The 101913-nt window shown below is 48.3% G+C and carries 92 protein-coding genes and 3 pseudogenes; 19 read left to right on the top strand and 76 right to left on the bottom strand.

Translation table 11 applies throughout. The annotated features are described in order from the left end of the window. Nucleotides 1-60 precede the first annotated feature (60 nt). The 5 genes from NR121_RS17020 to NR121_RS17000 form a co-directional block, all read right to left on the bottom strand. On the bottom strand, nt 61-744 hold the full coding sequence (locus tag NR121_RS17020; RefSeq protein ID WP_054818418.1) for a GntR family transcriptional regulator: 684 nt from the start codon (nt 742-744) through the stop codon (nt 61-63). Between the two features lie 115 nt (nt 745-859). After that, entirely contained in the window at nt 860-2953 is a 2094-nt protein-coding gene (locus NR121_RS17015; protein ID WP_256831534.1) for a methyl-accepting chemotaxis protein, read from the bottom strand. A gap of 129 nt (nt 2954-3082) precedes the next feature. Further along, nucleotides 3083-4603 (bottom strand): tripartite tricarboxylate transporter permease, encoded by a 1521-nt coding sequence (locus NR121_RS17010; RefSeq protein ID WP_054818413.1) that lies wholly within the window; start codon nt 4601-4603, stop codon nt 3083-3085. Nucleotides 4604-4624: 21 nt separating this feature from the next. Next, the gene (locus tag NR121_RS17005) at nt 4625-5071 is read right to left on the bottom strand and encodes a tripartite tricarboxylate transporter TctB family protein (RefSeq protein WP_062408399.1); all 447 of its coding nucleotides are present in this window, start codon (nt 5069-5071) and stop codon (nt 4625-4627) included. A gap of 97 nt (nt 5072-5168) precedes the next feature. Then, nucleotides 5169-6206, bottom strand: a complete 1038-nt coding sequence (locus NR121_RS17000) for a tripartite tricarboxylate transporter substrate binding protein (protein WP_062408400.1) — start codon at nt 6204-6206, stop codon at nt 5169-5171. A gap of 350 nt (nt 6207-6556) precedes the next feature. Here NR121_RS17000 and NR121_RS16995 point away from each other — a divergent pair, with 350 nt between their 5' ends. From NR121_RS16995 to uraA, 4 genes are all read left to right on the top strand, one after another. Further along, complete coding sequence (locus tag NR121_RS16995; RefSeq protein WP_256831528.1) at nt 6557-8041, top strand: spore germination protein; 1485 nt, start codon at nt 6557-6559, stop codon at nt 8039-8041. Between the two features lie 4 nt (nt 8042-8045). After that, nucleotides 8046-9161: a GerAB/ArcD/ProY family transporter gene (locus tag NR121_RS16990; protein ID WP_256831527.1), complete on the top strand. Its 1116-nt coding sequence runs from the start codon at nt 8046-8048 to the stop codon at nt 9159-9161. A 2-nt stretch (nt 9162-9163) separates the two neighbouring features. Beyond that, the gene (locus NR121_RS16985; RefSeq protein ID WP_256831525.1) at nt 9164-10240 is read left to right on the top strand and encodes a Ger(x)C family spore germination protein; all 1077 of its coding nucleotides are present in this window, start codon (nt 9164-9166) and stop codon (nt 10238-10240) included. Between the two features lie 111 nt (nt 10241-10351). Further along, nucleotides 10352-11632, top strand: coding sequence for a uracil permease (gene uraA, locus NR121_RS16980; protein ID WP_054818410.1), 1281 nt, complete (start codon nt 10352-10354; stop codon nt 11630-11632). Nucleotides 11633-11701: 69 nt separating this feature from the next. Here the strand turns inward: uraA and NR121_RS16975 are convergent, their stop codons facing one another. The 9 genes from NR121_RS16975 to NR121_RS16935 all read right to left on the bottom strand — a co-directional run bounded on the left by NR121_RS16975 (nt 11702) and on the right by NR121_RS16935 (nt 21859). Further along, nucleotides 11702-12097, bottom strand: coding sequence for a hypothetical protein (locus tag NR121_RS16975; protein ID WP_054818409.1), 396 nt, complete (start codon nt 12095-12097; stop codon nt 11702-11704). Nucleotides 12098-12394: 297 nt separating this feature from the next. Then, nucleotides 12395-13120 carry a response regulator gene (locus NR121_RS16970; protein WP_256831524.1) on the bottom strand — a complete coding sequence of 242 codons (726 nt, stop codon included), beginning with the start codon at nt 13118-13120 and terminating at the stop codon, nt 12395-12397. A gap of 6 nt (nt 13121-13126) precedes the next feature. Continuing rightward, nucleotides 13127-14752 carry an ATP-binding protein gene (locus tag NR121_RS16965; RefSeq protein ID WP_256831522.1) on the bottom strand — a complete coding sequence of 542 codons (1626 nt, stop codon included), beginning with the start codon at nt 14750-14752 and terminating at the stop codon, nt 13127-13129. Between the two features lie 121 nt (nt 14753-14873). Further along, nucleotides 14874-16400 carry a tripartite tricarboxylate transporter permease gene (locus tag NR121_RS16960; RefSeq protein ID WP_062408406.1) on the bottom strand — a complete coding sequence of 509 codons (1527 nt, stop codon included), beginning with the start codon at nt 16398-16400 and terminating at the stop codon, nt 14874-14876. Between the two features lie 31 nt (nt 16401-16431). Next, complete coding sequence (locus NR121_RS16955; RefSeq protein ID WP_054818408.1) at nt 16432-16896, bottom strand: tripartite tricarboxylate transporter TctB family protein; 465 nt, start codon at nt 16894-16896, stop codon at nt 16432-16434. A gap of 98 nt (nt 16897-16994) precedes the next feature. Next, nucleotides 16995-18044 (bottom strand): tripartite tricarboxylate transporter substrate binding protein, encoded by a 1050-nt coding sequence (locus tag NR121_RS16950; protein ID WP_256831538.1) that lies wholly within the window; start codon nt 18042-18044, stop codon nt 16995-16997. A gap of 190 nt (nt 18045-18234) precedes the next feature. Next, nucleotides 18235-19626, bottom strand: coding sequence for an MATE family efflux transporter (locus NR121_RS16945; RefSeq protein WP_054818407.1), 1392 nt, complete (start codon nt 19624-19626; stop codon nt 18235-18237). 165 nt (nt 19627-19791) lie between these two features. Further along, nucleotides 19792-21309 carry a flotillin lipid rafts scaffold protein FloT gene (locus NR121_RS16940; RefSeq protein ID WP_306274564.1) on the bottom strand — a complete coding sequence of 506 codons (1518 nt, stop codon included), beginning with the start codon at nt 21307-21309 and terminating at the stop codon, nt 19792-19794. Nucleotides 21310-21322: 13 nt separating this feature from the next. Further along, nucleotides 21323-21859 (bottom strand): NfeD family protein, encoded by a 537-nt coding sequence (locus tag NR121_RS16935; protein ID WP_062408635.1) that lies wholly within the window; start codon nt 21857-21859, stop codon nt 21323-21325. A 333-nt stretch (nt 21860-22192) separates the two neighbouring features. Between NR121_RS16935 and NR121_RS16930 the strand changes: the two genes are divergently transcribed. After that, nucleotides 22193-23176: a YpdA family putative bacillithiol disulfide reductase gene (locus NR121_RS16930; protein ID WP_054818406.1), complete on the top strand. Its 984-nt coding sequence runs from the start codon at nt 22193-22195 to the stop codon at nt 23174-23176. A gap of 63 nt (nt 23177-23239) precedes the next feature. On the opposite strand, the gene NR121_RS16925 is transcribed toward NR121_RS16930, so the two are convergent. The 3 genes from NR121_RS16925 to NR121_RS16915 form a co-directional block, all read right to left on the bottom strand. Beyond that, entirely contained in the window at nt 23240-23971 is a 732-nt protein-coding gene (locus tag NR121_RS16925; protein ID WP_062408636.1) for a phosphonate ABC transporter ATP-binding protein, read from the bottom strand. Between the two features lie 74 nt (nt 23972-24045). Next, nucleotides 24046-24531 carry a DinB family protein gene (locus tag NR121_RS16920; protein WP_054818405.1) on the bottom strand — a complete coding sequence of 162 codons (486 nt, stop codon included), beginning with the start codon at nt 24529-24531 and terminating at the stop codon, nt 24046-24048. 122 nt (nt 24532-24653) lie between these two features. Beyond that, nucleotides 24654-24800 (bottom strand): hypothetical protein, encoded by a 147-nt coding sequence (locus NR121_RS16915; RefSeq protein WP_174349962.1) that lies wholly within the window; start codon nt 24798-24800, stop codon nt 24654-24656. A 201-nt stretch (nt 24801-25001) separates the two neighbouring features. Between NR121_RS16915 and NR121_RS16910 the strand changes: the two genes are divergently transcribed. The 3 genes from NR121_RS16910 (at nt 25002) to NR121_RS16900 (ending at nt 26843) form a co-directional block, all read left to right on the top strand. Then, complete coding sequence (locus NR121_RS16910) at nt 25002-25157, top strand: aspartyl-phosphate phosphatase Spo0E family protein (RefSeq protein ID WP_249929428.1); 156 nt, start codon at nt 25002-25004, stop codon at nt 25155-25157. 184 nt (nt 25158-25341) lie between these two features. Next, the gene (locus NR121_RS16905; protein WP_054818404.1) at nt 25342-25527 is read left to right on the top strand and encodes a hypothetical protein; all 186 of its coding nucleotides are present in this window, start codon (nt 25342-25344) and stop codon (nt 25525-25527) included. Between the two features lie 131 nt (nt 25528-25658). Next, nucleotides 25659-26843, top strand: a complete 1185-nt coding sequence (locus tag NR121_RS16900; RefSeq protein WP_054818403.1) for a M20 family metallopeptidase — start codon at nt 25659-25661, stop codon at nt 26841-26843. An 83-nt stretch (nt 26844-26926) separates the two neighbouring features. Here the strand turns inward: NR121_RS16900 and NR121_RS16895 are convergent, their stop codons facing one another. The 7 genes from NR121_RS16895 to NR121_RS16865 all read right to left on the bottom strand — a co-directional run bounded on the left by NR121_RS16895 (nt 26927) and on the right by NR121_RS16865 (nt 32849). Then, entirely contained in the window at nt 26927-27649 is a 723-nt protein-coding gene (locus NR121_RS16895; RefSeq protein WP_054818402.1) for an amino acid ABC transporter ATP-binding protein, read from the bottom strand. Continuing rightward, a complete protein-coding gene (locus NR121_RS16890) occupies nt 27642-28322 on the bottom strand; it encodes an amino acid ABC transporter permease (protein ID WP_054818401.1) in 681 nt (226 codons plus the stop codon). The genes NR121_RS16895 and NR121_RS16890 overlap by 8 nt, the downstream gene beginning before the upstream one ends. A 107-nt stretch (nt 28323-28429) precedes the next feature. Continuing rightward, nucleotides 28430-29287 (bottom strand): transporter substrate-binding domain-containing protein, encoded by an 858-nt coding sequence (locus NR121_RS16885; protein ID WP_137669670.1) that lies wholly within the window; start codon nt 29285-29287, stop codon nt 28430-28432. Nucleotides 29288-29487: 200 nt separating this feature from the next. After that, nucleotides 29488-29949 carry a protein-tyrosine phosphatase family protein gene (locus NR121_RS16880; protein ID WP_171005798.1) on the bottom strand — a complete coding sequence of 154 codons (462 nt, stop codon included), beginning with the start codon at nt 29947-29949 and terminating at the stop codon, nt 29488-29490. Nucleotides 29950-30335: 386 nt separating this feature from the next. Then, on the bottom strand, nt 30336-31166 hold the full coding sequence (locus NR121_RS16875) for an alpha/beta hydrolase family protein (RefSeq protein WP_062408641.1): 831 nt from the start codon (nt 31164-31166) through the stop codon (nt 30336-30338). A gap of 156 nt (nt 31167-31322) precedes the next feature. Next, a complete protein-coding gene (locus tag NR121_RS16870) occupies nt 31323-31778 on the bottom strand; it encodes a Fur family transcriptional regulator (RefSeq protein WP_054818399.1) in 456 nt (151 codons plus the stop codon). Nucleotides 31779-31844: 66 nt separating this feature from the next. Then, nucleotides 31845-32849, bottom strand: a complete 1005-nt coding sequence (locus NR121_RS16865; protein ID WP_062408642.1) for a CobW family GTP-binding protein — start codon at nt 32847-32849, stop codon at nt 31845-31847. A gap of 214 nt (nt 32850-33063) precedes the next feature. Between NR121_RS16865 and NR121_RS16860 the strand changes: the two genes are divergently transcribed. Both NR121_RS16860 and trhA read left to right on the top strand, forming a co-directional pair. Next, nucleotides 33064-34449: a hypothetical protein gene (locus tag NR121_RS16860; RefSeq protein WP_062408643.1), complete on the top strand. Its 1386-nt coding sequence runs from the start codon at nt 33064-33066 to the stop codon at nt 34447-34449. A gap of 115 nt (nt 34450-34564) precedes the next feature. Further along, nucleotides 34565-35200 carry a PAQR family membrane homeostasis protein TrhA gene (trhA, locus tag NR121_RS16855; RefSeq protein ID WP_054818397.1) on the top strand — a complete coding sequence of 212 codons (636 nt, stop codon included), beginning with the start codon at nt 34565-34567 and terminating at the stop codon, nt 35198-35200. Nucleotides 35201-35261: 61 nt separating this feature from the next. Here the strand turns inward: trhA and NR121_RS16850 are convergent, their stop codons facing one another. The 4 genes from NR121_RS16850 to NR121_RS16835 all read right to left on the bottom strand — a co-directional run bounded on the left by NR121_RS16850 (nt 35262) and on the right by NR121_RS16835 (nt 38942). Continuing rightward, a complete protein-coding gene (locus NR121_RS16850; RefSeq protein WP_062408644.1) occupies nt 35262-35672 on the bottom strand; it encodes a DUF4395 domain-containing protein in 411 nt (136 codons plus the stop codon). A 37-nt stretch (nt 35673-35709) separates the two neighbouring features. After that, the gene (locus NR121_RS16845) at nt 35710-37860 is read right to left on the bottom strand and encodes a DNA topoisomerase III (protein ID WP_256831517.1); all 2151 of its coding nucleotides are present in this window, start codon (nt 37858-37860) and stop codon (nt 35710-35712) included. A gap of 82 nt (nt 37861-37942) precedes the next feature. Then, on the bottom strand, nt 37943-38545 hold the full coding sequence (locus tag NR121_RS16840) for a YkoP family protein (protein ID WP_054818396.1): 603 nt from the start codon (nt 38543-38545) through the stop codon (nt 37943-37945). A gap of 220 nt (nt 38546-38765) precedes the next feature. Continuing rightward, nucleotides 38766-38942, bottom strand: coding sequence for an endonuclease/exonuclease/phosphatase family protein (locus NR121_RS16835; protein WP_256831516.1), 177 nt, complete (start codon nt 38940-38942; stop codon nt 38766-38768). Between the two features lie 125 nt (nt 38943-39067). Here NR121_RS16835 and NR121_RS16830 point away from each other — a divergent pair, with 125 nt between their 5' ends. Then, on the top strand, nt 39068-40180 hold the full coding sequence (locus NR121_RS16830; protein WP_062408647.1) for an MGDG synthase family glycosyltransferase: 1113 nt from the start codon (nt 39068-39070) through the stop codon (nt 40178-40180). Nucleotides 40181-40340: 160 nt separating this feature from the next. On the opposite strand, the gene NR121_RS16825 is transcribed toward NR121_RS16830, so the two are convergent. The 5 genes and pseudogenes from NR121_RS16825 to NR121_RS16810 all read right to left on the bottom strand — a co-directional run bounded on the left by NR121_RS16825 (nt 40341) and on the right by NR121_RS16810 (nt 51858). Next, entirely contained in the window at nt 40341-41198 is an 858-nt protein-coding gene (locus tag NR121_RS16825) for a metallophosphoesterase (RefSeq protein WP_054818393.1), read from the bottom strand. A gap of 286 nt (nt 41199-41484) precedes the next feature. Further along, nucleotides 41485-41869: pseudogene (locus tag NR121_RS25370) on the bottom strand (YkoP family protein). A 301-nt stretch (nt 41870-42170) separates the two neighbouring features. After that, complete coding sequence (locus tag NR121_RS16820) at nt 42171-42398, bottom strand: hypothetical protein (RefSeq protein ID WP_062408650.1); 228 nt, start codon at nt 42396-42398, stop codon at nt 42171-42173. A 43-nt stretch (nt 42399-42441) separates the two neighbouring features. Next, entirely contained in the window at nt 42442-43326 is an 885-nt protein-coding gene (gene galU, locus NR121_RS16815; RefSeq protein WP_054818392.1) for a UTP--glucose-1-phosphate uridylyltransferase GalU, read from the bottom strand. Nucleotides 43327-43446: 120 nt separating this feature from the next. Next, nucleotides 43447-51858, bottom strand: coding sequence for a glycoside hydrolase family 94 protein (locus NR121_RS16810; RefSeq protein WP_256831515.1), 8412 nt, complete (start codon nt 51856-51858; stop codon nt 43447-43449). 367 nt (nt 51859-52225) lie between these two features. Here NR121_RS16810 and NR121_RS16805 point away from each other — a divergent pair, with 367 nt between their 5' ends. Next, nucleotides 52226-53086, top strand: a complete 861-nt coding sequence (locus NR121_RS16805) for an alpha/beta fold hydrolase (RefSeq protein WP_062408652.1) — start codon at nt 52226-52228, stop codon at nt 53084-53086. A 2-nt stretch (nt 53087-53088) separates the two neighbouring features. On the opposite strand, the gene NR121_RS16800 is transcribed toward NR121_RS16805, so the two are convergent. The 13 genes from NR121_RS16800 to NR121_RS16740 form a co-directional block, all read right to left on the bottom strand. Continuing rightward, nucleotides 53089-53838 carry a sulfite exporter TauE/SafE family protein gene (locus NR121_RS16800; RefSeq protein WP_062408653.1) on the bottom strand — a complete coding sequence of 250 codons (750 nt, stop codon included), beginning with the start codon at nt 53836-53838 and terminating at the stop codon, nt 53089-53091. A gap of 62 nt (nt 53839-53900) precedes the next feature. After that, complete coding sequence (locus tag NR121_RS16795; RefSeq protein WP_054818388.1) at nt 53901-54248, bottom strand: XdhC family protein; 348 nt, start codon at nt 54246-54248, stop codon at nt 53901-53903. Beyond that, entirely contained in the window at nt 54248-55504 is a 1257-nt protein-coding gene (locus NR121_RS16790) for a TRAP transporter large permease (RefSeq protein WP_054818387.1), read from the bottom strand. The genes NR121_RS16795 and NR121_RS16790 overlap by 1 nt, the downstream gene beginning before the upstream one ends. Further along, a complete protein-coding gene (locus NR121_RS16785; protein WP_062408654.1) occupies nt 55494-55994 on the bottom strand; it encodes a TRAP transporter small permease in 501 nt (166 codons plus the stop codon). Before NR121_RS16785 ends, NR121_RS16790 begins: the two co-directional genes overlap by 11 nt. A gap of 25 nt (nt 55995-56019) precedes the next feature. After that, nucleotides 56020-57090 carry a TRAP transporter substrate-binding protein gene (locus NR121_RS16780; RefSeq protein ID WP_235594339.1) on the bottom strand — a complete coding sequence of 357 codons (1071 nt, stop codon included), beginning with the start codon at nt 57088-57090 and terminating at the stop codon, nt 56020-56022. Nucleotides 57091-57108: 18 nt separating this feature from the next. Next, a complete protein-coding gene (locus NR121_RS16775; RefSeq protein ID WP_054818384.1) occupies nt 57109-57798 on the bottom strand; it encodes an isochorismatase family protein in 690 nt (229 codons plus the stop codon). 48 nt (nt 57799-57846) lie between these two features. Next, nucleotides 57847-58566 carry an RraA family protein gene (locus tag NR121_RS16770; RefSeq protein WP_256831513.1) on the bottom strand — a complete coding sequence of 240 codons (720 nt, stop codon included), beginning with the start codon at nt 58564-58566 and terminating at the stop codon, nt 57847-57849. Further along, nucleotides 58567-59058 (bottom strand): (2Fe-2S)-binding protein, encoded by a 492-nt coding sequence (locus tag NR121_RS16765; protein ID WP_054818381.1) that lies wholly within the window; start codon nt 59056-59058, stop codon nt 58567-58569. A gap of 18 nt (nt 59059-59076) precedes the next feature. Further along, nucleotides 59077-61437 (bottom strand): xanthine dehydrogenase family protein molybdopterin-binding subunit, encoded by a 2361-nt coding sequence (locus tag NR121_RS16760; protein WP_256831512.1) that lies wholly within the window; start codon nt 61435-61437, stop codon nt 59077-59079. 5 nt (nt 61438-61442) lie between these two features. Then, nucleotides 61443-62315 carry an FAD binding domain-containing protein gene (locus tag NR121_RS16755; RefSeq protein WP_054818375.1) on the bottom strand — a complete coding sequence of 291 codons (873 nt, stop codon included), beginning with the start codon at nt 62313-62315 and terminating at the stop codon, nt 61443-61445. Nucleotides 62316-62342: 27 nt separating this feature from the next. Beyond that, on the bottom strand, nt 62343-62804 hold the full coding sequence (locus tag NR121_RS16750) for an SRPBCC family protein (protein WP_062408658.1): 462 nt from the start codon (nt 62802-62804) through the stop codon (nt 62343-62345). 16 nt (nt 62805-62820) lie between these two features. Beyond that, nucleotides 62821-63525 (bottom strand): cyclase family protein, encoded by a 705-nt coding sequence (locus tag NR121_RS16745; protein ID WP_256831510.1) that lies wholly within the window; start codon nt 63523-63525, stop codon nt 62821-62823. An 82-nt stretch (nt 63526-63607) separates the two neighbouring features. Continuing rightward, the gene (locus NR121_RS16740) at nt 63608-64417 is read right to left on the bottom strand and encodes an IclR family transcriptional regulator (protein WP_054818373.1); all 810 of its coding nucleotides are present in this window, start codon (nt 64415-64417) and stop codon (nt 63608-63610) included. A gap of 293 nt (nt 64418-64710) precedes the next feature. Here NR121_RS16740 and NR121_RS16735 point away from each other — a divergent pair, with 293 nt between their 5' ends. Then, on the top strand, nt 64711-65634 hold the full coding sequence (locus NR121_RS16735) for a S66 peptidase family protein (RefSeq protein WP_256831509.1): 924 nt from the start codon (nt 64711-64713) through the stop codon (nt 65632-65634). Nucleotides 65635-65772: 138 nt separating this feature from the next. Here NR121_RS16735 and fumC read toward each other — a convergent pair whose 3' ends face one another. From fumC to NR121_RS16720, 3 genes are all read right to left on the bottom strand, one after another. After that, on the bottom strand, nt 65773-67161 hold the full coding sequence (gene fumC / locus NR121_RS16730; RefSeq protein WP_256831508.1) for a class II fumarate hydratase: 1389 nt from the start codon (nt 67159-67161) through the stop codon (nt 65773-65775). Between the two features lie 199 nt (nt 67162-67360). Beyond that, a complete protein-coding gene (locus tag NR121_RS16725) occupies nt 67361-68572 on the bottom strand; it encodes a CynX/NimT family MFS transporter (RefSeq protein ID WP_074726913.1) in 1212 nt (403 codons plus the stop codon). 7 nt (nt 68573-68579) lie between these two features. Continuing rightward, complete coding sequence (locus tag NR121_RS16720; RefSeq protein ID WP_054818372.1) at nt 68580-69275, bottom strand: FadR/GntR family transcriptional regulator; 696 nt, start codon at nt 69273-69275, stop codon at nt 68580-68582. Between the two features lie 182 nt (nt 69276-69457). Between NR121_RS16720 and NR121_RS16715 the strand changes: the two genes are divergently transcribed. From NR121_RS16715 to NR121_RS16705, 3 genes are all read left to right on the top strand, one after another. Further along, entirely contained in the window at nt 69458-69652 is a 195-nt protein-coding gene (locus NR121_RS16715) for a hypothetical protein (RefSeq protein WP_054818371.1), read from the top strand. Nucleotides 69653-69756: 104 nt separating this feature from the next. Continuing rightward, nucleotides 69757-70683: an aromatic acid exporter family protein gene (locus NR121_RS16710; protein WP_074726912.1), complete on the top strand. Its 927-nt coding sequence runs from the start codon at nt 69757-69759 to the stop codon at nt 70681-70683. A 205-nt stretch (nt 70684-70888) separates the two neighbouring features. Beyond that, nucleotides 70889-71566, top strand: coding sequence for an SIMPL domain-containing protein (locus tag NR121_RS16705; RefSeq protein ID WP_256831507.1), 678 nt, complete (start codon nt 70889-70891; stop codon nt 71564-71566). A gap of 48 nt (nt 71567-71614) precedes the next feature. Here NR121_RS16705 and NR121_RS16700 read toward each other — a convergent pair whose 3' ends face one another. The 16 genes and pseudogenes from NR121_RS16700 to NR121_RS16625 form a co-directional block, all read right to left on the bottom strand. Continuing rightward, entirely contained in the window at nt 71615-72712 is a 1098-nt protein-coding gene (locus NR121_RS16700; protein ID WP_256831506.1) for a GerAB/ArcD/ProY family transporter, read from the bottom strand. Then, the gene (locus NR121_RS16695) at nt 72712-73866 is read right to left on the bottom strand and encodes a Ger(x)C family spore germination protein (RefSeq protein WP_062408665.1); all 1155 of its coding nucleotides are present in this window, start codon (nt 73864-73866) and stop codon (nt 72712-72714) included. The genes NR121_RS16700 and NR121_RS16695 overlap by 1 nt, the downstream gene beginning before the upstream one ends. Nucleotides 73867-73871: 5 nt before the next feature. Then, entirely contained in the window at nt 73872-75368 is a 1497-nt protein-coding gene (locus NR121_RS16690) for a spore germination protein (protein WP_145862526.1), read from the bottom strand. Between the two features lie 132 nt (nt 75369-75500). After that, nucleotides 75501-75653 (bottom strand): hypothetical protein, encoded by a 153-nt coding sequence (locus NR121_RS16685; RefSeq protein WP_175471907.1) that lies wholly within the window; start codon nt 75651-75653, stop codon nt 75501-75503. 18 nt (nt 75654-75671) lie between these two features. After that, a pseudogene (locus NR121_RS16680) lies at nt 75672-76136 on the bottom strand (5'-nucleotidase); the annotation flags it as partial. A gap of 188 nt (nt 76137-76324) precedes the next feature. Next, on the bottom strand, nt 76325-76492 hold the full coding sequence (locus NR121_RS16675; protein WP_171005802.1) for a hypothetical protein: 168 nt from the start codon (nt 76490-76492) through the stop codon (nt 76325-76327). A gap of 69 nt (nt 76493-76561) precedes the next feature. After that, a complete protein-coding gene (locus NR121_RS16670; protein WP_217634691.1) occupies nt 76562-78217 on the bottom strand; it encodes a chemotaxis protein CheW in 1656 nt (551 codons plus the stop codon). A 28-nt stretch (nt 78218-78245) separates the two neighbouring features. Beyond that, nucleotides 78246-79025: a ParA family protein gene (locus NR121_RS16665; protein WP_201023610.1), complete on the bottom strand. Its 780-nt coding sequence runs from the start codon at nt 79023-79025 to the stop codon at nt 78246-78248. A 38-nt stretch (nt 79026-79063) separates the two neighbouring features. Further along, nucleotides 79064-81310 (bottom strand): chemotaxis protein CheA, encoded by a 2247-nt coding sequence (locus NR121_RS16660; RefSeq protein ID WP_256831504.1) that lies wholly within the window; start codon nt 81308-81310, stop codon nt 79064-79066. A gap of 61 nt (nt 81311-81371) precedes the next feature. Next, nucleotides 81372-82202, bottom strand: coding sequence for a CheR family methyltransferase (locus NR121_RS16655; protein WP_054819437.1), 831 nt, complete (start codon nt 82200-82202; stop codon nt 81372-81374). 16 nt (nt 82203-82218) lie between these two features. After that, nucleotides 82219-82617, bottom strand: a complete 399-nt coding sequence (locus NR121_RS16650) for a response regulator (RefSeq protein ID WP_160327372.1) — start codon at nt 82615-82617, stop codon at nt 82219-82221. A 14-nt stretch (nt 82618-82631) separates the two neighbouring features. After that, nucleotides 82632-84083 carry an Hpt domain-containing protein gene (locus NR121_RS16645; protein WP_062408671.1) on the bottom strand — a complete coding sequence of 484 codons (1452 nt, stop codon included), beginning with the start codon at nt 84081-84083 and terminating at the stop codon, nt 82632-82634. Between the two features lie 55 nt (nt 84084-84138). After that, nucleotides 84139-85248 carry a protein-glutamate methylesterase/protein-glutamine glutaminase gene (locus tag NR121_RS16640; RefSeq protein WP_082660759.1) on the bottom strand — a complete coding sequence of 370 codons (1110 nt, stop codon included), beginning with the start codon at nt 85246-85248 and terminating at the stop codon, nt 84139-84141. Between the two features lie 47 nt (nt 85249-85295). Beyond that, nucleotides 85296-86783, bottom strand: coding sequence for a chemotaxis protein CheW (locus NR121_RS16635; RefSeq protein ID WP_054819427.1), 1488 nt, complete (start codon nt 86781-86783; stop codon nt 85296-85298). Nucleotides 86784-86801: 18 nt separating this feature from the next. Then, nucleotides 86802-88742 carry a methyl-accepting chemotaxis protein gene (locus tag NR121_RS16630; protein WP_054819426.1) on the bottom strand — a complete coding sequence of 647 codons (1941 nt, stop codon included), beginning with the start codon at nt 88740-88742 and terminating at the stop codon, nt 86802-86804. Nucleotides 88743-88862: 120 nt separating this feature from the next. Next, entirely contained in the window at nt 88863-89090 is a 228-nt protein-coding gene (locus NR121_RS16625; RefSeq protein WP_054819425.1) for a hypothetical protein, read from the bottom strand. A 626-nt stretch (nt 89091-89716) separates the two neighbouring features. Here NR121_RS16625 and NR121_RS16620 point away from each other — a divergent pair. Then, nucleotides 89717-90280 carry a site-specific integrase gene (locus NR121_RS16620; RefSeq protein WP_062408675.1) on the top strand — a complete coding sequence of 188 codons (564 nt, stop codon included), beginning with the start codon at nt 89717-89719 and terminating at the stop codon, nt 90278-90280. A 437-nt stretch (nt 90281-90717) separates the two neighbouring features. On the opposite strand, the pseudogene NR121_RS16615 reads toward NR121_RS16620, so the two are convergent. The 6 genes and pseudogenes from NR121_RS16615 to NR121_RS16590 all read right to left on the bottom strand — a co-directional run. Then, nucleotides 90718-90813, bottom strand: a pseudogene (locus NR121_RS16615) (IS6 family transposase); the annotation flags it as partial. Continuing rightward, nucleotides 90779-91591 carry a diguanylate cyclase gene (locus NR121_RS16610; RefSeq protein ID WP_137669695.1) on the bottom strand — a complete coding sequence of 271 codons (813 nt, stop codon included), beginning with the start codon at nt 91589-91591 and terminating at the stop codon, nt 90779-90781. The gene NR121_RS16610 and the pseudogene NR121_RS16615, both read right to left, overlap by 35 nt. Nucleotides 91592-91605: 14 nt before the next feature. Beyond that, nucleotides 91606-91956 (bottom strand): hypothetical protein, encoded by a 351-nt coding sequence (locus tag NR121_RS16605; protein WP_235594294.1) that lies wholly within the window; start codon nt 91954-91956, stop codon nt 91606-91608. A gap of 276 nt (nt 91957-92232) precedes the next feature. Then, nucleotides 92233-93228 carry a 2-hydroxyacid dehydrogenase gene (locus tag NR121_RS16600; protein ID WP_054819421.1) on the bottom strand — a complete coding sequence of 332 codons (996 nt, stop codon included), beginning with the start codon at nt 93226-93228 and terminating at the stop codon, nt 92233-92235. Nucleotides 93229-93242: 14 nt separating this feature from the next. Then, the gene (gene larE / locus NR121_RS16595) at nt 93243-94085 is read right to left on the bottom strand and encodes an ATP-dependent sacrificial sulfur transferase LarE (protein ID WP_062408677.1); all 843 of its coding nucleotides are present in this window, start codon (nt 94083-94085) and stop codon (nt 93243-93245) included. Nucleotides 94086-94315: 230 nt separating this feature from the next. Beyond that, nucleotides 94316-94798 (bottom strand): glutathione peroxidase, encoded by a 483-nt coding sequence (locus tag NR121_RS16590; RefSeq protein WP_054819420.1) that lies wholly within the window; start codon nt 94796-94798, stop codon nt 94316-94318. Nucleotides 94799-94955: 157 nt separating this feature from the next. Between NR121_RS16590 and NR121_RS16585 the strand changes: the two genes are divergently transcribed. Together NR121_RS16585 and NR121_RS16580 are read left to right on the top strand one after the other, a co-directional pair. Continuing rightward, on the top strand, nt 94956-96257 hold the full coding sequence (locus NR121_RS16585; RefSeq protein ID WP_256831502.1) for an AAA family ATPase: 1302 nt from the start codon (nt 94956-94958) through the stop codon (nt 96255-96257). 21 nt (nt 96258-96278) lie between these two features. Then, a complete protein-coding gene (locus NR121_RS16580) occupies nt 96279-97985 on the top strand; it encodes a vWA domain-containing protein (RefSeq protein ID WP_256831501.1) in 1707 nt (568 codons plus the stop codon). 183 nt (nt 97986-98168) lie between these two features. On the opposite strand, the gene NR121_RS16575 is transcribed toward NR121_RS16580, so the two are convergent. From NR121_RS16575 to NR121_RS16555, 5 genes are all read right to left on the bottom strand, one after another. Continuing rightward, complete coding sequence (locus NR121_RS16575; protein ID WP_245247189.1) at nt 98169-98237, bottom strand: putative holin-like toxin; 69 nt, start codon at nt 98235-98237, stop codon at nt 98169-98171. A gap of 156 nt (nt 98238-98393) precedes the next feature. Then, entirely contained in the window at nt 98394-99491 is a 1098-nt protein-coding gene (locus NR121_RS16570; RefSeq protein WP_174349987.1) for a DUF3900 domain-containing protein, read from the bottom strand. Nucleotides 99492-99625: 134 nt separating this feature from the next. Beyond that, a complete protein-coding gene (locus tag NR121_RS16565) occupies nt 99626-99793 on the bottom strand; it encodes a XapX domain-containing protein (protein ID WP_062408682.1) in 168 nt (55 codons plus the stop codon). Nucleotides 99794-100020: 227 nt separating this feature from the next. Beyond that, on the bottom strand, nt 100021-101505 hold the full coding sequence (locus NR121_RS16560) for a tripartite tricarboxylate transporter permease (RefSeq protein WP_062408683.1): 1485 nt from the start codon (nt 101503-101505) through the stop codon (nt 100021-100023). Nucleotides 101506-101514: 9 nt separating this feature from the next. After that, nucleotides 101515-101913, bottom strand: a 399-nt coding sequence (locus NR121_RS16555) for a tripartite tricarboxylate transporter TctB family protein (RefSeq protein ID WP_256831500.1), incomplete at its 5' end; no start/stop codon positions are given.

Genomic DNA, 101913 nt, shown 5'->3' with positions numbered 1-101913 from the left:
TAATTACTTCGACAAACCGTTAGGAAGATCCTGTTAGTTATTCATGCCGCCGTAGTTTTTTTAAAGTGACCCGCCGGAATTTCCGAGAACTTGAATCAAATGCTGATAATCGGCCGTCAAGTGGCGTATCATGGCGCTTGACGCTTCTTCTTCGTTACGCTGCTTCATATACTCATAGATTTCCGCGTGCTGGTTATAAATCGTCCAATCGCGGGCTTCGCCCTGGAAATTCATGATCCGGTATAGAAACATCAAGGATCTCAAGTCGTTTAATTGTTTTTGTAAACGGTCATTCCGGCTGAACCGGATAATCAGATGATGGTATTGTTCGTTTAACCGGATCACTTCGTCCTTATCGTATCCATGGGGCTGTTCAATTTTTGATTTGGTTAACCTCAGCGTCTCTTCGATCTGCTTCAATTCCTCATCCGTCGCTTTTTGAACAGCCACACGGACAGCAAGCGCCTCAAGCGCCATACGGCATTGATAAATATCCTCAACGTCCTTTACCGTCGGCTTATAAACGATGATCCGCGATTTGTCGTCAATGATGACCAACCCTTCTTTTTCCAGGGCCCGGATCGCTTCCCGGATCGGACTTCTGCTGACATTCATTTCCTTGGCCAGCCTGGACTCCACAATTCGGTCTCCCGGTTTGTATATACCGTCAAAAATCATTTTTTTGATCGCATGGTACAGTTGATCATAATAGGGCATGGGCTTCTCGACGGAATAGGACTCCATTCATTTCACCTTCTTTTTCTGTCGGCATCAGTATAGGTATAAATGTAATGAATGCCCTCAACGAAGTCAATGTCTGAATCCCATGAACCTCCCGGCTTCGCATGCTCAGGAGCCCTTAAACCCGGAATTTCGTTAAAGCCGCCTCCAATGAATCGGACAAGCTCTCAAGCTTCTCGGACAACCTGACGAGTTCCTCGCTGATATGGGTCTGCCCATGACTGAGTGATGCGACCTCCTCCGTCGTTGCCGACGACTGCTCTGCTACAGCACTGACATTATGAATCGCAGCGCTGAGCGCGTATTGCGATTCATCCAGTCGGTTGATCGATAAAGATACGTCCGTCAGCTTCTGAACAAAGCCGTCCATGTGCTCCTGCACCTGATTGAACAGCGTATCCGCTTCCTTGACGGATGCGATCTGTTCTTGGAACAACGGATAAGCGGTCGACAGCACCGATACCGTCTCATCGATTTCGCTTTGAATCGTCTCGATGATCTGCCCTACCACGTCGATGGATTGTTTGGATTGATCCGCCAGCTTGCGGATTTCGTCAGCCACGACCATGAATCCCTTGCCTGCGGCTCCGGCTCTTGCCGCTTCAATCGCAGCATTGAGCGACAAGATGTTGGTTTGCTTGGTTACATTATGTAATACATCCAATATTTTTCGAATGGAACGCGTGCTTTCCTTTAAATGATCCACTTTTTCAATTAGGGAACGAGTCATTTGTTCGGTAGAGTTCGTCTTGGAGATCAGCTCGACCATATATTCCGTTCCTTGTTTACTAGCTTGCTGCACCTGTGTCGCTGAGTTGACCATATCTTTATTAACCTCAACAACCTGCTCCATTTGCTTGCCGATCGTTTGTATGATGTCGCTTCCGCGTTCGGCCTCGACCGCTAAGCTGCCGGCTCCACCGGCGATTTCTTCTGTAGCCACGGCAATTTCTTTGGCCGATGCCGCCGTTTTCCTGGCAGCCTCTGAAAGTTCGCTTGAGGTGGACAACACCTCTTGGGCGGAGCGATTCGTTTGCTGGACCAATAACGTGATTTGTTCCATCATCTGGTTAAAGCTTTGTGCAAGCTCGCCGATTTCATCCCGGCTGTTCACTGTACAGCGAACGACAAGATTTCCCCGTTCCCCTTCCTTCATCAGGTTTCGGAGTTCGACCAACGGACGGGCAATGATCCGAACAACCAGATACCCGATGCCGCAAGCCACCAATGCCGCAATCAATGTCATCAAAACCGTTATTCCGGAGATTTTTTTGGTTTCCGCCAACAATTCATTCATCGGAACGCTTCCAAGCGTATACCAGCCTGTTTTTGACGACTGCTGATATACAACGAGTTGACTTTCGCCCGACGGATCAACCACAATATCGGAATATTGAGCCTGATCCAAATTGACGGCCACCTTGGAACCGGAACCTACAAGCTCTTCATTAGGATCATACACCATTCGGTGATCCGGGCTGACAATCGCAGCGAATCCGGTTTCCCCCATCTTCACGTCATTCATTTCATTCTGAAATACGCTGTACTTGTATTCAAACAGCACTATCGCATGATCCTGACCGCCTGAAATATCCGGCAGGATACCGGCTAGCGCAAAGGATTTCACCCCTTGTGTTCCGAAAAAACCGTCGTTTCGGGTTTCCAGCCAAACCGGAACGCCCTCAGCGGCAGACGATACTTTTTTAAACCAATCCGTATCGGTAACCTCCGTATTCGGCGGGTTCCCTGTTGTAACGATCGCTTTTCCGTTCTTGTCAAGCAGACTGATGGCATACATCGTATCGGCGTTGGATAATGCGGATATCTGTGCTATGATTTGGCTGCCGATTTCCATCTGATCGAAAGAACCTTCAGGCGCCGAATAATACTTGAGAATGAGTAATTTTAAATCGCTGTCGAACAATGCCTGTTTGAAAATATCCTCAAACGAATTGTACAAAATATCGAGCTTGCGGCTGGTTTGAACAATCGTCTGTAACGACGCATCTGCTACCTTTTCCTGAATCACGTTTTTGGAAATAAAATACGATGACGCTCCCATGGCGACAACCAAAACGACAACGCTGGCAAAAAAGATCAAAAACAATTTCATACCGACGGATTTCATCGGGTTTTTCTTCGTTATAACGAACGTCTGCTTACGGTTATTCCGATCCAATGAGATGATAGAACTCCATGCTTTTTTGAACATTAGGCACCATCCTGTTTAACTCAAAAAAAATGGGAATTCAACCTTCTTGAGATGGTTAAATCAATTGGATAACCAAGTCCTTCAGGTAGTGAATTCCCTTTTTTTGAAGTTTATTATATTTGTGCAGATCTATCCGGAAATATCCACCTCAGAACCGACCGCGGCTTTTACCCGTTGTTTGGTACGCCGGATCAGGATCAGCGAAACAAAGAGAAGTACGAACGCCATGATCAGAATGCTCAACGATATCGGACGTGTAAAGAAAATGGAGAAATCGCCTGACGACATCGACATGGATTGAACAAAGGACTGCTCGAACATCGGCCCAAGAATAAAGCATAAGATCAGAGGAACCACCGGCCAACGGTATTTTTGCAAGAAGTATCCGACTGCGCCGAAAACTAATGCCATGAACACATCGAACAAACTATTTCTTACCGTATAAGCCCCAATAATACTTAATACGAGGATAACAGGAGCCATCACACCGTATGGTACGGTAGTCAGTTTTGCCCATAATCCAACTAACGGCAAATTGAGTACAAGCAGCATCACATTACCGATAAACATACTCGCGATAATCGTCCAAACGAAGCCTCCGCTTTGTTCGAACAAAACCGGCCCCGGCTGAAGTCCGTAGATCATCAAGCCGGCGAGCAGAACGGCAAGCGGCGGAGAACTGGGAATACCCAGAGCAAAAAGCGGGATAAAGCCGGAAGAGCTGGTCGCATTGTTGGCCGACTCCGGTGCTGCCACCCCTTCAATCGCCCCTTTGCCGAATTGTTCCGGGTGCTTGGACACTTTCTTTTCTACGTCATAAGCCAGAAAGGTCGTAACCGCAGTGGAGCATCCGGGTAATAAGCCGAGGACAAAACCGATAAATCCTCCCCGGAACATCGCTTTGTAACTTTTCTTCAGGTCCGCAAAACTCGGATATACGCTGCCGATTTTGCCCGGAGCAATGGCGCCGCTCCTTTCTTCCATCCCCTTAATGACCTCGGTGATGGCGAATAGCCCGATAATGACGCTGATCATATCAATGCCAGCCGATAACGTATCGCTTCCAAACGTAAACCGCATCTGACCTCCGGAAGGCCCCATTCCCCCCATGGAGAACAAATAACCGAAGAGTCCCATGATTAATCCCTTAATAATGGAATTGCCCGCCAAGTTTACAATGACCGTAAGCGCCAACAACATCAATGCAAAATATTCCGGCGGACCGAACTTTAACGCCTGGTCTGCAAGGATCGGAGCAAAGAAGACAAGTCCGATCACCCCCATGGTTCCGGCCACGAAAGAACCGATTGCAGCGATGCCGAGCGCCGGACCGCCTTTTCCCTGCTTGGCCAGCGGATAACCGTCCAAACAGGTCGGCACCGATGAAACCTCTCCTGGAATGTTAAGCAGAATCGCCGTCGTTGAGCCGCCATACATGGCTCCATAATAGATTCCCGCTAACATGATAATTCCTTCTACCGGGCCGAGCACCGTTGTTAAAGGCAGCAAAATGGCGATGGCGGAAGTAGGTCCGAGACCCGGCAGCATCCCGACTAACGTTCCTACAAGTGCGCCCAATATGGCCATCGCAAGGTTAAGGGGTGTAACCGCTTCTGCAAATCCGTGTAAAAGCATGTTTAATGCTTCCATTGTTCATGTTTCACCCCTTCTTTATATATTGAATATTCCCGTCGGGAATGGCATTCCGAGCCAAAAAATGAAAAGGAAATAAAAAATCGTAGTTAAAATCGTTGCGTAAATCGCCGATTTGGCCAAACTGAAAAAACCAAGCACTTTAAACAAACCTATAGAAACCAATAAAGTACTGATCACATAGCCCAAATATTGAATGGCAAACCAATAAGCGAACAATAAACCTAAGGCGAGAAGCATGCTTTTCATGATAACACGGTCCGGAAATTCTACCTTAAAGCTTTCACCCTTTACAAAGAAAACCAACAGCAGACCTAACAAGATTAATGCGCCGCCAACAATCCCCGGCATCGTATGATCCCCGACGAATGTATCCATTCGTGCCGGAAACAAGCGAATCGCTTCCGACATTGCGATGCTCCCGAATATAATGCTGATGATGCCCCCAACACGATCAGACAGCATGTACTCTCCCCCTTCTGTTTGGATTTGACCCGTTACCTTGCAATCTCCTCCTTCTGTCGGTTTACCAACAAAAGGAGGAGATTGTTTTTCCTATCGATTACTTGATGAGTCCCTTATCTTTTACAATTTTCGTGAAGAGTTCCGTTTCTTCTTTTACGTATTTTTCATAATCAGCAGCATTCAAATATGCGCCTTGAACGCTCATCGACTTCAGCTTTTCCTGGAACGCAGGATCCTGCTGCATTTTTTCAATGGTGGTTTCCCATTTCTTCACAACATAATCCGGAACGCCTTTCGGCATAGCAACCCCTACCCAGAACGATGCGGTGATTCCCTTTATCCCTTTTTCCTCCATAGTCGGAGCATCCGGGAAGAATTCGCTGCGTTTATCCGAGGCGATAGCCAGTATTTTCAGCTTGCCTGCCTTAACCAGATTATTGACTTCACTTACCCCTTGAACGCCAAGGGTGATGTGCCCGCCGGCAACCTTGGGAAGCGCATCGCCAGCGCCATTGGTGACGATCAGCTTAGCTTTGGAAAAATCTCCGCCGATGCTATCCAGCCACTGGATGACGCCGAAGGTTGCGATGGCCGTAGGACCATTGCTTGCAAAGGTAAGCTTGTCCGGATTTTTCTTGACCCAGTCATTCAGCTCTTCAATTGTGTTCCAGGGAGCGTCGGCCTTCACGACAAAAGCCAGCGGGTCATTGGTCGTTTTCGCAATAAACTGATAATCATCAATTGTGAACGGCAAGTTCGGAACACCTGCCAATAATCCCGTTACAGCGGAAACACTCTGAGTCACTACGGAATATCCGTCCTTCGATCCTTGCTTCAAAACCGCTTGAGTGCCTGTTGCACCGCCTGCACCCGGTTTGTTAACGACAATCACCGGCTGGCCCCATTCCTTGCTCAAATAATCACTCATGGCTCTTGCGAAAATATCCGTTCCGCCGCCAGCCGCAAAGGGTACGGTGATTTCAATTTGCTTCGTTGGGTATTTCGGTTCTTCTTTAACAGGCGCAGCAGCACCACCGCCCGAAGGGCCTTTCGAGGCTGGGGCCGAGCCGCACCCGGCTACAGCTACCGCCAATAAAGCCGTTGCCAGAATACCGCCAAACGATTTTTTCTTCACATGGAATTCCCCCTATACATTTTATAAAGAAAATCGCTTACAGTAAGCGTTTTCAGTTATAGACTCATCATAGTGGGATTAAAGAAAGAATACAATCTTTCGACCATATTGGTTCTTTTGGTCATTTTGGTCTTTGTGTCCTATTTGTTCAAAAACCGGTTCTCATTGGATTCTAATAACGACTTTCCATTTATAAAAAAATTAACGTTGGAAAATGAAAGGATTGCTCTATTCATTGATGCGTAATTTTTGCTTTGGATGAAATGAAGTCCAACGGTTCATAATAAATCCGGTAAATGAAATAATCTTCACATAAATGGAAAGACAATAAATTCTTTAGGTGAGATGCTATGTTCAAATTTTGGAAAAGGGCTGCGGGCAGAAACGTTCATGAGCAACCTGACGATCTTCAGGAAACGGTTCTAACCATCGATGCCTTAAGACAAATGCTGGATAACATGTATGATGCGGAATTCATTGAACGGCAAACAACCCGAGACCAGAAGGTAGATATTGTATACATAAGAACGTTGATCGACCAAGGACGTTTGAATGAAGCCATTATCGAACCGATCTATCGTTGTTCCCAGGAGACAGTCTATGATTGTATTGCAGACATCAATGCGTCGGCTGTAGGTACGTTACTCGAGGCGCATAATCTGCTTTTACAAGGTTTCGTCCTTGTACATGATTCATCCATTAATCAATGGTGGTCTGTTCCTCTTCAGAATCCGTTAAGTCGAGCTATAGAACCTTCGGAGACGGAAACCATTATCTATGGTCCAAAAGATAGCTTCAGCGAACAAATAGAGCAAAATATCACCATGCTTCGCAGACGCATGCCCATAGCAAAACTAAAGACAGAGATGTTTTCCATAGGTTATCTAAGTAAAACAAAGATCGTTATGATCTATGTTGAAGGTTTGACCAATCCTGAATTTATTTCCACTACAAGAAGCAAATTATCCAATATCGATTTTGATTTGATCCTTGAGTCATCCAACGTGACCGCTTTCATGGATGATCATACGCACAGCGTCTTTCCACAGTATATGCAAACCGACAGGCCGGATGCATGCGCTTATTCTTTAGGGCTTGGCAAATTGATTATCCTGGTAGACAATACACCGTTTGCGATTATCGCGCCCATTACTTTTTTTCATCTTTTTCAATCCCCCGAGGATTATATCAACCGCTGGATGGTGGCCAGCTTTTTTCGGTGCATCCGATATTTGAGCTTTTTTCTAGCCATCACATTGATCCCGCTCTATGTGGCGCTATCTACCCATCATTATCAGATGCTGCCGCTGCAAATTCTTTTCGTTCTGCTGGAGTCCAGAAGTAAATTGCCGTTTACCCCCTTTTGGGAATCGTTTCTGATGCTGATCACCCTGGAGATCATCAAAGAGGCCAGCTTGCGGATGCCGACGAAATCGGGTCAGACCTTGGGAGTCATTGGAGGTATCGTGATAGGACAAGCCGCAGTACAAGCGGGATTCGCCAGTAAAGTGTTAATCGTGTTAGTCGGGATTTCGTCGATTGCTTCTTTTTTGGTTCCCAATTATCTGATGACCAAATCAAACACGCTCATCCAGTTTATTTTACTTGTGCTTTCAGCCTTTCTCGGGATTTTTGGAATAGCGATAGGGTTCATCGCTTTACTTATCCATCTGAATGGGCTTACTTCACTTAAACAACCTTACTTTTCACCTGTAGCTCCATTTCACGCGGGAGAATGGATGGATCTTTTTATTCGAGGGCCCTTGCCATATATGAAAACCCGTCCTGATTCGTTGAAGCCTTTGGATAAACGGCGATATTGGCGGAGGAGATGATCATTTGAGAGAATTTTCCATATTTGAAAAATCGTCCGCCAATGGCGGTATATATGCCATGCTTATCGTAAACCGGTTGCAGCTGCTTTACTTTGCTTTAATGCTTCCCATGTATTTGATTCATTCCTATATGATTTGGGGGATCATTGTCATGGGTATATTATCACAAATCAATCTGACCCTTCTTTCCAAATGGTTCTCCTCGGATACGTCTCCAAAGGATTATCACGGCTTTGTTCAGCTTTTTGGCGAACGGACGGTTCGTATGTTTGCTTTGGTCGGTTGGGTTCTCATTCTAGTCAAAATTACGGTGATCACACTCAGTTATGTGGAAGTGATCCATTATTTCGTTTTCCCCTCTATGAACATATATTGGTTGATTTTGTTTGCTTTTTCCATTAGCTGCTATTTAGCCGTTACGGGAATGGAAAAAGTAATACGATTTGTTGTGATCACTTTTCTAGCTTCATTTTGGATCATTTTATTTTTTGTTCCTTTTTTCATACCGCCGGTTGCTTCGCTTTACGATCTATATCCCCTCATACCGACAAACTGGTCCATGGACTCCTGGAAAGGCTTGTTGTTCATATGGTCGGCTTTGTCAGGTCCCGAATACTTGGTTTGTTTGCTTCCATGGCTGGACAAAGGCCCTAAGCTGTTTAGATATGTATTCGCCGCGAATGCGCTTTCCGTTCTGGAATATGTCATTATATTTGCAGCCGCTTTATTTTTTTATGGCTCCAATTATTTGAGCAAAAGTGAGTTTCCGGTAGTGAATATGATCCGTTATCTGGAATCCCCTGTGTTTGAGCGGATCGATATGATTTTGATTTCCTTTAACCTCTTTCATTTCGTATTCGTCGCTGCCATCTTTATTCTCTTTTTTTACGGAGCTACCCGAATCATGCTCGGGAAGCAGGATAAGCCGCCTACCCGAACGGGCTTTTATGCTAGTTGTATGTTCATTTGTCTATGTTTGCTCATCGCCAATGTGTCATTCTGGCAGGAAGGAACCGAGCATAGCATCGGACTCATCCTGGAGGTATGCTTGAGTGCATTATCCTACTTACTGGTTCCGGCCATCCTTGTGGTTGCCGGCAAATTAAAGGGGCGTGTCTAAGTATGATGATGCGGATCAAGAGGTGTTTGCTAATAGCTCTGTTGTTCACAACGGGATGTTCACCGTTTGTAGAGAACAATACGATTGAAGAAATAGCCCCTGTGGTTTTTTGGTCTTTCAATGAAGGTGAAGAAGGAATGCTAAAAATCAGTACATTGGTTCCTCCGTTAATCAATGAAAAAAAGCGTCTGCTGAGTAAGCAGGTGAAACTGCTCAAGCAAGGGGGAAAGGAATTTAATTTAATTTATTATCGGGAGTTTAAATCCGGTCAGCTTCGGATGGTATTAATCAATAAAAATCTTGCCAAAAAAGGAACTCTCACCCTTATAGATACATTGTTAAACGATCCCGATATTTCTCAACGCCTTTATGTGGCCGTAGTAGAGGGAAGTTTTGAAGACTACATCAAGGGCCAGATAAACAAGCAAGCCCACCTTGATTTTTTTCTTTATCGCATGTTCAAGCATTACGAGGATAGGCATCAAGGTGAAATGAGCATCGTGAATTTACATGAATTCAAAAATCGACTGTACTCTCCCTACACGGATCCTTTCCTGCCTGTATTCAAGGTTGGTAAAGACAATTTCATATATAAAGGAACAGCTTTTTTTCAAGAGGACAAGCTTGTAGGAAGCATCGACAAGCTATATGATCAAATTTTTCAATTGATCAGCAACGATTACTACCTCAAAAACCTTTCTATACCCGATTTAGCTGTAAGTATAGGTCAGGTTCGCTCCAAAACACAAATTCATTTTAATAAGGATTTCTCGGCCATGTCCATCCAGGTGAATCTGCAAGGAAGAATCGAAGAATACCGCGGGGACAAAAATATGTCTATAACGGAAGACTATTTGAGCCTTAATGAAGAGATAGAAACTTTTATGAAAAAGCATACGATCATGTTTCTGAATCAATTACAAAAATGGAATGTTGACCCTATAGGGGTGGGGAAACTTACCCTTCGTCCCTTTTCCCGGCCTATAAGCAATAAAGAATGGTCTTCTTATTGGCCCAGAATGAAGATTAACGTCGAATATCGGATCGATTTTCAACCCATAAAGAGAATGAACCGCTAAATACAGCCTTGGAGTGCCAAGGTGCAAAAAAAGGATGGCATTTTGGCCGAAATTTGATAAGATAGTTGAGGTGTTTGTACATTAACCAGGACCGTCAAGGAGTGTATTGTTTTGAAGCAACCTAAAGAAATCGGGGTTCATGAGCGCCTGCCGCTGCTGCAGAGCTTGCCGCTCAGTCTCCAGCATTTATTCGCCATGTTCGGCGCAACCGTGCTTGTCCCCTTCCTGTTTGAAGTGGACCCGGCCACGATACTGCTGATGAACGGAATCGGAACATTGCTGTATCTTTGGCTTTGCAAAGGGAAAATACCGGCCTATCTCGGCTCCAGTTTTGCCTTTTTGTCTCCTGTATTTGCTGTTTTGTCAGCGGGGCTGCCTTATGAAGCGGCTCTTGGAGGATTTATTGCATCCGGGATTATTTTCACCTTGGTTGCTTTATTAATCAGCAGAGTGGGAACCCGCTGGTTGGACATCGTTTTTCCGCCTGCAGCCATGGGTGCCATCGTCACCGTTATCGGACTGGAGCTGGTACCGGTAGCTGCCGAAATGGCAGGCTTCATCAAACCGGCTGACGTTGCGGAATGGTCGCCTGATCCTAAAGCGATCATCGTCTCTTCCTTCACATTGCTCATTACGATTGTAGGCTCCGTTGTATTCCGGGGCTTTCTGAAGATCATTCCGATTCTTGTCGGCATTATCTGCGGCTACATTCTCGCTTGGTTTATGGGCTTTGTTCAATTTGGAGCAGTTGCGGAAGCGGATATCGTTGCAGCGCCGCACTTTTATTTCCCGCAGTTTAACCTCTCGGCCATCATCATTATTGCACCGGCCGCGCTTGTCGTTATAGCAGAGCATATCGGGCATCTGATTGTGACCGGCAACATCGTCGGAAAAGACTTATCGAAAGACCCGGGACTGGATCGTTCCTTGCTCGGCAACGGGATTTCGACGATCCTCTCCGGCTTCGTCGGCTCCACGCCGAATACGACATACGGCGAGAACATCGGCGTTTTGGCCATATCCCGCGTATACTCTACTTGGGTGATTGGAGGAGCTGCGGTCATTGCCATTATTCTTTCGTTTTTCGGCAAGCTCACCGAAATCATCCGTACCATCCCCGTTCCGGTCATGGGCGGCGTATCTCTCCTCTTGTTCGGCGTCATCGCGGCCTCCGGAGTTCGAATGCTGGTCGAAACCAAAGTGGATTACTCCAAAGCCAGCAATCTGATTTTGACGAGCATTGTCCTTGTGATCGGAATCAGCGGAGCCACCCTGACGATCGGCAGTTTTTCGCTCAAAGGGATGGCGCTCGCGACTGTCCTGGCCATTCTGATCAGCCTCTTCTTTAAACTGCTGGAAAAGCTGAAGCTGATGAACGAATCAAGCGAATAAATTCCGAATAAAGAAAATACCCTGCAGCGGCAGCCATGCCTTTGCAGGGTATTTGGTATTTAAACCATATTACGAGATGGGTTCCAATCCGCCGTACTTGGATATGGCTATCACCAAATCGTGCAGAATGGGCAGAATAAATTGGGACGAGCCCAGCTTGAAGATGCCGCTGCGGTTATGCAGCACCGCTTCTCTTACATACACCCGGTAATGCTGCATGCCTGACTGAATATTTGCGGTCTCGCTTCCGACAGACTTGCTGGTGCTTAGCCGAACCGGACGGGAGCCCGCAGGGAGTTCAAACGGAGTGATGCTGATGATATCCTCCAGCATAATATGGTAATTCGCATGAGGCTTTTGAAAAATCAATTCCTTGGTGGATACCGTTAGACCGAAATCGCGCTTCTTGTGGGATAGCTTCAGGTCGCCCTCGAGCGCCTTGATCTTAATAAAGTTTTCGTTCATCGTTCCTTCCTCCTCGTATTTCTGCTGCGGAATCGCCTGAACGTATGAATAAGATACTGGATAATGCCATGAAACTAGCATACCACAAAACGGGATGTTAGTACTAACCCCTGTGGACAGTTCCTTTCGGCAAAACGGGCGAACGGCTCGTTTTGCCGAAACGACTAGATCCCGACGTGCGCATTCTACGAGCTGGTGCTGCGCGACATCAATGAACGGGACCGATCCCTTCAGCCGGCATACAATTGCTTTCCATTTTGGCAAAAAAATACTTATTGTCCTAAATGATTAATGTAATTAATTTATAGACTTTCGATAGACTCGCTCCGGTCGCCCGACGTCTCCGTAGGACAGGTCCGCTCTCAGCTTATTTTCGACAACCAGATGCTCAAGATATCGACGGGCGGTGGACCTGCTTACGCCAACCAGTTTTGCCGTTTGTTCAGCGGTTAAAGGTGCGTCGGCCTCGGCTATCGCTCCGATGATTTTATCCAGCGTAAGCTTGTCGATGCCTTTCGGAAGGGAAACGCCGACCACCTGTGCTTCTTTTTTTCCCGGGCCTTGAAGCAGGCGATCGATCTCGTCCTGACTGATATGGGCGTTTTCCCGCCGAAGCTGACGGATCGTATGGTAAAAGGTCTGGTAACGCAGCAGGGTTTCCCGCATCCGGTTAAACAGAACAGGCTTCATGATATAATCAAAAACGCCCCCACGGATCGCTTCCCGAACGGCATCTACTTCCTTGGCCGCGGTGATCATAATCACATCCGTTTGTCTGAATTCTTGTCCGATCATCCGGAGAAGCTCGAGTCCGTTTGTTTCGGGAAAATAAATATCGAGCAGCACCAGATCCGGCTCCAATACCTGCAGCATTTCTACCACCTGCGTCTCATCGGTAGCCATTCCGATGACGGAGAATCCCTCGACCTTCTCGACAAAGCGCCGGTTGATTTCCGCAATGCGTTCATCGTCCTCAATAATCAGGACTTGAATCGGACACCGTCCCTCCATCTCATTCTCCATCCAAAATCACTCCTTCGTAACGAAAGCTGTGCCTGCGGGGACTGCATTGGGGTTCCGTTTAGGAATAACGACGAAAAAAATCGTTCCGTGATCTGCGGACGGCTCATGCTGTATCGTTCCTCCAAGCCTTTGCACAGCGTGCTTCACCAAGGAAAGTCCAATGCCCCTGTGCTCGCCCTCTTTGCTGGATACTCCCCTCTCAAATATGCTGTCGGACCAATGCGGCGGGATTCCCGGCCCGTTATCTTCACATTCGATCATTAAATCATCACCCAGATCGCTCAAAAATAGGGTGACTTTTTTCTCTTCGTCGATCGAATGCTCAAGATGAGCTTCCATGGCATTGTCCGCCAGATTCCCGATGATGGTTACCAGCAGATCCTTGTCAATCCATCCGGGTACATCCCTGAAAGAACTCTCCCGGTCGATTTCAAATTGAATTTTCAACTCTTGCGCCCGGTTATATTTGCCGATGAGAAGTCCGCCAATAACCGGGTCGGGAATTTCACGCATGATGAACTGAATCAGGTTTTGATGGACGTCGGATTCTCTTGAGATCATCTCAACCGCCTCTTGATACGATTCGAGCTGAATCAAACCCGAGATGACATAAAGCTTATTGGAATATTCGTGCGTTTGCGCCCTCAGTCCTTCTGCAAATCGTTTGACCTGAGACAGCTCTTCAGCCAAACGAAACAATTCGGACTTATTCCGGAAGCTGGCCACAGCACCTATGACCTCCTGTTTCCGGTTGAAGACAGGAACTCTGTTGACTACAACCTCTTGTCCGTTGATCAGCATCATTTCGTCAAAATGGGATTGCCCCGTACGGATGACCTCCAGCAGCCGGGTGGTCGGTACGACGTCCTGAATCGGTTTTCCCAGCAATTCTGCATCGTCCTTCAGACCAAGGATGTGCAGTGTCTGCTGGTTGGCCATGGTGATCCGCCCGCTGCTGTCTATCGCCAGCAGCGCCTCGCGGATCGATTCGAGTATCGCTTTCTTCTCCATATAAAGAGCGCCGATTTCTTCCGGCTCCAATCCGTGAATGGATCGGCGGACCCCTCTGGCGATCATCACCGCCCCAATTAGCGCAACCAGCAACGCGCCAATGGCGATGATAAAAATCTGTCGCTGGTAGACGTCATCCCATTGATTAATATCATCGATCATAAAACCGATAGAAACGATGCCGATCACATCTCCATTGTCGGAGTGAATCGGTACTTTGCCCCGCAGCGAAGGGCCAAGCGAGCCTTCGGCTTCAGAAATGATCGACATCCCCTGCAGTACCGGCCCGTTATCTCCCCCGACCATTTCCTTGCCGATCCGGTCGGGGTACGGATGGGAATAGCGTATTCCATCTCGGTTGCCGATGACGATGAATTCAGCCCCTGTTTTGGAGCGGATGTCCTCCGCTATCGGCTGAATGACGGATGACGGATCCGGCAAGTCGAAAGCATATCTGATTTCCGGAATCGAGGCCACCGATTCGGCTACCTTTAAGGCTCTTGTGCCGATTTGATCCTTCAACAAGGAAGTCACCATATATTCAATAACGACGCTTAAAAGAACAAGCACCGTGAACAGCAGCGAACAGATGAGTACGATGAGCTTGGTTTGCAGCCTCACTTTCGTTTCGTTCTCCCTCCGCAGATCATAATATTATTAGCATACAATATTCAGCCGATGAACGAAACAAATCCCCTCACTGATGTTAAAGTCAGTGAAGGGACGGAAAAGCAGAATACGATTATCCTTCTTCGTTGACAAGCACTTTTTTGCCGCGCATCTTGAGCAGCAGAGGAATCGTAATCCAAAGAAGCGCAAGCAGAAGGAATACCAGAGAAAGCGGCTTCTGCAGGAAAATCATAAAATCGCCATTGGAGCCCGTAAGCGCCCGCCGCATATTGTTCTCGATCATTGGACCGAGAACGAGACCCAGCACCAGCGGTGCCAACGGGAAGTCATTGCGAGACAGGCAATAACCGGCTAGTCCGCATCCGACCAAGAGCATCAAATCAAATACCGACGCTTGTACGGCATAGACACCGAACACCGAAATCGCGACGATGCCCGGAATCAAATACTTCGGCGGCGTTTCGATAATTTTTGCGAACACTCTAACCAGCGGCATGTTTAAAATAAGCAGCATGAGATTACCGATAAACATACTTGCGATCAGGCCCCAAGCCACTCCGGGATGCTCTTCAAACAGCAGAGGACCCGGCTGAACATTGTACATGATTAATGCGCCCATCAGAATGGCCGTCGTTCCGGACCCCGGAATGCCCAGCGTCAGCAGCGGAATCATTGCGCCTCCGGCAGCTGCGTTATTTGCCGTTTCCGGTGCAGCTACGCCTTCAATGGCGCCTTTGCCGAATTTCTCGGGATGTTTGCTTACCTTTTTCTCCATAATATAAGAGAAAAAGGATGCCAGTGTTGCGCCTGCGCCCGGCAATATGCCGATGAAAAAACCGAGCAGCGATGAACGGACCATGGGCATCGCACTGTCTTTCATGTCCTGTTTCGTCGGCAGGATACGGTTGATTTTGGCAAGGGTGCCATCGTTGGACTCCCGTTCCAAAATCGTCTTGAACACTTCTCCCAGTGCGAAAAGCCCTACAGCCACGGTCAGAAATTCCAGACCTTGATATAACACCGGAAGTTCGAACGTAAAACGTGCCACGCCGGATACATTGTCTATACCGATGGTTGCGAGCAATAGTCCGAGAATCGTCATGATCATGGCCTTGGTCATCGATTTTCCGGCTAAACCGCTAACTGCACATAAGCCAAGGATCATTAATGAGAAATATTCGGCAGGCCCGAATCGAATCGCAACCGCAGACAGCGGTTGTGCCAGGAAGATCAGACCGATCAATGCGAACATCCCTGCTACGAACGAACCGATCGCCGCGATGGCTAATGCGGCTCCGGCCCGGCCTTGTTTGGCCATTTGGTAACCGTCGATGGCGGTTACGACAGATGATGACTCCCCTGGCGTATTCAGCAGTATCGAAGTCGTCGATCCTCCGTACATCGCGCCGTAATATACGCCCGCCAAAAGGATGATCGAGCTTACTGCCGCTTCATCCGGAGGCATGCCTCCTGTAATCGACGAAGTGATAGGGATCAGCAGCGCTACGCCGCTCATCGGTCCGATGCCGGGCAGAACCCCTACCGATGTGCCGATAAGAACGCCAAAGAAAGCGAAGAGCAGATTGTGCCATGCAAAAGCAGTGATAAAGCCGTCCATTAAATATTGCATTGTGCTCATAATGTTTCCCTCCTAAGGTGCCGCTCTCCTGTTATAGTCCCAGCCAAGCAGGGAATCCCGGCAGCGTACCCTGAAGCACGACGACGAATAAATAATAAACCCCGCCTGAGCAAAGCGCTGATACAATGATGGCCGAAATCCACCGGTCGCGCTTCATTGTTTGGAACCCGATGAGTAAAAATAAAAATGTACTGATGACGTACCCGATATGTTCCATAGAAAGACCGTATAAAATCGTTGCGGATAATATAATACCGAAACGCTTATAGTCAAGCTTAGGCTTTGAAGAACGATCTTGGGCAGCCGGATATTTGACGGCTTCATAAATCAATCTTGCACTAAGCAGCATTAGAATAATGCCTAAAATTAACGGAAAAATAGATGGCCCGACGTTGCTTCCGTAGGCGCTGGAAGATATGGACCGGCTGCCCAAGGCAAACGCCGCGCCAATCGCTAAAAATACAATGCCTGCCGAGCGGTCAAACGTTTTGTTCATAGGTGTTTTCCTCCCCGCACCATCCAAAAGATCGAAGAAGAGAGCAGCCGTTGATCCAGGCTGTCTCATTCTTCTTATCGATGAATTTCTTTTCTTATTTATTTCGCCATATCCAATGCGGTCAGCATCTCTTTAATAAGCGACTCCTGCTGATCCAGGAAGGCTTTAAAATCGCTGGAGTTTTTGTAGTCTTTTTCCCAGGTATTCGCTTGAAGCTCTTTATTCCAGGCTTCCGAATCGTTCAGTTCTTTCAGCTTTGCGTCCCAGTACGCAAGGGCATCCGGGCTCATCTCTTTCGGTCCGAAAATACCGCGCCAGATATTGAACTCCGCATCGATTCCCTGTTCTTTAAGCGTCGGAACATCTTTCAGAAGACCGCCCAGGCGTTCGGGAGAAGCAATGGCCAACACCCGGATTTTTCCGGCCTTCAGATATTCGCCTACACTGGAAGCATCGGTAGCGATGACGTCGGCGTTTTTACCCAGCAGCGCCGTCATGGCTTCTCCGCCTCCATCATAAGACACATATTTCACTTGTTTCGGATCGATACCGGATTTAAATGCGGGCAGTACGGCAACCAAATGGTCCATGGATCCCGGTGCGGAACCGCCGGCAATCGTCACCTTCGCCGGATCGGCCTTTAACGCATCCATAACAGATTTCATATCCTGAAATTTGGAGTCGGCCGACACCACAATAGCTCCGTAGTCCTTCGTCAATTGAGCAAGCGGTGTAGTATCTTTATAGCCGAATGAGCTGTTGCCTTCCTTCTTCAAGTTGTTGATCAGGATCGGAGGAGAGCTGACGAACAGCTTGTAATTGTTTTTCACATCTTTGGTGGCATATTCCGCCATGAATACCGTTCCTCCGCCTCCCGGTTTGTTCTCCACCGTCATCGATTGGCCGATCATTTTGTTTTCGCCAAGCACTTTGACTATGGATCTCGCCGTCCTGTCCCAACCTCCGCCTGCGCCGGAAGGAGCCACCACGATGATCGGCTTTTCCGGATATTTCGATGCCGCGGGGGTTTTGGAACCACCTTCACTTGCTTGCGGCGTGCCCGAGCCGCTTCCGCATGCAGTCAAGCTAACGGCCATTACGCCAGCCAGTACCATTTTCCAGGAACGACGAGACAGTGTTTTTAACATCATTTTTGAGGACCTCCCTGATATGCTTTTTCGATATGATAGCGCTTTCCATATTGCTTTGTCATTGTAGCATCAAGCGTTTTCATTCGTATAGCTTATGATCATAAGTTGAATAAACCCCATTTAGACCATTTTGTTCATTATGTTCACAATAAAAAATCCTCCTGCGTTATACGCAAGAGGATGCTTATTACTCTATGGCCTTCTTCTTATCCAGCATGCTGGCGCTCTTCCAGTTTCCCCAAATATAGTAGCCTGCTGACAGCAGAATCCCTGCGAAAAATCCGATCGGAAAGCTCCACCACAGCGCATCCAATCCGTACTGTCGGCCAAGATAATAGGCCAGCGGGACGCGGATACACCACAGCGCCAGGAATGTCGTAATCAACGGAATCATCACCGCCCCTGTTGAACGGACGACACCTGAAAGGACGAAGGTAATCCCGAACAGAATAAAAGCCCACAGTGTGATATGATTAATATTCATCCCTATAGCTATCGCAGCCTCGTCCTGAAGGAACAGCTGCAGCGCTTGCCGGTTGAATACATAAATGAGCGCCACCAGCATCCCCGTCATCATAAAATTAAGCAGTATCCCCAATAACGTCGTCTTATGCACCCGATCCCACTTGCCGGCACCGATATTTTGCGCGGCGAAAGCGGATACCGCACTACCGATAGCCATAGCGGGCATTTGGATATAGGTAGACAGCTGCATGGCGGCGCCAAACGCCGCCGTAGCCACAGAACCGAAGCTGTTGACCAGATTGACAATGGCAATGGCGCTGGTGGAAACGAACATCAACTGAAGACCCATGGGAACTCCCTTCTTCACCAGCGATCCAAGGATTTGGCTGTCGAACCGCAAGTAATGCCGATCGGCCCCGGTCAACCGCAGAAAATGCTTTTTGCGGTACAGATAAAAGAGCAATCCGCACAAGCTGACGAATTGAGCAATGACCGTGGCGGTCGCTGCGCCTGCTGTCTCCATACGGGGTATGGGACCTAACCCGAAAATAAAAAGCGGATTGAGCACGATATCCAGGAATACGGCAAGCAGTAAAAAATAGAATGGCGTTTTCGCATCCCCCGCCCCGCGTAATATCATCATGATGAAATTAAAGAAAAACATGAACGGGATACCGATAAAAATGATACGCAGGTAACCCAAGGCATAGGTCATCGCATCAACGGGAGTTTGCATCCACTCCAAAATCGAGGCGCTAAGTCCTACTCCTGCCATGGTGATCAGCAGAGCCATCGACAAAAAAAACAAGGCGCTGGTACCGACCACGCGTTTGGCCTGCACCTCGTCACGGGCCCCTACGCTCTGTCCGATGAGAATGGTCGAGGCCATTCCGACGCCAAAGACTAAGCTCAAGAGGAAAAACATGATGTTGTTGGCGTTAGATGCAGCGGCAAAGGCGCTTTCACCCAAAAATTTGCCAACCCAAATGGCATTGATCGTTCCGTTCAATGATTGAAGCACGTTTCCCATCAGCACCGGCATCGCGAACAACAGCAGGCTTTTGCCGATCGGACCTTCCGTCAAATTGGCTTCTACGGGCATCGCCTTAGACATGCTCTACCCCCTCCAAAGATAAAAAAGCTTCCGCCCGAAACCGTTTCGGCGAAGCTGCATTCGTATATGTTATGAAAGGAAGGCAGCTGTAATAGCTGCCTTTAAGCGTTTCATCATGATATGATGCTGTTAATATATAGTAAAAAGTAATGCGCGTAAATCCGACTATGGTTGTGGTTTCGAATCCGGTACGGAGGCTGGAACGTCTTGGATGGCAGGAACGTTGGATTCCGTACGCTTCGTTAAGTGTTTGACCAAATTCTCCAAATCAATACCGCTTACGTTCTTCAGCATCTCCGGAGCGGTGGCCATCAGCTGCGTGACGTAGTTGCTGACGCGCGCCGCACCTTCGCCATTGCCTGTATCGACGACGGTGAGCTTGTCGATGGACTTCAACGGCTCCGCCACTTTTCCGGCAAGCTCCGGCAGCATCTTCACGATGATATCGAGTACGGCGGCTTCACCGAATTTCTCAAATGCCTGAGCAAGCTTCTCCTTCGCTTCCGCCTCGGCCAAACCGCGGAGCCGGATGACTTCCGCCTCAGCCGTACCTTTGGCCCGTTCGGCATCCGCCACAGCCAAACCTTCGAGCCGCTTCTGCTCAGCCATCGCCCTCGCTTCGGCTTCGATGCGGTATTGTCTCGCATCCGCTTCCGCCATTTGCTTGGCCTTTTCAGCTTCCGCAGCCTGAATCACTGCATAACGATCGGCATCCGCTTTTTTCTTCACTTCCGCATCATATTGCTTCTCGCGGCGCAAAATTTCTTTGCCTTCAAGATCAATTTCGCGTTCTTTACGAACAAGCTCGACTCGCATCTGCTCCTCGACAACGCTTTGTCTGGCGCGGGCTTCCTGGATATGGTAGGCTTGATCCGCTTCCGCGCGTGCCGTATCCTGCTCCTTTTTAAATGAAGCCACCTTCAGCTCTTTTTCCTTTGAAGCTTCGGCAATGTTCGTATCTCGCAGCAGCTCCGCTTTCTGCCCTTCTTCCTCGGCACGCGCCTTTTGAATCCTGGCATCCCGCAGGGCTTCCGCTTCGGCAATTTCCGCATCGCGTTTGACCGCGGCAATTCTGGGCTTCCCGAGCGCATCGAGATAACCGTGCTTATCCCGTAAATCCTTAATGGTAAAGGAAACGATCTGGAGGCCCATTTTTTTCAAATCCTTGGCTGCTACGCCTTGAACCTCCTGCGCGAATTTGTCGCGGTTGCGGTACACTTCTTCAACCGTCATCGAGCCCAGAATGGCCCGCAGGTGCCCTTCCAGAACTTCCTGCGCTTCCCCCTTCAACGCTTCCGTCGGCTTGCCCAAGAACTGCTCCGCCGCTGTTGCCACATCTTCGACGGATCCGCCGATTTTGATAATGGCAACGCCGTCGGCCATGACCGGAACGCCCTGCTCCGTGTAAACCTCCGGGGTGGAGACGTCCAATTTGTGTGATAAGAGCGAAACAAATTCGGCTTGCTGAAATACCGGAAGGATGAAAGACCCGCCGCCGCGAACAATTTTAATTTTGCGTCCGGAATCGTCCGTCAATACATTTTTGCTGCCGAGGAACGATCCGGTGACGATCATCGCCTCATCCGGACTTACCGTTTTGTACCGGGCCCAGAACGCAAGCCCCAGTACGACGATCACACCGACAACAATGATTGGAATTGTCAAAAGTTCAGTTAATACCATTCCCATCTCTCCTTTACAACTTGGGTTCGTCCAGACGGGTCACAAACAGCGTGCCGTCTTTCACTTCCACCGTCACTACTCTGGCACCCGCCTCAATCGAGTTACCGTCAAAGCTTTCCGCAATCTGATTCGTAACGCCTCCGCCCATCTGCATCACAACCTCCCCGCAGCCTTGGGCCGGAATCGGCACCGACACCTCCCCGATCCTTCCGACCAAATCCTGCATGGAGAAAGCCAACGAATTCTCGGTGTTTTGCATTGGCTTGACGTATAAGAAAAAGATCAATGTCCCGGACAGAACGGCGGCCAGCAGAGATAGGAACAACACTGCAGCAGCTGCCAAAGGGGAATACTTCGTAAGCAAAATGCCCGAGCCACCGAGTACCGTCAAACCGCTAAACAGCACCATCGGTTGCAAGTAATGCAGCACGTCGCCGGACATCCAATCGAACATCCCGTCTATCGCGCTGCTCAGCAGGTCGCCGAACACAACCGTCACTAGCGCAAATAATACGCCAGTAATAAGCAGTCCCCAATACAGCTCCAACATGATGCTCCCTCCAAACTTCAAACAAATGTGCACAATCAGTAATACGCAGCATACATCTAGAAAGTTGCATTTTTACCTCACAAATCCAAAAATATGAACAAAATGCGACATGCCCCCGAAATCGCGAATCACGGGTTGAACCGGATCGGACGCAAGGCCGCCTATAAGAGCGGTTGGGTGCTCTAAATAAGCGCAAAAAGGATCAAAGATGAGGTTGCCCGGCCCGGGAACACCGCTTGGTCAATGCAAACTGGAAACCGCTGGTCAAATCGGTTACTATGATAAGGGAACTGCTGTACATACCCTTAATTACAGGTAGGCGAGGTGTTTGTTGTGGAAGAAGTCGTTGTGATCGGGGCGGGTCCTTGCGGCTTGTCCGCCGCTGTTGAGCTGCAGAGAATCGGTCTGAATCCGCTCGTTATTGAGAAAGAATGCGTTGTGCATTCGATTTATTTATACCCTACTTATATGCAATTTTTCAGTACGCCGGAGCTGCTTGAAATCGGAGGGTATCCTTTCTCCACTCCGAATGACAAACCCTACCGGTTGGAAGCATTAAACTATTACCGGAACGTGGCCCAACGCAGTGAGCTGCGCATCCGCTCGTATGAGACGGTAACGGGAATCACCCGTCAAGCCGACGGCACCTTCGAGCTGACCGTACAGAACAAATTCGGCGCATCTGACAAAGTACAGACCCGTTATGTTGTCGTGGCCACCGGGTACTTCGATTCTCCGAATATGCTGGGCATTCCAGGCGAGGATTTGCCCCATGTCTCGCATTATTTCAGAGAAGCCCATCCTTATACCGGTACCCGGGTAGCCGTCATCGGCGGAAGCAACTCCGCGATCGACGCGGCTATGGAGCTGCTTCGCGCAGGAGCAAGCGTGACGGTCATTTACCGCGGGGAAACGTATTCCTCCGTCATTAAGCCTTGGGTTCTGCCCATATTCGAAAGTATGGTAAGCAAAGGCAAAATCCGGATGATGTTCCGTTCACGTGTAACGCACATTACGGAGACGACGATCACTGTGGTAACGGACGGGCAGGAGCAAACGCTGGACAATGACTTTGTGCTGGCCCTAACCGGCTTTCGGCCGGATCGAAGCCTGCTGACCAAAGCAGGCGCCGAATTAAACATAGAGGCGGGCGGCGTGCCGAAGCACGACCCGGACACGATGGAGACGACGGTACCTGGCCTGTACATTGCAGGAGTAGCGGCTTCCGGCTCCAATGCCAATGAAGTGTTCATCGAAACCGGACGTCTGCACGGCGGACGCATTGCCGCTCATATCGCTTCAAAGAAACAAACCTGAACATTGGAATCATTCCAAAGGTCGCCCCGGGCTTTAAGGACAGGCGGCCTTTTTTCCTTGCGCTTATTTAAAAATAAGATCTTTTTCCCGCTGCGTCAGACGGCGTCCGGCGATATCGACAACCAGCTTTCCCCCCGACAATCCCCAAATCCTGGTGGCAAACTTCTCTGCGAGCTCAACTTGATGAAGGCTGCAGAAGACGAGAATCTTGTTTTTGCGGCAGATCGTCCGCAGATCCTCCAGTACGCGGCTTGCCGCCTCGGGGTCCAGCCCGGACACCGGCTCATCTGCAAAGATCACCCTTGCCCCTTTAATCAACGCTTTACAAATGGCTACCCGCTGCTTCTCCCCGCCGCTCAGCTTTTCAACAGGCTCGTGGGCTTTGTCAAGCAGTCCCACGCGATCCAAATAATCCATCGCTTCCATATGATCGTCTTCCGATACCGTATTGGTGAGAAAGCGCCACCATGATTTTTTGAACAGCAGCGCGGAAAGCACATTTTTAACAGCCGATTTTTTTTCATTTAAGCCCGGTTTTTCCTCCAGATATACCCACTGCTTGCGCAGCTGAAATTTCTCCCAAGCATTCAAACCGGTAATATCTTTACCATCATAAATATATTGGCCTTCATCCCATTTTTCCTTCAGCATCAGACACCGGAAAAAAGTGGTTTTGCCGCTTCCGCTGGCACCAAGCAGGGCGATCAAATCGCCTTCGTCCGCCTGAAAGCTGATACGCTGCAGTACGCGGTGATCGGGTGGGAAGGTTTTGCTCAAACTTCGTACAATGATCATCCGTCCGATTCTCCTTTACTCACATGAATCTCTAATACTATACCATGATCCCCGGCCCGAAAACCACCGCGCCTTCATTCACCTTCAGCCAGCCTTAAGTAATAGATGAAGTCCGTGGAAGCGCCGGACACACTCCAATGCCGCATCATCGATGCGATATTGCCTAAGTGATATGTACCATGATTCGATAAATGCTGGACGACTTCAAGTATCGAATTGGAGAATACTTCACCCTTTGAATTGGAATAAGTGATCCTGTCCCCGGCACTTACCCTCTGCAAAAATAGGCTGTAATCCGCCCGAAGCCGATCAAACCGCTGCTTCAGCTCTTCGATGGATGGCTGTTCGCTCCTTTCCATCGGATAAGGAATCTGCCGAAGTCGGGATAACCACAAACCGTCGACATCCGCCAAATGAGCCAGTGTTTCTCCAATCGTAGGAAATACACCGGGAACCGGCGTATACAGCACGTCCTCTTCCATTTGTTTTAAATACGCAAGCCAGGCATCGATCGCCCAAAAATGATAATCGATCAGCTTGCATAGCCAGTCATTATTCATTCCTCTCAGCCTCCCTGACCTTTATCATAATCCATTCACGGAATATAATAAATCCTGAAAAAACGGGAAAAAGCCGCCCGCAGTTCGGACAGCTTTAGATTCATTCGGCGAACGGCTTTTTACTATTGAGGATTCGTTTCCTTTGGGACCTCATTCAGACTGGGCGGATGAGTGGCCGCTTTGTCCGGCTCTACGATCGTACCCTCTTGCGTAAATTTATTTTCTCTGAAATCAGGATTGTTTCTCTTATTGGCTTTCTTGTTTTCCATGTCCCGCATCACCTCCCATTTTAAGGTTATGATTTCATAATAATACTTTTTTATGCATATTTTGTTATTTGTCATAAAAATTTAACAAAGTTTTCGACAAAAAATTACAATTTTCACGCTAACCTCGTATTATAATACTCTAAGGAATAGCGGTATCTATCAATTATAGGATGTGATAGGACATTCATGGAAGAAGCTGAATTGAAACGCCGCATGGAACGAATGCAGCGCCAGCTTTATGTGCTGGTCGAGAAGACGGGAAGCTTTGTAGACCCCAAGGTCGTCGAGCTTAGCCAACAGATCGATTGCCTCGTTCTATCTATCCAACTCTTACGAATGAAGGACAAACTCCAATAAATCCGAGGCCGTTGAATGAAATCAATGAGCCTCTTTATTGTGCTTCGGCTTGATAAATATTACATGATATGTTATATTAAAAACAAGGAAAATCAAGGGTTTAAGCAATATACGCACCTTGTACCCCCTGCTTGATGTACTCTCTTGATGCACCACTCAAATGATAATAAAGGAGCGATGCACCATGAATTATGATGCTCATCAACAACCGCAGGAGAAAAAGATTTCCGTTGAACTGACTTTGAATGAAGCTCTGGCTCTTACCGGCGTCCGATTCCGGGATAATCATAAGCTCGAGGTCAACGCCATGGCCAAGATCAAAAGACAGCTCGAAGAGCAAATTATCGACAGCCGCAGAAATGTTCAGTAATCGGCTTTGAAATGAAATCGTTAACAAGATCCCGATGCAAGCCCTTTGCATCAGGATCTTTTTGTTTTATTCCGCCCTCTTCATATATAATGGATTCACACTAGGGAATCAGTAAAGGAGCGACATCGTTTATGAAGCAGCAAATCGCGTCGGTCATCGACCGTTATAGTGAATCGTTTACCAGCCTGTCCAAATATATCGGAGAGCACCCGGAGCTCGGAAACGAGGAATGGGAAGCCTCGTCCCGGCTCAAGGAAGCACTGCGTGAGCATGGCTTCGAGATCCAATCTCCGGTCCTCGATCTCCCCACCGCCTTTATCGGCACGTACGTATCAGTCAAACCGGGCCCCACAATCGCTTTTCTGTGTGAATACGATGCGCTGCCAGAGCTTGGGCATGCTTGCGGGCATCACTTGATTGCCGTGATGGGACTGGCCGCGGCTGTCGGCTTAAAAGAGGTAATTGACGAGATCGGCGGCACGATCCGCGTCTATGGGACACCCGCAGAAGAAACGAAAGGCGCAAAGGTTCCCATGGCTGCCGCCGGGTTGTTCGATGATGTCGATATCGCCATGATGGCGCACCCTTATCATACATATGAGAAATCCGGCAGCTCGCTCGCCATGGACGCGATCCAATTCGAATACTTCGGTAAATCCGCTCATGCCGCGGCAAGTCCTTATGAAGGCATTAACGCGCTCGATGCGATTCTGCTGTTGTTTCAATCGATTGGGGCATTGCGTCAGCAGCTGCGAAGCCACGCCCGCATCCATGGCATCATTACCGAAGGGGGCAAGGCTCCGAATATTATTCCGGACTATGCGGCTGCACAATTTTACATCCGGTCCGCAAACCGACCCTATACCGATGAAGTGGTACAGAAGGTTCTTCGCTGTGCCGAAGGAGCCGCCCTTCAAACCGGATGTACGATGAAATGGTCCAACTATGAATTTTCATATGATGAATTAATCACAAACCGCGTATTATCCGACCTGTTTACGAAAAATTTAACATCGATGGGCATTGCCGAGGACATGATCGAAACCGGCAAGGATCACGGTTCGCTTGACCTGGGCAATGTATCGCGCCATTGTCCGACCATTCATCCTTATGTGAAGGTAGTGGATGAACGCCACATGCTGCATACGAAAGAATTTCGCGATCTGGCGATGCTCCCGCGTGCCTTCGAGGGCATGCTGCTGGCTGCCAAGGTGCTGGCTTTTACCGCATATGATGTGATCGTCAATCCCGACCTGCTCCGTTCCATCCGGGAAGAATTTGAACGCAGCATTCGCAGCGGACACCAGGGGAGCTGACGGATTCATCATGAAACAAGAAAGAGACAGATGAGCAGCTCCATTCACTCATTTGCCTCTGTTTGTGCGTTTAAATTCAAAATTCATAACACTTTTCTCAGGAATTCCTTCGTCCGCGGATGCTGTGGATTCGCGAACACTTCCACAGGCTTGCCCTGCTCGACGATTTTGCCGCCGTCCATAAAGATCAACCGTGTGCCAACCTCTCGGGCAAAGCCCATTTCGTGGGTGACGACAACCATGGTCATTCCCTCGGCAGCCAGCTCTTTCATAACATCGAGCACCTCGCCCACCATCTCCGGATCAAGCGCAGACGTAGGTTCGTCAAACAGCATTACCTTGGGGGACATGGCAAGCGCCCTGGCGATGGCGATCCGCTGCTTTTGACCGCCGGACAGCTGTCCCGGATAGCTGTCCGCTTTATCGGTTAAACCGATTCGCCTCAGCAGCTCCCGTGCGACCTTGTTCACTTCATCATTGCTCATCTTCTTCAGCTTTCGCGGAGCTAACGTAATGTTTTCCAGCACCGTCATATTCGGAAACAGGTTAAACTGCTGGAATACCATGCCCATCCGCTGACGCAGCAGATTGATATCATGCTTGCTGCGGAACAGCGAGGTGCCTTCGAATTCAATATCTCCGCCGGTCGGCTGTTCCAGCAAGTTCAAACAGCGTAAGAACGTGCTTTTGCCCGACCCGCTGGGGCCGATGACAACGACAACTTCGCCTTGGCCGATGTCGATATCGATACCGTTCAACACCCGGTTATTCCCGAAAGCCTTATGCAAATCCGTTACTTTAATCAGAGGTCCTCAGCCTCCTTTCAGCTAGTCCGAGCAGCTTGGACAACACAAAGGTCATCATAAAATAAACGATCGAAACAACGATTAACGGCTCAAACGGCTGGAACGTGTTGCCCTTCACTGTATCTGCGCTGTACATCAGTTCAGCCACCCCGATGACGGATACGATGGAAGAGTCTTTGATAATGGTAATGAATTCGTTGCCAAGCGCTGGCAGCACATTGCGGAACGCCTGGGGCAAAATAATATAGCGCATGGCCATCGCATGAGGCATCCCAAGCGAGCGGGCCGCCTCCATCTGACCTTTGTCAATCGCCTGAATCCCTGCACGAAACGTCTCCGCCACATAGGCGGCGCTGTTAAACGACAGGGCAAGGATGCATGCCGCCACGTCGGGAAAGGCCGACCCCAGCCAAGGAAGCTCGGGAAACTTGATTCCCAGCTTGGGCAAACCGTAATAAAACAAAAGCACCTGCACCAGCAGCGGCGTCCCGCGGATAAATTCAATATAGGACACGGAAAAAATCTTCAGCGGATAAATACGCGACATGCGCATGAGCGCGAGGCCAATACCGAGAATGACCCCGAAAATGACAGTAAAAAAGGACAATATCAATGTCATTTTGGCCCCGTTAATAAAAAACATATAGTACGTCGGCAAAAATGAAAAATCCATCCGTTCCCCTCCTTTTATTTATGTACACGGCCTATAACCGAACAAAAACCCGCCGGAAAACGCTCCGCTCAGGTTTTTGTCCGATCATTTTCATAGACCAGGCCGAATTACTGTGCTTCCACCAGCTCATTCGCTTCGGCAACCATCTTATCAATCGATTTATCCTGAATCAGCCTGTCCAACGTTTGGTTCATCGCTTCCACAAGGTCGGATCTGCCCTTCTTGACGGCAATCGCAGAACCGCTGTCCTCAGAAGCCAGCTTGATATCCGAGATAACCAAATCCTTGTTCTTCGTCAGGTAAGCCTCAGCAACAGGCAGTTCCACTACAAGAGCATCAATTTTTTTGTTTTTCAATTCCATCATCAGGTCGGAAATTTTGCCAAGCGGCTTCACTTCAGAGCCTGGCATCTGTTCTTTCACGATCTTTTCCTGAGTCGCGCCTTTCTGGGCCCCCACTTTCATCCCCTTCAAGGATTCAATCGTATTGAATCGATCTTTATCCTCTGCACGAACGACAACCTTTTGGACAGCCGTATAATATATTTTGGTAAAATCAATAGCATTCATGCGCTCAGGAGACGGCGTCATCCCCGAAATCACAAAATCCACATTACCGGCTTGCAGCGCTGCCAGCAGTCCTTCGAATTTCATGTCTCTGATCTCCAGCTCAACTCCCAGATCCTTCGCAATCTCTTTGGCTATTTCGATGTCAAAGCCGACAATCTCATCTTTTTTGTTAATCTCTTTATGAAATTCGTAAGGAGGATAATCGGCGCTGGTACCGACCACGATTTTGCCGGCTTGCTTAATTTTCTCCAACGTTGATTGTGTTTGCTGCGCGGTTTGGGATGAATGGTCTCCTCCGCCTGTTTGTTCCGTCGTCGCAGCAGGCTTTGTCCCGCAGGCAGTGATGATCAGCAGCAAGCTCATCAGCATAAGTGCAATCGCCTTATATTTTGACATTGGTCAATTCTCCTTTCTCATTAACTTCAACATTATATAATAGAGATTCCAGTTTTACAACATATCGAATGTTGATAATAGGATGTATTATTATGGAATATACCATAATCAATTGGAATACTATGGGATTTTATTCCTGTTCAAAATATAGAAAAAGCGGTATTCCCCATTTTCGGGAAATACCGCTTCTGATTTTCGTTTTATTCGGTTTTCGCATCATCCAGTTGAAAGATCTCAGCCACCGATTTCTTCAGCTTCTCATGAACCACGACTTCCGGACGGATGGCTTGAATCCGCGCCTCGGCATCATCCACCGAGTCGCTGAGTCCGAGGGCAAGAAGGGTGCCGATGGCTACGCTTCCGGCTCTGCTGCGTCCCGCCGCACAGTGAAACGCCACTTTTTTCCCCGCCTCGGCTTCCTTTACGATCGTATCAACGGCTTGTTTAAGAAACTTTTCCTGTCCCTCTTCTTTATCCACCAACGGGATATGGATTCTTACTACGCCTTCCTTATCCAGCTGCGCGTCAGGCGATTCTGCCCTCAGATCGACAATGACCTCGCATTTTTCCTCTTCTATGAACGACTGCACATCCTGCTCTCCGCCGATGAATATTTTGTTATCCACCAAGGCCTGGTACGATTTTTTCGATTTTTCCGCCACAGCCGCCACTCCCCTCACCTGATTTACTATGACTAAGTTTATCAAAGCATGCACAAATACACAATTTTTTTTAACTACAGCACACATACACTATCAGGAGGTGGTCGCTATGTATTCGTACAAAAAAAGTATAAAAGCAAGACGATCAAGGGAAAGCTCCGTGTGTGCCATGATTTGAGAGCCAATAAGGAGCTGAAGCCTCTGGTTCCCCAGACCTTGCCCTTGTCACCGAAGAACCTGGAGCTGATGACTAAAAAAAGAGGTGAATTCAAACCACCCCCAATATCATCCTTTAAAAAAACTCGATCCCGCAGCTTATCGCCGGATGGTCGATTATGCCAGAAGCTACGGCAGACGCGACGATTAGGATGCTTGCATCGGATAAATCAAATCTCCCAATCGTTCCATTCGTTCTTGCGTTTATCGATCTGGAGCAGCCAATCCCGTGTTTTATGAATGACTTGCTCCTTCGCCTGACCGCCGCTGAAGGTATGATCCGCCTGAAAAATAACTTCTTTATCGCATTGTCCCTGACTGCGGAGCCAGAACAGCTTTTGGTATAAGAAGCAGTAATCGACCGGAATTACTTCGTCTGCAGTACCGTGGACAAGGAACACATCGCCGCTGAATTTACGCAGTTGCTCGAACGGTTGATGCTTGGCCAGCGATTCGAAGAATATAGGCTTCAGCGAGTAACCGAGGTAATCGGTTGAACCGTGCTTTACCGCTTCTTCGTATGCCTTTTTGCCGGTTATGCCTACAATGTCATTAAAAGGATAAGCAACGGGAGCCCAAAGAACAAGCGTTTTGACCCTTTTGTCCCGGGCAGCGGTCAGTATGGCGACGGCTCCACCCAGGCTATGCCCCAGAAGAATCACCTTTTGAGGATCTACGCAATCGATATCGAGCGCATAGTCAAGGACGGAGCGCGTTTGATCGATCATCGCATCGAGCCCGCCACTTCCATAATCGCCTGTGCTTTCACCGCAGCCCCCGTAGTCGAATCGGAGCACCATATATCCGTTTCGCGCATATTCCCTGGCCGCAAGCACGAATAACCGGTCTACTCCAATCCTGCTTCCGACAAAACCGTGAGCGATAATAATGATAGGGTACTTCTCATTTATAGAATTGCCGTTCCTATTCCCCGATACCGGGTAGTGAAGCGTGGCCGCGAGCTCCTGTTCCCCGCTTTGTATCGTAATATGATGTTCCATGATGACTTCCGCTCCTTTTACAAATCTCCTAAAATATATTATTCCGATGTTTTTAGTGTGTTTTATCGCTATAATAGCACCCTGCCCGATATACTGTCAAACGAAAAAAACTCTGCCTTTGCGGACAGAGAAGTTTTCATGCTATTTGAGTAAAAGTTATTGCTGCTTCGCATTCACAGGTGTGCAGTCGCCGCAGTATCCCAATATTTCAAACCGGTGATTGAGCACTTGAAAATCAGTCGGTACGCCATCCATCTGCTTCATTGGACAAAATTCAAAGGGAATCGTCCTCTCGCAGCTGATGCATATGAGATGATGATGGTGATGCGACTCGCATCTGGCGCGGAACTTCAATCCGTCGTTCAAATAAATTTGCTCCAGCACTCCCATCTCGGTTAACAGCCGGAGGTTGCGGTACACCGTATCAAAGCTCACTCCAGGATACTGCTGTCTCATATACTCATAGACATCCTTGGGAGCCAAATAACCTCTCGATTCGGCAAACAGACCGGCAAGACTTTTCCGCTGGTCGGTAATGCGCCAGCCCTTTGCCGACATTGCCTTTAAGATTTCTTCAATTGTCGTTTCCGTGTCATGCTCATGAATGGCCATAGCTACCTCTCCGTTTTGCGCCTGGATACTATTAATAATGCCTGAATACGCGCCGTGAGTCAAGATTCATCGGTTTTCGAGCGCGGTTAACTGCTCTGCCAGAGCGGTTTTGTCGAAATGCTCGCCAATGAACACGGCAACGTTCGGAACGTTTTCTTTTGGCGCGATTTTGATAAAATCCATCTCGCGGTACGCATATTGAAACAGGAATGGACTGGCCGTATCGGTAAACCATAGAACCCCTTTGCCCCGATAAATGTTGCGCGGCAGCCGGCCGACAAGCTCCTCAAAGCGTTCGCTGTCAATCGGCCGGGTAAAATAATGGGTATATACCATGACATGGTCGTGGCTGTGATGGTGAGGCGGAGACCCTTCATGCCCGCAGACGGTGTCATGACGGTCATGGCCGTGATCTTCTTCACACCGGCAGGCCTGGGTCTCTTTATACCGATCCTTCACTCCGCCGTCCGGATGATCCAGCACAGTTAGATCCATCTCGCAGCGTACGGTCGGGATGATCGGAGCCACAGGGTTCAGCTCTCTAATGACGGCTTCCAGGCGCAAAAGCTCGGAAGGAGGAATGAGATCCGTTTTGTTCAAAATAACCCTTGTTGCGCAGCGAATTTGGTCGGCCATCAGCCGGTAGGTCCTTCCAGCCGGATTGATCGATCGTTCTGCAAGCTGGGCGGCGTCAACCACCGTAATCACCGATTGGAGCGCAACCTCCGTCAGCATGGAGGCATCCGTAATTCCGTCGAGCATTTCCATCGGGTTGGCCGCTCCGGTACTCTCCACGAATACGACATCCGGCTTATGGTCCTGAATCAACTGTTTAAGCTCCATTCCCAAATCCCCGCGAATTGTACAGCAGATACAACCGCCAAGCATCTCCGTCATAGGCACTTCCTCATCGACCATCATGCCGTCCAGATTGACATCCCCGAGCTCGTTCATCAGCACCGCCGGCTTTTTGCCGTTGAGCTTGAAGTAATCCAATGCCCGGGTAAGCAGCGTCGTCTTGCCGCTTCCAAGAAATCCGGTCAATATATGCACAGAAACAGGCTGCTTCATTATTCTTCACTCTGCCTTCGTTCTTGGTTTCGTTTCAAGGGTACATTGTACTCCCGCTGTCTTATACTGTCAATTTTACAACCTTAGTTTGGTTGTCCCGCCCATTCCGACCCGCTTCGTTTATCCCTCCTTTTTTATTCTAAATTGGAAACCGTACGCATAGAAGCGTACAATATAAGAAAAAAGGCGAGCGGAGAAAGAGGTGCAGTGAGGCATGCTTATCCGTACATATGATCCCCGAAAAAAATCTCAACCCCCCTCTGCCATCCATCAGTTGCAGCCTAGCATCCAAATTGATCCAACATTTGCTTATTATCTGGACAGATCCGAGGATAGCGTCGCGGCAGAGCTGGAGCTGGCCGGATTCCGGGCCGTACGTTATTTTGTAACAAACGAAACCCAGGTCAATGGACGCCTTATTGCCGCTTTGCGCAATCGGGGCCTGGAGGTGTGGGCCATGGTGCTTGGCAACGGAGCCTATGGAACCGGACACCTGCCCCCGGGTTGGAAGGATTGGCAGATGACGCTGCTGAAAAAAATAGATGACGGATTCCACCGGTTCTCCCTGTTCAGCCACCAGTATTTAGCTTGGAAAAAAAACGCCGTTTCCCGTCTCATCAGCCGGCATCCTTTCACCGGCTTCGAGGTGGCGGAACCCTATTTTCCGGAATGGAACGGTCTGGACAGCGGGGTTTACGGGGATGTCGGTCCTTTGGCCAGAGCCGCGTTCAAGAGGTTCAGCGGAGCTGAAATGCCTGACTTTCGTTACCCGGGCTCCCCCGCCTATTATAAAACCGACCGTGCCCGTTACCTGCTGTGGATGGAGTTTCGTGTACAGGCGGTCAACGGCTTCCTGAACGAGCTCATCAACGGCGCAGGCGGGGTGCGGGAAACCAATCCCGGGATACGGATAGCGACATGGTCCCTTGCTGTAAATGCGGGGGACGATTCCGTTCCAGCCCTTAGAGAATACCAGGGCATTGACGCCGCCGCTATGATCCGCACAGTGCGTCCGGACGTGCATATCCTTCAAACCCATTGGCCCGATTGGATGCGCGAACGGCTGAAGCCCGACTATATAAAGCATTACAAACCGTTTATTGACCATATCCGGGCTTCTCATGCTTCCATCCCGATCGGTGTGCAAACCGATATCGGTTCGCTTCGCCGGATGCGGCGCAGCCGTGCCTGGATGGAACGTTTTGCGGCGGCCGCCGGAGCTCACGGGTATCAATTCTGGACCGCATACGAATACAGTATCGGGCTTCCGATGTATGAGGACAAACCTCAGCCGGTTCGCGCCCATCGTCCCGAGCAAAGCCTCGTCGTGCTGGAATTCAACAAACGCGTGGACGTACGGACGGCCTCCTGCGGCCAGCATTACCGTTATGTGAGCCATGGAAGCGAACCGGCAATCCCCGTGCGCGTGAACCAAGTCGACGGGCATCGGGTCGTTCTTTCTTCAGAGCAGTTCCCTGTCGAATCGTTTGAACTGCATATCACCGGGATCCGGGATACCCCCGAGCTATGGCTGCTCAAGAATGAGGCGGGCAATCAAACGCCGCAAGGGTGCCGGATCAAGATTCCCCGCTGCATTTGATCATTGGTCATTTGTTCCGTTTGGAGTTACAATGAAATCAACGTCTCCTGCTTTGGCTAGACCGGCCTTGAACGAATCGGCGGAGACCCTATGTTCCGATGGGAGTGAAATGATAATGATCATCGATCCTTGGAAAGAAGAACGCGCCAACGCGGTAACCCACGGAATCGGAGCCGTCCTCAGCGTGGCGGCCCTTGTCCTGCTGCTGATCCATTCTTTACGCAATGGCAGCGTATGGCACATCGTCAGCTTTACCGTTTTCGGCGTTTCGCTGATTTTGCTTTACGTCTCCTCTACTTTGCTGCACAGCGCCCGCCAAGAGCGGTGGATCGACATCTTCTCGATCATGGACCACGCCGCCATATTCGTGCTGATTGCCGGCACGTATACCCCATTCCTGCTCGTGACGCTGCGTGGTCCGCTGGGTTGGAGCTTATTCGGGATCGTTTGGGGATTAGCACTCGCCGGGATTATTTTCAAGCTGTTTTTTGTCAAACGCTTCATTCTGCTCTCCACTCTATTTTATATCGCGATGGGCTGGCTTGTGATGTTCGCGTTTGGTCCGCTGCAAGAAGAGCTTGCTCAGGCGGGAATAGTTTGGCTCGTTGCAGGGGGCTTGCTGTATACGCTGGGTACCATCTTTTATTTATGGAGAAAAATCCGCTATCATCATGCGATCTGGCATATATTCGTACTGGCCGGCAGCATCTGTCATTTCGTTACCGTTTATTTCTATGTTCTGCCCGAATAACAACAAACAGACCGGGAGGCCCGATCAGGCACTCTCCGGTCTGTTTGCATATCACTTCACTTTATCTGTTGCGGAGCTGCTTGAATTGGAAATATAAAAAACAGCCGACACAGAACCCGCAGATCGCGACAAATGCCGCCGCGGCTACCATTCCCGCAAAAAGATAGCCTACCCAACTGCCGGGCATCAGCCAGAAAGAAACCACAGACAAGGTCAATAATATCACGGCAATCGAATTGTTGAACCGCTGCAGCTCTGCGGCTTCCGTCTGAGCTCCGGCAATACGGCCGTGCAGCAGCGGCGCCGCCAGCTGTACAATCAGGTTTGCGCGTACGCCCTGCCATAAGCCGATCACTTGTATCGCCCATAACGCAGCGATTAGAAAGGGCTGTTGAAATATAATGGCGAGAACAACAAGTAAAACAATCCCCGTTTGATTCGCACGAACATAAGGAATAGGAATTTCTTTCATCTTGACCGATCCACCTTTCGTCTAACTGATTATGGAGTCACTTCAATTCAAAAGACACTTTCTGCTGCTCTTTGTTCCAAACCAGCGCTGCCTCGAACATTCGATCTCCTTTTTTAAATCCTTTCAGCGAAGCCGTTTTCCCCGTCTTCAAAAATCTCTTGATTTGAGTTTCAGAAATGGTTTTGCCGAGCACCTTCTTGGAAAAGGAAAAATTACACTGGGGATAGGCCGAGCAGCCAAACAAACTTTTCTTGTCCACAACAGGCTTCTGGCATTTAGGGCACGGACCCAGGCCTTCGGAATCGGCTTCCGTATGTTTTAACGGTTTGCCTTCTTCTAATTGCTGAGCCGTAAAGGTCCAGGTTCTCGCGTTTTCCAGAGCGTCTTGCACGATCTTTTGAGATAATTTTCTGACCTGCTCCATGAACGATTGGGGCGAAGCTTTGCCCTGTCCTATATCGTGGAGACGCTGCTCCCATTTCGCCGTCATTTCTGCTGAAGCGAGTATACTGTCACCAAGGGCCTCAACCAGCATCATACCTTTGTTTGTGGCATAAACCAAGTTTTTTTTAACTTCAATGTAGTTTCGTTCCTTCAGCACGGATATAATGCCTGCCCGGGTGGCTTCCGTCCCCAGACCTTCCGTTCGTTCAAGCACCTTTTCGAGCTCCGAATCTTCGAGATGCTTGCCTGCCGTTTTCATTAAAGTAATTAATTGACCTTCAGTATATCGTTTAGGCGCTTGCGTTTTACCCTCTTTCACCATCAGTTCTTCTACTGCTCCGGTATCCCCTTCGACCAGCGGAGGCAGGACTTCAAGTTCAGATTCTTCCCCCGAGTCATGTTCATACAGCACCGTTCGCCACCCTTCTTGAACAATTTGCCTCCCCTTCGTCAAGAACGTTTCCTGCCCGCCGACTAAAGTAGTTAGACGGGAATAATCGATAATCGCCTTTTCATAATGGGCCGCGATGAGTCGTTTGACAATTAATTCATACAAGTTGCGCTCATCGTCTTTTAATCGGCTGGGCTGCGGAATGACCTCAGTAGGAATAATAGCATAGTGATCGCTGACCTTGGCGGCATTTACAAAGCGCTTATGATTGGCAATCGATTGTACAGGAAGCGGAAAATAGCTTTTGAACGAATCCAGCCGGCTTAGCCTGGCAAGTATATCAGGAAACTGCTTGGCCTCTTCCGGCGTTACATAGGCGGAATCCGACCGTGGATACGATATAAATCCATCCAAATACAACTGCTGCAATGCGTTTAAAGTTTTCTGAGGGGAATACTTGTATATTTGATTAGCCGCAGCCTGCAGAGATGACAAATTAAAGAACTGCGGCGGCTGAAATTCTTTTCGTTCTTTCACGAGATCAACGACACGGGCCTCTTTGCCCTTACAAAACTGTCTGACCAATTCCGCTTCTTCTTTAGTAGTAAACCTCGACTGCTCGCCTTTGAACCACGTTCCGTCATAACGTGCATCTTTCGTAACAAACTTGGCTTTCAGTTCCCAGAACGGTTCAGGCTTAAAGTTTCGAATTTCCTTCTCGCGCGCAACGATAAGAGCAAGTGTAGGGCTTTGTACGCGCCCGGTGGAGAAAACCTCCCTGATGCCCCTCCGCTGAAACAGCAACGAGTATACCCTCGATCCGTTCATTCCGACAAGCCAATCCGCACAAGAGCGGCTTAGCGCTTCGTAGTATAACGGCCGGGTGGCTTCTTCACTCTTTAAGTTCATAAACCCCTGCTCTACCGCCTTCGGGGTCAATGAAGAGATCCACAGCCGTTTCATCGGCTTCTTGACGCCGCTTAATTGAACCGCAATACGGACGATATATTCCCCTTCCCTGCCGGCGTCCCCGGCATGAACGATTTCTTTAACATCCGGTCGAAGAAGCAGGCTTTTGATCACTTGAAATTGTTTGGCTTTGGAAGGAGCTACCCGATGCTTGAACTTCTCGGGGATGATCGGCAAAGAAGAGATGCTCCATCTTTTAAGGCCGGGATCATATGCTTCAGGAGGAACCAACTCACAGACATGACCGACAGCCCAAGTGACAAGCGCACCTTCGGGAAAAAACGGATTCGGGAATATTTCGATAAAGCCCTGCTGTTTTTTATGTTTAAAGGGTGAGGCCAGTTTGGCCCCTTGATCCGGTTTTTCGGCGATGATTAATTTCAATGAAGTTACAGCTCCTTGTATCGAACGTACAACTTATTATATCAAGAAAATTGAAAATTTGACTAACAAATAAAATAAATCATCAAGAACGGTTTATGTTGGATTTGAGCTCGCCGCTAGGCGTAAACAACACAAGTTTTTGTAATAGCGTATCCTTGGACATAAACAAGTAAGTGGGGACATGCTTTTTCATGTTTTTAAACGGATTCGTCACCGATAACAGATAGATCGGCATCAAACTAATCCATTTTAACCATTTGTACCCTGTGCTGGTTATGGGAAATGCTTCAAAACTTAATTTATCGTATCCCCGATTTAACATGGTAATCCCGATCAGCCCCTTGATATCATGGCATTTCGGATGGCTTCTAACATACAAGGCAAGGTCGGGCAGCGATCTTTCAATGCTCCGGTAAAGAAATCTTGCTTTTTGCAGTTCATTCCTCAAGGCCAGCATGTTCTTTAACAGAACAACATTATGTAAATGAATTTTCAGCAAGAGATCGCCCTTTTGAATCGTCGTTCCGTCGGCCAAAGATACCGGTCTGCCTTTGTACAACGTAAGTCGCACTCGAAACGCGCTGCTTTTCCGGTCGCCCCCGCCAATATATTTTAACCGGGTACAGGCATAATAGATGGGATCGAGAATATCCCAAACGGTCAGGGCTATTGACTTTAACCTCATGTCCTTATCCCCTTTGGAATGTTTTCATGGAAATGGTTATTTTGTCTTGTGAAAAGGAATTTCATTGGTGGAAAAAATCAGTTTCTGCTTATACATGCTGCTCCGGATTAAGAAAACCTCTCGCAAGGCCATTCATGAATGAGCGATCGCAGTGGTTACACATCTAAAATCAAACCCTCTCTTATTTGTACGTCGGCTTCCAATAAAACACGGGCTTCCCTTAATCCGGAACAAACGTTTCCAAGCTTATGCTGTTCTTGAGATATAATGGGATATCTCGATAAAGATCGGCCTTACTTTCTTCAATGATTCCGGCAATTCGATTCAGGTTTACCTTCCCGTCTATTCCTTGTCCATGAGGTATGTTGAAAGTCATCACCTTCATCTTCATCTCCATCTGTCGGTCTCCTCGCGAACATCATACAACCATGTATGTCAAAGGCCATGATGTAGTATCCTATTTACCGTATTATCCCCAGTTTGTATTTCGCATATTGCCGTTACTGATGGAGGAAATGAAGGATGAAAAAAATATTGGTTATGCCCTTTCTTTCGATATCTACCGGCCATCACCAGGTTGCAGAAGCTTTAATAGATCATATTCACGGAGTAATGCCTTCTGTCCAATGCAAAAAAGTGGATATTCTTCAATACAGCTATGGGAGGATGGAATCTGCCGTATCACAAATTTACATAAAATGGATTCATTCGTTCCCGAATTTCTACAACTGGATATACAGAATGTCGGTATACCAACCGACGCGGCAACCGCAGCGTTACCGTATCTACGAGTGGCTTTTTCAGTATTTTGTTGAAAAGCTGGTTCGCGAGGAACAGCCTCATATGATCATTTGTACCCATGCTTTACCTTCTTATATTCTCAATCGTCTAAAGACCCGTCGTATAATCTCCGTACCGGTTATTAATGTATATACCGATTTTTTTATCAATAATCTGTGGGGATGCGGCAATATCGATTACCATTTCGTTCCCAACAAGGACCTAAAACAGTCGCTCGTGCAAAAAGGTGTCCCTGAGGAACGGATTTTTGTTACCGGTATACCGATTCACCCGAAAATTACTGAGAATCAAGAAAAATCGGTGTTCTCTTCCCAAATGACCGTATTAATTTCCGGCGGCAGCCTTGGTGCTGGCGTCATTCCTTCCCTTGTTCGTCAAATTGGAAAAAAGGGAAATATCCACTATAAAGTATTATGCGGTAAAAATAAGCATTTGCACGAATATCTGATAAATTTAAAGCATCCCCGTATTACTCCCTTACCCTATATCACATCAAGAGAAGAGATGGATGAATTGTACAATCAAATCGATGGCATCATTACCAAGCCGGGCGGAGTAACGGTCAGTGAATGCCTTTATAAAAGAATACCTATTTTTGTTTACCATGCGCTGCCTGGACAAGAAAAAATCAATCTGCAAAGCTTAAAGCAGCAAGGGCTTATTGTCCAGGCCGACCATTGGAAGCACGAGGCGAGTATGGAAGAACAATTGGGAAGTATATTAAGCTCCCGGGAACAATGTGATGGATTGCGCCGAAATGCAGATCATTATTACGATACAATTACGAATAGAAATATCTCGTTGTTATTGCAAAGCATATGCCAACTTCATTAGGGCATACAGCTAATTTCAAACTGGAACGGTATAATGTGCCCCTCACTCCGCCGCGCAAATGATGGCTGTCATGGGAATGGACGACCTGCGCAATCTTGTTCCATGTCAGGTAAATGATATGATACTCGCACAGGGACTAAAAAAGTACAAACTCCGGTCGCTATACTGCTGTCGGAGTTTGTACTTTTTCAATAGCCTGTAGAGATAGGTGATGAAATGTGATTTCCGGCCTGCTGCCAACCCGGATATTTAACCCTGTTTGCCCCAATCCTTCACTGATATAAAACGCTTTGCCCCGATAACGCTGCAAGCCTTTTACCATATTCATGCGAACCAGACGTCCCATCTTAATCAAATGGTAAGGCTTCGGCCACCAAATCTGGCCTCCATGAAAATGACCGGCCAGCAAATAATCAAAGTTATATTTCTCCATTATTAATACAATATTAGGGTCGTGCGTCAAAACCAACCGAAACCCCTGATTTACCTTCCGAAAGGACTGATCTAAATTACTTCTCTCCGTGCTGAAGTCGTCGATTCCGATAATGTGGACAGGTCTGCCGTCTACGTACAAAAGATCATTTTCATTTTGTAAAACTTGACACCCGTTATCCTCCAACACCTTCCGCAGCTTATCGAAATCATGATGCTTCAACACGTAATCATGATTGCCGAAAACAGCATAAATTCCATATTTCGGCTTCATTTTGTGCAAAACCTTTAAATATTCGGACAGCTTCGGAATACTTTTTACTTTGTCCAAATAATCCCCGGTCAATGCAATCAAATCCGGCTGGTCTCCGGATAATAGATCCGATAACCGGTCAGGCGATACCGAAATGTTCTCCATGTGCAAGTCCGAAAGATGCAGTACTTTCAAAATTTCATTACGAGAGATGTTCTTGTTTTCCGGCAACCGGATATGAGTCAGCTCTACCTGTTTCGTATTTTTATGTGCTTTATATAATAAACAGATGATCACTGCTATGATCAAAACCAACATGATATACCATTCCATTTCGAAACCCCCTTTTCTATATCTAACAGTATAGAAAATGAGCCGGACAATGTCATCGGTAATTAATGGCCGGTATTTTTGTCCCGGTATGACAGAGATGCGGGCCTGGTACGATAACAAAAAAAGCCTTCCCCTTCCAGGGGAGGCAAGTGAGAAAAAGGTTATGAGGAAAAGTCTATTATGGGAAATAGAATTGCGCAACAATTCTGATTTCCACAATTCAAGTATAACCCACCATATTTTGTGATGCAATGTAAAATAAAACCTATATATAGTACTTTTGGTTTCAGACGATCTTTTTGGGCTTATCATCAACTCCACATAATTTTTGTAAAAGCTGATCCTTTGACATAAACAAATAGGTCGGCACATGCTTTTTCAAGTTTTTAAACGGCTGCGATACCGATAGCAAGCAAATAGGCATCAAACTCATCCATTTTAAACATCTATATGCTGTGGAGGATATCGGGAATGCTTCAAATCCTAATTTCTCACAGCCCCGATTTAACATCGTAATGCCGGGATTTAGGATGGTTTTTAACATACAGGGCAAGATCGGGCAACGAACTATCAATAAACCTGTACAGAAATCTTGTCTTTTTGATTTCATTTCTTAAGGGAAGCATGTCTCTTAATAGAACGACATTATGTAAATGAATTTTTAGTAAGATATCCCCTTTTGAATCATCGTTCCGTCGGATAAAGTTAAACCCGTTTTATTTCCTGTATATTTCACCGCAGCGAAAATCGGCCGGCAAATCCGCGTATGCCATAATGGCCCCAAATGAAATTGACACATTTTTTAGGTTGTTTCGGTTTAAAAATCATACTGTACTCCTCTTTATATCTCATTGTACTGACTGGTTAATTATTCCACTTTAACCCGCTTCTTTTTGTTTTACAAAATTGAAAAAGGGGTATCCCCGTCACCTCGGTGAATTTTGGGACAGCCCCGTTTAACCTTACGACTTTTTAATACAACCACATATTCGCGGCTGCCCCGACCAGACCCAAGCCTATGGCCCACCATCCCAAATTGTTGGCTTGACTAAAGACGGTGATCAAACCAAGAATTATCGCAGCACAACCAAACAGAACCGGTGAAAAGAAAAAAGCGATAATTCCTGCGATAATCCCAATCCATCCCATCCATAAAGCCGATGAATCCGTGTTATCTCTTTCCTTTTCCTTGGCCACCATTTATTCCACCTCCTCTGTTTAGTATTTCTATGATGCATTAAAATTATTTACTTGCCGATCCCTTGGACCGCTCAAGCCAAAAATGATGCAATTTATCATGCAAATCTTCACACCGCAAAGCTAATGACAAAGTAGCTTTTATATATCCCCATTTGTCCCCGATATCATGGCGGTCTCCCTCCAGAAGACGCGCATGCATGCCCTGCTTGAGGCAGAGAATCTTGAGAGCGTCCGTCAACTGGATTTCACCGCCTCGTCCCGGCCCTGTTTCCTCCAAAATATCGAAAATCTCCGGTTGAATGATATACCTTCCGACGATGGCCAAATTCGATGGCGCTTTATCCGTATCGGGCTTTTCGACCAAATCCTCCAATTCATAGATATGGTTATCGATCGGCATGCCCGCAATCACGCCATACTTGGACACTTCTTCAGGCAAAACGGGCTGTACGCCCACCACCGTCTTCCCATGGGTCTCAAACTGTTCCATCATCTGCCGAAGCGCCGGTTTCGTAGGGTTATCGATAATATCGTCACCCAGAAGAATGGCGAATGGCTCATTTCCGACAAAATTGCGGGAGCATAAGACCGCATGCCCGAGTCCGCGCTGCTCTTTTTGCCGTATGAAATGGATATCCGCCATTTTCGCGATCTCCAGCACTTCTTCATATTGAGACCATTTCCCCTGTTCTTTAAGGAAATACTCCAACTCCACATTGTGGTCGAAGTGGTCTTCAATGGCGCGTTTGTTTCGTCCTGTCACAATCAGAATATCCTGAATCCCAGAAGCAATGGCCTCTTCCACGATATATTGAATTGCAGGCTTGTTAATCAAAGGCAGCATTTCTTTGGGCTGGGATTTAGTTGCGGGTAAAAATCGGGTGCCGAAGCCTGCAGCCGGAATAATCGCTTTACGTATTTTATACATGTGGAAACTCCCTCCAACCGATCATGATGACAAGCGTACAGATTACTGCGGCCGTCCGGCGTAAAGCTGCGGCTTGCCTTCTTCATCCGCCGACGACCGCCCCATTCTTATACCTTGGCACTACAACGTCACAACCACATGGTGGACTTGCCCATCGTCACATAATTCAACGTAGTAACCGTCTTTTGCATCGTGCTCCTTAAGGGACATTTCTTGACCGTCCATCTGTAAAGCAGTCACACCGCCGGATTTATGCAGCGGATTATTGACGGTAATGAGAAAGCGCGTCCTGCCGAACCGGTAATGAACGGAATACTCCGGCCATTCACTGGGAATGCACGGGCTGATGTACAGCCGCGTCCCCCGTCGGCGAAGTCCGAGAATCCATTCAATTCCCGCCTGATACATCCACCCCGCGGCGCCGGTGTACCAAGTCCAGCCTGCATGTCCTTTGTGCGGATTCGCCGTATAAACGTCTGCCGACATCACGTAGGGTTCACCGGCGTACCTCCGCACTTCGTTTGACGTGCGCGTGTGGTTTAGCGGATTTAACAGGTGAAACAGCTCAAACGCCTTGTCCCCTTTCCCAAGCTGGCACCAGGCGATAATGCTCCAAATGACACCATGCGTATACTGCGCCCCGTTCTCGCGAATTCCCGGCGGATAGCCCTGAATGTAACCGGGACTAGGCTGCGTACGGTCAAAAGGCGGTGTCAGGAGACGGGCGACGGAAAGCTCCCGATCCACAAGCTCACGATCGAATGACTGCATCGCTTGCAGAGCCTTGTTCCTTGGCGCGGCTCCTGAAATGACCGACCATGACTGGGCAATCGCATCGATTCGGCATTCCTGATTGTGGATAGAACCGAGCCATTGCCCGGCATCGGTGAAGGCGCGGCGGTACCATTGTCCATCCCAGGCATGCTCGTCGAGTGAAGGAATGAGCCGATCCCTTACATCCCGGTAACGTTGCGACCGTTCTGCGTCACCTCGCTCCCTGCAAAGATCCGTGAACCGGCCGAGAATGTCATAGAGAAACCAACCGAGCCATACACTCTCGCCGCGGCCTTCCGCCCCAACAAAATTCATCCCGTCATTCCAATCTCCGATTCCGATCAGCGGAAGCCCATGTTCGCCAAAGCGCTGCAAGGCCCTGTCGATGGCCCGCAAGCAGTGATCGAACAGGGTTCCGCTTTTTTCTGAAACGCGTGTCGGCTCGTATCGTTCATGTTCCCCTTCCCGCAAAAGCTCACTGTGAAGAAACGGAACTGCCTCTTCAAACAGGCTGTCATCCCCCGTATGCTCCACGTATCGCGAAGCCGCATACGGCAGCCATAGTAAATCGTCGGAGAATAACGTACGGATGCCGCGCTCCGTTTCTTCATGCCACCAGTGCTGCACATCGCCCTCCTCATATTGATGCGCAGCGTGCAGCAAAATTTGTGCACGCGTAAGGTCGGGACGGGTGTGCAGAAGCGCCAATGAATCCTGCAGCTGATCGCGAAAGCCGTATGCGCCTCCCGCTTGATAAAAGGCGGATCTGGCCCACATTCTGCAGCCGAGCGTCTGATAAAGCAGCCATCCGTTCAGCAGGACATCCATCTCGGGGGATGGCGTAGATACCGAAATCTGGTCCAGCACATCATCCCAGAATTCCCCTACAAGCGCTAATGACTGCTCGCTGACACGCGCTTGACGGTAGGTTTGCGCCAATTTCATGGCGGCATCGCGCGACTGATCGCAACCGAGAAGTATGTAAACTGTCCGTTCGGCATCAGGCTCCAGCGTAAGCTTGGTCTGCACCGCGCCGCAGGTATCATAAAGAGCTCCCGTTGTCTTGGACAACCGCTCGCGGCTGAGTGAAGCGGGATTTTCGTATGTGCCGTTGCGCCCGAGAAATTCATTGCGGTCTGCCGTCCAGGACAGATCAGCCGGTTCGACTGGAGCAGACTGCTGAACCTCTGATGCTGTATCCGGGGACTCCTCCGACGCTTCAGGCAGCAGATACATACCCAAAAAGGCCGTAGCATCGCGAAACGATTCCTGATATGCATTGCGAGCCAGGAGCATTTGGGCCGATTCGTCCCATTCCGAAACGATGAAGGAGGCGTTCGCCTGACGTTGTACACCCAGCACCCATTCAGCGTAATAGGTGACGGAAAGGCATCTTTTTTCGGAAGTTTTGTTTTGCAGCCGCAATTTGATGATTTTGACAGGATCATGAAGCGGAACAAAAACGGTCATTTCCTGCATGATACCGTATCTCTCGTGATGAAACCGCGTGAATCCCCGACCGTGCGAAACCGTATAGGATTGGTCCGGATTTGCGGCAGACGAAGGAACAGACCATATTTCACCGCTTTCTTCATCCCGCAAATAACAAACTTCACCAGGCGGGTCGAGCACAGGATCATTGAACCACGGGGTCAATTTGCACTCCCGGCTGTTTCTCCACCAGGTGTAACCCGTGCCAAGCTCCGAAACAAGGCAGCCGAAGCGAGGATTGGCGATGACATTGATCCATGGCGCCGGCAAATGATTACCGTTCTTGATCACGATCCGATACTCCCGCCCATCGGGTGAAAACCCGCCCCAGCCATTAAAGAACATCAAATCGCGCACGTCTTCCGTCGGCGGGCTGCCGAACCGGTTTAACGGCACTGTCGCTGCGAACGGGGCCGGCCAGGCTTTATCCTGACGCGGCAGCTTGATTTGCGCCTTCAGACTCGGACCGCCCGCACGCAGGATAAGACGGGCTGCGGCCAGCAGCAGCGTCCTGTCCACATCCGGCAGCTGGTCGGCATTAATAATGAACACTCCCCCATTCCCTGCGTTATACCGGTCCATCCCGTGTTCTACCGCACTGCGCAGCGCTTTCTGCAAATCCTGCTGGTATCCGCCTGCCGATTCATTCAGAATGACCAGGTCAAAAAATAACCCCAAGCGGCGCAAATACTCGTGTCCGATCAGAAGTTTGGCAATAAATTTCATATTGGCCCGATTCTCGATCCGTACAAGGATCATCGGACGGTCCCCGGACACGCCATGCGCCCAGAGGCCGGACTGCCCTTTGGCATTCGCCATGATTCTGTCCTTCCGTTCCTTCCTCAGCGGAGAAGTATACAGCACCTGTCCGGCAAAGGTTTGGAAGGCCGCCGCCTCGGCGGCCGTAATGTGCAGATGCCTAAGCTCGATTTGACTGCGATTCCACGCGAGCAGAAATGTTCGTTCCACCGCCTGGTTCTCCAGGAACCGGCGGACGATGCCGACCGCTTCCTCCTTGGAATCGGCAATCCCGGTAACAGCGAACAATTGAACCTGTTCACCGGGCTCGATGCTTACCTGACGCCGCATGATAAAGGCAGGGTCCGCCACAGAGCCCACCGTACCGCGAAGTCGGGAACGGATCCCCTGCGGCTGGGAGATGGAATGTCCGCGGCCGATAAAGCTGGCCCGGTCTGTCTCATATTCCGCCGGTCCGAGCGTTCGTCCTTCCGCCATGAGGGAATGCGCCGCCCATACAGCCTTCTCACTTTCCTGTCGGGGTCTTCTTCGGGCGAGAAGGCACTCGGAATCGCCCGCATATTCTGTTTCTATAAATAATTTGCTGAAAGCGGGATGCGCATCATCAGCTATAGGGGGGGCCAAGGCCAGCTCCGTAAACGTTGTGACCTCTATGATCTTGGCCTCATTCCCCGTGTTGGTCAGCGTCAATCGGCGAATTTCCGCATTCCATTCGGGCGATACGCAGACTTCAAGACGGGTCTGCACGTCTCCGTCTGTACGCATGAAGGTGGCCCGGTCAAGCGAGAATTGTATGCGTTGTTCGGATGACGGAACACGGCACGGTTGAAATGCCGGAGACCACACCGCATCACGGGCGACGTCACGGATATAGATATAGCTCCCCCAATCGTCCAATACCGGATCCTCCCGCCACCGCGAGACGGCCAGACCTTCATATCGGCTGAACCCGCCGCCACTGCCCGTCACGACGGTCATATAGGTTCCGTTGGACAGAACACACACCTCCGGCGTACGCGTATCTGCCGAGAGGTATTCCCGCTGCGCATCATTCTGCACCGGCCTTGTTTCAGGCATATATTCACGTGCCATTGCAGGGTGTCTAATGATTTTGGGATGCGCGGGTATCCGCTCCTGCAGCAGCAGCTCCGCCGCCTGCACGCGCTTGTCGCGGTGAAACCGCTCGTACATTTTTACCGGCAGCAGTATGTTCGCAAGGGCAAGCAAACTCATCCCTTGATGATGGGCCATAAAGCTGCGGATGACCATGCATGTCTCATTATTCGGCATCCGTTCGGACGTGAAATCGATCGCCTCATAATAGCCATATTTGCCGCGCGCGCCAAGCTCCTCCATTTTACGCAAATCTTTAAGCCCTTGACGTTTCGCAAAAGGCAGCGCCAGAATGGCGGCATACGGCGCCACGACCAAATCCTGTTCCAGGCCCCGCTTGAAGCCGAGACCGGGAACGCCGAACGCCCTGTATTGATAGTTCATCTGGTAATCAAAAGCGTAATAGCCGGATTCGGAAATGCCGAAGGGGACACCCCTTTCGTGCGCATAATCGATTTGCCGCTCTACGACGGCGCGGTAGGTGCTATCCCAGATGGTGTTCCGATAGGTGCGCATCATCAGCCAGGGCATCAAATATTCGAACATGGTTCCGGACCAGGAGAGCAGCGCGGTGCGCTTCCCGACTTTGGTCATGGTCCGTCCGAGCGCGCGCCAATGAGCTACAGACACCTGACCGAGGGCAATGGCAATAAAGCTGGCCTGTCTTGCCTCTGATGCCATCAGGTCATACAGAATCTTATCGCGTTCTTGGAGCGCGGCATGATACCCCAATGTCAATAGTTTGGTCTTGTGATCGTAAAGCGGACGAAAGTCTGTCTTCTCAATCAACAGCGCCATGCGTGAGATCAGATGTTGTCCGCGTGCCGGCCAATCCTCTGCCGATGCTTTGCGTCCGGAACCGTCTTTATTCCCCCCGACTCCCGCGTCTGCCGTTTCCGTGGTCTTGTCCGTCAGTTTACCCTGCAGTGAAGGCACCAAATCCTCGGCGAATGCCACATGGAACGCTTCTTCCGCTTGACCTTGACCCTTGGTATTCGACTCCGGCTTTTCGTTGAATGTAAAGTCATTTTTGAGCCACTCGGCCAACCCCTCTTTGACTGTCATTAAATAGCCGGCGAAGTTACCGGAATCCACCGTCGATACGTACAGAGGAGGCAGTGGTTCTAGAGTAGTCGTGTCGTACCAGTTATAAAGATGGCCGTTCCATTTATTCATGCGCTCCACCGTATCGATCGTACGCTCCAACCGCTCAATCAGCCCGGGCGTATCGATAAATCCGAAATCCCGTGCGGCGAGCGTGCAGGCAAGATAAAGCCCGATATTGGTGGGCGAAGTTCGATGTGCAATGCCATTGGGCGGCTCCAACTGCACGTTATCAGGCGGCAGCCAATGGTCCTTTGCGGTAACGTAGTCCTCGAAGAAGGTCCAAATCTGTTTGGCCAACGCCTTCAGTTCTTCCTCTTCTCCCGGTTCGAGCGTCAGCTCGGCCTGTTGGACGGGACGGTCCAACCAGTGGACGACAAGAGGAGCGAATAACCATACAGCACAGAGCGTCAAGCCTGTCCACCGTACCGCTGGAGCGCCGCTCGCCGCCGCTGCCAACGCAAAGACAAGCACCAATGCATATCCCGGGTACATCCCTAAAAGCACAATATGCCGCTTTCCGCGGTTGCGGCGTTCAATTTCCGCAGAGCTGACCCATTCAAGCAAACGACGCTTTGAAACGAATAGCCGGAACAAAGTTCTGCCGATCGCGTCTAGCAGCAGAACGCTTTGAAACGGCAGAGTCAACAGGGTAACCAAAACTTGCAAAGCCGTGGCAAGCAGGCTCCGGGGACGCCGAATAGTATGCCGCATTGCCACGAGTTGGCGGATCAGCGGCAAAAACAATGTAGCAAACCCAAAAACAAACCAGCGTTCCGGTGATCCGGGAAGGACGCCCGTACCTAACAGCAGAAGAGCGAACAGCGCCGGCGGAAATAGACTGCGCCGCAGGTTATCGATCATATGCCAGCGGGTAAGAGCGGATAGATCGACCGGCAAGCTCTTTCCCCGCCGGTCGGATGTGCGGGGAAAGAGCCATAAAAGCAATTGCCAATCCCCTCGCACCCATCGGTGCAGTCTTCTTTGATACGCGCTGAACGCGGCAGGCTGGTCATCGATCAATTCAATGTCCGACAGCAAGCCTGCCCGCAAAAAGCCGCCCTCCAACAAATCATGGCTAAGGACCCGGTTTTCAGGAATACGTTCGCATAGCACCTGCGCAAATGCACTGACATCGAATATCCCTTTACCCGTGAAAATCCCCTGCCCTAATCCGTCCTGATACGGATCGGAAACCGCAAACGCATAAGGATCGATTCCCGGATCGCCTGACCATAAATAAGCCAAGCGCGAACGCAAGGACGATTCGTGACTAATGCCGATTCGCGGCTGCAGTACGCCGTATCCCTCGACCACCCGTGTCCGCGAACGGTTCAGCCGCGGCTGGTTATATGGCAGATGCAGGGTACCGATCATCCGGTGGGCGCTGCCGATCGGAAGCTGTGTATCCGCGTCGAGTGTAATGATATAACGGATGCCCGGAAGAACCGAGGCATCCCCGACTACGAAGTCGTAGGTCGTATCTGTTCGCCCTTTTAGCAGTTCGACGAACTCTACCAGTTTGCCCCGCTTGCGCTCCCAGCCCATCCATACGCCCTCAGACGGGTTCCACAATCTGCGACGTTGAAAAAGGTGAAACGTACTGCTTTCTTCCGTTTGGGAGTACGTGCGGTTCAAACTCTCAATACTTGCGCGGGCAGCTTCAAGAATGGCGGAATCCTGCGGAAGACTCTCGGCGTCGGCATCGGCAAAATCACCCAGAAGGGCGAAATGAAGATTTGGATCGCGGTTCGCCAGATAATGAAGCTCCAGCCGATCCGCCATTTCCCGCACTTGTTCGACGTTTGACCAGATCACCGGAATGACAACCATTGTAGTCGCCTCACTCGGAATTTCATGCGAGAAATCATAGCGAAGCAGCGGCCGCGGTTGCCTTGCGCACTCAATCATCCAGTGTGTTGCCGTTACAGCCCACTCACTCACGGGTATTGACAGCAAAAGCAAAACCGCCGTCCATCCGGTCAGCGTCAAGCTGAAGCCTCCTGCAATCCACAAAGCGAATCCGAGAAGTGCAACCAGGAACAGCCCTCTAAGAACGGTGAAATAAACGCCGGTAGCCCGTTGCAGCAGCCCTATATGCGACAAACGCCGGGGACTGCTGCATTGTTTCAGCGCGCGCTGGAGCTCTTTGACGCCGCTCGGTTCGAGCAGGTAATAAGCGATATACGCCGGACGAGGCATCACATCCGGACGAACCGCACTACCCGCGGCACTCTCCTTCTCCGCTATATGGGTGTTGGCTTGTTCTCGTTCCGCGCACGCCAGGTTATACTCTTGTGCCGCCAGTTCCACAGCCTGCTTGGCGATCAGATTCTCCGGCACATTAAAGCGGCGGGCCAGCCGCTCAACGCGTCCCCGCAGTACGCTGCGGCTTGAATCATCCAGCAATACATAGTCACCGGAGTTTTCTTGCCTCATGGTTTGTTCCACAAGGCAAATTTGCTCGAATGGTTCGTGCCAGTCGCAGCGTTCGATTTTTCTCAGACTGCTGATGGCATTGCCTATCGTCACTTGATATGCCGCCTGAAGCTGATACTCATAGGAGACGATACGATCCAGGCTGTCAGGACCGTTTTCCAAGTTGCACAACAGCCATTCACGTACGTGTGCCGAATCGTCCGTCCATTCACGCAGATGACTGACCAAATGGACGATCATCGGACCGGAGAGCGGCATCTCTTGGCCTGCTTGTTCAAGCACAGCCTTAAGCGCATCGGGACTTACCTTCGACGGCTCCATTCGCTCCAGCAGCCTTTCGACGAGTGAACACACCTCATGCCGTTCGCGAATGAATTCCATCACTTCGGCCAATCGCCGGATCAAGGCAATTCTTGCGATAAGCGGGATCGCCCACGTTTCAGCAATGGTCAAAACGGATACTTCCTGATAAGAATTGATATAGGAAACAAAAGTGTCCATGTCCAGGTTTCCGTCCACGTGTTTCAGATAATCGGCGCAGATCGAAAGAATCCGTGGCTCGCCGGTCTTGCGTAGATGCGGCAAACGCCGCAAAAAGCTTCCGGTGAGCTGGCTTTTAATGACTAACCCCTGTTCCTCAATGAACTCCGCGTGATCAAGGAACCATTCTTCCGCCGGCTGCGAACAACTTGCGCGACGTCCATGCATGGAGCGTATGAACGCAGTCAAATTTTCCATATCCGTAGTAAAATTCCGCCATATGCGCATCGCTAGGCGCCGCGTGATGTATGGTTCATGGGTTAGCGCAAGTTCATGAGCTTTTTGTCGGAGTTGTTCCGTATGTAGATTCATACATCCTCCCAAAGAAAGTCAGAAATTAATGTTAAAGAAGTCATGTCTATAAGATCTGTTGACTCCGTAACGGTTAAGTTATAACAGTTAAAACATTCCCATTTATGCTGCAAATTATAAATTTCGCTTCGGAAGGATGTATATTTGGTATGTGTTGCCCTCTTCAATCCGGTCAATAATAAAACCTCCGGTACCATTATTTAAAAGTGGTTCCGGAGGTTCTTCATTCATTTCGGGGACAGCGTTTTACGCAAGCTTACCCTCATCATCACAGGAATCTGTCCTGCGTATCGGATGCGGGAAAATCGCGCATATTAAGTTGGAAAACGAGTTGTGCATATTCGAAGGAATCGAGGAGTAGTATCCCATGTCTAAACATATAGCTGATCATCTGTATGTTTCAAACATTCGGCAGCATGCCTTATATTGCCGTATCTGGATACCTGTTAACGCTAAAGCACTTATTATTTTTCTGCATGGGGCGGGACAGCACTCGGGACATTACTCCTGTATCGGCACGGAGTGTTTAAACCGGCGGGTCGCTCTCGCCGCGCCAGACCTGCGGGGTTTCGGACGTTCGGGGGGAAGACGGGGGCACATTCTTCGATTCCAGGAATATTTGGATGATCTGGAAGAACTGGTCTCCCGCTTGCAGAAGCAGTATTCGGGATTGCCAATCTATCTGTTCGGCCATAGTATGGGTGGTCTCATCGCCATACGTTATGTTCAACGGTTTCCCGGCAACATAGCCGGCGTTCTGTTGTCTTCCCCGGCCCTGGGAATTTATCCGCCTCCGTTCATCATCAGAAAATGCATTGAATTTTTTTCGGTCGTCGCTCCAACCCTGCCTCTTGACCTGATCAGGTGGAACGAAATCTTAAGAAGACTCAAATGCTTCCGGGCGAGTTTGCCCGATTGGACCTCCGACGCCATAAAAGAAGAACAGCTGCCGACCATCTGTTATACTCCGCGCTGGTGTACGGAAATGATGCATCACGGTAAAATGGCTATAACGGAAATCCAGAATTTTCATTTCCCGGCATTATGTCTGTACGATGTATACGATCCGGTAGTCAACGTCAAGCTTATTGAACATTTTTTTGAAATCATGCCCTCAAAAGATAAGACAAGTATCGTCTACCAGGACGGCGAGCATCAGCCTCTGCAAGGCAGCCGACAAAAAGAAGCGCTGGAGCAAATTTTTCAATGGTTAACTCCCCGTCTATAACCTCATAACATGGTTTGAATCGACTTGAATAATAAAGCCGACGCACTTAATGTCATCATGATCAGCACGGAATAACGAAACACTTGATCGGAGATTTTCTTTTGCAATGCAAAGGCTGCCGCAAGCGCCAACAGGGCCGGGACGATCGCCCCTATCGAATAATAAATGACCGGGCCATGGTAAAGCCCCAGTTTATAAACGGTCATAAGCTGTATAACATCAATCGTCACAAAAAAACTGTTGATCATAAACAAAAATTCGTCCCGGCTCATCTTCATCTGCAGCATATACATGCTGATGATCGGACCGCTGGCACCGGCGGCGCCCTGGGCGGTCCCAGCGATGAACCCTACCGTCGCATCCAGCCGTCTCCTCTGCTTGATCGCGGGAAAAACGGCGAAAAAAGAGGTGCCGACAAAAAGAAGAATGATGACACCCAGAACTGCCGACAGAATGGACGGATGGATGCGAACCAACGCATAGGAACCGACTGCGATGCCGCACATTCCAAACATCATCAAGGAAGCGGCGTTTTTGATCAAGCCCCAATTTTTCGGTGTTCTGATCAACATGATTATATCCGTTAGAAGTGTAGGCACGATGGTAATCGCAATGGCGGTTTGCAGATCAAACAAGAGCGTCAAAACCGGCGTGGCCACAACAGGAAGTCCCATGCCGCTGATGCCTTTGGCGAATCCTGCAACCAGCAGGGCCAACACCGCGATAAAAATTGCAATCGCTGATATCGTCAAAAAAATCACCCGGTTTTAGGCCGTATTTTTTCATTGCAGCTCAGGTGCTTCATGATATAACACTATATTCCACAGATAGGTCTCATGCTTGCGCCGGCGGCAGTCCCCGGATTCCTCCGCTCCTCCGATGCCGCTAACCGGTTATCGTGAATGGCTCCCGGCTTATCACGCAAAAATTGAGGAGAGCGCCGGTTTCTGACGGCCAATAATTCCGCCGCTATGCTGACCGCGACTTCTTCTGCCGTTTCTGCACCGAAATCCAAACCGATAGGACTGTATATGACATCACGTAAGGATTCTAATCGTGTTGAATCGATCTTTACGATTTCATGCAGGATGCGTTCGGTTCTGCTTTTGGGTCCAAGAAACCCGATGTAGGATACCTGTTGAGAACAATACAGGCGAGCCATTATTTCATTAAATCCGGAAGCCACATATATAATTGCGGGATATAACTGATAATCGCCAAAGACAATAAATACCAGACCCAGAACGGCTTCAAGCTGGCAACCACTTCGGCCATAGACTTTTTAAACACGCCCTGACTGACGAATAAATTCAAGCCGAACGGCGGTGTGAACATGCCAATGGCAAGATTGACGGTCATAATCAGCCCCATTTGAATCAGATCAATCCCCAAAGCATTACAGATGGGTACCAATAATGGGGTAATGACCAGAACAGCCGAGGTCGGATCAAAAAACATCCCGACAAGCAGCAAAAATAAATTGATAATTAATATAAACACAACCGGTGACAAATCCGACGTCAAAGCCGTCAGTTTTTGCGGCACTTGAGCAAAGGTCAGGGCTTGCGAAAACACGGTGCTTGAGGCGATGATAATAAAAATTTGTGTATTCAGCATCATTGCATCTTTTATCGCGCCGAAAAATGTACGCAGACCCATTTCCCTGTAGATAAAAATGGCTACAACCGTGGCATAAACAGCGGCTACGGACGCGGCTTCTGTCGGCGTGAACAGTCCCCCGTAGATACCGCCCAAAATCACTGCGGGCAAAATAAGGATCCAAAAAGCATTTTTGGTTCTCAGCATAAATTCTTTAAAAGAAAACCGCTCTGCCGTCTCCACCTTGTTCGAGCGCCAGATAATATAAAACGAAATCAGGCCTCCGATCAGTAAAGCCGGGACGATCCCCGTCAAGAAGAGGGCTCCTGTCGATATGGAAGCTGTGGCGCCATACAAAATCATCGTAATACTTGGCGGCATAACGACCGCGAGAGCCCCGCAGGAAGTCAAGAGTCCGAGTGCAAAGGATTCTCCTGACGCTTTTGAGATTTCCGGATACAGAATTTTACCGACCGTTGCTGTTGATGCAGCGGACGAGCCGGATATCGTAGCGAAAAATTCACTTGCCAATACCCCTGTTAACGGCGCACCGCCACGATACCTGCTGACCAGGTAGAATAACCAATTGACCATGCGCTTGGCCATGGAGCTGGTCTCCATTAATGCGCCCGCCAACAGGAAAAAAGGTACGGCCGCCAGCGTAAATTTAAACACACTATCGAATAAAACCAATACAATGGAAGACATGTCCATGTTCATTTCAAACACAAGGATATAGATCCCTGTGGTCAGCAAAGAAATATAAATCGGGAATCCCAGCGCCAAAAACACAATAAAAAGAATCGCACTAATGATCATGGGGGCCACCGTCTTCATCCGACATAAAGAGCTGTACAAGTTTGGTCAATGCTGTTAAAGCAAATCCGACAAATATAATCCCGAATAGTAAATATAAAGGAATGCCTAAAGATGCCGTTTTATTGCCTACATCCATGTTTCTTTGCACGACTTCCCAAGAAGCCGCCGTGAGGCAAATCGATACGGCCAATATTAAGAGATGATGCGATTTCCGGATCCAAAACTTAACTTTCTTCGGGAATAAGTCGAAAACAACGGACACATTCAACTGCTTGTTGGTCCATTCCACATAGGCTAACGGCAAAAAAACGAGGAGCACCAGCAGAATGCTGTCCATCTCTTCCGTGCCGATCCAAGGTTTATTCAATGCTTTACGCATGACCACATTGACAAAGGTGAGAAAAGTCCCTATTAAAAAGCATACGGCAATTACGGTTAGAACGACCTTCCAAGCTTGCTCCGTCACACTCTTCAGCCCACTATTTTTCAAGGATAACTCCCCCGATACTTAACGATTAGTTCGTTTTGAATTGTGCCTGGATTTTGGAGATAATTTCTTTCGATCCCGGAACTCTGGCTTCAAACTTAGAGATGATCGGCTTGGAAGCTTCCACCAATTGCTGATGGAATTCGGCGCCGGGCTCGATCACTGTCACGCCCTCTTTTTTCATTTCCTCGATCGACTGGAGATCTCTTTCTTTGGCATATTGATGGGCCTCATCCGTAATTTCCACGGCAGCCTCTTTAACCGCCTTCTGCAAATGCTCAGGCAGGGAGTTTAACCAATTCGTGTTGGCCATAAATATGGAGATCTCCGCGCCTTTAGGCTCCATCAATAAATATTTAGCGCTTTCATAATATTTTCCGGAATGAAAAAAGCTTGCGGCGCTTTCCAAACCGTCAATAGTCCCCTGCTGCAGCGCCGTGAACAGCTCGGGCACGCCCATGGCTACTCCTGCGCCGCCCCAGGCGTTAATCTGATCTACCAATACAGGCGCACCCATAACGCGAATCTTTTTGCCTTTCAGGTCTTCCATTTTTTCGACCTTGTCTTTAAGCAGAATCGTACGAGGGCCGTATTCGTAATAACGCAGAGCCGTGATGCCTTGCTTATCCAAGCTTGCTTCAAACAGCTTTCCGCCTTCCCCATTCAGAAACTCCGTCGCTTTCTGTACATCTGGCCATAAATAAGGAATGTCAACGATCGTCATCAGCTCATTAAACCCGCCTAAGAACGCCGTAGGCTGCACCATACCTTGTATGGAGCCCTGCGTAAGCATTTGAAGCATCTGGTCGTTGCTTCCCAACTGACTGGCCGGATAGAGCTCCACTTTCAATTGACCGTTGCTTTTCGCTTCGGCAGCTTTTTTAAACAGTTCCATTTCATGAGTTTGCGGATCGTTCGTTGTAGCCGTGGCAAATCTCATCGTGTAGGTTTTGCCGTCCGTCTTGGATACGTCGGACCCTTGCTTGGCTGCCGGTTCTCCATCGCTGCCGACTGACGCTGCAGGCGCAGAAGATCCGCAGGCGCTAACGAGCATCACAGACATCAACCATAACAGGACCAAACCGTGCTTTACTTTCATTTTCACTGGAAACACCCCTTATAAATATGTATTTAGCTTTGCCGATACCTCAGCGGCCGGCATGACGTCCGCATACTTCATATCCAGATCCAGCAAAGTGGCCTTATGCGAAACCGATATTCGGTCTTTTACGCATTCTTCAGGAATAATCACATGGTAATTATATGAAGCGGCATCAACGACGGTGGCCCGCACACAGCCTGCGGTAACGAATCCCGTAACAATTAAGGTATCGATGCCCAATGAACGGAGAATCGTCTCGAACGGAGTAGCAAAGAAAACGCTTGCATATAACTTGTCAATGACGATTTCATGATCCAAAGGCTTCAGCGGTGCTACGATTTCGTTTCCGCTTTCATTCCGGTGAAGGCGCTGCGTTCCTTCCTTCTTCATCTTCCTTCTGAAGGAATCATATACGGCGTCTTTTTCCGCTGTAATCCACCGGGAATGGATCACCGGAATCCCCTTCTGTCTGGCCAGCTTCAGCAAGACTTCTGTCTTGTCCACCGCATCCCATGCTTCCTCGCCGATACTGGAAGGATACTTGGCAATGGATTGCTCAATGGGAAGACGTTCACCGACAAAATGAACCTGCGCATCGATAATTACCAAAGCCGGAGTCTTGCCAAAACCGCGCCTTCCTCCAAAAATGCTGTTCTTTACAACCCAGGCGTCTCTCTCGTTTAAAATATCATCCCATGATGACATACGGCTTCCCCTCCCCACAATGATTAACTCATAACCAACGCAACGGCCTTATTCTAAAAGTCTTTCCTTTTTAATCCCAGGCACAAGGCCCTTTTCCCGCATGACGGAATCCAACCAGGCAGGAAGAGCCTGCCCCCTTGCAATCTCCTCCTTCCGTTTGATCTCCCGCTGTTCTGTTTGTTTCATCTTGTCAAGCACCGAAGACAGCCCTTCTCTCTGAATGATGACCACTCCATCGTCGTCCCCGACGACGAGATCCCCCGGGCGAACGACAACACCGCCGCAAGTCATCTCTCCATTAACAAAGCCTGGACCGTTTTTCTCTACGCTGACCGGAGCTGTGCCCCGGCAAAAAACGGGGAAATCGAGCCGCCGGATGGCGGCGCCGTCGCGAACGATCCCGTCTACGACCAGACCACCCAATGCCAGAGCCATCGCCGTATGCGTCATCAGCTCGCCCCAGACGGCCCTGCGCTGCCCGCCATTGGTATTGACGACCAGCACGTCTCCCGGCCGCGCCAGCTGCAGCGCTTTGTAGAGCATCAGATTGTCATTTGCAGGAAGATCGACCGTAACGGCACTGCCCCACACCCGTTTTCCGGAGCCGAGCGGCTTGATCCCAGGGTCCATAGCCCCTGTCCGATTTTGCGAATCCGTTACGTCCGTTGAGCTTGCATGCTGCAGTTGTTGGATTAAAGCGGCATCCGCCCTATCGAATGTTTCGATAAAGCCGAAACCGATCCCGCCAATGATGCTTGGTTCTTTCATTTAATGGGCTCCTTCCATTCTGTCCGCCTGAATCATCTGCGAGGCCGCCTGGATGGCTTGAATGATCTGCCCGTAGCTGGCACATCGGCATATATTTCCGGACATAAACTCTTTAATCTCATCCTCGGACGGATCGGGGTTTTCCTCCAGCAATTTTTTGGCCATCAGAATCATGCCGGGCGTACAATAACCGCATTGGAATGCCGTATGCTCCATAAAAGCTTCCTGCACCGGATGAAGCGCGTCCTCTGTTTCCAAGCCTTCAATCGTCACGATCTCTTCCCCGTCTGCGGCTGGCGCCATATAGAGGCAGCTGCTGACCGGATTTCCGGAAACGATGACGGTGCATACGCCGCACAGTCCGAGCGCGCAGGTTTCGCGGGCCCCCCCCAAGTGAAACCGGTTGCGCAGAACATCAAGCAGGCTCTCACCCGGAGAAACTGACGCGGAAACCTGTCTTCCGTTTAACTTAAAGCTGATTTGCTTGTTCAAGTTGATCGCTCCTTACGTTTAGATTTGCTGCTGTAATTCCGAGGTTCTTTGTTGCTGAACTTCCCTGATGGCCCGCAAGACTTTCTCCGGAGTCAACGGCATACTATTGACCCTGGCTCCTGTCGCCTGATAAAGAGCATTGGCGATCGCGGGCTGGACGCCGAAGGATGCCGTCTCGCCCACTCCCTTGGCACCGAACGGCCCCTCCGGATGGGGAACCTCCACGATGATCGTTTCTGATTTGCCCGGCAAATCTTTAAATGTAGGAACCTTGTAATCGGCCATGTTCGCATTGATCATTTGACCGTAATCGTATCGGCATTCTTCAAACAACGCTTGCCCGATCTGCATCACCGCCGCACCATATAACTGCTGATGGACCTGGAATGGATTGATGGCCTTGCCGACATCGCCGGCCGACACCATGTGCAGAATATCGATTTTGCCCGTTTCGGTATCCACCTCGATTTCAACCGCCGTTCCTCCCGGAAACCAGAAAATGGCCACATCCTCCGATTGACCCGTTTCAGGATCGGGGCTTTGATAATGACTTTCAAATACATATTTTCCGATGATACAGCCCGCCGGCATATGAAAGATGTCTTTGATCGCCTCTTTTAACGTCATCGCCAGTTCGGGGCGTCCTGCAACATGCACCTTTTCATCCGCAAGAGACAAAAGCTCCGCGGACACATCATATTTTCCGGAAACATGAGCAAAAATTTGATCCCTGATGTCCTCGGCCGCTTTCAAAATCGCATTGCCCATATAAAACGTCGAGCGGCTTGCGGCAGTTATGGTATCGTAAGGCGTGACATCGGTATCGGGGTGTACTACGGTGACCTTTTCGAGAGGTAATCCAAGCACCTCGGCGGCGATTTGTCCCATCATGGTGTCCGAACCCTGCCCCATATCTACTGTGCTGCAGAATACCGATGCGCTGCCGTCGGCGAACAGGTTGACGATCGAGCCAGAAATCGACGGAGTTAATACGGCTTTTAGTCCAATCGCCGTTCCTTTGGCACGGATTTTGCTGCCGCTGCGATGTATGGCACCGGCCTGTTTTTCTTTATAAAATGCCGTCCATTCAATGCTTCTGTCCAATTCCTCAATAATTTGATCAAGACCGACCGAAGTCATTTTTTGCCCTGTGGCGTGGATTTTCCCCTCGGTCAGCACCTGCTTGCGGCGGAAATCGAGCGGGTCCCATCCCATTTTGGCCGCAATAATATCCATTTGCGATTCATATGCCCACACCAGCTGCGGTACGCCGAAGCCCCGGAAAGCCCCGGCAGGAACATTATTCGTATATACGCAGTAGGAGTCGATGCTCACGTTCGGTATATCGTATGGGCCTGCTGCGGTAAAGCCTGATTTTTGCGTAATCCGCGGGCCGATATCGGCATAAGCGCCCGTATCCCAGTACACCTGACAATCGCGGGCGACAATGCGTCCGTCGTTCGTGACGCCGGTACGCATCTTAAAGACCGTTGCATGCTTGGTCAGCGTAATAAATACTTCCTCCATCGTCAGCGCCAGTTTCACCGGTTTTTTCACGATCAGCGCCAGCACCGCAACCAAGGCTTCGATTTTGACATAAAGCTTGGTTCCGAAGCCTCCGCCCAAATAAGGGACTCGAACGCGAATCTGGCTTTCCGGCTTTTTCAATACATAAGCGACCTCACTGCGGATAAATGAAGGGCTTTGATTGGCCGTCCAAATATTCATCCTGCCGTTGGAATCCAGTTGGGCAACCGCCACGTGCTGCTCCATGGGAAGATGAACCGCCGCAGGCGTCCGGAACGTATCCTCGAAGATATGATCCGCTTCCGCGAAGCCTTTCTCCAGATCCCCGTGACGCAGCTTATAATGCAAGCAGACATTGCTCCCTTCCTTAGGCAGCAGATTTTTCAAATCCGCAAAGCTGCCGGCGGGCCTGATCACTTCATGAACGATTGGCGCTCCTTCTTTGGCCGCCTCAAGCACATCGAATACAGGCTCCAGTTCTTCATAATCTGCATTGATATAGTTGACCGCATCGGCGGCAATGGCCGCAGTTTCGGCAATAACGGCAGCAACCGGATCACCTATGTAACATACCTTGTCGAATGCCAAAACCGGCTGATCGCGAAATGCAGGACCGTAATGCATATGGATGTCCATATTCTGCAAATCGGCGCCGGTTACGACCTTTATGACTCCGGGGATTTGCTCCGCTGCGCTGGTATCAATGCTTTTTATCCTTCCATGCGGCACCGTGCTTCGCAGCACCTTGATATGCAGCATGCCTGGAAGCTCCATGTTCATCACGTATTCGGCCTGGCCCGTAATCTTCCCTTTACTTTCGATCCGGCGATGAGATTGTCCTATAACCGGCATTCTGTTCACCCCTTCTGCCCTTCCGGCAATAATTGCTGTAACACCCTGCGGACATGGACCTTCAGCATTTCCTTCTTATACCAGGAACTTCCCCGTAAATCCTCGGAAGGCTCCACCGCATGAAAGGCCATTTCGGCTGCTTGCTCTATCCATGCTTCACTGCCTGGCTTGCCCAACAGCAGCTGCTCGACCGCCTCCAGCTTCGCAGGCACATCCGTTACGGCGCTGACCGCCATACGCACATCGCAAAGGATTCCCTGCTCCTGCTGAATAAAAGCGGCGACCCCCAACGTAGGCCAGTCGTCGTTGGACAGTGTCGTATATTTGATGTAAGCCCCCTTCAACCCGGGGTCGGTCTTGGGTAAAAGCACTTCCGTGACCAGTTCGTCGGGCCGGACAGCCGTCACATAATAGCCTTGGAAAAAGTCAGCCAGCGGAATCCATCTGTCTCCCCTTACACTTTCCACTTTCACCTTGGCATCCAAGGCCAACAGGATCGGTGGCAAATCCAGATGGGCATCTCCGTGTGATAAATTGCCGCCAATACTGGCCACATAGCGGATTCTCGGGTTAGCCACATGATGAAGCGCTTTCGAAATGACCGGATAGTTTTGTTCGATGAATGGAGATGTCTCCATTTCCCGCAGCGTGGTCATCGCGCCGATCCGCAGGTTCCCATCATTATCCGGCCGAATGTAATTTAACTCACACCTCACCTTTTTCAAACTGATTAACCGTTCCGGTTGATAAATCCCCTGCTTGATGATCAACGAAAGCGCGGTTCCTCCACTAACCACACGGGTCAGATCATCTCCCGACGCCAGCGCATGCTTCACATCCTCCAGCGTTTCCGGTTCCACCCATTCAACATTCAGCATCCTGCCATCCTCCTCCCTCAATATCGGTTAATGTTGCACTTCCGTAGGCTCCAGCGCCTGCCGGATATTCTCAGCGAACTGCCCGCCCATCTCCGCCGCTTTTGAGCGAAATGCGGATTGTCCCAGCGAGCCCAGCTTACCGGCCATGCTCATATCCATGATGTAATGAACCTGAGTAGCTCCTTCAGCCGGTGCGGTCAGATTCATTTGGGCCTTCATTTTCAGCTGTCCGACCAGCGACATCGGTTTCCCGTCCACCTCGGACACAAGCTGCTGTGGAGGCGTCATTTCCGTAATCCGAACATTCAGATGAAAGCGGAGCTTCATAAAAGCGATTTGTACGGAAGCCACAGCCCGGTATATCCCGTTTCCCATATCCTTGACTTCCTCACAGCCTGGCAGGCATCGCGCCAGAGATTCGGTATCCATCAAAAAGTGCCATACCTTCTCCTGGTCCGCTTTAATTTCAAACTTGTCTTCAATGATCATTCCTTGAACCTCCCGTTTATGAATTCCAGGCCAGATCAAAAATAGCCGCTGCCCTTGTCGGGCCGGCAGTTCCGCCTCTAACCTTGAGCGGCAAGCCGATATAGATAAACCTTTTTCCTGCAACCGCTTTCAAATCACCTAAGTTTTCCGTATTAAGCAGCCCCCTTTCGCGGCAAACGGTATGTGCGGGCTTCCATTCTTCTCCCTGATGGGGGCTGACATCGATACTGACCGCATCGATTCCGATATGAATCGCTCCCTGATCGGCAAGCCACTCCGCCGCTTCCCGGTCCAAGCCCGGATTTTTCTGATGATAATCGGGCCTGGGAAAATGACGTTCGTATGTACCGGTATAAATCAGTACGGTACCGCCAAGCGGTATGGTCAAATCGGCTTTACGGCAAGCATCCTGCAATGCGTTCCTCGTAATAAAAGCAGAATCGGGGACATGGCTTACATCCAGACAAACCGCAGGTCCTATACATTTCTCCAGCGGGATTTGTTCAATCGATAGAGCATTCTTGTCCGGATCCATGTGTGTAAACGAATCCGTATGCGTTCCCGCATGCTCCGACATCAGCAGCGTATTGACGGCAAACGTCCATTTACCGTCCTCCTTCACGGTTAACTGTGTCATCGGAAAAATCACGGTGGGCTGGTGACCCGGATAAACAGGCTGGCCTCTAAAAACCTCTTGCGACAGATCAACAATTCGCGGCAATGGGAACACTCCTTTTCGAAAATAATATTTCTTCCTGAAACTTAGTTTACTCTTCAGTCTAAAAAAATTTATATACATGGTTTCAGGGAATCGTTATCTTTCCCGATTTATTAGGGTTATAGCCCAGATCAAATGACCTGAGAAGCGATGCATCAAATAAATCGACTTCTTCCCTGCAGATATGGACAAGCTCCTCGATCCGGCTTGCCGTCATTTTAAAGTGAGGCGCGGCGGTCACCAGCATAGCGACGACTTGTTCATCCAAAGTGATCGGTACAGAAACGGCAATGACATCTTGATTGATTTCCTGATCTGCGATGGCATAGCCCTTGGAGCGAACCTCCGCCAAATTCTTAAGAAGGGTGTCCAGATCGGTGATCGTGTGCTCCGTATATGCTTTTAGACCATTTTGGCTGATAATCGAGGTCACTTCCTGATCGGTCAAGCTCGCTAACCAAACCTTGCCGACAGCCGTTGCATGATATGGGGCTTTCTGGCCTAACATGGAAGCAACTCTTAAGGGATTGGTTCCCTCCGCCTTCTCGATGAAAAAGATACCCTCCTTCTTCACCACCGCCAATTGAACCAGCTCGCCGGTTCGTTTGGCAATCCGTTCCAGCATCGGATAAAAAATATCATTGATCTCCAGAGCATTGATGTGGCGATAAGCCATGCTCAAGAAATAAAATGACAGCTTGTAGTAACGGGTTTTGCTGTCCCTTTCTACATACCCTCCCTCGAGCAGGGTGGTTAAAATCCGTGAAATGACACTTTTCGGAAGCTGTGTCCGGTTTTCCAATTCGGTCACGCTGACGCCGTTGACTTCACCCACCAAAATTTCCATGACTTGAAAAGTACGTTCCACTGCAGCCAAGGCGCTGTATGCGGTCATCCATGTTTCCTCCTGCCTAACCTAATGACTACTTCAGATGTAATCGATGTTCGTGGATACAATACCAAAACCCAATTACTTCCTGAAACTTAGTTTACTATGGTTTTTGCATTAATTCAATACATTTTTCATGTTTTTTTGCAGATTTATACAAATTGCTGACCTATGAATGAAACTATCAGCGCTGCTCCCGTATTGTTCGGCATAAACCTAAAGTTTTCGTTATGTAAACCGATGATTTCCATATAATTGTTATAGAAGACTCATATGCTCAGCGGGAGGAATGTATGCTTATGGCAATTCGGCCCCCAATATTAAAAAAAGGCGATACGATTGGAGTCGTGACATTGGGAAGTCCATTAGATGTAGAAGTCATTAATGCGCGGGTAGATACTCTGAAAAGTATGGGGTTTAATGTCGTACTGGGGGATTATGTCTATTCCCGGAACGGATTTCTTGCGGGCTCAGATCAGGAACGGGCCTCGGATTTGATGAAAATGTTTGAAAACCCGCAGGTCAATATGATTCTGCCGTCGCGGGGAGGAGTAGGAGTCGCCGGTATTCTTCCGTATCTTGATTATCATTTGATTCATAATAATCCAAAAATTATAACAGGCTACAGCGATATCACGATCTTGTTAAACGTGCTTTATCAACAAGCTAATTTAATCACCTTTCAAAGCCTTCTGCTGATTGATTTCAGACCCGATACGCCTGCATATAATTTCAACCAGTTTTTTTCCGCTACGTCTTCCTATTCTTCTTATCGGCTCATTCAAAATCCCCCGGGAATCCCCTTAATCAGCAAAGTGCAGGGCAATGTGACCGGTCCTCTCGTCGGAGGCAATCTGACATCGTTTGTCGGTACGTTGGGCACACCTTTTGAAATCGATACGAGGGGTAAAATTCTGCTCATAGAAGAAACACACGAACCCACCAATACCATCTACAGATATTTGAACCATTTGAAACTGGCCGGAAAGTTCCGGGATTGCACCGGTATCGTTATGGGCGAATGCACCGGCTGTCAGTTCGCTTACGGCAAATCATACGAAGACCTGATCAACGAATTCATTGTCCCGCTGGGGAAACCCCTCATGACGAACCTTGCAACCGCGCATGGAACATATAAAGCGGCGCTCCCCATCGGCGCGATGGTGAATTTAAATACGTATAACCATACATTGGCCGTGCTTGAGCCTACGGTCAGCCTATAGACGCATCGGGCCTGCTTCCGTCGGGATGGCAGGCCAAATATCCGACGGGAATGGAGGCTCATCAATATCGGTAAATTTAAGGATCTTAAACGAACATCCCCTAGCTTCAAAAGCAAAGGGATGTTCGTCCAAGATCATTTATTCCTTCGGATGAATCATATCCTCCGGACGTACGATGGAGTCAAACTGCTCCGAGGTTAAATAACCGCTCCTTAAAGCTGCTTCCTTCAGAGTCAGGCCTTCCTTATGCGCAAGCTTGGCGATGGATGCGGCCTTCTCATACCCGATATGCGGGTTCAACGCGGTGACGAGCATCAGAGATTGCTCCAGATGACGGTCAATGACGGCGCGGTTAGGCTCAATACCAACAGCGCAATGGTCGTTGAATGAATTCATCGCATCCGACAGAAGCCGGACGGATTGCAAGAAATTGTGGATGATGACAGGCTTGAATACATTCAGTTCAAAATTCCCCTGACTTGCTGCAAATCCAATCACCGCATCATTGCCCATCACTTGGCAAACCACCATCGTGAGCGCCTCGCTCTGCGTAGGGTTCACCTTCCCGGGCATAATCGAGCTGCCCGGCTCGTTCTCGGGGATTTTGATCTCGCCGATTCCGCTTCGCGGACCGCTGGCCAGCCAGCGAACGTCGTTGGCGATTTTCATCAAATCCGCTGCCAGCGCCTTCAATGCTCCATGAGTGTATACGATTTGATCGTGGCTTGTCAGACCATGAAATTTATTGGCGGCGGAGACGAAGGTCCTGCCGGTCTCCTGTGATATTTCTGCCGCTACGGTTTCTCCGAATTTCGGATGCGCGTTCAAACCGGTACCTACGGCTGTCCCGCCAATAGCCAGCTCCTTCATGGATTCTACGCTTTGGCGAATCATCCTCCCGGTGGTATCCAGCATTGCCCACCAGCCGCTGATTTCCTGCCCTAAAGTAAGCGGCGTAGCATCCTGCAGATGAGTTCGTCCGATTTTGACGATATCGGCGAAGGCTTCCATCTTGCTTCGCAGCGTCTCCTTCAGCTTGTCCAGAGCCGGCAGCAGCTGCTCCTCCACCGCCAACACTCCAGCGATATGCATTGCGGTCGGGAAGGTATCGTTAGAGCTTTGCGACCGGTTCACATCGTCATTGGGATGAATACGGATGCTGCTCCCCTTCTCTGCGAGCAGCTGCGTGGCCCGAGCGGCGATGACTTCATTGGCGTTCATATTTGACTGCGTACCGCTTCCGGTCTGCCAAACGACCAGCGGGAATTGGTCGTCCCACTTCCCGTCGATCACTTCGGCTGCCGCCGCCGTGATCGCTTCAGCCTTCTCAGGTTCAAGCTTGCCCAGCTTAAGATTTGCCTGTGCGGCCGCTTTTTTCAGCAGCGCAAAAGCGCGTACCACTTCTACAGGCATTCGTTCCGTTCCGATGCGGAAATTTTCACTGCTTCGCTGCGTCTGCGCCCCCCAAAGCTTGTCTGCGGGAACCTTGATTTCCCCCATCGTATCTCGTTCAATTCTGTATTCCATGTGGGCTACCTCCTTTGTTTAATGTCATTTTACCATAGATTACCCATTATTATGAAATATACATTGATAAAGTTTCGACAAAGGCTGAACACACCGGGGGCTTAACGGCGCATGGAAGAGGCTTGCCTTCCGTCAGGAGAGTAAAACACATGAGCCGGGGATCGCAATGATCCCCGGCTCCGGATTTATCCTTTCATGGTTAAGACGATTCTTTGGAAGTCACATAGCCGCTGGCCGCTCCATAACCGGCAATCATCAGCATGACGGCAGAGGCCAACAAAAAGATCAACGGAAGGGTCCACCCATTCGTTACATCATGAAGCAAACCAAAAAGTGTCGGTCCCGTAGCCGCCATCAAGTACCCTACAGCTTGAGCCATGCCTGATAATTCGGCGGCTTGCTGCGAATCGCGCGTTCGAAGAACGAAGAACATCATAGCCAAACTAAATGCGGAACCTACTCCAATACCGAGCAGTATCATCCATAGTACGACCAAGGATAGATTGCCGCTAAGCAATCCGAGGCAGCCAATAATCAGTGAGATCCCGGTCATGATTACCAATTGGCGCTGATTCGAAAATCGGCTTGCCAGCACAGGAACGGCAAAGGTGAGCGGCAAAATGATAAATTGGAGCAGCGAAAGCATCCAACCTGCCGTTTCATTGCTCATTCCCCGTTGCTGAAGGATTTCCGGGAGCCACGCGACCATCATATAAAATACTAATGATTGCGATCCCATATAAATCGTCACGCTCCATGCCAGGCGTGAGCGCCATAACTGACCGCCCTTCTTGTTGACCTGGGCAATGGGGGTATGACGGCGATGACGCAGCTGCGGGAGCCAAATCAGAATCGCGGCAAAAGAAAGAAGCGCCCAGCATCCCAGTGCTGCGCCCCAACCCAATCCAAGTCCTCCGGTAATCGGTATGCTGATTCCTGAAGCGATGGCCCCGCATAAGTTCATGGAGACGGCATAAATGCCTGTCATGACTCCGATGCGTTCAGGGAACTCCCTTTTCACCAGGCTGGGTACAAGTACGTTGCATACCGAAATCGCAAGCCCCAACAATAAAGTACCCAGAAACAACATGCCAACTCCAGGAATCGATCGTATCAATATCCCTATGGTCAGAACAATCATCCCCGCAAGCAGGGTATGTTCAATGCCTATCTTGCGGGCAAATCGGGGTGCAAACGGAGAGAGCAGTGCAAAAGCAAGCAGCGGCAGGGTGGTCAAAGCACCGGCCAATGTATTCGAAATTCCTGTTGCGTTCCGAATCTCTCCAATGATCGGGCCGACGGCCGTAATCGGCGCACGGAGATTTGCAGCAACCAATATGATTCCTGCCAAAAGCATGGAAAAGCCTGCACGTGTTTGCAGGCGTTGATTCACTAATTCCTGTTGCAGCATGAAGCAGTTACTCCTCTCTATTGTCGCTTTGCAGCATGTGTCGGGAAGCTTCTATATAATCGCGAACAGCTTGCGCCGCACCATCGGGATTACCGTCTATGATGGCCTGGATCAGCTCGCGGTGTATCCTGGTATGATGCTCTAAAAGAACAGAATGATCCAGCACGCTGCCGATCGTTTCTCTCACACCTTCCGTGATATGTTCATACAATTCTTTGAGCACGCTGTTGTGGGCCGCACCAATAATGATCTTGTGAAGGTCCAGGTCAGCCTTTAAATAGGCGTCCGTGTCTTTCATCGCTGCCGCTGCGTCATATTCGTTCAAGCATCTGCTTAAAACCTCAATGTCCTCATCGGTACGCCGTACGGCCGCTAAACGAGCGGCTTCCTGTTCCAGAGCGTACCGAACCTCCAGCGTCTCCACAATATTGGAACGGCGCAGGCGGCGCAGCAATACGGCGCCAAGACCGCTTGAAGAGCTTACATATGTACCGTCGCCTGGACGAACGATCAGAAGTCCTGTATGAACGAGCGCCTTCACAGCCTCCCGTACCGTATTCCTGCTTACTCCAAGCTGCTGAACAAGATCTGGCTCAGCCGGAATGCGTAATCCCACCGACCATTTACCCGTCTCAATAAGAAGCTCCATTTGAGCTACGACTTGTTCAACCAGTGTCGTTCGCGATGCCCGCTTGAGCCCCAATAGTCAACCCTCCAAACATCGGATGTTTAATTTTGATATTATAACGCTAATCCTGGAGTTTGAACAGTCCCCTTTCCTCATCCTGATAAGCAATAACAGAAGCAATGGCGTCTAAAAACAACCTTTTTTATCGAATCATGTAATAAGACTTAAAAATTTTGGAAGCTAAGAGGTATACCACCATGAGATTCGTGACCAAAACCAGGCTGGACTATCTTCAATCCATGATTCAAGCCATGGGAAATGATGATGAACATAAACTGGCATTGCATATCCTCGAATCCATTAAACGGGATATTGAAGAAAATTATGCGGAAATTAAAAAACCGATCCGGCTGCATGATAAGCTGAAGGATCGGTCCGAAAATACATATTGAAGGCAGGTTCGGTTCAATACATTTTGTTGCATTTATGTAAACTATGTTTACACCTTCGCCCGATTAAGTGTAAAATAAGGCAAAAACAAAATCGGGTGATCACCATGAGGATTGGCTTCCGCACGATTAAAACCGCGATTGGCGTCAGCATTTCCATCCTGCTGGCACAGGCCTTGCAGTTGGAATACTATACGGCTGCGGGGATATTAACCCTTCTGTGCATTCAGAAATCCCGCAAGCAGTCCACCCAAGCTGTGATCAGCCGTTTTTTCGCCTGCATAGCAGGTCTCTTGTTTTCGAGCCTATTATTTGAAGTGATCGGATACCGGCCCTATTCCTTTCTTGTACTTCTGCTGTTATTCATTCCTTTTTGCGTTCGCTTCCGGATTCAGGAAGGAATCGCGAGCAGCTCCGTTATCGTTATGCATGTCTACATGCACGGGAAAATAGAGCCTTCCTTCTACTGGAATGAAATTCAGGTCATGTTGGTGGGGCTGGGTGTGGGCTTGCTGATCAATTGGTATATGCCTAGTATCGACAAAGAGCTCAACCGTTACAAAGAAGAAGTGGATCAACTGATTTCAAAGATTTTGAACGAAATGGCCAGCTACTTGAAAGAAGGCTATACGCTTTGGGACGGGAAGGAGCTGCTTTTGCTGTCCGATACTCTCCAAAAGGCCAAGCGTCTGGCCATTCTGGATGCAGAGAACAATCTGCTGCGCAAGGAGAATTCATATCAAGCCTACTTTGAACACAAGCAGAGGCAGTATGATATTCTCGAACGGATGCTGCCCTCCATTTCAAGAATAACCGTGCAAATGGAACAAGGGATACGGATCGGGGACTTCGTTCAAGAATTGAGCCATCACCTGAATAACCGCAGTCAAACCGCCTATTTTCGCGAAAAGCTGCGCGATATCAGAGATTACCACAAGCATCTTCCCTTGCCTGAATCAAGGAACGAATTCGAGAATCGGGCCAGCCTGTATACGGTAGCTAACGAGCTCGAGCGTTTCATTAATACGATTTGAGCAAGAACCGGAGGGGCGTTCCATGGAACGCTCCTCTACCTTCGTTTTCTTTACAGTGCCAATTAACCCGGTCCCGATCAATAACACCGGCAGAGATTCAGATAGAAGATTCCGTAAACGATACTGAACTTCCGCATGGAGGAATGTTAACGTCCGGACGCCAATACAATAGGAATATCCACGCACGGGAAAGAGGTGTTAACCTGTGTACTTTACTCAACCCTGGCATCCGGCCTCAAGGATGAATCCCTCCGTTCACCATCACCGCCAAATCATCGAGGTATCGGGTGAAGGAACCGTGTCTGCCCCTCCTGACAGAGCCGTTATTGATTTAGGTGTCATCACGGAGAACCCGAGCCTCTCTGACGCCCAAAGAGACAATGCCGCCTCCATAGCCAACATCGTTCACTCCCTCGTACAGCTGGGCATTCCCAAAGAACAGATCCAAACGGTAACTTACAGAGTCGACATCCAATATAATTATGCAGAAGGAAAACAAATCCTCAGAGGTTATCAAGTGACGCATATGCTTCAAATCACCCTGGAACAGATAAATCAAACCGGACTTGTTGTCGATACGGCTGTGAACCATGGGGCGAACTCCGTTTCCGGCATCCGATTCAGCATAGCGAACCCCGACATGTATTATAACCGCTCCCTTGCCTTAGCCGTCAAAAATGCCCAAGCCAAGGCCATGACCATCGCCAGAACGATAGGTGCGACTCTGATTACACTTCCGGTGAAGGTTCAGGAAGAAGCCCGTTCACGGGAGTCCATACCTTATCAGGCCTCGCTGATGGCCCAAAGTGCGCCCGCCACACCGATCCTGCCGGGAGAATTGAAAATTACTGCTGCGATCAGGGCTGCATATACTTATGCTTAAACGTTTGTCCGCTCAGTCTTCTTTCCGTCCGGAAGGGAGGCATAACGATTAAAGCTTTAGCATTTTTCGTTTTTTTACAGTTACGACAATATACAGAACCAAGGGTATGCCTACAAAATTGATTGGGAAAATATACGGCATCCAAATAGTTTTGGGATAGTCGATGGAGGATTCAACGATATTGTTATAGCTCAATGCGAGAATGATTCCCGCCAGCGCCACAAACCAAATCATGATCTTCCATTGTCTAATATGCAGCCATTGTGCTGTTCCGTAGCTCGTAATAAATATGTAAACGGATAATTTGATGCAAACACTTAAAAACCAGACAATGACAATGATGCTTTCAAGGTTTTGGATAAATTCCATGAAGGAAATATATCGAATCATCTCAAAAAACGGGTACCACATTTTTGCGCTCAAATGAGGTCCAAACGTCATTAAGCTGGCCAATACGGACAACGATAAAAAAAAGGAAGCGATGCCGACTCCCCACAGAGCTCTTGACACAACTTTTTTTTGATCATTGACAAAACAGGTTAACATCAACAATATGGTAGACGACTCCCCTAAAAAGGCAAGAGGCGGTATGGCACCTTTTAATATATTTATCCTTCCGGAGTCGGCATAAACGGGAAGCACCCGATTGACATCCATATTGATGACGCCCAGCAGCAAGACAAGTCCAAAAGCGAAAAATATAATCGGTCCCACGATTTCACTGCACCTACCGATCCCTTGAATCCCGCCGTGGTACGTTACATAGATTACGGGGATAAGCACCAGCAGAAGAATAAGAAGAAGCGGTGTCCTCGTGAACATGATCATGTCGATAAAATCGGACGCCTGCCGGAGAATGATGGGAATGACGGAATACCATTGAATAAAATAAGGAATGACAATGATTTTGCCAAGCCATTTTCCCAAGATGCTCTGGCTGAATTCGATAAACGTCAGGCCGGGATAAAGCAGGCTCAATTTTACCGATACCACCGTAATGAAAATGGCCGCGGCACCTGCTAATAAAAACGAAATCCATGCATCTTGTTTCGCATCCATAATGGAGGGCGAGGCGGTCAGCAGGATTGACATTCCAAGTTCGAATGTGGCTAACAGCCAAAGAATTTGCCGGCTTGACAGTTTCATTATTTTATCGCCCCTCCCTTCTGATGCAGCGGCAGCCCCGTAAGTCCCGTATTTTTGATTTTCAGGTCAACTCTAATGGACAGCTCGGCTTTCCGAAACTTCTCGTTCCATGTCTCTTTCATTTTTTTCCAAGCGTACGGATGTTTTTTATGGATAGCTTTCCTAAAGCCGAAAACGTCTGTTCCATAATTTTTTTGTACCTTTTTGATCATGTTCAGCATATCCTTTTGAACCGTTTCCTCAAGTGTTTTTTCCAAAACTTTAAGATTATTGAGCTCCTTCAAATCCAAATTAGTATTATTTTCCAGTATTTTTCCGGTCCCTTCCAAGAAGATTTCAAAGGAGATTTTATCTCCGGTTATGACCGGTTTAATTGTACTTTTAAAATAGTCCCCATCATACGAAATATTGCCCTCGCCTTCAGGAATATGGGCTATAATCGTATTTTTTTTCAATCGATTCAAAAGCCACAATCGTTCAACCGCTTCTTTATAACTCAAATATCCGATCAAGTTTAGTTTTTCATCAAAAATAGCTCTGCCGCCAAGCCGAATGGCTGAGCTGTCTTTATTCCGGACAATTTCAACCGTCGGTACTGTCGGACTTTCCTCATCGCCACTTGCTGCCATAAGAAAATCCGCTAAGGTTGTGGTTGCGGAAACGGCTTCCAGACGAATTTTATGTGCAGCGATGGCAGGTACCTTCTCAAACGGGTAAGAAACGTTTAAAAAATGGTTAGCCGTCTCCCCTTTAACAACAAATATATCGCTTCTAAGTCTGACATCCGGATTTCTGCTGTATTCATCAATCAGTTTTGAGATCCCATGCCTGGCCAATTTTTCTCCGATAAAAATCGACCTTCGGTGACCGCCGAAGACGGTTCGGGAAAGCTTGTTTTGAATTCTTCGAGATACATCCATTAAATTTTTTCCCTTTGCCGTTTCAATAAAATAGGCTTTTTCCGGTCCGCTTTTTCCGTCACTGCTTAACTTAGAAGGCAAAATAAACTGAGCGCTTCCGAAATAAGTTCCATCGTCGGATAAATCCATGCCCCATCCAAGTAAAATGGCAAGATCGTTTAATTCCTTACGGTCCCAGCATCCTGTTATCACAATGGAAAGCAAGCTTAATAGAATCAACAGCTTCTTTTTCATTCTACTTATTCCTCTGTTCCTGAGCCTGGTTTTTGATTCTCTGGAATTCGTTTTTTGTTGCGTCCGCTCACTAAAGAAGGGCGATATTGCAGACTCCATCGCGGCGCACGTATTAATACATCCTTCATGTTTGCCGGGATCTGCGGAGCTAACGGACTCATATAAGGAACTCCAAACGAACTCAGACAAACTAGATGGATTAATATGCAAACCGCTCCAATCATTACGCCAAACAGTCCAAGGGTCCCCCCCAAGATGAGCATCGGAAAGCGAAGCAGCCGATAAGCTGTTCCAAGATTGTATCGCGGGATAGCAAACGATGCTATCCCTGTCGTTGCCACGACGATAACCATAGGTGCAGAAATAATCCCTGCTTCTACGGCAGCTTGTCCAATAACAAGCGCACCTACAATGCTTACAGCTGAACCTATCGGTTTGGGAAGTCGAATGCCCGCTTCGCGCAATCCTTCAAACATAAATTCCATCATCAGCGCTTCAACAGCAGCAGGAAATGGTACCCCATCTCTGGCAGCGGCAATGCTGATTAACAAATTGGTTGGAATGAGCTGTGGATGAAATGTAGTGGTTGCTACGTATAGCGAGGGAAGAAATAAAGCAATGTTTAACAATAAATAACGAAGCCAACGAACGAAGGTAGTATATATAAACCGCTCGTAATAATCCTCCGACGCTTGAAGTCCAGCCCAAAACGTCATGGGAACAAGCAATGTAAATGGAGTGTTATCTATGATGATGGCCACTTTTCCTTCGAGAAGTCCCGCGCATACAATATCAGGCCGCTCGGTATTTTGCACCTGAGGGAAGGGGGAATAAGGAAGATCTTCAATAAAATCCTCGATATAACCGGAATCCACTACCCCATCGATTTGTATGCGTTTGATTCTCTTGCGGACTTCCTCGAGCACGACATCCTGCACGATCCCCTCGATATAGGCAATGACAATATCCGTCTTTGAGAATTTTCCAACCGAATAGGTTTCCATCTTGAGTTTTGAACTTCGAATTCTCCTGCGTATAAGCATCGTATTGGTCCGAAGCGTTTCAGTAAAGCCGTCCCGCGGCCCACGAACAGTGCTTTCTGTAGTCGGCTCTTCAATACCCCGCTTATCGAATCCTTTCAAATCAGCTATAATGGCCTGGTTTTCTCCATCCACAAGAATAGCCGCATCGCCTTTTAAAACATGATCCACCAGATCGTTCAAACATGAAGCCATTTGAACTTGAGCAACGGCAATAAGCCTCTCATCGATGACAAACCTAACATCTTGAAGAATCCCTTCAAGGAGCGGTTTTAAAACAACTTCTTCCAGTGTTTTGGTATCACATAACCCATCGACATAAATCAGCAATAGATGTTTATTGTCGTTTAATCTTATCGGACGAAATATAACGTCAGTACAATTCCGAAATATTTCTTTCAAGCTTTTTTCATTGACGGACAGATCTTCGGACAACATCTGGCTTGGGATATCGGATTTCATTTCGACCACCTTGATTTGAACGCTTTTTTTTAAAAACAGGTGATACCAACCATGCTTTGTTTTCTTGCATAATTTACCCATTTATATGGCAATTATTCACCTGAAAGCGCCGGTGAGCATGAACCCGTATTCTCACAAAACATCCTCAAAAATGGCGGTTACCCTGCTCTCGGGCAAATACTTCAGCAGGAAGGGTTTCTTCTGCCGGAAGCTTTCGATCGTTTCTCTGCGGTAGTCCCGTCCTTGGGAACTGTTTGTCGACGCCTCCCAGAAAGAACGCCTCATCCACTCTTATATCCAATGATCTTCATCATCATCAATAAAGTCCGTCGGATAAATGCAGCCTGCCGGAAACCCGCGTTCAACCGCTTCTTTCACATCCGCCGGATTTCCGGATAAAAACAGCGAGGCATTAAATGCCTCCATATATTGAAACGGATTTCTTCCTGCAACAAATACGGCTCTGCTGATGGGAAGCTTGTAATGCTCTATCGACTTGAATACACGCAGCCCGGTATCCGGATCATTTCGCGATAGCAGCACGACTTCCACGGGCTGGTCTTCGGCAGTCGCACCATTCATGCTTAAAAGCCTTTTGATTAACGGGAATGCGACTCCTGTGTTTAGAACATCCGTTTCGTGTTCTCTTTGATATTGTCTATATTCATCTTCGCCCCTGGTTCTAAATACGCTGTCCGATTCGGTTAAATCAAACAGCGCACTGGAAGCTACGGCGGTAACGAATTTATCTTCGATTTGATATGGCATAGGGTTCTCCTTTACTGGATTTAATCTTTCACTGATATTGCGTAGCCCGATCCGATATCCTTAAAATAATAAAAACATCAAGTTATTTAAACCTGATGTCTTAGAATCCATTGTTCTATGTCCTCTTCTTAATATACGCCTTCAGCTGTCTTTAGTCCCGGATATTTTGGAGTTCAATCATTGTGCTCTCACTTTTCCGATGTTTCGGTTTGTTCGGGTTTTACCCACTCCGGATATTCAACCTCCAATTTACGGAGGATTTCCTCAATTTCTTCCGCTGTGAGGATTTCCTCGATTTCTTTCCGTTGAAGAGTTTCCTCGAATTTTTCCGGTTTAAGAGTTTCTTTTTTTTCCATATTAAAGCCTCCCTGCAATTAATAGATCGAGTAAGCGGCTGCTTTGAAAAAACAAGAAATTCTTTACTCTTATCCGATGGCAAAATCAAGGACCGCCGCCAGATCAATAATCAGAATGCTTCTTTGCCCTTCGTTCAATTTCGCAATTTCATGGATATACTTCTTTTTATTCCCGGCATCTAACGCTCCGGTACAATTTTCAAGAAGCTCCCTATGAACCATAATGACTTCTGTAACGGAATCGATAATGATACCTATACGTTCTTTTTGGTATTCAACAACCAAAAGCTTGGAACTCTTTCTTATTGAAGTTATCCCAAAAAATGTTCTCAAATTTAAAACAGGCATGATATCCCCTTTTCGGTTTACCATTCCGTCGATGAAGTCGGGAGCCCCGGGGAAGCTGTAAATTTCATCAATATTGATCACTTCACATACAAAATCGATGTTTATGCCATATTCTTCGTTATCTATTCTAAAAGCTACAATCTGCTCCTGATCCAAATATAAATTCCGCGGCCTTGCTTGGTTAGAAACGTTTCCGCTTTCTCCGCATACCTGATTCTCAAAGCGAAATGCTTTCAAATCGTTACAGGGTACTATCTTGTATGGGTCAAGAGCCATAACAACCTGTTTCCCATCATTGATATGGGCAAATTCACGTATAAACTGCATTTCGGCATATGGAATCACATGATGAGGTTGGTAAAAAAGATTATTGGGAACTCGCGCCACTTCCGACACTTTATCGACAATCATCCCATAGGAAATATCGCCGGCATCAACAACAATAATTCTGGTCGATTCATCAACCCCGCAATGCCCGGTCCCCAAGAGCTTGGCGAGATTAATTACCGCAAGAAGATGGTTCCTTACAGAAATAACGCCTTCCACATAGGACGGAGAATGGGGAACGTTTATAAGCTCAACATATCGCAGGATTTCTTTGACGTTTCTGACGTCGAGGGCATATTGCTCTCCGCCGATAAGGAAAATGACCAACTCTACTTCGTCTACATGATGTGAGCCCGGAGAAAAAGACTCCGCACGATCCAATGCGTTGCCGCTCATCAAATCTTTATTCAACTGTTCGAATTTCACAACGTTCTCCGCATCTAAAACCATAATGATGCTTTTTCCGTTATCTCCCAAGACAATTCCGCCAATTTCCCGGCTTTGATTATTCTTTAGGTTGGCCGGCGGCTCCAAAATAGATGAAGCCTTAAGGCTAATCACTTCGGAAATCCTATCGGTTACAACTCCTACATTTCTGCCATGAATGTCAGTAACGATAATCTTGCTGTCATCGTTGAATTCCTTCTCTGGCAAATATAAACACCTGCGAATGTCGACAACGGGCAGAATGCTGCCCCTTAGGCTACACAAGCCTGCGACATGCGCAGGGGCATGGGGAACCTTCCTTATGCCGTCAACCTTTATGATTTCTCTTACATGCTTCAGCCTGAACGCAAACTGTTCGGCTCCCACCCGGAAAACAACTAACTCAACATCGCCAACCTCTACGTTATGTAAGACTTCACCGCTTGCCTGATTTTGAAAATCCCCTTCAGCAAACGCCAAAAGCGCTTCTTCCGGACGGGATGGCAGCGTCCCCCCTATATCTTGTAGTTGCAGCATATCCGTCGGCTCGTCAATCCGAGCGGCGACTGGATCTTTATCCGCTTTTTCCGCCTTTTCCTTTTTTCTTCTCATTTCATTTTTCATCTTTTCCAAATTCGATTGGTCCTTTTTACTATGGCTCTTCCCGGGCATTTCTGCTTATCACCTTTTTAACGATGCTCAGAAACTGCTGTGCAGATTCATCATCATATTCAAAAACAGTTTTCCCCAGTTTCCCTGCCTCTGCGATCTTTACCCTGCGAGGGATGGGTTCGGTCAGCAAATGATCGTTCGAAACAAATTCCTTCAATAACGCTAAGTTTTCTTTGGAATCATTGGTTCTCTGATCAAACATGTTGGGCACAATAAGCTTTATCCTATCGGTGTTCAGCCTCATATCCGAAAGATATTCGTAAATGTTCCCGACAGCTCTCACAGATGCGGCTTGCAGTTGGACGGGGATGATGAGTCCGTCCGCATAACACAAGACTGCGTCATTCACCTTGCTTCGCTGGGGCCCGCAGTCCATGATCACGAAATCGTAGCCAAAACTTTCAACATCTTTCAATTTTTCTTCCAATACCAAATTTATACTCGGCAATCTGAACAACTCCGTATTGATCCTGTCAACATAACTGGAGGGCAATAAATCCAGATTGTCCCTGGCATGGATCAGGCATTCTTCAAGCAGCCTGGTCTTGTTTCTTCCGACAATAAGATCGTAAAATGTTTTTTTATAATCCTGCGATGTAAAACCAAGAAAAAGGCTCGCATCGTTCTGCCCGTCCATGTCAATCAACAATACCTTATATCCGTCAAGAGCCAGACCATGAGCAATATGTACAGCAATCGTACTCTTGCCTACTCCCCCTTTGTTGTTAAAGACAGCAAATTTGGTCATCTTTTTACTCATTTTTTCCTCCCGCAAAAGAATAGCGGATTTGTTTTATTCTAATGTTTTGCAAGCTGCATCATTTCGATCGGATTTACAATTAATACAACCTGTCCGTTGCCGAGCAAGGTCGAGCCGGAAATACCGGGTATGCCAGCCAGCTGCCCACCCAGCGTTTTCATGACAAATTCCTGTTCATTTTTTAGCTTATCCACGACAAAACCGAATTTTTCCATCCCATTGGAAATGATAACCGTATTGAACTCTTCATGATTCATGTCCCTTTCACCCAGCAAAAACAGCTTGCTCAGCCATTCAATTCCAATGACATCCCCTCTGAGGTGTACAAAATACTTGTCATTGAATTCATGGATATCATTGTTATGGATCTTTACGGTCTCGAAAATGTAATCGATGGGAATGATGTACGTTTCGTTTAATACATGGACCGTCAACCCCCTTGAAACAGCAAGGGTAAGCGGAAGCTGAATCACCATTTTTGTACCCTTATCAACTTCGCTGTCGATCATAATAGTTCCGTTGACTTTCTCGATATTGCTCTTCACAATATCCATGCCGACCCCACGGCCTGACACCTCGGTAATTTGACCGGCGGTACTGAACCCCGGCAGAAAGATCAGGTTGATCAGCTGGCCTTCCGTCATTTTTTCCGCGTCTTCTATTGCTATTAAGCCTTTATCAATAGCTTTCTGCTTCAGCAACCGGGGGTCCATTCCCTTCCCGTCATCCTCAATCTCAATATAGACATGCTTGTTTTTATTGTATGCCCTTAACGTAATCTTTCCTGCTTCGCTTTTCCCCTTCCTCCTTCTGTCCTCCGGATTCTCAATACCATGATCAGCCGCGTTTCTAATCAAATGAACAATCGGATCACTGATCTGCTCGACAATCATTTTATCAATCTCTGTACTTTCACCTTCCATGAACAATGCCATCTTCTTGCCGGTACTTTGTGAAATATCGCGAATGATTCTGGGCATTTTTTGAAATACCGTCTTTACTTCGATCATTCTCATAGACATGATGGCATTTTGTAATTCATCCGATATCCTGTTGATGGAAGCCCCTGCCCCTTTAACTTCCTTTGACATTTCCGGAAGGTTATACTCTGCATTTAATTTGGCGGCAATATGCATAAAGGCGTTTTTCGCTATCAGCAGCTCGGATATCATATTCATCATCTTATCCAGTTTGTCCTGGCTTACTCTGATACTCTGCATGCTTTGCGCCAAAGCGGCTTTCTGCATTTGATCCTGACGAAGAACTTGTTTTACGGAATTGGCTCCCGAATCCATACCGACCTTCCGATCGGGCAGAGACTTTATGTAGGATAGGCAATTGTCAATTTTACTCCATATTTCTGCATGAGGTATGGAAACCCGATTGTCCAGCGCCATAGATTCCAATGAAGCTTTCAAATAGTCCACGGTCTCGTAACACAAGGATAATAAGTTTTCATCAAAATGGATTTCCCGATCTCGAATGAGTCCAAGCAGGTTTTCAAACGTATGCACAACATCGGAAAAATCCTTGACGACGGCAAATTGCGGACTCTCTTTCTGCCCCGCTGCGACAAACAGGCCTGTTCCGGCTTTTATGCTCTGAACAGCCCTAAACAGTTCGTTTATAGCGTCCCGGTTGTTTTCTTCTTTCTCCAACTTGATCAAACATTGATTTTCAATCCTGTCGATATGTTCATAGGCCTCGAACAGAAACTGTTCCTTTGCATCCCTGGATAATTTTCTCGTAAACTGTTGGGCTTGCAATATCTCCGTTATTGCGGCTCCATACTCACCCGCTTCATTCGTTTCATTCACTGTTTGTTCTTGCTGCTTTTGTTTTTCAAATATTACATTTATTTTTTCTACAAATTCATCTATACTTTTTTCATCTTCAAAGTCTATAACCAGTTCAGCTTCTTCATTTGACGAATCATACGATTCGACTTTCCGGATCAACCGGGAAATGTGATTGCTTAATAAGTCAACGCCGGCCAGCAGATGATCAATAAGCTCGGAATCAACCTTAATGTTCTTCTCAAGGGCTGCATCAATTGCACGTTCAATTTCGTGGCTTAGCTTTGTTATGAATGCCAACCCTACAAAGGAGGAACCTCTTTTGATACAGTGAACCCTTTGAATGAGGTCATTTGCTAATTCAACGTCATCAGGAAACACCTCGAGCTTGAGAATCAGTTTTTGAAGATCTTCCTGGCATCCCTTCCATTCATCCAGAAGCATCTTCAAGAGACCGACATCCTCGGGACTAAAAGTATTGCCCATCATATACACTCCTCATTCGCCCCAAAAAGCCTCGCGCATCCTTAATTCCATAACGGCATCCTCTTTATTTCGGTTTTGAATAGACGATGGTGTCTCCAATCCTCTGCATGCGATATGCCGAGGATATCCTTCCGACAGACTCGGAATGACCCAAATAGATGATGCCTCCAGGGTTTAAGCTTCTGTAGAAATCGGATAAAACCGTCTTTCTCGATTCGTCATCAAAGTAAATGAGGCAGTTTCTGCAAAATATAAAATCACAGCCCGTTATATCGCTTACGGCGACCGAATCCATGAGATTGATTTTCATAAAGTGAACTAGCTTTTTAACACCGAGTTTCACTAAATACGATTCATGCTTTTTCGTAAAGTACTTTTCCAAATATTCAGGGGGCACATCTCGGACAGACCTGTATTCATACAAGCCGTTCTTTGCCGTGTGAAGCACATCTGTATTGATATCCGAGGCAACAATTCGCAAATTCCATTTTTCAGGTTCATCCAGCATTTCCTGAAGAATGATGGATAAGGTGTACGGCTCCTCTCCTGTCGAACATGCAGCGCTCCAGATTTTGATAGTTCTATCGTTGTTCATATTCTTTCTTCTTACAACCATAGGAAGCACTTCTTCAGCGAAATTCCTAAGCTGTGGATAATCCCGAAAAAAATAAGTTTCATTTACGGTAAGATCATTGATCAACTTGTCAAATTCGGTCGAATCTTTGGAAAACTTTAGTATGCGATAATAATCATGAATACTGTCTATTCCCAGCTTTTCGGCGCGTTTTTCGATCCGTTTCTGGACGTAATACTTTTTATTGTGCTCATAATAGATACCCGTTGCTTTATAAACCATTTTCACAAATTTAGCGTATAATTCATCGGACAGAACCATTTCATCACCAATTTCTTCAGGAAGCTGCAATCAACCCTTTAATCGCTTCTCTCCATCTTTCCAATTTTTTTATCGAATAATCGATTACTTCCCATACATAATCTTCGCTTTTGAAAGGTTTTAAAATATAATCATTCGCACCAAGCTCCAGACAAGTCAAGATCCTGTCCAAGGTAGAATGGCCAGTGATGATAATCACTTGCGCCAGGGGATCATATTCCCTAATGTTCTTCAGAAATTCTATGCCGTCGATCCCCGGTAACATAATATCCGCAAGAACGATGTGATATTTTCTCTTTTTAAACATTTCCAATGCAATTGCAGGCTCGGTGTAGATCTCGACTTGGTTATAGCCTGCCATTTCAAAGCCTCTTTTAAGAAGGTCCAGTATCGCCCTTTCATTATCCAGAATCATGATGCGGTATCCGCTCATTTCATAAAATCCTCCATACATCGCTTTTCATTGACCAAAACAGAAATGTGGTCACCCAGTGCCGCGTCCACTTCCGTATCGAACAACGCAAAATGTTCAATCGTCTGAATGGAATCGAAAATATTGATCAGTCTTTTTCGCAAGCGACTATCTATAACGACACTCATCACGATCCCCATGTCATGAAGACGCCTTTTCAGCTCGATCAAACTTTTGAGTTCATGCTCATGAATCATCTCAAGCCGACTTAAGTCTAATAACAATTTGCGCGTGCATGATTTATTCATTCGTTCAATAAAACCTTTGAGATGATCTATAAAATGGCTCCCTTTTACTTTGAAGATTTTATAGAAGAACTTCCCTTTAACATCAGCGTAAGCCATTTCGAACAGTTCAAGGTACTTTTGGCAGAGAAGCTCTATGGTCTCAACTTGTAAGGCACTTTTCCCGCTCGTTGCATGCAGACACAGATCATAGAATGTTTCTATTTCCTGCTTCAGTTTTTTTTCCACTGCGCTTACCGGGATTTTATCGACTTTTTCCAGGATTTTTTGAAATGGCTCATGGATGAGTTCAGTATATTCAGCCTTACTCAAGTCCTTTCGGTTTTGAAACAAAACCGGATACAGTTTGGGGAACGCTAAAAAAAAATTTTCAAAGAACCTTCGGCTATCCTGATCCAACGATGTCGCTTGCTTCAGCATTTGATGCTCCGAGATGTCTGCAATGGCTACCTTCTCGACATACAACACATCAAAATACGTATATAATTCGGCTTCCTCCCAATCCGATTCCACGATCATCACCAGAGAAGGAATCTGCGTGTTTGCAGAAGCTTCGTAAATATCCTCATCGGATACATTGGTATATACAAGCGAACCAATGTCTTTGATATTGTTAAAAATCATAAAAAGAATGGGAGAAAGCATCGGAATATCATCGCTGAAAGAAATACAGATGCAGTAACGGTTTGTCCCCGTTCGCTCCATTCCCTTTAATGTACTGACAATGCTGTCACCCTGAAACGCAGCCTTCCTGTGGTTTTCCGTTTCGGAATTTGCTTTTAGGATTTTAACAATTTTTCCTTCCAAAATCTCAACAGCATGAGTAAACACTTCGTTGTTGCCATCGTCGTTCTGATTTTTTTTTGACTCAAACATGAGTTTGACATGATCCAACCCGCTGAAACACAATTGCAGGATTTGACCGTCCAGATCAATTCGGCCCTTTCTAACGATGTCCAGCATGTCTTCCAGCTTGTGCGTCAGATTGCCTATATCGTCATGTCCGATCATTTGCGAAGAACCCTTGATGGAATGAAATATTCTGAACAATGCGTTTATATCGTCGCTTGAGTAGTCTGTCTCCAGCCTGATCAGACATTCTTCCGCTTTCTGAAGCAATTCTTCCGTTTCCTCAAGATATGTAACATATAATTGATCCATCATTTTACCGCCCTCATGAAGCTGCCAATTGCAGTTTTGTGAATGTGCGCTGTATTCCTTAAATATGATTAACAGCCCTAACAATTTCGTCGGCTATCCGGTATGAAGGAACTACGATCTCGGCTCCGCCCCTTTCTATTGCCGCCCTTGGCATCCCAAAGACGATAGCCGTGGATTCATCTTCTGCAATAGTAACTCCTCCAGCCTCTCTGATTTTAACCATGGCGTCAGCCCCGTCATCCCCCATGCCTGTCATAAGGACACCTACTACATTTTTCCCGCCATATGCCCTCAACACGGATTCCATGGTAACATTCACACTGGGCATAAACTGTGTCACAGGGCTAGTCGATAGCCGCAACATTCGGCCGGCCTTGTGAACAAGCAACTGATACCCTCCGGGGGCAAGATAGCCTCTTCCGTTAGTCAACACATCGCCAGCTTCTGCTTCTTTAAATGGAAAAGGACAAACTTTCCCCAGCCTTTTGGCAAAAGAGGATGTAAATGACGGCGGCATATGCTGTACGACGATAAGTGCAGCCTTCAGATCGGATTGCAGCATGGGCAGAACTTCCGTCAAAGTTCCCGGCCCACCTGTGGACACGCCAATCACCACGACTTTGGACAATTCATTGTTCCGGGCCGCGACAGATTTTTCCCGGGATTCAGAAGCCTTTGTTTCTGAAAAAGAGCTTCTGGTTCTGACCCTTTTCTTCAGACTCTTTCGATTGGCGTGCTTGTGGGCAAGTTTTATCTTTTCAATAATCTCTCTTCCGACAATATATAGATTTGAAGATACAGTTCCGGAAGGCTTGGCCACAAAATCAAAGGCCCCCAGCGCCAAAGCCTCAAAGGTCGTAAGAGCTCCATCCTGCGTTAATGAACTGATGATAATCACCGGTATTTCAGGGTTATCGTCCAGTATATACTGCATCGAGGTTAATCCGTCCATTTCAGGCATATTGATGTCCATGGTGATCACATCCGGCTTTAATTCCTTGACTTTTTCAATGGCATCCTTCCCGTCCCTGGCCACACCAACGACATCAAAAGCCTCATCAGTCATGATCATTTCCCTCAATGCTTTTCTCATCAATGCAGAATCATCTACAATTAATACTTTTATCCTGTACTTCACAACAATCACCTGCACGAATACAAGAAACATAGGACTGCCCCCGGGACCAAAAACACTTTACCTAGGGCAACATCACATTATGCTGACATTTTCTCAAAATCCAGTACTTTATCAAGACGCAGGATCAAAACCATCCTTTTCCCGTCATCGAGTTTGCCGACACCCTCTACATAACTGCTGTCAATACCGTTACTGAATAGTTCCGGCGGCGACTCAATTAACGCCTTTTCAAATCTCAGTACTTCCGATACTGAATCCACAATGATTCCCGTTTTTACGCCGGCTGAATCCACAATGATGATCCTTGTGGCATCCGTCATTCCCTTTTTAGAAAGTCCGAAAAACTTTCTTAAATCCAGAACAGGGATGATGTTGCCCCGCAAGTTCACTATACCGTTAATGTAGTGAGGAGCCCGTGGAATTTGGGTTACTTCCGTCATTCGATTGATTTCTTGCACTTCCTTAATTTTTATCCCATATTCTTCATTATCCATTTTGAAAGCAACCAACTGTTCCTCATCCATAATCTGTCTTTCAATACTTTTAACCCCATCGCTCTCCATTGAAACGCCATTTAATTCGCTGATTTTCCTATATGTATCGGCAGATATGATTTTGGAAGGCTCAAGCATCATAATCAGGCGCTTGCCGTTGTCCAGCTTGGCCACCCCTTTAAGCTGCTCTCCGCTTTGCGCAGAAAACTTTGGAGGGGGCTGAATCATGCCGGCGGGAACCCTTAAAACCTCGGATACCTTGTCCACGATCATTCCAGCCGTAAAGCCTCCCATATCCACAACCAGAACTCTTGTATGGTCGGTTGTTTCCTTAGAGTCCATGCCAAAATAACTTCTCAAATTAATAATGGGAAGAAGATGGTTTCGAATGGATACAACACCATCCACATAGGCTTCACAGCTGGGGACCTTCATCATTTCAGGTAAACGTATGATTTCTTTTACCTGCATGATCCCGATCGAATACTCCTCATTACCAAGTAAAAATGATACCAATTGCTCATCGCTGGCGGCATCCGACGTTGAATCATCCCTGGATTTCACAACGGGTTCTCCTTTGGTGTCCTTCTCATTCGTTTGAGTCTTTGCCTCCGCATCGCCATTGACCACAGGGACAATATCAAGAAGCATGATCAATCTGTTCCCGTTTTCCAGCTTAACAATCCCATGCAAATAGTCTGCATCCACATTTTTTACGATTTGCGGGGGTTCTTCAATATCCGAAGTACTGACACGGATGACTTCGGACACTCTATCCACAATGACTCCGGTTGCCTTGCCGTTTACATCAATGACCAATACCCTGCTGTTCTCATCCTTTTCTTTCCTCTCCATATTGAATCTGGCTCTTCCATCGATGACGGGCAAGACATTGCCTCTCAAGTTGCAGGCTCCCTCGATGTAATCCAGAGCATACGGCACTCTGGTGATTTCGGGAACTCTCACGATTTCTTTCACATGCATGATGTCCGCCCCGAATTCATCATCTCCGAGATGGAAGGTAACCAATTGGCGCTCGTTAAAGCTTGTTATTTTTCCGGAAGACGCCATAACTTCTCCTCCCGCCCGCTATATATTTTGAAGTTCATCCGCAAGTCCGGATATTTCCTCAATCGCTTCAGCCAGTTCTTGCATTCCTTTCGCCTGTTCGGATGCGGCATTTGCCGCCTCCTGCGTAGCCCTGCTGGCCTCCTGGGCGGCAATAGCAATCTGCTCTACAGCTTTTTTCGCCTGTTCCAAAGCAACCAGCGATTCTTCCGAGCCCTTTTCGATTTCTTTCGCACCCGTATTAATCTTCATCATGCTTTCTTCAATCACATTCAGGTTGTGGGTAATATTCTTTGCTTTCTCTGCTTCGGTAAACGAAGTCTTGCTGGAAACATCGATATCCGTTGCAACTCTTTGGATTTGACTCTGAATGCCTCTTACCAGATCCTTTATTTTATCCGTATTCTCGGCGGATTCATTGGCAAGGGCCCGTATGTCGCCAGCTACTACAGAAAATCCTCGTCCAAACTCTCCTGCCCTGGCCGCTTCAATAGACCCGTTTACTGCCAGCATATTGGTCTGAATGGTCACATTCACAATGGCATCCACAATCTTATCAATTTTACGGATGGTTTCTTCCAGATTTTTGATGTTTCTGGCAGCAACCAAGCTTGCATCAGCCGAGGCTGAAATTCCCGCGATCATATCGTCAACCGCGATCTTATTGCTTTCAATCAATTTTTGCATATCGGCCACCTTGACTGTAGAGGCTGATGCCCTTTCATTCATTTGTCTTGCTGCCACAACAAGCTTTTCACCAAACAGGGAGGACTTTTCTGTGAGTTCCGCTTGCATCTCGGCACCTGAAGAAATTTGCTCCATAGCCTTCATAATCTCACTGGATGTTGAATTCGCCTCCTCCACGTTGGCCGCTAATTCCTGTGCCGCAGCAGCAAGAGCCTCGGATGATTTTTGAGCGTCTGTAGATACCTTCAGATCTTCAGCCATCTGGGCTAATTCGGACGCAGCCGCATTCAACTCGTCAAAAGCTCTATTTTGCAATTGCAGGGATTTTTCTACTTCCTCGGTAGCGCTGCTTTGCTGTTCGGCTGCTGCCGCAATTTGTTCGACAATGTTAAGAAATTCAGAAGCACCCTTGTTGGCATCGATAGCATTTTGTGATATTTCAGCAATAGCTTTCTGTACAACCACGATTTCCTCGTTGATTTTCACAAGATCGGCAGTCGTTTTCTTTGCTTTCTCCGCTTCTGCATTAGCGGCTTTCCCGGCGTTTTCGATATCACTAACGACAATTTTCACATTGTTTTGAATTTCAGTAACCAATTCTCTGATGTTTCTTGCAGACTTCTCAGATATTTCGGCAAGATTTCTGACCTCATCGGCAACCACGGCAAATCCCCTGCCATGTTCGCCAGCTCTTGCAGCCTCAATCGCGGCATTTAAGGCCAACAGATTGGTCTGATCGGCGATTCTCACGACGGCCTGCACGATATTCCCGATCTCATCCGACTGCTTTTCCAAATCTCCCACCAGTTTGCCCGACTCAATATTGGCATCAGCGGCGGTCTGTATTCCTTTGATCATGGTTTCAATATCATTGGAAGTATTTTCTATGAGTTCTTTCGCAGCATCCACGCGATGGAGCGATTCCTTGGCGTTTGTGTCCGCAACAACAGACGACTTTTCGATCTGGTTAATGGCCGCCCTCGATTCTTCTGCCGCCGAGGAAGTTTCGCTGGCGCCCTTTGCAATTTGGCCTACGCTAGCGCTGAGCTCTTCTGCCGCACTGCTGGCTTCTTCTATCCCTGCGGCAAGCTGCTCGGTTGCAGTTGCGATCCTCTCAGCCAACTGCTGCTGCTTGGCCAATGTTCTTGCTCTCACCTTGTCCAGGGCCTGCTTTCTTGCAAATTCTCTCTTTTTTTCGAACTGATCAACCTGAACAGATAGTTGTGCGCCTCCTTTGCCTTGAGAGCCGGCGGGTTTTGCAAGTTTCTTTTCCATAACGGTGCCTCCTGGTTTAATATTTGCTGTTATGTAATATCCAAACCGTTCGTTAATCCAATCGCTGATAACCGTTCTTATCTGTTTTTCATTAGCTAAGCCTTCTGATTGCTACAAACATCATGGCTCCGGGCAATAAACGATGTAGTATACATGAACTCCATCTCCGGTCGGCTCATTTCCCAAATACCCATCACGAAATAATGAATAAACTCTTTTGCGCAGCTCGTGTATGGTCGTTTGGATATTGCTTTGGATTAATGTTTTATGAATTTCGGCTAATGTATACAATTCACTTTCACTGTTCTTTAATAACTTTAGTAATTCTTCATCGGTAATCTGCTGCATTCGTAGCCCTCGTTTATGATTTTATGAAAAAAACTTCAAGCTATCTTGATACCCAAACGTACTTGCCGAAGCAAATCACCTCCAACAGGATATCATACCCGTGAAATTCTCCTCCTCTTAGATAACTTCCTTTACAAGTATTGTAAAACTCCTGGATCTTCTTGACAGGGGAAGCTACGGTATGATTTCTATAAAGTGACATCAATCATCTTTAGAAGGAGGATCAAATAGAATGTCATTTTTTGAGCTATGGTGCATATCTGGTACTGACGTAGATTTGAACATCCGCGTCGGTATACACAGATGCTCTGACATGATCGGATATTTCCGAGTCGAGAATCTATCATCCGAGAGATCGATCCTTTTGATCGAGCGGCAGGATGAAGGACGGTCACACACCGGTACTATCAAACGATAGGAATCGATTTTACTCCGTTTGACAGAACGCTATCTCCCTTTTGAATTTAACAAAAGTATCATTTTGTTATATTAAAATAAGTTCTCAAAAGAAATAAAAAACCGATAGTAAAGCCTATATTCCGTGCCTTCATGAAAAAAAAGGAATTTCAATCAAACTTATTGAATTTAACATTATATTAAATCATAATATTGGGGTGTTCGAAATAATGGCAACCAGATCTGGAGCAAATGCAGTTGAACCCATACGTGATTTGGAAAAAATTCAAGAAATAAAAAATTATTTACTGGCACGATCTTATCGTGATTATTTTCTATTTGTTTTCGGGATTAATTCCGGTCTTAGAATAAGTGACATACTCCCTCTAAAGGTATTGGATGTGAGATATACGAAACATTTGAAGGTAAGAGAGAAGAAGACCAAAAATGTTAGGAAAATCATCATTACGAATGCACTAAGAAAGGAAATAGAAAAATACACAAAAAATCTTGCCGATTCCGATTATTTGTTTCGATCCAGAAAAGGGGGGAAACCGATACATCGTGTACAGGCATGGCAAATCATCCATGAAGCTGCAAAAACGTGTAATGTTGAAGGGGCTATTGGAACTCATACACTACGTAAAACATTCGGTTATCATTTTTATCAACGCTTTAAAGACGTAGCGATGTTGCAATATATTTTTGGACATTCAAGCCCATCTGTTACATTAAGATATATAGGAATTAACGATGACATGGTAGACGAAGCCTTGGAGTCATTTTCTCTATAGTTCTTTTTATCTAATTTTGTTAAAATTCATTGATAAAATAACTGGAATTATTAGTCTCAATGGTCTATAATTATCGTGATGATACCGGTTCATTTTTCACAAAATATAACAAAATGATACTTTTGTTTTGTAGTTCGAAATCATTTTTCTTATCATAAGACAATTTTTTTATTTTTTTTATTATTAAGACTTCGTTTAAATGAAAAAAACAAACTTAGTTGTAAAAGTGTTTCGAGAAAAGTCTCAAAAACAAAAGCCAATCTTACAAAGCGTTTATTTTGTAAGATTGGCTTTATTTTTTAAGCAAGGGTGAGCGATGAATCGTTTTGCTTTAGAAAGGGCAGACGAATGATGGCATTCAACCTGCCCTTTTCTTATCATATGTATGACTTCAATTCCAGCAATGAATACTAATTCCGGCCCAAACGGATAATCTATCGCATGATTGTTGTATGGGCGATATGTATTTCATTTTCTGCTAAATCACGATAACTTAGGTTATATTTCAAATACCGTCTTACGGTTAGCAGAATCCGGGGAGCATCGTTTTTTAATCTCCGTACAAAATAAGCTTGCTCGAGTAATCATTTCTCGGAAGGAGAGCGAAAACAGTTTCTCCCTATCTTTGCTTCCAAGAAAGACCCCTACGGAGGCACTTACTTTAATATGTCCAATCCTTATTTCCTCGGATAAATTCTCCGCCAATAATAATGCCCTTTCTTCATCTCGAAGAGATACGACAACAAATTCATCTCCTGCATACCTGCATAGATAGTCGGTTTCTTCCAAGGTTTCCTTTAGCCTTCTGGCATAGTAAACCAGCAAATCGTCTCCGACGGGATGACCATACTGTTTATTGATATCTCCGAATCGATCCAAATCGATGAATAGTACCTGGAACGCCTGTTTGTTTTCAATGAAATGTTCAGCCACGGCATGTATGTATGCTTGACGGTACAAACCGGTTAATGGGTCGATAAGCTGACTTAAAGCGCTTTTGAGCGCTTCGCGTGTCACCATTCCGCAAACCTCACTTCCGTCTTTGACAACCAGACGTTCAATTCGATGTGTATCCATAAGCTGGATGGCATCCCAAATAAAACACGTTCGGGGAACTGTGATCAGTTCGGTGGACATGGCGTCTGCAACGATCCGGTTGGGATGCGCGGATCGGACATCAAGTGAAGTGATAATACCTACCGTAATCCCGTGATCGATGACAAGAAAAGAACCTACTCGATGCTCATTCATCCGTTCCGCAACGTAAGCAAGACTTTTGTCGGAAGAAATCGTCATGACTGAAACATTCATTATTTCCTCCACTCTCAATGAAGCTCCACCTCCCGTTGAACAGAAATAGCCACCTTGAGTTCCGAGCGAAGCACCATCGTTTCGTTAATGAGGCCTTCCGCTTCCTCCAAAACGATTGACATCAGAAGGTCTTTGTCCAACATTTCAAATAATGTCTTACGAACCAGTACCGCCTCAATTTTAGGGTGTTCAACCTTTATAATGACAAACTGATCCGGTGACAACGCTTCGGCCATACGGCGGACGGCTTCAGGCCCAACCGGAGCTTTTCTGCCGATAATCAGCAAGTCCTGCATGGGTGGCACTTCAAATTCAGTTATTTTCATGGACAGCGTTGCTTTCCGGGAATAGAGCGACCGATTCATCCTCATTTACCTCGTTACTTAAAAATTCAATAATTCTATTGTAACTTTAGACATCGCACTTGACAATGTATCTAGGTTTTGTTATACATCAGCATCCCAGCGCTTTTCACAAAAATGTAAATAGAGATTCAATAAAACGAATTGATCGATATATCCACCAAACACACATGCTGGAAATGCTGAATCTTTGTCGTATTTAGTAGAGCAACAAAAAATCCTGATTTCTCAGGATTTTCCAAAACATGGTAATTAATTCCGCCAAACCGTTTCCTACAACTACGCCTTCACCAGTTCCCGCAGCTCCTTCACCACATTCGAAGGAGAATCACTGGTCAGCGCCGACACCAGATTCTTCGCGGCCAGCATGGCCATGTCAAATCGAGTAACGGCTGTGGCCGAGCCGATATGCGGAAGCGTCACGACGTTAGGCATCTTCAGCAGAGGGTTATCCGGTGAAGGCGGCTCCGGATCGAATACATCAAGGCCGGCCCCGCGAATCCGGCCGGTTTGAAGCGCCTCGATCAATGCCTGTTCGTCCACGGTTTGGCCGCGGGAAGCATTGATAAAGAAGGCCGTCGGCTTCATCATTTCAAAATGCTCTTTACGAATATAATGAACCGTCTCCGGCGTCAATGGCGTCATCAATACGACGAAATCAGACTGCTTCAGCAGATCTTCCAGGCTGCTGTATTTTGCACCGTAAAGCTCCTCGGCCTCCGGACGGCGGCTGCGGTTGTAGTATAACAGCTCCATATCGAAGCCGTTGACAGCCCGCTTGGCGACGGCCTCGCCAATGCGGCCCATGCCGATGATTCCGAGCTTGCGGTGGTGGACGTCCATACCGAAGAAGATGTCATCAGTAAGTCCTTTGCCCCGCTGCCATTTTCCTTGCTTCACGAACGCATCCAGCTCAGGGACCCGGCGCGCGGCGGATAACATGAGCGCCAGCACGAGATCGGCAACCGTATCGTCAAGCACGGTCGGCGTGTGCATGCCGAGAACGCCCCGTGCTTTCATGGCCTCGATATCATAGTGGTTATATCCGACCGATATGCTGCTCACGGCTCTCAGCTTGGGAGCATGATCCAGCAGCTCCTGATTGATCGGAACGCCGGTGGCCAGAAGTCCTTCCACGTCCGAAAGCTCGGCCAGCAAGGCCTGGCGCGAAGCCGTGCCTTGCCCGTCCCACATTCTGCAATCGCAGTGCTGCTCCAGATATGCCAATACTTCCGGCTGCACCGGTTTAGCTATATATATTTTCGGTTTCCCCATGATCACTTAGCCTCCTATTGCGCCGCTGCTTGAACGGCTTGCTGCTCCTGCGGCAGCACTTCGTTCAAGCTGCCCGAGCGGTAGCCTTTCAAATCCAAGGTGACGTAAGCGTAGCCGATTTCCTTAAGCTTGGCATGCACCGTCTCCGCGACGGCCAGTACCTCAGCCAGCTCGGAGGCCGGCACTTCAATCCGTGCCAGCGTGTCATGCTGACGCACGCGTACTTGACGGAAGCCCAGCTGAATAAGAAAATCCTCCGCCTGATCGATCATGGAAAGCTTCTGAGCCGTAATCAGCTCGCCGTAAGGTATTCTCGAGGACAAGCAGGCGAAGGACGGCTTATCCCATGTTTTCAATCCGAATTTGCGGGACAAATGGCGGATCTCCGATTTCTTGATCCCCGCCTCAAGCAGCGGCGCGCGGACGCCTCGTTCATGTGCGGCCTGCAGTCCCGGGCGGTGTTCACCCAAGTCGTCCGCAATGGCGCCAAATACGACATGCTTGTAGCCGCGCGCCTCTGCAATCGGAATCAAATGATCGAACAGCGAGTTTTTGCAAAAATAACAGCGGTTTGTCGGATTCTCCGCATATCCGGGTATGTTCAGTTCACTTGTATGAATCACTTCATGCGACGCTCCCAGCTCGCTTGCCAGCGCGATCGCTTCATGCTTTTCCCGTTCGGGATACGTTTCGGAATCGGCCGTAATGGCAAGCACACGGTCTTTACCCAAAAATTCCAATGCCGCCTTCAACAAAAAAGCGCTATCAACACCGCCGGAAAATGCAACTACGACTTTGTCCATAGAACGGAGAATGTCCCCAAGTTTTTCATATTTTTGCTCTATTTGCTGCTCCATGACTGCCAGTTCCAGCCTCCTTTCATCATGCAGGGAAATCCATCGGATTCTCCCTGTCGCACACGTTTGCAGAGTATGAGCTGGTATATCCACTCTTGCTTATTATAGACCCTTTTGAAGCTGAGAAAAAGGTGTTTTTTTAGATCTCCCTTCATCATTATGAAAAATGTGTTAAAAAACAGCCCGCCCTGCAATCGCAGCAAGACAGACTGTTCCTCCAGGAAGTAAATTTACTTGCTCAACAGCGCTTTAATGTCCTCTTCAAGCGCCTCAGGCTCGGTACGGGCCGAGAACTGTTTGACCGGCTCTCCGTCACGATTCACCAGAAACTTGACGAAATTCCACTCAATATCCCCGGTGCGGCTATCTGCAGGAACGTTATTTACCAAATAAGTGTAAAGCGGATGAGCGTTCTCCCCTTTGACGTCGATTTTGGCGAACATCGGGAACGTGACCTGATATTTCAACTCGCAAAACGATTTAATCTCTTCTTCCGTGCCTGGCTCCTGGCCGCCAAACTGGTTGCATGGAAACCCGAGAACAACAAGTCCCTGATCCTTGTACTTGTCATAAAGCGCCTGAAGCCCTTTATAATGGGGGGTTAATCCGCAAGCGCTGGCCGTATTGACGATCAATAGCACCTTGCCTTTGTAATCCGCGAGAGACTTTTCTGTTCCGTCAATAGTTTTGGCTGAGAAATCGTAGACTGACATGTTATCCTCTCCTTATCGGCATGGAATCTGACTTCTCTATTGTACCATGAACCCCATTGGAATAAAAATCCTTGGCCGATTAGAGAAAAATGGTCCGCTCTGATACAATAATGAAGAAATACCGGGTGACAAGGCCGAAGGAGGTACTACGCTGATTATGAATGAAATGCAGACGATTCAAAATAAATTGGAAGAAGCCATCGGCCAATTAGAGTCTCGTTTTCTCGAGCGGGAGGAGCTGATCCGTTTGCTGCTGCTGGGACTCATGGCCGGCGAGAACGCGCTCTTGGTCGGTCCGCCGGGTACAGCCAAATCCCAGCTGGCGCGAGCAGTTTCCCAGTTGTTCGGCAGCGGGCGGTGGTTCGAATATTTGCTCACCCGCTTTACGACGCCGGACGAGATATTTGGGCCGGTCTCCTTGAGACAGCTGAAGCAGGACCAATATGTAAGGCAGACCGACGGGTATTTGCCTGCGGCGGATTTTGCCTTTTTGGATGAAATATTTAAAGCGAACAGCGCGATACTGAATGCGCTTCTGTCGATTTTGAACGAACGCATCTTTTTTAACGGCCAGACCAAAGAGCAGGTGCCCCTGCTGTTCCTCATGGCGGCCTCCAACGAGCTTCCGGAGGAAAACGATCAGCTTGCGGCGCTGTACGACCGCTTCCTGATCCGGTATGAGGTCGGGTATTTAAAGCAAATGTCCAGTTACGAACGTATGTTCCAGATCCCGAATGATCCCCTGCCCCCGCTGCTTTCCCTGCGCGATATTGAAACCGTACGGAGAGCGGCAGCAGAAGTAACCATACCGGAACCGCTAATTTACATGCTGTATCAGTTGAAGAGCGGGATGGAAGAAAAGGAATTCGTACTGTCCGACCGGCGCTGGAGGAAAATAGGCCATGTCTGGAAAACGTCGGCCGCGCTGAACGGACGCACGGAGGTCGGCGTTTGGGATACGGTCTATACCCCTCATATGCTCTGGGACCTCCCGGAGGATTACGGGACATTGCGGGAGCTTTTTCAGAAGGTATTCCAGGACGCCTTGAAGCAGGAGACGGAGCGGGAGCTGCCGCTTAAGCGTTACGATCAGATTGCGAAGCATTGGCTCGCCAAAGAGGAAGAGCTCCATGCTTTCCAATTCAAGAAAGAAGTCGGCGGCCGTTTGAGTAAAGAGGATCAAGAGAAAGCGAATGCCAATCTGGAGGAATGCCGGATGGAGCTGGAGGAAACGGCCCGCGAGCTTCGCGGCAAGCTGGTGCAGTGGCTGCAGCGGGAAAAGGATTTGCCGGGTTATATCCGAAACCGGAATTTCCTGCTGTTTCAAACCGCCCAATACGCCGTGAAATACACGCACCTCCGGATTCAGGGCGAGCGCACGCTGCAGACGCTGCAAGGACTCTACCGCACGCTGTTCGACCGGGAGATTCCGGGCGTCGAATATGATTACACGCTGTAACTTTGTCGAGGTGGTGGCATCATGATCATACGCTGCGCGCGGATCGACCGCTTTGTGTTTGACGGATACGTTCACTCCTCCAGAACGGCGCAGGAGTGGATTCGTGAAGCCGAATCGCGGACGCCGTGGTTTACCATTGAGCTGTTCGCCGATTTCTTCTTATGCTTTTATCTGGCGAATCCGCAGGCCGACTACAGCGGCGAGGCTACCCCGTTTCACCGCTGGCTGGTCGGAGAGCTGCAGAAGCAATTTTTTTACCGGACTATCCATCCCCGGACGATTGGCGAAGTGAACGCTTCCTTCAAAACGGCGCTCAAATCGCTCATGTGGCTGACAGAAAGCTTCGAACAGGAAGTCAAGCGGAGAAAACACGAGGAACAGCAGCTCAGGACGATCGGAATGAATGAGCAAAAACGGCAGCAGGGCCAGGAGCAGTCGCAGGTTCAAGAGCACCTTACCGAGAAACAATTGGAGCAGCTTCGGCTTGTCGGGTACACCCTGCAGCGAGGCAAGCGGAATGTCGAGGAAAAGCAGGCGGCACTGGACAGCCGTCCTTTGGTCCATGCGGAAATCGACGCATTAAAAGAGCGGATCCGCTCACTTCAGAAGGAGATGAGGACCGACTTCATTCGCCGTGACAAGCTGCGGCAGAAGCTTGCAAAAGCGGAGGCCGAGCTTGGCGAGCGCGAAAAGCAGCTGGAGCGTATCAGCCGGCGGGAGCGGGAAACTGTCCGTCAGCTGGAAGAGCAGCTAGGAGGCTGGTTGAACCGGGCGCTGCAGGAATCGCTTGGACGCGAAGATGCCGAAAGCCTGGACGTGTTCGAGCTGCTGCAGGCCAGTCAACGGATTGCGAACCGCCGCTGGGGCAGCGATCTGGGGCGTCTGCATCGGCAGCAGTTTACGCATTACATGCAGTGGGTTGAAAGGCTGAAACGGCATCCGGAGCTGATCGCCTTCCTGCAGGAGGTCGGCCGGCAATTGCAACATTTGAAGGCCCGGCGCCGCAAGCTGCGCTCCCCTCGCATCCCTGAAAGCTATGACGACCTGCGGCAGTCCGGAGATATCTCGCATATGCTTGCCAGTGAGGCCAGTCTGCTGGCCGATGAAGATTACGAAGCGTATTTTATGGTCAAATGGCTGGAAAGCAAGCTGCTGACCTATAACATCTCCGGCTGGACCGAGGAGCCTCAGAGAGGTCCCGTCATCTGCATGCTGGACACCTCCCATTCCATGCGGGGCAGCAAACTCCGGCTTGCGCAGATTTTCATCGCCACCTTCGCGGCCTTCAGCATGCTGGAAAAACGCGATTTTCATCTGCTCCTGTTCGGCGCCCGCGGCGAGCTGATCGAGCATCCGCTCTATTGGCGGAAGCCTGACTGGCCGGCGTTCTACGCCTTGGCGCAGATGGCCTTCGGCGGCGGTACGCACTTCGACGCCCCGCTTCGCCGGGGCATCGAGCTGGTGCGCGCGGAGCCCCGCTATCATGACGCCGATTTCATCATGGTCACCGACGGTGTCGGCTCCGTCTCCCCGCCCGTGCGGGATGCGCTGGCCGAGCTGGGCAAGACAAAGCTCGTGCGCCTGCACTCGCTCATTATCGGCACGGCGCGGCAGCACCTCGCCCAGTGCTACGATATTTTGGGCGTTTCGCATCAAGTGCGCTTCGCCGCCTCCTGGGAGACACAGCGCAGCGGCGATCTGCTGCTCGACGTATTCAAGGGTCATTAATGGATGCCTTGCAGTCCATCCGGGAGGAGTGTCTCGTTGTCAATCGGTGTCGTTCGTGTTATGATATAGACAACAAAGACCAAGTGCTGGTAACACTTGGTCCGCACAATTGGCTTGGATGGGTTTTCCCTTCCCGGTCATAACGGAAAGAACCCACCTGGGCGCTAACCTTAGGGTGGGTTCTCATTTTTTCTTGTAGTTATTACTAATGTATGTTAGCAGTGCAATGAGAAATGAGCCGAATAACAACATCATCGTTATGGCATCATTGATTTCCATGGCCTCACCTCCTCCCTGCTTCGGCTGTTACACCTTACAGTCGAGAAAGGACACCATGCCCACCCAAGATTCAATTGTAATTTCCATTTTATCACACGAGATCAATCCGAACAAGCGTTCTTCCAATCCCTAGTAAGGCAATGCCGCTGCCGCCAGCTCTTCGTCCCTAGCCTTGGCCTTGAGCCGGCCTACAAGCGAATCCAGGGGCTCCGGCATCAGCAGCTCCACCGGCGAGATCCCGCGGTCAAACTCCAGTCCGTCTCCTTCCAGCACAACGACGTATCGATCCCCCAGCTTGGCGATATGCAGCCGGTCGCCAAAATCGGCGAGCAGCGCCTTCACGATCATATTTCCCAGCTTCAGCTTCATCTCGAGGTCCGGCTTTTGCTCGACCATCATCGACGCGGCTTCGATCACCTGGCTTTGATCCCATTTTTCCTGAAGCTCCCGCTTCTCGCTATGAGCCCACAGCTCCATTTCTTCGAGCTCGCGCTCCTTTTCTTCCGGATGATCCTCGTATACCTGCTCAACGTACTGCTGCACGAAGCCGAGCACCTGATCGCTCATCAGCTCGGGCACCGATTTCTCGTATTCGACGAACTTCAAGAAGTCTTCAAAATATCGGGCATGCGAGGATTGGTGAATCTTAAGCTCCCATACCTCCATCATTCCCGGCTCCGGCATGTGCGGGTACATTATGGATTTCATATTTTTGGCGTTGATCGCCATCTCCACTTTATTCAATAGACTGCGCTCGTCCGTAATCCGGGCAATTTTTTGTTCGAAATCGCATTTGAACACGAACAGAAACGGCTCGTCAAAATATTGATTTGCCTTGGCCCGCACAATGAACATCGCGCCGCCCCGAATTGCACTCGCATTCATATAGGTGGTCACCAGCTCATCGGCATGGCCCATAAACGAATCGATCGTCTCCGCCGTGCGCAGCCGGGCAAACATATTATAGTTCGGGTTGCTGTCCAGATCATATCCGGGCTCAACAACGAATCGGCCGATCTTCGTCGGTACCTGTTCCGACTTCGGGTTGCGTTCGGCCTTGCGTTTGGCGGTTTTGGCGAACTCTCCGTCCAAAAACGCGCTGAGCTCGCTTGCGGAGTAGTCATCCCCGTCCATTGTCTGGTAATGCTTGCTTTGCTTGCCGCCTTGTCCGTCCTCTCCCTCCACCTGGATTACGAAAAAAGAAATATACTCGACGTCAAACTTCATCTAAGCGTCCCCTTCATCAGTACATTGTTAAGCCGCCGGTCAGAAGACCGACTACTAGTATACTACAAGGCTTCGATGGGTTCATAGAGACAAAAGTTCGAACATCCGATCGCGGCAGGGCCCGCGGTCGCCTTTTATTTCAACCATTCAAGCAATCGCTGCATAAGCATACCGCCAAGGTATATACCCACGATACCCAGTACTCCGGGCAGGACCGGCGGAGCGGGAAGCGGCAATTTTATCCATTTAAAAACAACCCCGACGATAAGCCCGGCGATGAATGCCAATACGGATTCTTTCATTTAGGCAACACTCCATGATCAAAGGTTTGGAATTTCGATATCTTAAATATCCTTATACGAATAAAGCGAATGAAAAAACTCCCTTTTAGGGGAGTCAATTCGATCGGCCATCACCAGGTAACAGACAAGCGATGTGATTATTCTTTGTTGAAACATGGATGCTTATGTATTCGTTTAATGCAAGCAATAATGGCCTGCCCATTAATAGAAGCTGATGTACGCCGGCTTCAACGCCGCTTGAGCAGCAGCTTTTTTGCCATCGGAAACACAAGTATGATGACTGTGAGGATCAGTAAAGAAAGCGAGATCGGACGGTCGATAAAGATCATTAGACTTCCGTTGGAAGCGGTCATCGATTGGCGGAACGATTGCTCCATCATTTCTCCCAAAATAAAAGACAGAATGAACGGAGCTGCAGGAAATGAGTATAAGTACATGAAATACCCGATCATCCCGAAGAGGACCAGCATATACAAATCAAATACATTGCTTCCGATCACATAGACCCCGATAAAGCAAAACGTAATAATGAGCGGAATCAGCATGGCTCTGGGTATATACATCAACCGTGAAATGTACGGGATTAAAGGGAGATTCAAGATCAGCAGGAAGATGTTTCCCACGTACATGCTTGCAATGACGCCCCAGAAAATATCGGGATGGTCCTGGAACAGCAATGGCCCCGGCTGGATGCCCATCACCAAAAAAGCTCCCAGCAGAACGGCCGTCGTCCCCGAACCGGGGATTCCAAGACTCAGTAAAGGGACGAAAGCGCCGCCGGACGCCGCGTTATTGGACGTTTCCGGTGCAGCTACGCCAACCAAGGAGCCTTTCCCGAATGCAGCCGGATTTTTGGACAAGCGTTTTTCGGTAATATAGGCGAGAAACGAGGAGATGGACGCCCCCGCACCGGGCAAAACACCGATCACAAAGCCAAAAAAGGACTGCCGCAGCGTGGGGCCGGTGATCTCCTTGATCTCTTTTTTGCTCAACAGCAGACTTCCGATGGCCTTTCTGTCATGGAGGGCTTCATTCCGGTGGATGATAAGGGAGCTCACTTCAGCTAACGCAAAAAGTCCCAGAGCAATGATCAAGAAATCAAACCCTTCCAACAGGAACACGGAATCAAAAGTAAACCGCGGTGTTCCGGTCTGGGCATCGATTCCGACGGTAGCAACCATAAATCCGGCGACGACGGAGATCATCGCCTTTATCTTGGAGCCGTCAAACAAACTGGACACCGTAATGAGCCCCAGGAAAACAAGCGAAAAATATTCAGGAGGACCAAACGACAAAGCGATTTCCGCCAGATAGGGCGCAAATAACATGAGCAGAACGACACTGATCGTTCCGCCTGTGAACGAACCGATGGCCGCAACGGCAAGCGCCTTGCCGGCCTTCCCCTGTTTTGCAAGCTGGTAGCCGTCAAGCGTCGTCACGACGGAGGAGGATTCGCCCGGGGTGTTAATCAGGATCGATGTGGTGGAGCCGCCGTACATCGCTCCATAATAAACGCCGGCCATCATGATCAGTGCAAGCGTAGGATTCATCCCGTAGCTGACAGGAATCATCACGGATATCGCGGTGATCGGCCCGAGTCCCGGAAGCATGCCGATTAATGTGCCGACAGAAACGCCAATCCATACGTACAATAACGATTCCCAGCTCGTCGCAATTTGAAAGCCATGCAGCAGTTGTTGAAAAGTATCCACGGCTACCTCCTATAAGGGCAATATCCCGGCAGGCAATTCGATATCCAGCAAATAGTTAAAGCTGAAGTAAATGGCCAACGAATAAATAAGCGAGACGCTGATATTGACTTTCCAATTCTTATAGCCCAAAAATTTCGTGCAAACGATTAAAAACAAGGCGTTCACAATGACAAACCCCACGGCTTCAAGCAGCAAAATGTACAGAAGCGCCATACCCAGCACGGATAACAGCACGCGCAAATCGGCGGGGCTGTGCTTTTCTTTGGCTGCTTCATCCGTTTTATTGAAGTACAAAGCGATCGATAGAGCGAACAGCAAAAATCCCAGCAATTTGGGCACGACATCAGAATCTAGATGATGTACAATAGTTTGTGTAACCAGAATTTGTGACCTGCAGGCGCAAAAAAA

This window comes from Paenibacillus sp. Pae15, from assembly GCF_024519685.1.
In the GTDB taxonomy this organism is placed as follows: Bacteria; Bacillota; Bacilli; order Paenibacillales; family NBRC-103111; genus Paenibacillus_G; species Paenibacillus_G naphthalenovorans.
This window is presented reverse-complemented; position numbering and strand designations above follow the sequence as displayed.

Coding starts and splice junctions, on each gene's coding strand:
- NR121_RS16795 (WP_054818388.1), bottom strand. CDS start 54,248: ATGGCTCGCCTGTATTGTTCTCAACAGGTATCCTACATCGGGTTTCTT.
- NR121_RS16960 (WP_062408406.1), bottom strand. CDS start 16,400: ATGAGCACAATGCAATATTTAATGGACGGCTTTATCACTGCTTTTGCA.
- NR121_RS16860 (WP_062408643.1), top strand. CDS start 33,064: ATGCTTATCCGTACATATGATCCCCGAAAAAAATCTCAACCCCCCTCT.
- NR121_RS16775 (WP_054818384.1), bottom strand. CDS start 57,798: ATGTCATCATGGGATGATATTTTAAACGAGAGAGACGCCTGGGTTGTA.
- NR121_RS16810 (WP_256831515.1), bottom strand. CDS start 51,858: ATGAATCTACATACGGAACAACTCCGACAAAAAGCTCATGAACTTGCG.
- NR121_RS16750 (WP_062408658.1), bottom strand. CDS start 62,804: ATGATCATTGAAGACAAGTTTGAAATTAAAGCGGACCAGGAGAAGGTA.
- NR121_RS16585 (WP_256831502.1), top strand. CDS start 94,956: ATGAATGAAATGCAGACGATTCAAAATAAATTGGAAGAAGCCATCGGC.
- NR121_RS16780 (WP_235594339.1), bottom strand. CDS start 57,090: ATGAAAGTAAAGCACGGTTTGGTCCTGTTATGGTTGATGTCTGTGATG.
- NR121_RS16735 (WP_256831509.1), top strand. CDS start 64,711: ATGGCAATTCGGCCCCCAATATTAAAAAAAGGCGATACGATTGGAGTC.
- NR121_RS16820 (WP_062408650.1), bottom strand. CDS start 42,398: ATGGTGGCCAAGGAAAAGGAAAGAGATAACACGGATTCATCGGCTTTA.
- NR121_RS16725 (WP_074726913.1), bottom strand. CDS start 68,572: ATGCTGCAACAGGAATTAGTGAATCAACGCCTGCAAACACGTGCAGGC.
- NR121_RS16915 (WP_174349962.1), bottom strand. CDS start 24,800: ATGGAAAACAAGAAAGCCAATAAGAGAAACAATCCTGATTTCAGAGAA.
- trhA (WP_054818397.1), top strand. CDS start 34,565: ATGATCATCGATCCTTGGAAAGAAGAACGCGCCAACGCGGTAACCCAC.
- NR121_RS16565 (WP_062408682.1), bottom strand. CDS start 99,793: ATGAAAGAATCCGTATTGGCATTCATCGCCGGGCTTATCGTCGGGGTT.
- NR121_RS16630 (WP_054819426.1), bottom strand. CDS start 88,742: ATGGAAAAGAAACTTGCAAAACCCGCCGGCTCTCAAGGCAAAGGAGGC.
- NR121_RS16710 (WP_074726912.1), top strand. CDS start 69,757: ATGAGGATTGGCTTCCGCACGATTAAAACCGCGATTGGCGTCAGCATT.
- NR121_RS16770 (WP_256831513.1), bottom strand. CDS start 58,566: ATGAAAGAACCAAGCATCATTGGCGGGATCGGTTTCGGCTTTATCGAA.
- NR121_RS17010 (WP_054818413.1), bottom strand. CDS start 4,603: ATGGAAGCATTAAACATGCTTTTACACGGATTTGCAGAAGCGGTTACA.
- NR121_RS16970 (WP_256831524.1), bottom strand. CDS start 13,120: ATGGAGAATGAGATGGAGGGACGGTGTCCGATTCAAGTCCTGATTATT.
- NR121_RS16760 (WP_256831512.1), bottom strand. CDS start 61,437: ATGCCGGTTATAGGACAATCTCATCGCCGGATCGAAAGTAAAGGGAAG.
- NR121_RS16635 (WP_054819427.1), bottom strand. CDS start 86,783: ATGGCGTCTTCCGGAAAAATAACAAGCTTTAACGAGCGCCAATTGGTT.
- NR121_RS16805 (WP_062408652.1), top strand. CDS start 52,226: ATGTCTAAACATATAGCTGATCATCTGTATGTTTCAAACATTCGGCAG.
- NR121_RS16580 (WP_256831501.1), top strand. CDS start 96,279: ATGATCATACGCTGCGCGCGGATCGACCGCTTTGTGTTTGACGGATAC.
- NR121_RS16665 (WP_201023610.1), bottom strand. CDS start 79,025: ATGAGTAAAAAGATGACCAAATTTGCTGTCTTTAACAACAAAGGGGGA.
- NR121_RS16840 (WP_054818396.1), bottom strand. CDS start 38,545: ATGAGGTTAAAGTCAATAGCCCTGACCGTTTGGGATATTCTCGATCCC.
- NR121_RS16610 (WP_137669695.1), bottom strand. CDS start 91,591: ATGAATGTTTCAGTCATGACGATTTCTTCCGACAAAAGTCTTGCTTAC.
- NR121_RS16900 (WP_054818403.1), top strand. CDS start 25,659: ATGAAGCAGCAAATCGCGTCGGTCATCGACCGTTATAGTGAATCGTTT.
- NR121_RS16945 (WP_054818407.1), bottom strand. CDS start 19,626: ATGTCTAAGGCGATGCCCGTAGAAGCCAATTTGACGGAAGGTCCGATC.
- NR121_RS16670 (WP_217634691.1), bottom strand. CDS start 78,217: ATGAAAAATGAAATGAGAAGAAAAAAGGAAAAGGCGGAAAAAGCGGAT.
- NR121_RS16740 (WP_054818373.1), bottom strand. CDS start 64,417: ATGACCGCATACAGCGCCTTGGCTGCAGTGGAACGTACTTTTCAAGTC.
- NR121_RS16975 (WP_054818409.1), bottom strand. CDS start 12,097: ATGAACGAAAACTTTATTAAGATCAAGGCGCTCGAGGGCGACCTGAAG.
- NR121_RS16685 (WP_175471907.1), bottom strand. CDS start 75,653: ATGAGGCGTTCTTTCTGGGAGGCGTCGACAAACAGTTCCCAAGGACGG.
- NR121_RS16600 (WP_054819421.1), bottom strand. CDS start 93,228: ATGGGGAAACCGAAAATATATATAGCTAAACCGGTGCAGCCGGAAGTA.
- NR121_RS16620 (WP_062408675.1), top strand. CDS start 89,717: ATGGCAACCAGATCTGGAGCAAATGCAGTTGAACCCATACGTGATTTG.
- NR121_RS16925 (WP_062408636.1), bottom strand. CDS start 23,971: ATGATCATTGTACGAAGTTTGAGCAAAACCTTCCCACCCGATCACCGC.
- NR121_RS16935 (WP_062408635.1), bottom strand. CDS start 21,859: ATGTTGGAGCTGTATTGGGGACTGCTTATTACTGGCGTATTATTTGCG.
- NR121_RS16995 (WP_256831528.1), top strand. CDS start 6,557: ATGTTCAAATTTTGGAAAAGGGCTGCGGGCAGAAACGTTCATGAGCAA.
- galU (WP_054818392.1), bottom strand. CDS start 43,326: ATGTATAAAATACGTAAAGCGATTATTCCGGCTGCAGGCTTCGGCACC.
- NR121_RS16675 (WP_171005802.1), bottom strand. CDS start 76,492: ATGGAAAAAAAAGAAACTCTTAAACCGGAAAAATTCGAGGAAACTCTT.
- NR121_RS16640 (WP_082660759.1), bottom strand. CDS start 85,248: ATGTTTCTTGTATTCGTGCAGGTGATTGTTGTGAAGTACAGGATAAAA.
- NR121_RS16590 (WP_054819420.1), bottom strand. CDS start 94,798: ATGTCAGTCTACGATTTCTCAGCCAAAACTATTGACGGAACAGAAAAG.
- NR121_RS17015 (WP_256831534.1), bottom strand. CDS start 2,953: ATGTTCAAAAAAGCATGGAGTTCTATCATCTCATTGGATCGGAATAAC.
- NR121_RS16950 (WP_256831538.1), bottom strand. CDS start 18,044: ATGTTAAAAACACTGTCTCGTCGTTCCTGGAAAATGGTACTGGCTGGC.
- NR121_RS16830 (WP_062408647.1), top strand. CDS start 39,068: ATGAAAAAAATATTGGTTATGCCCTTTCTTTCGATATCTACCGGCCAT.
- NR121_RS17005 (WP_062408399.1), bottom strand. CDS start 5,071: ATGCTGTCTGATCGTGTTGGGGGCATCATCAGCATTATATTCGGGAGC.
- NR121_RS16605 (WP_235594294.1), bottom strand. CDS start 91,956: ATGAATCGGTCGCTCTATTCCCGGAAAGCAACGCTGTCCATGAAAATA.
- NR121_RS16695 (WP_062408665.1), bottom strand. CDS start 73,866: ATGAAAAAGAAGCTGTTGATTCTATTAAGCTTGCTTTCCATTGTGATA.
- larE (WP_062408677.1), bottom strand. CDS start 94,085: ATGGAGCAGCAAATAGAGCAAAAATATGAAAAACTTGGGGACATTCTC.
- NR121_RS16865 (WP_062408642.1), bottom strand. CDS start 32,849: ATGAAGCAGCCTGTTTCTGTGCATATATTGACCGGATTTCTTGGAAGC.
- NR121_RS16570 (WP_174349987.1), bottom strand. CDS start 99,491: ATGAAGTTTGACGTCGAGTATATTTCTTTTTTCGTAATCCAGGTGGAG.
- NR121_RS16850 (WP_062408644.1), bottom strand. CDS start 35,672: ATGAAAGAAATTCCTATTCCTTATGTTCGTGCGAATCAAACGGGGATT.
- NR121_RS16700 (WP_256831506.1), bottom strand. CDS start 72,712: ATGAAACTGTCAAGCCGGCAAATTCTTTGGCTGTTAGCCACATTCGAA.
- NR121_RS16875 (WP_062408641.1), bottom strand. CDS start 31,166: ATGGAACATCATATTACGATACAAAGCGGGGAACAGGAGCTCGCGGCC.
- NR121_RS16825 (WP_054818393.1), bottom strand. CDS start 41,198: ATGGAATGGTATATCATGTTGGTTTTGATCATAGCAGTGATCATCTGT.
- NR121_RS16940 (WP_306274564.1), bottom strand. CDS start 21,309: ATGGTATTAACTGAACTTTTGACAATTCCAATCATTGTTGTCGGTGTG.
- NR121_RS16650 (WP_160327372.1), bottom strand. CDS start 82,617: ATGATTCTGGATAATGAAAGGGCGATACTGGACCTTCTTAAAAGAGGC.
- NR121_RS16690 (WP_145862526.1), bottom strand. CDS start 75,368: ATGAAATCCGATATCCCAAGCCAGATGTTGTCCGAAGATCTGTCCGTC.
- NR121_RS16885 (WP_137669670.1), bottom strand. CDS start 29,287: ATGTCAAAATATAAGGCGATTGCACTTATGCTGATGAGCTTGCTGCTG.
- NR121_RS16790 (WP_054818387.1), bottom strand. CDS start 55,504: ATGATCATTAGTGCGATTCTTTTTATTGTGTTTTTGGCGCTGGGATTC.
- NR121_RS16920 (WP_054818405.1), bottom strand. CDS start 24,531: ATGAATAATGACTGGCTATGCAAGCTGATCGATTATCATTTTTGGGCG.
- NR121_RS16660 (WP_256831504.1), bottom strand. CDS start 81,310: ATGATGGGCAATACTTTTAGTCCCGAGGATGTCGGTCTCTTGAAGATG.
- NR121_RS16905 (WP_054818404.1), top strand. CDS start 25,342: ATGAATTATGATGCTCATCAACAACCGCAGGAGAAAAAGATTTCCGTT.
- NR121_RS16655 (WP_054819437.1), bottom strand. CDS start 82,202: ATGGTTCTGTCCGATGAATTATACGCTAAATTTGTGAAAATGGTTTAT.
- NR121_RS16715 (WP_054818371.1), top strand. CDS start 69,458: ATGAGATTCGTGACCAAAACCAGGCTGGACTATCTTCAATCCATGATT.
- NR121_RS16835 (WP_256831516.1), bottom strand. CDS start 38,942: ATGGAGATGAAGATGAAGGTGATGACTTTCAACATACCTCATGGACAA.
- fumC (WP_256831508.1), bottom strand. CDS start 67,161: ATGGAATACAGAATTGAACGAGATACGATGGGGGAAATCAAGGTTCCC.
- NR121_RS16645 (WP_062408671.1), bottom strand. CDS start 84,083: ATGATGGATCAATTATATGTTACATATCTTGAGGAAACGGAAGAATTG.
- NR121_RS16625 (WP_054819425.1), bottom strand. CDS start 89,090: ATGCAGCAGATTACCGATGAAGAATTACTAAAGTTATTAAAGAACAGT.
- NR121_RS16870 (WP_054818399.1), bottom strand. CDS start 31,778: ATGGCCATTCATGAGCATGACACGGAAACGACAATTGAAGAAATCTTA.
- NR121_RS16755 (WP_054818375.1), bottom strand. CDS start 62,315: ATGCTGAATGTTGAATGGGTGGAACCGGAAACGCTGGAGGATGTGAAG.
- NR121_RS16890 (WP_054818401.1), bottom strand. CDS start 28,322: ATGGATTTTTCATTTTTGCCGACGTACTATATGTTTTTTATTAACGGG.
- NR121_RS17020 (WP_054818418.1), bottom strand. CDS start 744: ATGGAGTCCTATTCCGTCGAGAAGCCCATGCCCTATTATGATCAACTG.
- NR121_RS16955 (WP_054818408.1), bottom strand. CDS start 16,896: ATGAACAAAACGTTTGACCGCTCGGCAGGCATTGTATTTTTAGCGATT.
- NR121_RS16985 (WP_256831525.1), top strand. CDS start 9,164: ATGATGATGCGGATCAAGAGGTGTTTGCTAATAGCTCTGTTGTTCACA.